This window comes from Hanamia caeni, assembly GCF_003721595.1.
GTDB lineage: Bacteria > Bacteroidota > Bacteroidia > Chitinophagales > Chitinophagaceae > Ginsengibacter > Ginsengibacter caeni.
Window position 1 is genome coordinate 1 of record NZ_RJJR01000009.1, and the last position, 115,343, is coordinate 115,343.

Here is a 115,343-nt window from a genome sequence, read left to right on the forward strand (position 1 = left end):
CAAATCCTCCTGACGACATCTCCATATTAACCGGTTTCGTTCAACATGCGGCTTCATTGTTGGTGCTACGCACCCAACGAAGCCTTAGTTGTTGTAGGCTGGCATTCTAAAAATTAGTATCTGAAAAATGTTCAAGGTCGTCTTGTTCCAATTCTTTTTTTATCTCTTGAATTTGTCGTTCAAGTCGTCTTTTGTCTAAGATGTACTCCTTTATTTCTATTTCCCCTTTGATACGTTTGTCGAATAAATCAGAAAGTTCTTTTTGAAGATGTTTTGCATTTGTCTCTTTTTGCCGAAGAACAAAAAGTTTTTCTTTGATTTGTTTTACTTGCTCGGTTTCAATAAAGTTTTTGTCAGAAGATGTTACAAAAGAAACTTCACCACGTTCTTCAGAAATGATTTGCTGTCCGGTTTGAAGTGTTGGGGGTCTGCGAACAATTTGCTTGAAATTTTCCGTTTCAATTAAAATATCACCAATATGTGTTTCAATGCGCCATTCGGTTTTGCCATTTTGGTTTATTTGTCTGTGTAAGTCAGCAATCTCAATGTAATTATAAAATTCGTTGCTTTCTAAGTTAAAGCTAAACCTCACCGGTGTCTTGAAAACAAGGGTGCAAGGAGCAACCCAAAATGAAAACCAATTATCTTGATTTGGTTGAACCCACTTGAAAATGTAGTCTATATCAAAGAAAAGGTCTTGGTCAATCTTAAACGCATAAATTAAACTATCATGCCAACCTAAAGTTTCAAAGTCAGCGTCTGTCCAAATCCATTTGTCTAATTGATAATCTTCCAAAGTTAGAATTTTCTGCTTGCCTACAACGGTTACGCATTGGCGATGGCTGGGCATTCAATGAATTTTCAGCCGGAACAAAAGTACAGTAAACGAACAAATAGTTGAGATTTTGATTCATGGCTCAACAGAGAATTTTCAGCCCGGAACTACAGCCCAATAGCGAACGAAAAGCTGATGAAATGCACGTCACCCCAGCTATTGCCAATGCACCTGTTGGGCGTTCGCCAAACTGTCTATAAATAGTTGTCATTGGAAATGTAAGCGTCAGTTAGCTTTCAGCGGTTCGCCAACGATCTTCATTCGATGGTCGGCAAATACTTTTGCTATTTCTTCTTTCGATGGTGGTGAGTTCCACTTATCTGTAACTGCAAAGAATTCTTCAATTTTTCCAGAAGGCATGTAAGAAACAATGGTTCTCGCTTTTTCAGTAATCTGCACAAATGCGTGTGGTATGTTGCGTGGCAGAAAAATAGTGTCGCCAGCTTTTAAATGAAATTTGTCGTCACCACATTGAAATAAATATTCTCCTTCTGCAACAAAAAACCATTCATCCTGGTCAGGGTGAATATGTAGTGGTGGCCCACCGTTCGGCGTTTGTCCTATTTGTTCAAAAACTGCTAAATGATTTCCTGTGTCTTTGCCTGATATTTTGATATCAAGCGTATTCACGGTAACGCCTTTCATTTTATAGTGAGTGCCAAATCTTGCCTCACCTGAAGCAACTTTAAATCCTTTTTCTGTGCGCATGTGATGATGTTTTAGTTTTCAATACTCTTTCAGTTTCAACTTGTCATCTGAAAATTGTTTAATAAACAGTTTTGAAAAAAACGGAAGAAACATCAGTTTGACTATGAGATTACGCATCCATATTCCAAAATTGCTTTTAGGCACAAACGACTTTGCGAAATTTTTCGCTATTCGTTGTTTATCAGCAATAAAGGGTTTGAAAATGTTTTCATATTGGGCAAATGCAACTTTGTGATTTCCGCCTGCTTCTTTTAATTCACCCGCCAGGATATACGCACCAACCATAGCAAGTGTAGAACCTTGCCCCGATAATAATGACGGGCAATCACAGGCATCACCTACTAATGTTACACGATTTTTTGACCAATTGTTCATCAGAATTTGACTTACCACATCAAAATAAAAGTCAGATGCAGTATCTATTTTTGATAACAAGTCAGCGCATTTCCAGCCTGCATTTTGAAATTCACTTCTCAAAATTTGCTTTTGTGCTTCTATATTATTGTGTTGATAGACTAATTTTTGGGATGAAGTGAAAATGAAAAAAGTTGTCGTTTTATTTCCATTGGTTGAATAAACCGCAGCTTGTTTACACGGAACATTATACATCTCAAATGCTTTACCATTATGGATATCATCTTCAATTGTAAAAGAAGAAGTGTAATATCCATAGTATTTTTCAAACTGAGCTTCATTGCCGAATACCAGATTACGGACATTTGAATGTAATCCGTCCGCTCCAATAACCAAATCAAAATTGCGAGTTCCTCCGTTGTGAAGCGTTACTGTTACTCTATCCGTATGTTGTTCAATTTTATCAATCGTATCCCCAAAAATTATTTCAATGTCTTTATCAAGATGATTGTAAATAATTTTTGCCAAATCGCCACGCAGCAAAGTGAAAGCACGGCCTTTCATCATCTTCTTAAGTTTTTGATAATTCATTCCACCTTTTCGTTTGCCGTTTGCATCAACAATAGAAAGCTCTATGATTCCGAGGTCTGCTTTATCCAGGTCGCGAACAATTCCCATTCGCTCTGATACATCAAATCCTGCACCCCAAAAGTCAATGGCATACCCGCCCTCGCGCAATTTTGGTGCGTGTTCTACAATGGTTGGATTGAAACCGAACCTTTTTAGCCAATAGGCAAGAGTAGTTCCTGCAATTCCGGCTCCTGATATTAGAATGTTCACATTGTCCATTGATTTTGTCATTTTATCATTGTGGACAGTTTTTACTATAGTGATTCGCCTCAGGAACGAAATAAGCTTATAATTTTCATGATTATTTTTGGGGGCGGCTTCATACCGAGTTGTTCCAATAATGCCAACCGGTCGGGAACGCCCCAGTGTTCAATTAGCTTTTGATCCCTGAATCGTAAAATATCTATGACAGTAATTTCAAATTTTTTACCTGTCGGCGGTAAAGGCCCAAATTGATCTTTATGCGTACCTCTGGCTGTCATACGGCCCCATACCTTATCATCACGAGTAATTAATTCTTCTATCACAAATGAAAGGTCAGGGAAAGCTTGATGCAGGCTCCTAATTGTCTTTTTGACTCCTTCGACATTCGGCGGGTCAAAACCATATTGATGTTCTACAAAATCAGGCGCTGCATATTTATCAAAAACCGTTACATCGCCTTTGCCGAAACCATCTTCAATGAAGATTCTGAATAACTGTTCATTTGAAAGCATGTAAATAATTTTTATATTCGGTAATGTTTTTTTATTGCAGTCATACAATAGCAATTTAGTAAATTACTTTAAATTACTATATTAAATGTGTGGTTCCTCCAATTCCGGCTCTTTAAATCAATATGTTTTGTTCTCTAGCATCATATTATACCTTAAAAAGCGAAATTTGGGATTTATCAAACTATTAGTTACGACTCTCTGGCAAGTTTGCTATGTCTCACTTCACTTTAAATGGTTTGTTTGTTCGCATTGCGCCCATTTGATTTGATTTTTTCAAGTGTAACTAAAGGAATTGTCGCAATTAAAAATGTGCTATTAAGCCTTGCTCTCATTGGTGACGCCCAACGGCCACGCATTTATGCAGGCATGGAATTAGAATTCCTTTCTGCCCGAACCGTTGCCAAATTTATAATTAAAAGTTCATTGTTATTCCTATCGCTCAATAAAGTTCCTTCTGCCCGGAACTGCTGCTGAAAGATGCACCAGTGCTCACTTTTAGCACTTCTGCCAGGCTTGCATAAATGCGAATGTTAGGCACAGTAGTGTTATGTTAGTCCGCTCTGTTCTACTAAAAATATGATGTTTGTTCCGGCTAAATTTAGAGCGTATCGTGTCATTTCATCATCAACTTTTTGTGGTGTTTGACCTTGTCCATGACCTCCCAGTTTATTTCTTATTGTCGGAATCCCACTCTCAAGTAAATTCTGCAAGGAAGTAAATTGATTTTGTGTAAAAATCGGAACTAATCCATTTTGAAAACAAATCTGTATTAATTTTTTTGATGTATCGGTTGAATTAAATAGCCAATTTTTCTCTTTACAAATAACTTTCATTGTACTTTCAAACGCTTTTAAACATTCCGCTAAACATTCCTTATTTCTACCGTGACGATAATGTTCGTGAGCTTTTAAATACTCTTCATTTGCACCTTTAAATTTATCGTTCCATAAAAGAGCAATAACCGGTTTCGTTATTTGTGTATGTATATAAGTTGAATCAATTCTAATAATTTCACCCCCATCAAATGAGTAACCAATGCCATGCTCTTTAAATCTTTCATTTAACTCAATAATTGCCTCATCAGGATTGATTTTTGAATTAGAATGATAGGAATATTGATGAAAATTTTTTCTTAAAACATCATCAATGTATTTAAATGAAAGTTCGATAACGTCTAAGGCCTTTTCTGTTTCTGTCGTTTGCAATAAAAAATTTAAAACCTGGGCTTGTGAGCTGGCTTTATAACTTTCCCCCAAATGAAAGACACCATACTCTCTGCAAAGTGTCTGCTTAAAAAATTCAAAAATATCATGAGCGTGATGGTCGGTGGAATACCTGTCTTCGCCAATTACATCCTTAATAATATGCACTATTTGAATCCTCAGAGGTTGAGATATGTCATCAAAGGTGAATATCTCCGGAACTTCTCCTCTAAGTCTTTTTTGTCGTTTTGAAAAAAGGTCGAATGTTGGCATTATTTAAAATTATAGTGCTGTTGATTTACTATTGTGCCTAACGATACGCATTGGCGATGGCAGGATATTCAATGCTCGTCTCGCCCAAGCGTCAGCCGATAAAAGAACTAAAAGTACAAAATATGAACAAAAGTCCACCATAGTATTTTCAGCCGGAACCAGAAGCCAGTAAACGAACAAAAAGCTGAGATTCTTATTCTTCAGCCATGCTATCGCCAATGCGCTTGTAAGGTGCTGGCCATGAAGTGTAGAACTAAAAGTTGATTATATAACCTATCGCTCGGATGTATTTGTTTTTTTTGTGCGGCGGAGCAAAATATATTTATCATGTTTCATAAGGTCATTAATAATGTCAATAAATTTATTTTAAAGTATTCGTATCTAGGAAGTCTTTGTTCTGGTTCGTTGGTATGGTATCTTGTTTTGTCGAAACACTATCTGCCGCAAGATTTACAGTTCCACCATGTTTTACTTTGTCTTGGTTATCTGCACTGTCTTGGATGGTCGTTGGTGTTGATAAATTACTTTTATCGTCGTTAGGGTTAAACGTCTTAAAGCATAAAATAATGAAAGTCGCAACAGTCACACAGGCAAGCCCGTATTTTATAAAGTCATCTCGTCTTTCTTTTTTTGCTTTTGTTACATATCCTAAATTTACAAGGTCAGTCATAGTAGCAAAACCTGCATCTGTCATACACAGTGTCTGCAATTCATTGTTGCGTCTTAGCATTCCCTGTCCGACTAAAAAGTTGATGTTGTTTTCGCAAACATGGTATGATGCGATGTCGTCCCAAATGCCTTGTTGCAAATCACTCCACTTTATAGTTACGTTACCAGTAAATTTTAGTAGGATTTTGTCAAGCAGTATAGCCTTGTCAATTTTCATTTGCTGTGGAAATTATAAATGTCTTTAAAGAAGCGTTGGTAAAAAAAAACAAATACAGTGAACCGTCTGATGAACATAGACCTAATACGGCTTGCACCTTACTCAAAAATAGCAGAAAGTTTTTATACCTCATAACCTTTTCCACAAAAAAATATCTTTCTTCATTATCAATCAGTTAAACTACTTTGGCGAAATACAAATTAAAAAAAAATATCTTTCGTAAAGCCAACTTTTTATTTTTTTAATAATCCTTCTATATCCTCTAACGGACTCAATATATTTATTAGATCCTCTTCCGCGTACGTGTATTTATCCCAGGCCGTGTCTACTCGCAGCTTTGTGCATATGCAGGACACGGCCGTGCTGAATTATTCACTGTTAATAGGGTATTCGCTCTGCATTCCCCCGATGTAATATTTTGCCGAACTATATCTGTAATCCACCGGATTTTCCACCAATCTCCACACTCCAAGAGAAGCTAAATTATATTCACAACAATCCGTGCAGTGTGCCCAATCATCTGCATGTGCCTATTGATTTTTCAGCTTCCTCGAAAAGTATTAATGCAATAGTTAGTAATGGGAAAAGGTTTATGGCTTACGAACTGGTGAAAAGATTACAAAAAAGTGGAAATGATGAATGGCTAAAAAAGCTTATGCAGGCAGTAGCAGCTTCGGATAAAGACAGGGGAAAGAAACACCAGGTATTTAAGAGATCATTTGATTGTAAGTTAATAACAACAAACCACTTCTTTTAAGCCGAAAGTAAATTCTCAATGCCTCCGTAAAAAAGAAGTTTACCTAAGAAAATAAGTCCAGCCAAAATGCAAATAAATAATGAAATATAAGTTCCGGGGCTACACTTCAATGTTGTCCGAATAATGGTTTCAACTTCTGTTCGTTTTTCAATTTGTCCAAAAAGTTTTGATGCCAATCTTGGTGAGTTAACATTTGCGTTTAATCGGATAAGTTGAACTGTAAAATCTTTCCCGTCAAAATATTTCAGCATTATGTTACTTGTGCTCCATAATCCAACTGATTGAGGAATGTTGTTAATCGCATTGAATACTTTCTCTACCGGAAAATTTAATTCATACGATTTGTGTTTGTCTTTGAGAAAGGTTAAGAATTTAATTCTTGAAAGAAAACTCATGCGGTTAAAGATGTTGAATATGTTCAGCAGTGTTTCAATGGCAGCTTACACGCTAATTTATGTTATAAGACGCTATCCGTAAAAAAAAATTGTGTTTAGAAATCAATTGTTTATCATTATACTTTTTGGATTGTTATTAGGACAATCCATACCAAAATTATTTTTAATATAATAAATTAATGAATAAAAAGAAATTTTTCACTTTTTGCCGGTTTACTGGTTCCAATAAAAACCAGTTGCTTATCTCTATCTTAGTCCTTGTTTCAAGCCAGGAACGGCGAAAACCAACGTATGTCTTCGTCACAAACGGATTAGTTAAGAATAATAAAGGCAAAACATTCTTTCGGAGCCCCTTCCCTTTCTTAAAAGATGCCAAAACATTCTTTCCGGGAGCCTTCCCTTTCATAAAGTTTGCCAAAACATTCTTTCCGGGAGCCTTCCCTTTCATAACGGTTGCCAAAACATTCTTTCCGGAAGCCTTCCCTTTCATAACGGTTGCCAAAACATTCTTTCCGGGAGCCTTCTCTTTTATAAAGGTTGGCAAAACATTCTTAACGGGAGCCTCCCCTTTAATAAAAGATGGCAAAACTTTCCTTCTTTTTTGGGCTTAAAAAAAGCGCGGATTTGTTCGTTTACTGTTGTGTAGAAAAATAAATTTGAAACTTTAACAAATAAAGAGTATAACCGCGCACACCAGCCATGTGGATTTTACTGTTTTTTCCGCGCAGATTTGCCCTATTTTATTAATTTTTTTATTTTTTATTTTTTCCCTGAAGGCGGTTTGGTGGCGTCTTTCACGTATAAAGTTCCGCGAAAGAATATAATATTAATCTTCCATATTTCCAAGCAATATGTGCCGGGGCAAGGGGCTTGCAAAATTACAAAAAGTGATATTATTTTGTTCCTGTTGCAACGATGATCGTTGAACCCCGGATGCGACTTTTGGTCCGGGATTTTATAACCTAAATCTTAATGCTTATGATAACAGCATCAGATTTATTCGACGGTGTAGTGATACGGCCTTACAGGTCATGGTCGGACATTACACTGTCCACAGAAACCACGAGGATTCAGTTATCCATGACGGATAACGCCTCGTTTCCCTCTCCCAGCCCCACGATGGAGGTGTTTTCAGCAGCCGTGGGCGCATACGTAACGCAGCTTGCCAAAGCCGCTACGCGCGACGCCAACGCGATTGCCGCCAAAAACGCCCGCCGTGCGGAACTGATTGCCCTATGCGAACAACTGGGCAACTCAGTAACCAACACTGCCTACGGCAATGTGGAAATGCTGGTGAGCACGGGCTTACCCCTGAGAAAGAAGCGCCAAAGCGTAGTGCTGTCGGCGCCTTCTAACCTGGGAATTACTAACGGTGTAAACTCCGGCGAGCTGGATGTAAGGGTAGATCGCCAAAAAGGCGCTACCGGTTATAGCTTCGACTACACGGAGGATCCTTTGAAAGAGGATAGCTTGTGGGTGCAAACGCTTTGCTCCACCAGCCGCTGCACCATCAAGGGCCTTACGCCAGGCAAAAGATACTGGATCAGGCCCGTGGTGATCGGCCCGAAGGGCCAAAAAGTAGTTGGCGATATGATGCTTAGCCCATTTGTGCAATAGCAGCCATTGCTTTCTGCTTTACCTTACCGGGAAGCCGCTTCATTGTTTGAGGCGGCTTTTTTTTGGCAGGGTTAAATGGTTTATTTGTTTATTGGTAGGATATTCTTAAACCAAGAAGGTTTCCAAAACCTTCTTGGTAACAACAAAAGTTTAGAGGGCTTAGGTGGTTAATGCCGTCTTAATCTCCCGAGAAAACTACAGACGTGTCAAATTATGTATTCGAGGTAAGCTATTTTTTTGATTTCTTGTTATTGAATAAAGACCATAATGCTATAATAGCAAGTATTACTACTAATGGAACAGGAAGAACCCATCTTGAAAATAAAAAAGTCATTTCTTGTTTTTTCTTCTTCTTTAAACCAGGAAGGTTTTGGAAACCTTCCTGCTTTTAGTAACGCAATAAAAGTTTAGACAGTTTAGCAGGTTTAGATGGTTTAGAGGCTAAACTTCCTAAACTATTCTAAACTATTCTAAACAAAGTTTAGAGGGTTTAGCGGGTTTAGGTGCGTTTATAGGAGCCATTTACCATTTAAAGTAGTTCCTGGCGTTGTTACAACAAATGTCACTGACTATTTTCCCGGTCCAGTCAAGATCATTCGGTAGTTCTCCGTTTTCGATTTCTTCACCAAATAAATTGCACACAATGCGGCGGAAATATTCATGGCGGGGATAAGAGAGGAACGATCTTGAATCGGTAATCATGCCGACAAATCTTGATAGCAGGCCCATGTTGGACAATGCGTTTAATTGTTTGGTCATGCCATCCTTTTGATCAAGAAACCACCATGCAGATCCGAATTGCATCTTTCCGGGTATGCTGCCATCATTGAAATTGCCAGCCATCGTAGCAAACACTTCATTGTCTGCCGGGTTCAGGTTATACAGAATTGTTTTGGTCAATTTATCTTCCGCGTTTAATCGCCCCAGAAATTTGGTCAATGGCTTTCCCTGGCGAAAATCTCCAATGGAATCCCAGCCTGTATCAGTTCCTGCTAATTTCAACTGCAGCAGATTATTATTTCTAAAAGCGCCTACATGATATTGCTGCACCCACCCTTTTTCCCAATCCCACACGGCAAACGTATACAGCATTGCCGATTTGAACTTCAGGTTTTCATTTTCCGATAATAAGCTTCCTGAGCGGATTTTATCAAAAATATTTTCAATTTCCTCATTGGTATAATCTTCCGCGTACGTGTATTCCAGGCCGTGATCAGACAGCGAACAACCCATTGAGGCGAAGAAATCGTGACGTTGCTTTAAAGCATCCAGGTAAGAATGAAATCCGGTAATTTGAATGCCGCTCACTGCTTCGAGTTTTGCCACATAATTATTAAAGTCAACCGGGTTATCCACATTCATCGCCTTGTCAGGCCTAAAGGCAGGAAGTACCTTGATTTCGAATCCATCATCTTTTATTTTTTGGTGATATTCCAGGCTATCAGTCGGATCATCGGTAGTGCACACAACTTGTACATTCATTTTTCTCAGAAGATTCCGCACGGAATAATCTTTTGTCTGTAACTTTTCAGTGCATTCGTCATAGATTTTTTTCGCACTCTCCGGATTTAAAATTTCGTGAACATCAAAATATCGTTGCAATTCCAGGTGCGTCCAGTGATATAGGGGATTGCGTAAAGTATAGGGTACCGTTTCTGCCCATTTTTCAAATTTTTCATAATCGGTTTTATCTCCCGTACAATAACTTTCGTCAACACCATTGGTACGCATTGCACGCCATTTGTAATGATCACCGTACAGCCATATTTGGGTAAGATTTTCAAAGTTGATATCATCGGCAATCTGCTGCACCGGAAGATGGCAATGATAATCTATGATGGGCATTCCTTCTGCAAAAATGTGGTATAGCTTTTTTGCAGTTTCTGTCTGAAGCAAAAAATCTTTGTCTAAAAAGTCCTTCATGATATTGTTCTGATTTTATGATTGAATTCCTTAATCTTCTAATTCTATGCGCTTAAGCCTTGGCGCAAGAAAGTGCATTAATACCCATGCTATCAGGTACGCAAAACCGCAAATGATAAACATAACAAAATAACCTGCATCGAGGTCGCCTTTTGCTTTATAAAAATCAAATAATTTTCCGGCCAGGAATGCAATCAGCATTCCCCCGACTGCGCCGGCCATGCCGCCCATCCCGGTTACAGAGGCTACTGTCTTCTTCGGAAACATATCGGAAACAGTAGTGAAAATATTAGCTGACCACGCCTGGTGCGCTGATGTGGCAATTCCTATGATAAATACCGCCAGCCACATATTTAGTGAACCCAGGTATTGTGCGAAAACTACCGGCAGCACCAGGAAGGCATAAATCAGCATTGATGTTTTGCGTGCACGGAAAACAGGCCAGCCTTTCTTTATGAAATTGAGTGGCAACCAGCCACCCCAAATACTTCCCACAGTAGACATCGTATAAACTATTGCCACCGGCAATGCAATATCAGTACCCTCAAGGCCATACTGTGCATACAGGAAAGCGGGCAGCCAAAAAAGATAAAACCACCAGATTGGATCAGTAAGAAATTTTCCTATTATGAAGGCCCAGGTCTGGTTGTATTTTAATAATTTAACCCAGGGAACTCTTTTATGTATTTCAACATCAGAAGCAGCGTCTGAATTTGCTTTCAGATTTTCAGATTCATCTAAATCGCTGTGAATATAATCATATTCGCTCTTTGACAATCTTTTTTGCCTGGCAGGTATTTCATAATAAATAAACCAAAATATCAGCCATATTAATCCAAATGCCCCGGTAAAAACGAAAGCTTCCTGCCAACCCCACTCTACCACAATGAAGGGCACTGTTAACGGCGCGAGGATGGCTCCGACATTAGCGCCTGAATTAAAAATTCCCGTAGCATAAGCCCTTTCTTTTTTGGGGAACCATTCAGCAGTGGTTTTGATAGCCGCCGGAAAATTGCCTGCTTCACTGATTCCCAATGCTGACCGCGCGATAAGAAAACCAACGGTGCTTTTCACGAGCGCATGCCCCATTGAAGCAAAACTCCAAACAGCAAGCGCAATTGCATAACCTAATTTTGTACCCACCTTGTCGATAAATCGTCCTGCAATCAACATCCCAACGGCATAAGAAACCTGGAAGGCAATCACTATATCAGAATAATCCGATTCAGACCAGTTAAACCGTACTTCAAGGTCATTTTTCAAAAGGCTAATTACCGATCTGTCGAGATAATTGATAGTAGTTGCAAAAAATAGCAGGGAGCAGATCGTCCACCGGTATTTGCCAACCTGTTTATTTACATTAGCAGCAGTTGTCGGATAATTGCTTGTCGAAAGGTTTTCAGGCATTGTGATTATTTAGAGTGAATAATGAAATTTCAATTCATGCAGTGCAATAGTTAAAGATTACAAATTAGTAAATCTTTTCAATAGTGTAAATTGCTTTTGTTTCATTTCGCCTCAAATTCAGACGCAGAAGGCATTTTCGTCTAATATATCCAATATCAACAACACAATTATTTATACCAGGCAATTTATATATCGAAGCAATTCACCGTTCATTGTTTGCAAGTGTAATCATAGAATCGCTAAAAACAATCGTATTGGGTAACTTTTTTTTATGCAAACGTTGCCAGTTCAAAATAAAAAACCGTTTTATTTCTTCGTTTACTGTATTTGATTTCAATCAAAAAATTAAAATCTGCCCCAAGTTTAGATGAATTCTTGTAGCCGGTTGGTGGGGACACCAACCGGGGCAGCACGCCGTGGGCGGTGTCCCCACCGCCCACAAGCAGCACGGCAACGCGACAATTTTAAATGCGCCCGCCGCAAGTTTAGATGAATTTATACAGCTTAATTTCTATAATTTTATGAGAAACAGGGAAGATGATTCTGAGCCGGTTCAATGAAGGCAAAAAGAAATGATTTCTATTTCGCATTGTATTAAATTTTATGCATTCATCACAAAATATTTCGATGAGAGTTTTCTTGTGTGGCATTGCTATTGCTTTAATGATATTTTCCTGTTCAGAAAAGAAATCCCCTGTTATGAAAAAAGAAAAAAAGATACATGAAGAATTAACCCGGATTTCAAATTTGCTGCAGGATACTGACTTTGCACTGCAGATAGCCGAAAGTCAGGATGCGGCGTATTTGAAAGCGCAGGCACAAACGCCGCCTGAATTTTTGAGTGAGCAGGAAGAAAATAATAACATAACAAAAAGTGTAAAGGAGGAAAAAATTGCTACCAATGTTGCCGCATTTTATGCAGTTGAGTGCGGCATAGGCCTTTTAAGAAATCAACATGGCGGAACGCCCGCGGAATGGCTTAATAAAATTGTAAACCATCAATTAAATTCCAACGAAAATTTGATGTTAAATCGCTTCGCAAATGCCACCTGGAAAGCGGGACAGCCTTTTCGCCGATTAGCAAGAATTAAAAAAGATAATTTTATTTCAGCAGTCTTTTTATCTGAAGAAGAAGTAGCAAAAGACTATGCGCAGGTGAATGCCGCCGCAGAAATCCTATTACCGGCGATGCAATCCGTTGCGGAAAAAAATTCAGATGCCCAATTACAAATGCTTAGCGAATTATTGCAGAGTAAACAATTCGCCCTGCAAATGGCAGAGCACATCGAGGCCGTTTATTATGAAAGCATTCATCAGCCGGTTCCGGAATTTCTTAAAGATGGAGAAGATACCGCTACTTTGCAAAAAAGCTATAAAGAAGAAAAAATTGCTATCAACCTTGCTGGCTTTTACGCACTGGAATGTGGCCTTAGTTACCTTGCTACGGCAAAGGGTTTGGCGCCCTCTGATGTATTACAGTCTATCACGAACGATAAGTTAAGCAAGGAAGATAAAGAAATACTGGAGCGGTTTGCGAATGCTACGTGGAAGGCGGGGCAACCATTCCGCAATCTCGACCGCATCACACGAAAAACATTCACATGTTTCGATTTGCTCCCTCCGGAAGAAGTGGAAAAAGATTGGATGCAGATAAAAGCCGCCGCGGCAAAATTATCAGGCGCGTTATAAATAGTACATTGTACTAAAATTTGTCTACAAATATTTTTTGATTGAATATATTTTCAATAATTTACAAGTCTTACTTGCATTCGCCTTGACAATATCCCCTTAAAGACACGTCCTTCACTGAATTATCACCAAAAATTTCGTTTATCTGGTTACAGCAAGCAGTAAACAGATAAATATTGTTAAAAAAACATCGCGAGACTCAAAAATATTGTGATCGTTATACCATTCATTTTTTGCAACAAACAGAAGCCTCTTTTCATCTTTAATTAAAACTTACATTCATGACGAAAGCAGATCATCTAAGCAACAAAACTTCTCCCAAACGTATACTGGCGCTGGATGGCGGCGGAATACGCGGTGCGCTTACACTGGGATATCTTCAACGGATTGAAGACATTTTACGTAAACAACATGGCGATGAAAAAAGCTTTCGCCTGGGCCAATATTTCGATTTAATTGGAGGCACAAGCACAGGCTCTATCATTGCTGCTTGTCTTGCGATTGGGATGTCGGTGAATGAAATCAAGACGATGTACATGAACCTTGGCGAAAAGATTTTTGCCAAAAAATATAAATGGTGGAAAATTTTTGAAATTGACGACCTGGTAAGAGCAAGCTATAATTCAAAACCGCTGGAAGAAGAATTACAGAACGTTTTTGGAAGCGATACCACGTTAGCAAGCGACAGAATCCTGACAGGGCTCTGCATCGTAGCCAAGCGCGCAGATACCAATAGCGTATGGCCATTAATAAATCACCCGGATGGAAAATATTATGACAGTGTGGATGGCAGAAATAAAGATATTCTTCTTTGGAAAGCGGTAAGGGCAAGCGCGGCGGCGCCTACTTATTTTTTACCGCAAATCATTGATGTAGGGGGCGGCCTTTCAGAAGCTGCATTTGTGGATGGCGGAGTAAGCATGGCTAATAACCCTTCACTCCAGCTTTTGATGGTAGCTACGATGAACGGTTTTCCTTTTAAATGGAAATGGGGCGAAGATAATTTGATGATTGTTTCGGTTGGTACCGGCATGGGCCGTTGGAAAAAAATTCCGGCGGATGTAAAAAAGAATACACTCCTCAATTGGGCTTCGCAATTGCCCGATATGCTGATGCAGGACGCGAGCTGGCAAAATCAAATGCTGCTGCAATGGCTTTCCAATTCACCCACGGCCTGGGAGATTGACCAGGAAATTGGCAAACTTGACACGGATTTTATCGGCAGTTCAAAAAAAGACAAAGGCCTTATCAGGTACCTCCGGTATAATATATGGCTTGATGCGACCACGATAGCGCCATTGATGAATAAACAATATTCCCCAAAAGAAATTGATGGATTGGTAGAAATGAGCAATGCAGCCAGCAGGTTTGAATTGTATGATATAGGTGCCAAAGCAGCAGTAAAAGAAGTAAGTGAAACACATTTTCCTGATACTTTTAAAATTTAAAATATGGGACCATTATGTTTTGTGCTTATGCCCTTCGGAACCAAATCAGACGGCATCAAAAAAGAAATTGATTTTGATAAGGTGTACAACAGCTTTATCAAACCTGCTATTATCAAGGCTGGCCTCGAACCCATAAGAGCCGACGAAGAAAAGAGCGGCGGCTTTATTCATAAACCCATGTATGAGCGACTGATGTTTTGTGATTTTGCCGTTGCTGACCTTAGTTTTGCCAACGCCAATGTCTTTTATGAGCTGGGTATCCGGCATGCGTTGAAACCCTACACTACTGTAAGTATTTTTGAAATGAATACGAAGCTGCCTTTTGACACGGCTGCTTTAAGAACCTTTCCTTACAACTTTGAAAATGGAGAAGTGCAGGACTTAGATTCAAAAATTACTTCACTTGCCGGCCTCATAAAAATAAACTTGGATGTACAAAAAGCGCAAGAAGACAGCCCGATTGGCCAATTAATCACCCAATATAAATTTCCTGATCTCAACTACCTGCAGCAGGATGCCGATTCGTTTGCCGATAGTGTAATCCAGTTAAAAAATCAGAAGCAAACATTAATTGACCTGGTGAAACAATGGAAAGCCCTTGACAAGTCAAAGGGAGAAGCTACGACCGATGAAGAAAAAAATAAAACTGAATCGGATAAAAGAGCCATTGTTGATCAAATTGTGCAAATTGAAAAAGGCGAAGGCGATGGACTGCAATATAAATATGATCTTCTTTATGCAATTATTGATGCCTACAAAAGTGTGAATGCTTTTAAAGAGATTGTCAGCATGTTGAAACCTTTGACAGACGGGAGATACAATGAGAATATTTATTTAAAACAACAACTTGGCCTTGCCTATAATAAAACCGGCAACCGCGATGATGCGGAAGCCATGTTAAAAACAATCACCGACAAATATGGCCCCGATCCGGAAACAACAGGACTGCTCGGCGCCGTTTATAAAGGAATGATGGATGATAACAAAAAAGATGTGGACATGAGCGCCGAGTACCGCAGGCAGGCGATTGATACTTATGTGGAAGGTTTTGAATCAGATCCGAGAGATTATTATCCTGGTATTAACGCGCTTACGTTGATGTATTTAGGAGAAGAGAAAGATCCGCGCTTTGAAAAGTTTTTACCAATAGTAACTTATGCTATAGAAAGGCAGCTAATATTGAAGCCTAAAGATTACTGGACACAAGCTTCTGGGCTTGAGATTTCGGTTTTGGCCTTGAACGAGGCGGATGCACGAAAATATTTTGCAGCAGCTAAAACCTGCATTCCTGAAAACTGGATGAAAGAATCCACTGCAGCTAATCTGAAAAAAATATATGACAAAGCAATAAGGGCAAGTGATGAACAAAGCCTGCAATGGCTGAAGAATATTATAATGGGACTCGATCCCGAAATTTTTGGATAGCAATGGTTTAATACACCAATTTCTGTAAAACAGATTGTAAATTATAAAGTATGTCAAACTATCTTTACTTCCTGCATGAAGAACAAGGATTGGACAATCGCTTTAATGTTGAAAACCGCTCTGGTGAAGGTTATAACATTGTTGGTTTAGATGATTGGAAGAAATTAATTTCCCTTCTGCTTGAATTGATTTTTTCTGAACAAGACGAGCAAAGCATCGCCAGGCGACGGGATACCAGAATTAACATCCTGCGTGAATTGACAGAAATCACAAACAGCAACTTCAATATTTATGAACAGCAGGATTTATTGGAAAATCGTTCTGCAGAAGAACTGGTGGCAACCTTATTGTTGATGCGCCTCAGAAGATTTCCCACTTTACCAAAAAATAAATGCCCGCGTTTATTTGTTTCTCACCGGCGGGATGATGCAAAATTTGCGCTTCGCATCGCCAAACTTGCAGAGGAAAACGGTTTTGCTTATTGGGTGGACGTGCTCGATCCAGACCTTAAAATGCTGCAACAAAAAGGAGTTCCTGAAAAAATTATGCCTTTGATAACAGCATGTATTATAGAGTTTGCGTTGATTAATTGCACGCACGTTATAGCATGCCTTACCGGCGAATGGCGAGGCTCAATGTGGATACCGTATGAATATGGCAGAATTAGAGAATTACCAGCATTAAACGTAAATGCCTGTGCATGGATTCATCCAAATCTTATAAAAAATGATTTCCCTGAGTATATGCTGTTAGGCGAAATTTCTTTAAATGAAAAACAGATAACAACGTGGCTGGAAACTGAATATAAATTCAGTAATAAAAATTATTGTCATTTGGAAAAAGAGGATACAAAAGTCTTTGATGGAATAGAAGAATTGCCGGAATTGAGTGACGTTGACATTGAAAATAAACGAAAAGAATTCGACCAGTGGCTTCGTGAAGGTATGCCGTTGAAAGAAGATATTATAGCTCCTAAAACTGTTACATTTAAAAAACCTCGTGAATAATTTCTTTAAAAAAAAAATCAGGGCTTCGGGTAATTTTTTGAAGCGTTATCCATCACTAAGACCCAATCCTGTCCATAACCTGAAGAGGGAGGAATGAATTTTTTTGTGCCTTTATTTTCTACACTATCCAAATCAACAGTTTTTCCATCACGTGGATTATACCAATATGCTTTTAAAATATTTCCTTCGATTTTATTCAACAAAACTGTAAAGGGTTTCCCTTCTGCAGTATAAATAAATGCATAATTATTTCCACGCGTGGCTTGTATTCTTTCTGAAGGAGCCAGGTTATTTTCCACAATCAAAGATTGATCAGGAATTCTTTCCAACATAGGATGCGATTCAATTAATCGCCTCACGAACTTCATTTGATTAGCGCCGCGCAAATTCATCGCATCCTGCCAATAGAAATGAGGCCCGTTCACGGCTTCATGTTCTGGAGAATAAAACTGCCAGATGTCGTGGCAGCCATAAGTGTTGCCAAATGCGCCGGCAAAAACATCGAGATAAGCATTTTTTCTTACATCATAAGCACTGCTTGTGCCGAGGTCTTTTACATTGAAACAAATCGGATGATCTTCATAAAGGCTCTCTCCATCTATCACCGGTTTTGCGGGAGAAAGATGATAAGCAAGCTGAATATTATCATACACTGCGAGGTCGCGGCAGTGGCCGGTTTGAAACATATTAAAGCTCAGCCATTGCTGTTGATGAAACCATGTTGCCGATCCTGAATCACTCGGCTGGGGATGAAAACTAATGATTGCTTTTCCATCGGTAGCCTGCATAATCCCCTCTCCCATTGCATTCCAAATTGCCACATCATTTGCATTTCGTGGATTCCTGTCTCCGCCTAATATCCAGATAATATTGGTTTTGTTTTTATAACGGTTGCCAATCCATTTTCCATAAATTTTCGCATTTGCGGTGTCAAAAATAACGGGGCCTGTTCCCCAGGTATTTTTATAAATTTTATCGCCCCACGTTGGAAGCATCGCAATGTTAAGATGATACTCATTTGCTTTATCAACCACATAATCGACTTGCTTAAAATAAGTTTCATTAGGTTTGGTAGGATCATCATCAATCAAAGGTTTGTCGCCATTGGCGTTGGGCGTATGCAAACCATCAAGCTCTGCAAGTACCACGGCCTGGATAACCGTAAAACCTTGTTCGGCTCTGCGTTGCAGGTATTCATTCGCTTCCTCTTTTGTAAGCCGGTGAAACAATTCCCAGGCGGTATCGCCCAACCAATAAAAAGGTTTTCCATCTTTTAAAAGATAACGATGGTTGGAGCTAATGGAAAATTGGGCAGAGGAGATTTTAGTAAAAAATAAAAACAAAAATGGAAGAAAAAGTTTTTTCATTACGATGTCAATTGTATGCAATCGCATGAAGATAAAAATAAAAAAATCTCTTTTTATTGGTTTACTGCATAAAGGTTTTATTTGTGTAAGCTTAAAAGGCAATTGAGTATTTTTTACTTTTGGCAATACTTTTATATTACACTATGAAAATTCATCAGCAACACATAAGGCTTAAAGAAAGAAAGCGGGGTTTTCATTTGATTACTTCAGAAATAGAACAATCTCTTCCAGAACTCCGTGATATCAGGAAAGGTATTTGTCATGTTTTTATTCAGCATACTTCCGCATCTCTGGCTATTAATGAAGATGCAGACCCCACGGTGAGAAAAGATTTTGAATATTTTTTTAATAAAATAGTACCTGAAGGCGATTCAAATTACATTCACAATTATGAAGGCGATGATGATATGCCTGCGCATCTGAAAGCCGCTATCCTCGGCAGTTCTGTTTCAATTCCCATAACAAACGGACGATTTGCGTTAGGCACCTGGCAGGGAATTTATTTGTGTGAACACCGCAACCAGGGCGGCTCCAGAAACATTGTTATTACTGTTGTGGGAGAATAATTGGCGTATGTTGGTTACCGCGAATGGGATAACCACCTTCCGGCAGAACAGTGTTCATCAGGGGTGCAGCCAGAATTAATTATGCAACGGAAAATATAAAACGGCATAACTATAATGAGGCAGTAAGAGTAGATATTCCACGGTAAAATCTTTTAATCCGCAAGAAACTCTATCAGTAAAGGAACAAATAATCAGGTTTTTTATTTTTAGTTATACTGATGTTTCAGACGTCAGACGACTTTTTTTCATCTCAACATGACTATTTTTTAATGCTTGTAAAAAAAAATATAGCAATGATCAAAACCATAATTTCAGTAGGTATTTTTTTAAACCTTTCTGTAAACGCACTGTATGCACAAGCGCCTTCCAACGCGGATAAACAGATTCAACATAAAGAGAAAACTGCTTTTCAAACCAGCAGCCCATGGATTCCGCAAATAGATGTTCGTTCTGATATAGCGATTGTTTACGGAGCTGGTGACCGGCCAGAGATGACTTTTGCGCAGCGGGTACAATCCTGGCGCGACCGCGGTTACCAAACTGATTTTATGACCGGCATCGCCTGGGGTAATTACCAGGATTACTTTCTCGGAAAATGGGATGGCAAAAACCATTTGGGAGAAGGCCAGGTGCAGCGCAATGGCGATACGATATGGCATGGAAAAAATGTTCCTTATATCGTGCCAGTTGCTTCTTTCATTAATTATATGAAGACTGCCATTGTAAAAAAAGTAATTGATGAAGGGATTACTTCCATCTTCCTCGAAGAGCCCGAGTTTTGGGCAAGGGCAGGCTATAGCTCTGCGTTTAAAGACGAATGGCAAAAGTACTACGGCTTTCCCTGGAGGGCTCAGCACGAATCACCTGAAAATACTTACCTGTCCAGCAAGCTAAAGTATGAGCTCTATTACAATGCAATTAAAGAAGTATCTTCTTATGCAAAAGAATATGGAAAAAGCAAAGGGCTGAACGTGAAAGTATTTATCCCTACTCATTCACTGGTTAATTATTCCTCGTGGCAAATAGTAAGCCCTGAAGCGAGCCTTGCATCCTTGCCTGGTATTGATGGATATATTGCCCAGGTATGGACCGGCACTTCAAGGGAGCCGGTATATTACAACGGCAAAGAAAAGGAACGGGTGTTTGAGAACGCATTTCTCGAGTACGGCTCAATGGTTTCGATGACAGCGCCAACCAAAAGAAAATTGTTTTTTTTAACGGATCCTATTGAAGACTGGCCGCGTGATTGGCAGGATTACAAACAAAACTACCAGGCCACGTTTGCAGCAGAGCTTCTGTATCCAATGGTAGCAAATTATGAAGTAATGCCGTGGCCTGAAAGAATTTATACCCGGCCTTACAAATTAGCCAACAGTGATAAAAAAGTTTTAATTCCAAGGTACTATTCTACTCAAATGCAGGTAATGGTCAATGCATTAAATTATATGCCTGTAAGTACGAACCGGATATCAGGCTCAAAGGGAATAGGCGTACTTATGGGAAATTCATTAATGTTTCAAAGGTTCCCCACTCACGACGGATTTGAAGATCCGCAATTTTCCAATTTTTATGGCCAAACAATGCCCTTGCTAAAATCCGGGGTGCCGGTAGAAACGGTTCACATGGAAAACCTGAATTATGCAGCTACATTAAAAGATATAAAAGTGCTGATAGTTAGTTATTCAAACATGAAACCTGTTTCACCAAAAGTTCATGAATACTTAGCCGACTGGGTAAGTAAAGGCGGAGTGCTTATCTACTGCGGCAGGGATGATGATCCCTATCAAAGTGTGATGGAATGGTGGAATACCAAAGGCAATCAGTATAAAACCCCTTCAGAACATTTGTTTCATCTTTTAAACTTAAAAGTTAATGATTCAGGTACACAACAATTCAAAGTAAAAAAGGGAACCGTATATGTCATTCGCAAAAATCCAAAAGAGCTTGTAATGGAACCAGGCGGCGGCAGCGATTTTGTAAATACTATCAAGAAAGCTTATGAAAATGATGCACACGCCGGTAAATTAATTTTTAAAAATTCTTTCTATCTGGAAAGAGGCCCTTACGATATTATTTCTGTAATGGATGAAAGCGTGAGTGATAAGCCATTTGTTGTAAACAGGCCTGTGATAGACCTCTTTGATCCGGAATTACCGGTGCTTTCAAAGAAAACAGTAGAGCCGGGACGCCAGGCGTTTTTGTATGATCTGTTGCGGATCAAAAATAAAAAACAACCGCAGGTATTGGCATCTGCTTCCAGGATTTATGACGAGAAAGTAAAGCCAAATGAATATTCATTTGTTTCTAAAAGCCCGTTGAATACTACCAACAGCCTCCGCATTTTATTGCCACATGAACCTGCAAAAATCTCTTTGAGTGATGCAAAAGGGCAAGCGGTGAAGATTATAAAAACATCGTGGGATGCTTTATCACATACTACTTATCTTAGTTTTGAAAACGATCCTGATGGTACCTCCGTTAAATTAGAATGGTAGGGAAATAAAAAACATATTATTTCTTGCTTTACTGATGGTGCAGCTTTTCCAGTTCAGCTACTACCCCGCTTATGGGCAGGCCCATCACGTTGTAAAAATCGCCTTTAATAGATTTTATTCCAACGGCGCCAATCCATTCCTGTATGGCATAGGCTCCTGCCTTGTCGTAAGGTTTGTAAGTGTCAACATAATATTCGATTTTTTCTTTTGTCAACGGAAAAAATTCAACTTCAGTTTTTACTTCAAAAACATTTTTATATGAACCAGACAAAATGCAAACCCCGGTAATCACATGATGAATTTTGCCGGATAATTTTGAGAGAATATGAATCGCTTCGCCGCGGTCGGCCGGCTTGCCTAAAAATTCATGATTCAAAACAACTACTGTATCTGCTGCAATTATCGTGTATGCATCACCGTTAACCAGCGTTTTTTGAACCGACAGCGCTTTCTTTTCTGCTATATATTTTGCTACCTGAAACGGATCCATTTCCGGCGAAAAACTTTCATCAATATTAGAAACTACTACTTCAAAAGGAATTCCGGCAAGTTCTAAAAGTTGTTTTCTGCGCGGCGAGCCCGATGCTAAAATAATTTTTTTCATTATCCACCTGGAGTTTTAAAAAAATAACATTGAAATGATGCCTGCAAGCATAATGAGTTTTATCACGGAGCTGAGCCTGTGAAAATCGGCGGGTGTATTGGCCTTATATAATTTTTTTAATACCCACAGGCTGGGAATGGTGACCAGCGCAAAAGTATATAGTGCAGATAACCACCAGCCCAATTGAATTATATACAGTTGTATGGCGACCAACATTCCAACGAGCACCACAATCCAGACACCTGCAAACACTTTGCTTACGGGCAGGCCCCAAACGATGGGCATTGTTTTGCAACCATAGCGCAAATCTCCTTCAATATCCTCCATGTCTTTAACCACCTCTCTTATCAAAGAAATAATAAAAGCAAAGCCAGCATAAATAAAAGAAACTTTTAAAAGGCGCTGCCACACCACATCATGAGGAGAAATCCGGAACCGGTATTCGGCAAGGGTAAGAACTAAAATGGTCCAGGCCGTCAGCAACGAAATGATAATATTTCCTATAAGAATTTTCTTTTTGAAAGTGCTTGAATAAAAAACCAAAAGCATGATTGCGATAAAATTGAAAAAAGGAATGAAAGGGTTTCGAAGCTTATAACCAATATACAGGCTCAACATCAGGCCAATCGCAGAAAAAACGGCATGAAGCAAAATCGCTGAACGCCGCTTTATGAATTTGCCTACGATTACTTTTGGCAATTTATTTACCTGGTCAATATTCTCATCAAAGTAATCGTTAATAATGTATCCCGCAGCCGCTATACAAACGGAGGCTATAACCAGGAGATAAAATAATCCTTCAGAAAGCTTTATGGCTTCATAGCCCGCATGTGCTTCCAGGTAAACAAAAGGCAAAATAAAATACCTGAAGAGCACTTGCGTGAGTATAATGAAAATAAGATTGGGCCACCTTATTAATCTGAAAAATGCGCCAATCGTTTTCATGGTAAAACTTAAAATGGATAAATATAATCAGGTGGATGGAATCTTATTTTCAAGTGGCCAGTGATTGTTCAGCTTCAGCACTTTTTCAATTACGTCCCTGGCACAACCATTGCCTCCCTTAAAAATTGAAACATAAGAAGCAGCCTCCCTGATTTCTATGGCTGCATCTGCAGGACAAGCAGAAATGCCTGCTATCTTCATACAAAAATAATCCGGTATGTCATCTCCCATAAAAAGAACTTCGTTAGCTTCCAGATTATTTTCTTTCAAATATTCTTTTACAAAATCTGCTTTAGCGGTCACATTCATAAACACCTCTTCAATGCCAAGGCGCTTTAATCTTTCGTTTACAGGCTCGGAATTACTTCCCGAAATCACCACTACCCTATATCCGTTTTTTACCGCCAATTGAAGGGCGTATCCATCTCGTACATTCATGCTTCTTAGCCAGTTGTTATCCTTGTCAATAAGTATATTTCCATCTGTCAGCACGCCATCCATATCAAATATAAAAGTTGTGATCAGCTTAAACCGTTTAAGAATTTGCATTTCAAACAAAATAGTGGATTAGAAAATAAACCTTCAGCAGTTATCCTTTTCCTGAATTATTTTTTCAAATATAGGTATAGGTATGATAAAAACAAGTTAATGAGATTTTAATGTGGGCATTATGCATTCAAAATAATTATCTTTTGCCATGATGCTTAATGATACTTTCAGTAAGCTTAAGATAAATATATTTCAGGTTAGGAACAGAATTTAGTGCCTGCAAGTGCCGGTTTAAAGTAAAAATATCATCTCTTATTGCCGGGCCGGTTTGTGTGAGAAAGGGCGAATTATTCTGCACCCGTCTTGCGGTTTCTTCTATCAATGGATACAAAAAAGAAAAATCAATATTCTCATTTTTGCAAAATAATTCGGCAAGCGCATACAAGTGGTTGGTGAAATTATTTACAAAAATTGCTGCTACATGGTAATTCAGCCTTTCCAAATCGTTAGCCTCTGTCACCTTATCAGAAAGCGTTGCCGCAAATTTAGAAATCACGCTTAAAGTTTCTTTACTGTTGCCATCAATCAAAAATGGAATTTGAGGAGTGCCATCCATATATTTTGTCAACGACTGCAAAGGATATAAAACGCCATAAGTAGATGTCAGGTATTTTAGGACATTCATCGGTGTTGCGCCCGCAGTATGAACTACCAGCTTGCCGCTGAGGGCCGAAAATTTCTCAGGCTGTTCAAGGGCTGCATCATTCAGGGCAAAAATATAAATGTCTGCCGCTGCAAACTGCGGCGAGTGGAGCGGAACTGTGGAGGCATTATATAAGGAAGCAAGGGCTTTTGCATTTTCTTCATTGCGGCTTAGCACCTGTACTAACTGATGGCCGCTTTTGGTAATAAGTTTTGACAAAACCGTAGCCGTATTTCCCGATCCCAGCATTACAACTCTCATTGGCAACTTTTTTTCGTAAATAACCTTATTCAAATTGGTTTTAAATAAGCAATTGTGTTTAAAAATAAAATTAAGATAAAATAAAAATTTTTCAATTTGCTGGTTTTATCTCCACGCACAAAAATCAAAGGATATAAAGCGGTTAGTCTCTGGATGTCACGAAGTTAATGAACGGTGTTCATATATCAATTTAATGCCTGAAAACTTGATTTTTAATTTTTACGCTAATATTGCAGCGACCTGCACAATTAAATTTCACTATATTATATAATTGGAAGCAGGTATTGGAAAAGGAAAAATTCTGAAGATTATGGCAAAAAATTTATTGATAGTTGAGTCTCCGGCGAAAGCGAAAACAATTGAAAAAATATTAGGAAAAGATTTCGAAGTAAAGAGCTGTTATGGCCACATCCGCGATCTTGAAAAAGATGACATGGGCATAGATGTGCATAATAATTTTAAACCCCGGTATAAAGTGCCTGCGGATAAGGCTAAGGTGGTAAAAGAATTGAAAGATTATGCGAAAAAAGCAGATACAGTGTGGCTTGCATCGGATGAAGATCGCGAGGGGGAAAGCATCAGCTGGCATTTAGCCGAAGTGCTAGGCCTCGACGTAAAAACCACGAAGCGAATTGTATTCCACGAAATTACCAAGCCTGCCATCAATTCAGCCGTCGAAAATCCGCGGCTTATAGATATGAATCTCGTGAACAGCCAGCAAGCAAGACGAGTGCTGGACCGGCTCGTAGGTTTTGAATTGTCGCCGGTGCTGTGGAGAAAAATAGGCATGAAAGGCGGCCTCAGCGCAGGACGTGTACAGAGCGTAGCCGTAAAATTAATAGCAGAACGGGAAAGAGAAATCAACCAGTTTGAAGTAACCGGCAGTTTCAAAATTGAAGCGAAGCTGGCTGCCACAGACAATTCCGGCAAAAGCATTTCCTTCAGGGCTGAAGACGGCAGTGCAAGGACAATCGAAGACGCGGAAAACTTTTTGAACCGCTGCAAAAATGCCAGCTATACGGTAAAAGATATTATCGTAAAACCCGGCAAGCGTACCTCAGCAGCGCCTTTCACTACTTCGACGCTTCAACAGGAAGCCAGCAGAAAATTAGGTTATAGTGTGAGCAAAACGATGCTTATTGCGCAAAGATTATATGAAAGCGGGAAAATAACCTACATGAGAACAGACAGCGTGAATCTGAGCAGTACCGCAAAAGATCAAATCAAAAACCAGATACTGAACAATTACGGAGAAAAGTATTTGCAGATGCGGAATTATAAAACTAAAAGTCAAAGCGCTCAGGAGGCGCATGAAGCTATCAGGCCTACAGATATGAGCGAGATGAGAATTAATGATCCTGAATTGAGCCGCCTTTATGAATTAATCTGGAAGCGCACCATAGCCTGCCAGATGAGTGATGCCCTTTTAGAAAAGACAACAGCGAAAATAAAAATCAGTACTACAGAAGATGAGCTGACAGCCACCGGCGAAGTGCTGAAATTTGATGGCTTTTTGAAAGTATATCATGAAGACAATGATGATGATGAAAATGATAATTCGGGCTTTGGCAGCGAAAGCAGGCTGCCTCCATTGCAAATAAATCAGCAATTACAGTTTGAAGAAATGACAGCCACTGAAAAATTCACGAGGCATGCTCCGAGATATACTGAAGCGTCACTTGTGAAAAAGCTGGAAGAACTGGGCATTGGCCGGCCCAGCACCTACGCTCCTACTATCAGCACTATCATCAAAAGAAGCTATGTAGAGAAAAGAGATAAAGAAGGCACGAAGCGGGAGATAAGGATCGTGAGGCTTTCAAAAGAAAATGTGATAGAAAAAATAAAAACATCGGAAATAACAGGCGCGGAAAAAGGAAAACTTTTTCCTACAGATCTTGGTTTGGTGGTTACAGATTTTTTAGACAGGCACTTTCAAAACGTGATGAATTATTCATTTACTGCAAATATTGAGGAAGAATTCGACAAAATTGCAGAGGGCGACCTGCAATGGAACAAGATGGTGGGCGAATTTTATAAGCCCTTCCATGAGTCGGTGGAGCATACACTTGAGAATGCAGAAAGAGCCAAAGGCGAAAGGGAATTAGGCGTGGACCCGGTAAGCGAAAAACCCGTGATAGCACGAATGGGAAGATATGGGCCAATGGTGCAGATAGGGAATGCAGAAGACGAAGAAAAGCCAAGATTTGCAAGGCTAAAAGCTACCCAAAGCATAGAAACTATTTCGCTGGATGAGGCGCTGGAATTATTTAAGCTTCCGCTCAACCTCGGAGAATATGAGGGAAAAGAACTGTCAGTAAATGTGGGAAGATTCGGGCCTTATGTGAAATGGGGCGAACAGTTTATTTCCATTCCAAAGGGCGAGGAGCCAACCGAAGTGGATTTACAACGGGCCATCGAGATTATCAAAATGCGGCAGGTGGAAGACGCTCCCATCGGCTATTTCCAGGATAAGCCGATTACGAAAGGAAAGGGAAGATTTGGACCGTTTATAAAATGGAATGAGATGTTTATCAATGTGCCACGCGCCTATAATTTTGATGCGCTTTCTCAGGATGATTGCAATGAACTTATTGAAAAGAAAATTGAGAAAGAAGCCAATCGTTACATTCAGCAATGGCCTGAAGAAAAAATTGCTATTGAAAACGGCCGCTGGGGGCCCTTTATACGCTTCGGGAAAAAAATGATGAAAATAACCGCAAAGCCAGGAGGTGGAAAATATACTGCGGAGGAAGTTGCCGCTCTTTCACTGGATGATGTGAAGAAAATGATTCTTCAGCAAGACCCAAAAGCCTTTGATAAAAAGGTCACCAAAAAGAAAGCCGCGCCGAAGAAAGCGGCACCAAAAAAAGCAGCGAAAAAGAAAAAGTAATTTATAAATAGTTTTCTGTTTTGTGGTGCAGTAAAAGAAAAAAACGAATTATTTATTGATTTACTGTTCATCTCTAAAATTCAGATTAACAAATTAGCAACGGAATCGCCATTTCATATGTTTGGCTTACCATAGCGTTTCTTTATTTTTGCTGATAATCTGATTTGGTCTGAAAAAAATTGCAAAAATATTTCTAAAAGTCCTGTTGAGCTTACTGGTGCTCATTGTTGTTCTTTGGATTTTAATTCAGACCACATTTTTTCAGACATTTATCATCCATCGCGTTGCACAAAGGCTTTCAAAAAATTTACAAACTACTGTTTCTATAAAAAAAATTAATCTTGAGCTTTTCGACAAGATGGATATGCAGGGTCTGCTGATTCTTGATCATCAAAAAGATACACTGGTGTTTGCAGGCAATGCAAAAGTGAACATCACGGATTGGTTTTTTTTCAAAAAGAATATTACACTACAGTATATAGGACTGAGCGATGCGCTGATTAATTTATATCGCTCGGATTCCGTCTGGAATTACCAGTTTATGGTAGACTATTTTTCAGGATCAGGAAATAAAAAAAAGGATACAACTTCTTCCTCGATAGACCTCGACCTTAAAGTGGTCAATTTAAAAAATGTACGCATCTGGCAAAAAGATGGTTGGCGCGGCGAAAATATTCTTGTTTCTGCAGGCAGGTTAGTGGTGAGGGCAGATAAGTTTGATCTGAAAGAAAAGAAGATTTTGATTAGCGAAGCCCGGTTAGATACTCCTTCATTCACGATGTATGATTATACAGGCAATCGCCCGCCCCGTACGGGATCTTCTGCCGGGCCCGATACTACTGAAATAAAGGGCTTGCGCTGGAACCCTGATCAATGGCTATTATCTGCAAAAAGATTGAATATATCAAATGGACTTGTAGCCATAGAACGAGAAGGAGGCTCTGCGCCGGTTAACGATGTATTTGATGAAAGGCACATCATTATTTCATCCATAAACGGAAATTTCAAAAATATAAAATTGGCTGAAGATACCTTGCAGGCGGCCTTTTCTCTTTCAGCAAAAGATCGCGGAGGTTTTGTGATAAAAAATATTTCCGCCCAATTAAAATTTACGCCTGAGCTAATGGAGTTTAAAGACCTCGACATCCTAACCAACAAAAGCCATCTCCGGGATTATTATGCCATGCGCTATCGCAATTTCAATGAGGATATGCAGGATTTTATTCACAGCGTAACTGTTGAGGGCCACTTCAAAAACAGCAAATTGAGCAGCGACGACCTGGCTTATTTTGCTCCGGATACGCGCTCCTGGAAAACTGATTTTATTTTGTCAGGCAGGGCTTCGGGAAAAATTGACAACCTCACAGCGCACGATATGGATATTAAGGCAGGCAACGAAAATATTCTTAAGGGTGATGTCAGCCTGCGCGGTTTGCCTGATTTGGATAAAACATTTATTGACCTTCGTGCCAGGCAATTCACAAGCAGCTATACCGAGCTTGCCAAACTTATCCCTTCATTAGAAGACGTTACCAATCCTAACCTGGGCGCTTTTGGAAAAATTAATTTCAGCGGAAGTTTTACGGGATATTTAAATGATTTTGTGACTTACGGAACTTTGCAAACCGATATCGGAACGTTACAAACCGATTTGCATCTTACGCTTCCGCCGAAAGGGAGGCCGGTTTATAATGGAAAAGTTTCAACGGATAATTTTCAGTTAGGAAAATTTATTGAGAACAGCAGCATCGGAAATATCGTTTTTGATGGTAAGGTGAAAGGAGAAGGTTTTGATCCGAACAATGTGGACATTGCGGTAGATGGCAGCATAAAAAAAGTTGAATATAACAGCTATGCGTATTCGAATATTATTGTACACGGAGAATTTCACAACAAATTGTTTAGTGGCAATGCAAGCATTAATGATCCGCATATTATTATTGACACGCTTGTAGGTTCAATTAATTTCAGCAAGGCAAATCCGCAATTTGATCTGGAAGCCAATGTAAAAAGATTACATCTTAAAAACTTAAAATTTACCAATGATAGTATTTCACTTACGGGTAAATTCAATTTAAACTTCACGGGCAATTCGATTGATAATTTCCTGGGCTCTGCAAAATTATACAGCGCAGTTCTTTCTGATGAAGGCAAGCAGCTTTCATTTGATTCATTGTATATCAGTTCAACCTTTGTGAACGATAAAAAATTTCTGACGCTCGAGACTAACGAACTGGAAGCCGGTATCAACGGCGATTTCAAATTAATGGAAATACCAGATGCATTCCAGCTATTTCTTAATAAATATTATCCTGCCTACATTAATAAGCCAAAAAAAGTTTTGGAAAATCAGCAGTTTAATTTTTATATAAAAACGAGAAACGTTAGCGATTACCTCAATTTATTTGATAAAAGAATGACGGGCCTGAACAATTCTGTGTTGCAGGGAAATATTAATATTGGTAACAACACGTTAGACCTGCAGGCCGATATTCCACAATTCAACTATAGTAATATCCAATTTAATGTAATTGATTTTACAGCCACAGGAACCCGCGATACGCTTGCTCTGCAGGGCAATATAGACGACGTGGTGATTAATGACAGCCTCCATTCTCCTGACACCAGGTTCAGCATAGTGGCCGCAGATGACATTTCTGATATATCTATCAATGCCACAGGCAACAAAACATTTAATAATGCGGATCTGTCTGCCCAGATTCAAACCAACAGGCATGGTTTTAAATTAATTTTTAAACCATCAACATTCACCATAAATCAAAAGCAATGGCAAATAGCAAAAGAAGGAGTGCTTGAATTAAACGATAGTTTGCTCACTGCGAATGATATCCGCTTTTCTCAAAACGGGCAGGAAATATATATTTCGACGCAGCCTTCTGAAAATGGCGGCGGCAATGATATTTTGCTTGCTGTACAAAATCTGATCGTCGGCGACTTTGCGCCCATTTTCCTAAAATATCCACAGATTGGTGGATTGCTTAATGGAAATTTGCGCGTGAGGCATCCTTTTGGAAATATGGGAATCGAGTTTGACACAAAAATTGATGAATTTAAATTTGAAACAGATTCAATTGGAATTCTACTGGCTAACGGTGAATACCACGCACGTCCGGGTGAATTGAAAATAAATTTTATTTCAAATAATAATCTATACAACTTCAGAGGAAATTTTGGATACAGCTTTAGTGATACCAGCATCAATCAATTAAGCGGCTCAGTTGTATTTAATAATTCGGGAATCAATGTACTTGAAACGTATCTCAATTCTGTATTCAGCAGCCTACAGGGCAGAGCAACAGGCAAGCTGGCCATTTCCGGAAAAGCATCAGCACCAAAATTAACTGGCAGCATAGTGCTTGATAGTACAGCGTTAACTATTGACTACACCAAATGCCATTACCGCCTGGCTGATAGTTCCGTTATAACTTTTAAGCCCGATGAAATAGATTTTGGTTCTATTAAAGTTCTTGATACCCTTAAAAATACCGGTACCCTAACGGGCAAGATTTACCATACTTTTTTTGATAATTTTTTCTTTAATGAACTTCACTTTAAAACAGATCCGGGTAGAAACGGGCCTGCCAAATTCAGCTTGCTTAATACTACATCCAGCGATAACACTGAATTCTACGGGCATGTTGTGGGCCGTGCAGAATTATCGCTTAATGGATTTTTAACAGACATGCAGATGGATATTTCCGGGGAGCCCACCGACAGCAGCCATATTTATTTACCCACCGGCGAAACGGCCGAATCGGGATCGATGGATTATCTTACTTTCATAAAATTTGGCCGTGAAATGAAAGCCGATCTTGTGTCGCGCCATAATACGAATATTAAAGTGAACATGGAACTTACGGCAAATCCTTTGGCAAAAATTGACGTAATACTTGATGAAACTACCGGTGATGTGATAAAAGCACAGGGAAGCGGAAAGCTGAATATCACTGCCGGCACTACAGACCCGCTCACAATCCGCGGAAGATATAATGTAGAGCAGGGAGAATATACTTTTAATTTTCAGACATTTTTAAAAACACCTTTCAATCTGCAACAGGGATACATTGAATGGCAGGGCGATCCTTATCTCGCCACGCTAAATATTGATGCCATTTACCAGGCGCAGAATGTGAGCATGAATAATATTCCTACGACTACAGGCTACCGAAATATAAACGGCGATGTGGATATCATTTTTAAGCTGAGAGGAACGCTGAAAGATCCACGTCCCGAATTTGAATTCCAGTTTCCTTTTGATAATCCCTTAAAATCAGATCCCATAGCAACAGAATATTTAAAAACCAGGTTCCAGGAAGATAAAACAGCCCTGATGAACCAGGTGGCTTCACTTCTTTTGTTCAACCAGTTTATGAGCAGCGACCAGCCTTTAATAACCGGAAACAATACAGGAAATTTTGTTACAAGAAGTGTGGGACAATTACTATCCGCAACACTTTCTACTTCCCTTAACTCATGGCTTCAAAAAGTGTTGAATACAAAATCGGTAAACCTGATTACTAATATCAACACAGGAGATTTAAATTTTCAGAAAGGCGCATCTCAAAAAGAACTGACCAATGTGGGAAATTTTGGCGTTAGAACTGCGTTCCTGAATAATAAATTGCTCGTGACCGTAGCCGGAAACGTCGATTACAGGCTGGGCCAGGCTGTCACCACTTCAAATTCGAATTTTTTATTCACCCCTGACGTTTCTTTTGAATACCTCATTACACCAAATGGCCAATTGCGTGTAATTGGCTTCAACAGAAGCGATGCGGATATCGGTGATATTGCCGGCGTTACGCGGCGAAACCGCACAGGTATTCAGCTTTCTTATCGCAGGGATTTTGACACGTTCGCAGAATTTTTCACCAATGAAAACAGGCGGCGAAGAGGAAGGAAGTGAATTGTTGAAAGCTGAAGACCATTCTCCAATCACTTAATCACCATTCACCAAAAATTTTCTCATCAGGTTTAACGCCATCACGGAAGTTACTTCGATATTTTTTTCACGTGTAAAACGCTGCTTAAATTTTTGCACTGCCTGATCTTCCTTATTTCCAACGGCAACATACACGGTGCCTACAGGTTTCTCCTCTGAACCGCCACCGGGCCCCATGATGCCGGTAACCGCAATTCCAAAATCAGTTTTCATTTTTTTCAAAATACCGGAAAGCATTTCACGAGCAGTTTGTTCGCTTACTGCTCCGTAAGCATCAAGCGTTTCCTTCTTAACTCCAAGCAACTCTTGTTTAATTTCGTTTGAATAGCTTACCACGCTTCCCTTGAAATAGGCAGATGAACCTGCAACTGATGTAATAAGGCTTGCAATCGCACCACCAGTGCAGCTTTCCGCGGTAGAAATGGTATTATTATTTTCCAGGAGAAGCTTTCCTACTACCTGCTGCATGGTTAAGTCTTCATCTGCTACCATAAACTCTTTCACCAGTTCTTTCAATGCAGTAAACTGATTTTTAATCGCATTTTCTGTTTTGCTTTTATCAAATCCTGAAGTGGACAAACGCAATCGCACCATACCATAATTCGGTAAATAAGCCAGCCGGATTTCTTTTGGCAATTTATCTTCAAAATCTTTTATTTCTTCAGCAAGAGCAGATTCACCAATGCCACTGGTAAGAATCGTCTTATGAATAATGGCCGGCACATGAAATTTTTTTTGCAACATCGGGATTACTTCCTCCATAATTCCCTGCATTTCATAAGGCACTCCAGGCATACTTATAAATATGGAATCATCTTTTTTGAATACCATTCCGGGTGCAGATCCTCGCTGATTCTGAATTACCTCGCATACATCCGGCACCTCCGCCTGCTTCAGATTTACTTCACTCACAGGCTTTTTATATACTTTTTCAAAAAGCCTTTTTACATTTTCCAGCGAAGCCTGGTTCACTATCATTTTTCCCTGGAAATATTCACACAAAACGTTTTTTGTGATATCATCATTCGTTGGGCCAAGGCCACCGGTGATTAATACAACCTGCGAATTTTTACTTCCGAAATCCAATGCCTTTCTGATTTCCGGGGCATCATCGCCCACAGAAATTCTGTTATTTAATGCAATCCCTATTTTGTTTAATTGTTGTGCAATCCATGCGCTGTTGGTATCTGATACTTGTCCTATCAGCAGTTCATCGCCAATCGTAATTATTGAGGCATAAATATTTTCCATGAGCGCAAAATTAAAACAGAAAGCCATTACAACTTCAGTCCTAATTTTGAGAAAAGAAGATGATAGCAAGTTTGTGAAATTGTAATTTGCAGTTCAACTTTAATCGCTGTTATAAAAAAATGACGCCGGCAACTGACATAAATGAAACTGACGGATTATATTCTAAAGCCATCGCCGTGCTGCGAATGAACGAATTAGGATCTCTTGAAAAGCCCTTTCTATTTATTATTGATTTCGAAATGCTGCGCCCAATTGTAAAGGAATTGCCTTTAACAGGAAAAGATATTGTTTTCGATATTAATGGTTTCACGAATGCAGATAGCCTGGCTCATAATGGAGAGGATAAAGACATTATTTTTTCTAAAACACCAGTTAGCTTTCAGATCTATGAAAAGGCGTTTAGTGAGGTGATGCAAAATTTAAAACAGGGAAATTCTTATCTCGTAAACCTCACACAACCTTCTGAAATAAAAATAAATCTTACATCCCGGGAAATTTTTGATGCCTGCGAAGCAAAATATAAACTGAATTTCATGGACAGGTTCATGGTATTTTCCCCGGAATCTTTTGTGATAATCCGGGATCAGAAAATTTACAGTTATCCAATGAAGGGCACTATTGATGCGGCTATTGCAAATGCAAAAGAAATTATTCTGCAGGATGCAAAAGAAAAAGCAGAGCACACGACCATAGTTGACTTAATAAGGAATGACATGAGCCATTTTGCAAAAAATGTGCATGTGAAAAGGCTGCGATATATTGATTGTGTGAACACCAATCAAAAAAATCTATTACAGGTAAGTTCAGAAATCGTAGGTGATCTTAATACAAATTATAGAAATTGCATCGGCGATATTATTTTCTCAATGCTGCCAGCGGGTTCTGTTTCGGGAGCGCCAAAAGAGAAAACGATAGAGATTATTAAAAACGCTGAGAATTATTCCCGTGGCTATTATACGGGCGTATTCGGTTATTTCGATGGCAAAAACCTTGACAGTGGTGTTATGATTCGTTTTATGGAACGTGATGGGTATAAGTGGATATATAAAAGCGGTGGCGGCATTACTTCGATGAGCAATGCCCAATCGGAATATGAAGAGCTAATCAATAAAATTTATGTGCCGGTTAATAGAAAGCATTAAAGTAATTGACAGGAAATTTGAAAATATTTCTTTTCACAATCAGCGCTGTAATGAAGCCCGCGATGCGCTTTGGAATTGCAAAAATAAAATTGATATTTCGCGTGAGGTGGCGCTGCCAGATGATTTGAACGATGGCTTGTATAAATGCCGCATTTTATATTCTTCACAAATAGAGAAAGCAGAATTCATGCCCTACCAGTTACCAAACATTCATTCCCTGCAGGTAATTTATGATGATACAATCGAATATCCATACAAATATGAAGACCGCAGGCGGATTGATGAATTGTTTGCAAAGCGTAAAAGATGCGATGATATTTTGATAATAAAAAACGGTTGCCTTACCGATACTTCATTTTGCAATATCGTTTTATACGACAGCAAAAATTATTTTACCCCCGATACTCCATTATTAAATGGCACCAGGCGCCGCCGGCTTTTATCTCAAAAAAAAATTTTTGAAAAAAAAATTACACTGCATGATCTCATGTCATTTCAAAAAATATTTTTAGTGAATGCTATGATTGGTTTAGAAGATAATATTTGCGTTGACATTGAAAATGTGAATAAATAATTCACGCTATAATCCCCATTGCTCTTTTGCAAACCTGATGTATTGCTCCCAATCAAACAAAGTAACATCGTGTTTCCCGGTCCGGATATGATAATTGATACGATGCCCGACGGGGTGATCTAACGCAGGCATTTCATTTGTTTCCACACCTTCCTGACCAAATAACGAATATACTTCACCGGCATGCCAGGCACTTAAAAATTCTCCTTTCGGATCGCTCCACAAATCGCCGGCTGCACTTGCCACATACAAGGGGCGAGGCGCAATTAATGCAAGCAACTCATGCTGGTCCACAGGTAAATCAAAAACATTGTGATTATAACTTTTGTAAGCGTTGACAAACCAATAAGGAAAATTTTTATTGATTAAATACACTGTTTCACCAAACCACCTTCTTGCCAACGCAGCGCCACCTTCGCCTGATTCGTTTGAAATCACAATACTAAAACGGGGATCAGAAGCGCCGGCCCATAAAGCTGTTTTACCTAAGCGGCTATGGCCCATCACTGCCACTTTCTTTTCATCCACATTTTTATCATTTACGAGATAATCCATTACCCTGCTAAGGCTCCACGCCCAGGCACCAATTGCCCCCCACTCTTCAGGTTTAATTTTTAGATCATCCTGAAGTTTGGTTCGTACGCCGGATTTCCATCCGTCTTTATTATCTATTTCGATATCGCTGTAGCATGCCGTTACCAATCCAAATCCATTTTCAATTATTGTTTTTACCGGCCACCTGGAGGCGCTTGATCCACGGGAAGTTTTATCATCGGTGTTTGCCACAATTTCCGGATCATTTTGAATAGCCTGATTTCCTTTGAAGTTCAAGCCTACGAACACCGGCACCTTTCCTTTACTGTTGGCAGGAAGATACATAAGCACATCAATATGAGCTGACGTATCTGATTGTTTCAGATATATGCGAACCTGCCTGCGCAAAGCGATTCCACCGAGGGCTTTGTTACTTTCTTCTCTTATTTTATAACGAACATTTATTTTTTGCCGGGGATAACGGCCATACACATTTTTTTCAAACAACTGATAGATATAGGCGCGTTGTGCTTTCATCCATTCAGTGCTATCTTTTACACGTTTGCCATTCGGCATCATAAGCGGGTCCGGAAGCGTGTAAGCGATTACTTTGGATTCATTTTCATTGGCAGAATCAGAAGGAAACTGTGCAGAAGCCGGATTCGTTTTTATCAGGCACGCAAGAAAAATAAAAACTAGTATATTGAATTTTTTCATAACTGTATTTTAGAAAATTTTATCTAATTCTACCCGGTAGATGGAGGTGATAAATAAAAATACAGTAAAGCGACAAATTTGGGAAAATTTTATTTTGCTTAGGCGATGCAACAACAGCCATGTTATAAGAACCTCAAGATGAATAGCGCTCCGACGTCAGCTTTCAACAAATAGAAAAGGCACAAGTATAAAACCTATGCCTTTCCATAATCCAAATAGTATATCCGGTGAATCTTTATTTTGAAAGCGTTCCGTTAACGATGTATTTTATTTTCACCGTTCTTGCAGTGTCTGTTGTGTGTGGCATTCCTGATAATAAAATAGTGTACACTTTATCTTTTTCAAAAGTGATAGTTTTATTCGCTGCGATGGTAGAATCGTTGGTGATATTGATTGTAAAATCTCCCGGAGCTACCTGAGTAAACGGCGAAATTTGGCCAAAGTGAGTGGTACCGCTGACATCATCTGTGCCGTTAGCTGAAACTGTAAATTGTTGAGTAGAAGAATCCGGAATTGCGTTTACATAGCGGACAAATGCATTGCCAGTTGAATCAGGCAGCGAATCCAGTTCATCATTCACAATTATATTCTTGTAAACACCGTGAGCTCCCATAAAAAATGCAGAGTAGTATTTATTTGGCTCAACTGTAAAGCTTTCCGTTGCAAGCGCAGAATCTGAATTATTCAGATAAACTTCCAAAGTACGGGCACCTGTATAAATAGGTAAATAGCCGCCGGTAAAATTACTGTAATCCAAAGGCACATTGGTAATGCTGTTATTATTGAGCACAAAAACAACCGGCGACATCGTATCTGGTACCATGTTTAAGGCCATTAAACCCGCAGTGGGCGTAGCGGGAACGTCTTCCTTCTTGCACGCAGAAAACAGGATTACGGAAACCAAAGCCAGATAAAAAAATTTGTTTTGAATCGTTGAAAAAAATTTGTTCTTCATTCTTAAGTTTTTAGGGTAATTAATTAATTCGCCCATTACCCGGAAAAATTATGCCACGTAAGCATTTGTGTATCGAATAAATATCAATTAAAAAAAGTTTAACGAATTATATTTTAGAATGGATGTGTTGTATCTAAAAAATTTTAACCTTGAAGGCTATCCCTTGATGTACAATAGCCAACAATGAATTATTTTAGAAAATATTTTCTAACGAAATAAATTAAAAGTATAATCCAGTAATTCCCTGCCTCCGGGCTCATCATGGCCAGGAATGACGATTTTTGCATTTGGAAATTTTCGTTTGACATTTTCTATTGTAACAGGCCAAACTTTTATGTTTGCATCTTCTAAATTTCCTTTAGGTGCGCCGATAGCTTTCACAAGGCATCCTCCAAACAAAATGCTGTCTGCTAAATAATAGCCTATGATATTATCTTTGGTATGCCCTTCTCCCATAAACAGAGCCTCAATTTTTTGATTTCCAACGTGAAGAATCAGGCTATCGTGGAATCCTTTTAAAAGAGAAACGTTGCTGTTGTTTTTTCGTTTTAATAATTCGATAGTCTTAAAAGACGCGTATGCAGGAATGTGATGCTTGCCAAATGCAGAAAGCCCTCCTACACAATCTTCATGAAAATGCGTGGGGATAACCGCCGAAATAACGGAATTAAGATTTTTGTTAACATATTTAATCAAGTCCTCCGAAGCTGAATCGTTAGCAGGAGTATCAAAAATCACCGCCTTTCCATCATTCGTTACTACCATTCCATTACAGGAAACTTTTCCGAAATCCTTTGTGCTCAAATAGGATACATGGCGATAAGTATGTTCTGAAATTTTACGTACAACAAGGAGTGGAGTTTGATAAACAATTGTATCAATAACTGCACTCGTAATTGTTTTTCCGGAAAATTTTTTATTGTCACTTTTTCCGGAATTATTATTACATGAGAACAAAAATATTAAACCCGCGATCGCGGCTGCAACGATTGTGATTTTTAAAATTTTTTCTATCATTAGTTCGTAGATAATTTTTTGCAAATTCAAAATACAGTAAAGCAATAAAAAGCATGTTTTTATTTTCAAAAAATATAGTGACAAAATTTTGGTGACATGATCCGGTTTTTCATTCGATAATATCAGGCTACTTATGGGAACGCAAGAAAAGCCACCTGTAATTCACCTAACTTATGATAACCTACTGCGTTCATGTGAATCGCATCATGATAATATAATTTCCTGTTATAGATGTTATATCCTCCCATAAAAAAAAGATCAAGAATTGGAATGCCATGCAGTGCACACACTTTTTTTTGCATCTCAACATATTCATTCATACCGTGCGGTGCAAAAGGATCGTATCCACCCCTATCCGTAAAAGCTTTGCCGGAAGTGAAAAAATATATAGTTGCTTTAGGATTAATTTCATGGATTTTTTTGATACAATAATTTATGCCACCAGCCTGTGTAACTAATTTAGTAGTATCATAATTATCAAATTCTGTATAATCTGTATAATTACCCACTGCCCTGTGATTGGTATAATCATTAGTGGAAGCCCATAAAACGTAAATATCAAACGCGCCTGCCGCGTCCACTTGTTGTTGCAAAGATTTCCCCTGGAGTGAGGAAAAGCCTGCACCACCCACACCGAAATTTGTCACCTTCATTCCCAAATAGCGCTGCCAAAGGATTTTAGCGCTATCGCTTGCAGGAATAACAGAAACCGAACCGCCAAATACCGCTACTGATTTTCCATAGTTAAATGAAGCCGAGAGTTGATTATCCGGGAATGATTGAGATTGTGTGTTTTCGGATAAAAGAATTGAAACGAATAAAATGATATATATTTTTTTCATGCGATATTTTATCGGTGTTAGTGATAAAAGTATCAAATTTTTTAACTCATAGATTGATAATTAAACAGAACGCATGTTTTCTGCTTTCTGCGCGGACTAACCGCATTTTTTAAATGTTGATTTATTTTACCGGAATTAAGCTGTAATTTTTCCCAATTTAGCAAATGAAATATCGGAAAGGACTCTATTTTCGTGACCTAAAAATTGCAGATGAGCAAAAACTATAGCTATGGTTAAAACAGAAAAAAATAAAAAATCATTTTTAACCTGGATAAAGCGTATTGGCTTTTGGGGGTTTCTGTTTTTCCTTGTAAAGGGCCTTGTTTGGCTGGCCGTAGGTTATTTTATTTTGAAATAGAAATCAGAATATAAAAGTGATGTGTTTGTTTGCCTGCTGCTGCAATTTAAATTAAGATTCTTTTTCAGTTTCAAAATACCTGAGAAGCTTTTTCTTTATTTTTTCGGGGATGTCGGTGCGTTTCATTGTTTTGGCATTTATAAAGTATAGTGTAACACTTCCCATATTCAACAGTTCTTCTTTTTCATTATAAACTTCATTATGAAAAATGATTTTTGAATGAAGAGGCATTTCCTTTATGGTGGTTACCACCGTTACCAAATCATCATAAAGCGCAGGCCTTAAAAAACGTATATGCATCTCCGTTACTGGCATTATGACGCCCGTTGCTTCAATTTCTTTGTAAGTTAAACCAAGGCCTCTCAATGCTTCTGTCCTGCCTATTTCATAAAGCTGGGCATAATTGCCATAATAGACTAAACCCATTTGATCAGTCCAGGCGTAATGTATTCTTATTTGTGCTTTGGATGTAAACATGAATTGTAAAACTTAAATAGCTCAGATGTATAATATCAAAAAAGAAGCGGCTTATTTTCCAATTACACCGTCCAAACTAATTTTTCCCGGGCCGCAAAATAAAATTGTAATGCTGGCTGCAAGATAGATGGCGCCCATTTCGCCACGGCCAAGAATTTCTCCATGGGTAGCCACAAACACAACTACAGTCATCGCTATGACAATCGGAATTACAGCTACTCTTGTAAACAATCCAAGTATTAAAAAAATAGAACAAAAAAATTCGGCAAAAATTACAAGCGCAAGAGATAAGGTGGGCCCCATGTGAAGAAAGTTTAAAAACTTATAACGAAGACTGCTAAACGAAATTAGTTTACTATAGCCATGGCTTATCAAAAGGACTCCCAGAACAACCCTTAAAACCAACATTCCAAAATTAAAACCCGCGTTTGAATATTTTGTTGACAAAAATTTACTCATTCTTTTTTACAATTGTATTAACAAAGATTTGTGCAATTTAAAGTGTTTTTAGTTTCATTCAAATAGTTTTGGATAACCGTTAGTGAAATGGTGGTTGTACTTTTGCGCGAAATAAAAGTGGTACACCCAAAGAGTTTGGCTCGCTTTTTATTCTATATTGAACAGTAAAATATTAAATTAATGACGCGTTTTTTTCTGTCTTTTCTATTCATAGTATTTTCAATTCCTTGTTTTTCCCAGGCAAATTACTCCGTTACAGATCCTGAGAAAGATTTTAAAGAAGCTGAGTATTTTTTCCTCAAAGGAGAATACAGTCTTGCCTATCCCCTTCTAAAACCGTTACTGGATAAGTATCCTGAAAATACGAAAAGTAGTCATGCTTATCTTAACCAGGATATTGAATACTATTTTGTGGTATGCGAATTAAAGCTCAATCAATCGATAGCAGAAGAAGCTGCAAAAAGATTTATTGATGCAGCTAACAATGAGCCGCGCCAGCAACTGATGAGCTTTCACCTTGCTCAATATTATTTTTTAAGAAATGATTATGCGCGGGCTGTGGTTTATTATGAAAGAGCAGGATATAATAATTTAAGCAACGAACAAATTGCCGATGCAAAATTTGAACTCGCCTATTCATATTTTGAAGTAGGGCAATATAACAGCGCTAAACCATTATTTGATGAGATTCATCAGTTGCCCTCTAATAAGTATTATTATGACGCTAATTATTATTATGGTTTTCTCAGTTACCGCGACCGTGATTACAACAACGCACTGAGTTCATTTCAGAAAGTAGAATCTATTCCAAAATACCGCGGCCTTGTTCCCTATTACATTTCACAGATATATTATTTCCAGGGAAACAAAGACCAGGCGTTACAATATGGACAAAGCAAAATTGGCCAAAATGATGTTTACAACCGGAAAGAAATGAACCTTCTGATGGGGCAGATTTATTTTGAGAAAAAAGAATTTTCTAAAGCATTGCCTTTGCTTGAAGCGTATGTAAAAAATACAGACAAAGTTTCCAAGGAAGTAATGTATGAACTAAGCTATTGTTATTATAATGCCAATGATGTTCAAAAAGCAATAGAAGGATTTAAACAGCTTAGCAATGAAAAGGATTCGTTAGGACAGAATTCAATGTATCTCCTGGGCGATCTTTATTTAAAAACGGGTCAAAAAGAAAATGCGAGAAATGCTTTCCTGTACAGCGCTGACAACAACAGCAACGCAAAGCAGCAGGAAATTTCCAGGTTTAATTATGCAAAACTCTCCTACGAATTAGGCTATCAGGATATAGCGCTCAATTCCTTAAATAAGTTCCTTGATCTATATCCCCAGTCTGCTTATGCGAATGAAGCCAAAGAAATTATTATTAATCTTTTGGCGAATACAAATAATTATTCAGAAGCGCTTTCTTTGTACCAATCTTTTTCCCAGCCCACGCCAACAATGAAAAGAATTTATCCGAAGATTCTTTTTGGAAAGGCTACAGAATATATTAATAACCAAAAGCTGGACGAAGCCGACGACCTTCTCACTAAGGTAATCAGGGACCCGGATGCAGGCCCTGTTTTACCGTTTGCTTATTTCTGGAAAGGGGAAGTTTCGTATAGGCTTAACCGTTATGATGAGGCAATTAAAAACATGAATAGCTATTTGCAAGCTGGCGGCATACAGGGCGAAGCTAATCCAAAAGATGCCAGCTATGTGCTTGGATATAGCTATCTGAATCTTGAAAACTATTCCCAGGCACTTGCAAATTTTAAACAGGTTGCTCCTGTTATAAATTCACAATCTTCAAACCTGCAACAAGACGCGTATGTTAGATCCGCCGATTGCTATTTTATGATGAAAGATTATGCAGCGGCAAAAAATATGTACCAGAATGTGATTAACAATGGCCTTGATCAGAGCGATTATGCCTTATACCAGGTGGCATTGATTAATGGAATACGTAGCCCATCAGAAAAAATTAAAACATTCAACACACTTACTGAAAAGTATCCTCAGAGCGATCTTGTGGCTGAGTCTTATATGCAAATTGCAAACGCTTACATGGTACAGGAAAAATTCAGGGATGCCATTCCGTATCTTAATAAAATCCTTGACATAAAATCCGCTTCCGGCCAGTATCCTAAGGTGTATTTAAAATTAGGCCTTGCAAACTATAACCTGAATAATAACAACGAGGCATTGCAGGATTATCAAAAACTTATCAATCAATACCCACAATCAGAAGAAGCAAATGAGGCCCTCGATAATCTTAGGAATATCTATGTAGAAATGGGTAAGCCAAATGATTATGTGGCTTTTGTGCAGAAGGCTGGCAAGGTAATTAGCGTTTCCGAAGCGGATTCTGTTACCTATGCCGCAGCTGAATTGCAATACTCCAATAATGATTGTGCTGCTGCCATTAGCTCGTTCAATAATTATTTATCAAAGTTTCCACAAGGTGCATACGCATTGAACGCAAACTTTTATAAAAGTGAATGTTATTCAAGGAATAAAGATTGGCAAAATGCATTGAAAGGATATGAAGCAGTTTTAGGCCAGGGAGCCAGCCCTTTTGCTGAAAGATCAGCTTATGCGGCAGCCAGAATAAATTATTTTGAATTGAAAGATTACCAGCAATCCAAAACCTATTTTTCAAAATTGCTGGAACTATCCACCACTCCCGAAAATCAATTGGAAGCTTTAAGAGGATTAGTGAGAAGCTATTATCAAACTAAAGATTTTGCTGAGGCAAATAATATTGCAAAGGAGCTTCTCACCAAGAAAGGTATCAGCACGGATGATAAAGCGATTGCTAATTTGGTTTTAGGAAAATCATTACAGGTGAACAACCAATGCCCCGATGCTATAAAAGCGTTTAAAGAAGTCTCTGCCACCAACAAATCGGAATGGGGCGCTGAAGCACGGTTTGAGACTGCTAATTGTTATTATATGCTGAACCAATTGCCGACCGCAGAAAAAGCAGCGCTTGAAGTGATAAAAGTAACCGGCTCCTATGATTATTGGGTAGCCAAATCTTATATATTGCTTGGAGATATTTACCTGGCTGAAGGGGATTATTTTAATGCTAAGGCAACTTACAAAAGTGTAGCTGATAACGCAACCATTCCCGATTTGAAAAAAGAAGCACAGACAAAACTGGATGCCGCTATCGCTGATGAGCAGCAACATTCTAAAGTTCAATCGTCACCTTCGAACAGCAAATAAATGATCTACAGAAATTGAAACCTAAAAAATGATGACAAGTAATCGTATTAATAAGTTAGTCTTTTTTTTGCCTTTGTGTTTTTTGTTTAATGTATCAAAGGCCCAGGATACAACGAGAAGGCAAACCATTGAAATAACTTCTTCTTATAAACCTTCATTGCGCAATTCCGTAAAAATAAATTTATACGCTACTCCTATTTCTCCGGATACGTCCCGCCCGCGGCTTGCCTATAACATTCCTCCGGAAAATTTATTTTTCACTTATCAGCCGGTTGCGTTAAAGCCACTTTCGTTGGAGGCTGACACTTCTTTAAAACTGGGTGATCGGAATCAATTGAAAGTAGGTTATGGAAATTTGTCAACTCCTTACATAGCCGGAGCATTCAGCTTTGGGGATGGTAAACATAATCTTGGAAATATTTACGGAAATTATATTTCCTCGAGGGGTAAAATAAAAAACCAGGACTTTGGAGAATGGAATATCCAGGGAACCGGCAGCTTGTATTCGGGTAACAATGAAATATACGCCGGAGCAGGCTTTGCAGAGCACGAATATTACCAATATGGTTATAATCACTCTCTTTATGATTTTTCTAAAGACAGTATCAGACGAAGCTACCAGGATTTTTCGGCTAAGGTTGGTTTTAGGAACATGGAGAAAAATGAACTCGGCATCAACTACGATCCTCACCTGGAAGTTCATCAATTTTCGAGAGAAAGCAAGGCAACAGAGAGTAATCTCATAATAAACATGCCTGCCGAAAAAAGATTTTCAGATGCTGTTTCCTTTAAGATAGCAGCGCGTGGTAATTTTAATAAATACCAGCAAAAAGATTCAGGTTTCTCCGTAACGAATAACCTTTTTGAACTGGCACCTGAATTCGTTTATTATAGCGATATGTTTGTTTTTCACGGGGGTATTACGCCGTCATGGAATAATAATAAGATCGCAGTATTACCGAACATTTATGCCGAAGTTCAATTACAACAAAATGCATTAATGGTGCAAGTGGGATGGATAGGAAAATATATTTCAAATAGTTTCCGGACTCTGAGCATGGAAAATCCTTATATGCAGGATCCTTCGTTCATGAACAATACAAAAGAAATACAATATTATGGTGGTATCAAAGCAACTGTAGGCACACATTTCAATTTTAATGCGCGGGCGTCATTTATTTCATATTCGGATATGCCACTTTTTGTAAATGATTCTACTTTAGGAAATACGTTTTATCTTTTAAATGAAAGCAAGATTTCGGATTTACAAATTCATGGGGATATGAATTTTATAAGCCAGGATAAATTCACAGCATCCGCTTCGCTTGATATGAACAGTTATACCGGTCTGAGGGATAATAAAAAAGCATGGGGCTTGTATCCTTTAAAGTTCACCGGCTCTTTAAGATGGTATGCTTTTAAAGAATTGCTGTTGAAGGGCGATTTGATTGCCTTTTCAGGAGCTAAGGCTCTTGTTAATAAGACGGTAGAAAATATGAAGGGAGGAACAGACCTGAGTTTGGGCGCTGAATTTAAATTGAATAAACAATTTAGTGTGTGGCTTGATTTTGATAATGTGCTTAATAGCAATTATGAAAGATGGAAAAATTACCCGGTATATGGCTTCCAGGTAATTGGTGGCGTCCTGGTTCATTTTTGATGTGATTTTTTTTACTCTGGTGGAAATAATTGAAGATATTTGTTATCATGCAAAACCTGATTACTTCATATATTATACAAGCAAGAGAATGCATGCTTGCCGGTGTAGGCAGATTTAAGATCAATGACCTTTCTGCTAAATCAGATATTATAAATAAGCAAATTGCTCCACCACTGCTTGATATCAGTTTTGTTTCAAGAGAAGAAAAGATTTCAGACGGGTTGATTAAATATGTGGCTGAAAAAAAAATGATATCATCAACACAAGCTTTAACTGATATAAAGGCCTGGTGTAAAGACGCAAAAAATAAATTAATAAACGGAGAAGATATATCGTTATTTCCTTTAGGTGTTTTGAAGAGGGGGCCCTCAAGTAATATATTCATCCCTAACTCTTCGCCTGCCATTTTTTTTGGGCCCATTAGCGCTGAACGGGTAATTCATCAAAACAGTGTACATGCTATGCTGGTGGGCGATAAAGAAACTACTTCTTCTAAAATGAATGATTATCTGCAGGTAGAAAAGATTATCAAAAGAAATAACACCTGGAAAATATTGGCCATTTTGCTTTTTGTAATCGCGCTTTTCTTTTTGATTATTCATTTTTATGAAAACCCGTTTTCTTTGTCTACTATTGGAAATCAAAATAAAATCACCCCGGGAAGCGCTTCTCATACTTATTTAAATCCATAGTGCAATACAAACAATTAAAATGATTGAATATAAATCATGCCCGAATTGTGGCAGCGGGGATATTTCTTACATTCTTTCTGCAAAAGACAATACGGTTTCAGGTGAGGAATTTGAAATTTGGGAATGTAAAAATTGCTGCATTCGTTTTACACAAAATATTCCCGACCAGGAAAATATCGGCCCGTATTATCAATCAGAAAAATATATTTCACATAGCGACACAAACGAAGGCCTGGTTAATAAATTGTATCACATTGTTAGAAAACGCACACTTTTAAAAAAGCGGAACCTTGTTGAGCAGAGCACTAAAAAAGAGCATGGATCAATTCTGGATTTAGGCGCAGGAACAGGCGCTTTTTTAAAGACGATGCAGTTGGCAGGATGGGATATCGTGGGCCTTGAACCCGATACAACGGCCCGCAAAAATGCCAACGAATTATACGGCTTGAATTTGAAAAAATCCAGCCAGCTTTTTTCATTGGCCGCTCATAATTTTGATGCAATTACATTATGGCATGTTTTAGAGCATGTTCACCAGCTTCACGAATACGTGACAAAATTCAGGGAACTGTTGAAAAAAGAAGGGAAGCTATTTATTGCAGTACCAAACTTCACTTCAAAGGATGCTGCTACTTATAAAAAATATTGGGCCGCTTATGATGTGCCACGCCATTTGTATCATTTTTCACCTAAGTCGATGGAAATCTTGCTTAATAGTCATGGCTTCATTTTAGAAAAGATTCGGCCAATGTGGTACGACAGTGTGTATGTAAGCATGCTTAGCGAGAAATACAAAACCGGAAAAGCTAATAATTTCAATGCTTTAATAAATGGTGTAACCTCGAATTTGAACGCCTTTTTTGATAATTCGAAATGCAGTTCCTTAATCTATATCGCATCCCGAAAATAAAAAATGCTATTATTTTTTCGTTTACTGCTTATCATTTCCGGTAAACTTTGCAAGGCTTGTAAGCTTGTTTTGCAACAAAAGTTCATTGCCCACAATTTGATAATGATCTGTTTTTGCAATCGCATCCAGATACGTTTTTTCAAAATCAATTCCCGGGCAAAGTATGTTAGTGCGTACAACTTCACCGAAAATTATTTCATTATTTTTCCCGGTTGAATATGTACCAGAGAATGCATTGCATCCGCCATTGCCTGTAATCGTAGAGTCACTTTTCAGAATAAGATACATTTGTTTGGAAGTGGCATTTGCAGGTATTTTTTTTCCTCCTAATTCAACAAGTTTCCAACGGGTATTTCGAAGTGGCAAATTATTGGAAACGGTTGAAGTGTTTTCAACGTTGTGAACTAACCCATTATCTTTAAAGGCTGACAAGCTAAAGATTACTGCTAGTAATGCAATTAGAATTTTCATAGTTGTATATTTTTAATGCTGTGGAAATATTTCCATTAATTAAAATTTCCAAATTCATGTAAATTTTTTTGATATAATATTTTGAACTTCTAACATAATCTTGATATTGAAAATTTTTACCGTTAAAGTGGCTTCAAATATAGTACCGTTATTAACCGTATTTTTTGCTTTTTAACAAATACGAAATTTGAAAACCGTACTTCTTTTAGAAAAGAATTTCTAATTAAAAAAAAACCCGCTCTACATAATTTTGCGAATTATTCACTAAATGAAATTATTTAAGGTGCAAAATTTGTAAGAAATGAGTAAAAAACTATTATGAAGATTTATAAGAAAAGGCATAAGAATATTTGGAGCCCGGTCGTTTTACTAATAAGCGTTTCATTAATCAGTTGTAACACCGCAAAAAAATTTGAGAAAGTAAAGCCAGCCGACGTAAGTAACCTGATCAATTCAAAAAATTTTACGTTTATAGCTGAAAGAGTTAACCCTTTCAGAGGCGCGTCCCGAAATCTGACAAGCCTTTACGATGTAGAATTAAAAAGAGATACATTAATTTCCTTTCTTCCTTTTTTTGGCCGGGCATACCAGGCGCCTCTTGACCCTTCTAAAGGAGGAATTAATTTCAAGTCAACCAGTTTTTCTTATAACATAACAGAAAAATCAGGGGATGAATGGGATATTTACATTGAGCCGAAAGATAATTCCGATGTGCAAACAATGATATTTACAATTTTTGGAAACGGAAACGCCACATTAAATATACAGAATACGCACCGCGACCCCATTTCTTTTTATGGCAGAATAGAAAAAAATAAAAGTGATTAACAAATGGATCAGCAAACCGGCAAATATATCTTAGTCGTTGGCCTCATTATCGTTTTTATTGGAGTTATAATTTATTTTTTTCACGATTATTTTCGGTGGATTGGCCGGCTACCGGGAGATATCAGGATTGAAAAAAATAATTTTCGCTTTTATTTTCCTTTGGGTACAATGATTATTATCAGTCTGGTATTAACAATCCTGTTCAATATCTTTAAGAAATTTTTTTAAAGTGTGATATTGTCTAAGAAAAAATAATGTTGGCATAAAAATTTCTATTTCTGTTTTATTCAATAACTCAACAAAATTTCCCCGTCATGGCAAAATATGGAAAAAAAGCCGAAGAAAAAGTACACAAAGCGCTTCATGAAATGGAAGAAGGCAAATTAAAAAGTGGCAAAAGCGGAAAGAAAGTTACAAGCCGCAAACAGGCAATAGCCATCGGTTTGTCGGAGGCTAGAGAAGAAGGACGGAAAGTTCCTAAAAAGAGCGCGAAAAAATAATCGGCTATATTTGACAGATTCAGTTCAAAAGAGTTTTATTACCGTAAACCGGATAAAAAAAATCATTTAAAAATCATTTTACTAGCTGTTAACAATTGAGATTATTTGCAATCGATAATTCTATCTCCTTTGTCTTTGTTACTTTTAGATTTTAATTGTATCAACTAAATTTTTTTTCTATTTATGAATCGGATTTTATTTGCAATCGCATTTTTGGTTTTTACATTTCCATTCTTTTTAAGTGCACAACAATTATACATACCGACAAATATTCAAATCGCCTATGATAATGGCACGCGTTCTTTGCAAGGCCCTCCTGGAAAAAATTATTGGCAAAATGAAGGCAAATATGATATTAGAGAAACGATAAACCCGGATACAAAAATTGTTTCAGGAGATGAAAGCATCGTTTATTCCAACAATAGTCCTGACACGCTGAGGGAATTGGTTATAAGATTTGTCAATAATGTTCACAAACCAACATCTCCGCGCGGAAGCCAGGTTGGAGAAGATTTTTTTACAACAGGGTTAGACATTACTTCTCTTTCAATTAATGGAACTAAATATTTTGTTGATTCTAGGAACTGGGGAACAGTGGGAGTGGTTAGATTAAAAGAACCGCTATTTCCAAAGTCTTCAGTGAAGGTGAACATTTCGTGGAATTATCCCTTAAGCAAACAAGATGGGCGCGAAGGACAAATAGATAGCGCTACTATGTATGTAGCGTACAGCTATCCGCGCATTTCAGTTTATGACGATTACAACGGCTGGGATTTGCTACCTCATACATTACGGCAGGAATTTTACAACGATTTCAATGACTATACACTTTCTGTAAAAGTTCCGAAAAATTATATTGTGTGGGCCACTGGCAATCTCGAAAATCCTGATGAAGTATTGCAGCCACTTTTTTCGAAAAGGCTAAAGGATTCATATACCTCGGATGATGTTATTCACATTGCCAACTTAAAAGAAATGCAGGAAGAAAAAGTGACGCAGCAAAACGATTGGAATACATGGAAATTTTCAGCGAATCATATTACCGATATGTGTTACGCCATCAGTAATCATTATGTGTGGGACGCATCGAGCGTGATTGTTGATCCGGCAACAAAGCGCCGTGTAAGTGTGCAGGCAGCCTATAATGATACGGCAAAAGATTTTCGCCACTCAGTGAAATGGTCACAAATTGCACTAAAATATTTTTCGGGCAAATGGCCGGGTGTTATCTACCCATTTCCAAAAATGACTGCATTTCAGGGCCATGCTGATATGGAATATCCTATGATGGTAAACGACGCAACGGTGGGCGATACACGAAGATTGAAGTTTGCGCAAATGGTGCAGGATCATGAAATCGCTCATACCTATTTTCCTTTTTATATGGGCACAAACGAAAAACGATATGCTTACATGGATGAAGGCTGGGCTACCACCTTCGAATACCTGATTGGCCAGGAAGAAAATGGGAAAAAATATGCCGATTCAGTTTATAAAATATTCCGCATTCGTCGCTACATTACCGATCCATCCACCGAAGAAGACCAGCCTATTATTTCAATGTCAACACAGGTAGGCGGTTCGGGATATGGAAATAATTCGTATGGAAAAGCTTCGTTGAGCTATCTCGCATTAAAAGATTACCTGGGCGATTCAACTTTTAAAAAGGCTTTGCATTATTATATGAACGCATGGAATGGAAAGCATCCGATTCCGTGGGATTATTTTAACTGCATGAACACAGGGTCAGGACAAAATTTAAACTGGTTTTTCAAAAATTGGTTTTTTTCGAATCATTATATTGATTTGAAAGTAGACACCATTCAAAAGCAAAATGACTTTTATACCGTGAACGTAAAAAATGTGGGTGGATTTGCCATTCCATTTGATATAAAAATTACCTATGCCGATGGCGAAACTAACACTATGCATGAAACTCCGGCGGTTTGGAAAAATAATGAAACAAAGCAGGTATTTAAAATTTCATCTAAAAAAATAATAAAATCTGTTGAACTGGATGGGGGCATTTTTATGGATTACACCCCAAATGATAATATTTGGAAACAATGAAAAGGTGAATTATATTATTACCAAAATAGAATTTCTGTTTATTAATTGCTTTACTATGTTATTTACTTCTTTCAATTGCGGTTTAAAAGTAATTATCAAACAATTTTTATTCGAACATCATACACCAGATCCTTTATTTCAATTATTTTAAAAAGATTTGGTGTAATTAAAGGATTTAAAATATAGTTATATTCCTGGTCAAGAATTGATGAAGGAATTTTTAGTACTGACTTACCGGATGTTTGCAGAAGCCGGCTTCCAAAGTCCTTTGTTGAAGATGGCGCCGGCACTGCCTTCCAATCGCCGGGCAGCGATGATGCTTGCAATACCAAAATATCCGAATCAGGAATTTCAATAGAAGCCATACTTAATGCCCGCGGAATTTCTTCTATGTTCACATTCACAGTATACTCAAGAAGCGACAGAGCGCGGCTTTCTGAAGTATACACGCACGGAATCCCTTTTCTATTCCATCTGCCACCATTAATTTTAGCGCCCTCGCCTGATAAATCCCTGGAATGCTTTGTTCTGCCCACCCTATAAACTATCATGTAATTAACTCTAAATACGATTAGGAATAAACTCCATAATCAATTCGTCCAATTAAATTTTTAACCTCTTCACGGCCAAATTGATTATCAATTAAATCATACGGAGTCTGCCCACCCAGCGCTTTATTAGGTTTAGACATCCATTGAGTGAAACGATCCTCGTCTTCAAAAACTTCAAATCCATACGAATACAAGTCGGCCATTCCTAATATCTTTTCACTTAACCCTGCATTGAACTTCTCATTTTTCTTTTTGTTGATGAGCGTTGCACGGGTAACAGAAAGAGCCTTTGCCAGCATAGTATAATCCAATGCGGTTTTCCGTTTTAATAACTCAAGATCGCTTTTGCTGACACCATCACGAACAATATGCATTTTTTCAAAACCTGTCAACTGGCTTTCTGGCTTATTGGAAGCATTCGGAAGAATTATATCAAAACGATATGTGTTTGAGAATCCTTGCGCAGGTTCATTGACCATATTTACCGGAAGGTCGTTTTCTTCGTCTGGCCCCGGATATTGCTTATTTTTGCTTTTTGACATAGTATAGTTTTTTTTATAACTAAGTACAAATTTATACTTTATTTCCTGGGTAAAAATTATTTTTTAAATTTCTTTAATTTTAAATATTACCTTCGGTGCCTATTTATAAGAAATGAACAGTATCTATTTTTATAACGATTCTTCTGCTTTAGCTTCCTCTTGCATTCCGGTAATTACCATAATTACAACCCGTTAAGGGTTGCAGATTTCCATACTATCCATTGGGCTTTTCGCTATCCCTGAATAGAATATTCAATTAACAAATCAATTAGTCATAAAATATGCGTGTTTTAAAATTTGGTGGATCATCGGTTGCAAATGCAGAAAACATCAACAAGATTGTCAGCATTTTACAAAATCGTTTAAATAATGAAAGGTTAATCGTGGTGGTTTCGGCGCTGGGAGGTATAACAGATGCACTTCTAAATAGTGTTATTCTCGCCTCTGAGGGAAATGATGAATACAAACAGCAATTGAAAAAAATTGAAACCCGCCATCTGGAATTGACAAAACAACTAATTCCGGTATCTAAACAGAGCCGTGTTTTAAGTATGGTAAAGCAGCATTGTAATGAAATAGAAGATATCTGCAACGGGGTTTTTTTGCTGCAAGAGGTAACTTCAAGAACGAAAGACCGCATTATGAGCTATGGCGAGCTACTATCTTCTCAAATTATTTCCGCAAAATTTGAATCAATTGGACTAAAGAATAAATGGGTAGATGCAAGAAAAATTATTATTACCAATTCAAATTTTGAGCACGCTATTGTAAATTTTGATATTTCTAATGCCAAAATTGAGTCAGCGTTTTCTGAAAGTAACCATTCTTTTTTTCTTGTGCCTGGGTTTATTGCATCAGACCAAAAAGGAATTACAACCACATTAGGAAGAGGCGGTTCAGATTTTACTGCAGCCATCATAGCGGCAGCACTTGATGCAAAGGCGCTGGAAATATGGACTGACGTAAGTGGCATGATGACAGCTGATCCAAGGCTGGTTTCTAATGCTAAAATTATCCCGAAAGTATTATACCGCGAAGCCATGGAGCTTTCACATTTTGGCGCTAAAGTGGTGTACCCTCCTACTATACAACCGGTCATGAGAAAAAATATTCCTGTTTGGATAAAGAGTACGTTTTCTCCTGACCACCATGGCACGCTCATCGAAAACGTATCAGATCACAAAAACGGAAGTGGAGTGCGGGGAATTTCGAGCATCAACAAAATTGCATTGCTTAGCCTCGAAGGTAGTGGCATGGCCGGTGTACCTGGTTTTTCAAAAAGATTGTTTGAAACACTGGCAAACGAACAAATAAACGTAATTCTTATTACGCAAAGCTCATCGGAGCATTCTATTTGTGTGAGTATTGAAGATGCCTTTGCCGAAAAAGCGAAAAATGCAGTTGATAACGAATTCAGTTTTGAAATTGAAAGGCTAAAAGTAGATCCTCTCATAATCGAAAAAGAACTTGCAATTATAGCTTTGGTGGGTGATAAAATGAAAAGCCATCCCGGCATCAGCGGCAAAATGTTTAGCGCTTTAGGCCGGAACGGTATTAATGTACGGGCAATTTCACAAGGCTCTTCTGAAAGAAATATTTCTGCCGTTATATCATTTAATGATGTAAAGAAAGCAGTAAATGTACTTCATGAAGAGTTTTTTGAGACTGCTTTTAAGCAGGTAAATTTATTTGTGGCGGGTGTTGGAAACGTTGGCTCACGGCTGCTTTCCCAATTATTGCAACAGCATATTTATCTTAAGGAAAATTTGCGCTTATCTATTAGGGTGGCCGGAATTGCCAATAGCAAAAAAATGCTTTTCAATGATAATGGAATTGATTTGAAAAATTGGCGGGAACAATTACCGGCTGCAGATGACATGAATCTGGCCCAATTTGTAAATTCAATCAAAACTAAAAATTTCCGTAATTCAGTTTTTGTTGACGTCACAGCAAATAAGGACGTTGCAGAGCATTATGATGAAATCCTGCAAAAAAGCGTATCCATTGTGGCATGCAATAAAATTGCAGCCTCTTCCTCTTACAGTTATTATGAAAAATTGAAAAACCGTGCGCGTGAATTCAATGTTCAATTTCTTTTTGAAACTAATGTAGGAGCCGGATTACCCGTGATCGGAACTTTAAACGACCTGATATTAAGCGGAGATAAAGTCAATAAGATTGAAGCAGTTTTAAGCGGCACACTTAATTTTGTATTTAATAATTATGATGGAGTAACATCCTTTTCACAAGTAGTAAGGCAGGCACAGGCGGAAGGATATACAGAACCTGATCCGCGGCTTGATTTAAGCGGCATTGATGTGGTCAGAAAAATAATGATATTGGCAAGGGAATCCGGTGAAAAAATTGAAATGGAAGATGTTACCAATAATGCTTTTATGCCTGCCGAATGCATGGAAGGAACTGTAGAAGATTTTTATAAATGCATGGAAAAACATGAATCGCATTTTAAAAACATAGTTGATGAGGCAAATAAGTCAGGCAAAAAATTAAAATTTGTTGCCACATATGAAAACGGAAAGGCCAGCGTAGGTTTAAAACAAATTGGTTCCGATCACGATTTTTACCATTTATACGGGAAAGATAATGTAGTTGCATTTTATACACAGCGCTACACCGGTCAACCACTGGTAGTAAAAGGCGCTGGTGCTGGCGCCGATGTTACGGCATCTGGCGTATTTGCAGATATTATAAGAGCCGTTCGGATTTAAAATTAAAAACAAATGAAAGAAATTAAGGTATTGGCGCCGGCTACCATTGCCAATCTCGTTTGCGGATTCGACATCCTGGGTATGGCGCTAAAGGAGCCTTATGATGAAATGACTTTGGCCTTTAAGGATGAGCCGGGAATAACCATCGTACATACGGATGAATTTGAACTGCCTGAAGAACCCGAACAAAATGTTTCAGGTGTGGCGCTCCAGTCGCTGATGGAAGAATACAATAAGCCAGTGGGCTTTAATTTAACCATTCACAAAAATATAAAACCGGGCAGCGGTTTGGGCTCAAGTGCGGCGAGTTCCGCCGGCGCAGTGGTAGCTGCCAATCATTTATTGGGATATATTTTTTCAAAGGAAGACCTGGTGCGATTTGCAATGAATGGAGAAAAAATTGCAGGTGGGGTAAAACATGCTGACAACGTATCACCTTGCATATACGGAGGCGTTACTTTGATTCGTTCAATTTTCCCCCTGGATATTATTCCTTTGAATGTTCCCCCGCTTTTTATTACGATTGTTCATCCCCAAATCGAAGTGCGCACTTCTGATTCACGGCAGATTTTAAGAAAAACGGTGCAACTAAAAGATGCGATAAGACAATGGGGAAATATTGGCGGCCTCGTGATGGGCTTTATGAACAATGATTTTGAATTGATTGGGAGATCTCTGGAAGATGTGATTATAGAACCCATACGAAGTATTTTGATTCCCGGATTTGATGAAATAAAAGAATCGTGCAGGGAAGCCGGAAGTCTTGGAGGAGGCATTTCCGGTTCAGGACCGTCCATTTTTATGGTGAACAAAACTGAAGAAACTGCACTCAAAGTCGAAAAAATCATGTCTGGGATTTATGAAAGAATCGGCGTAGATTATAAAACCTATGTTACATCAATAAATACTACAGGAGTAAAAATTGTAGAATAACGAAAAGTTTTCTGAGTAAAGAATATAAATCAATGAAATATTATAGCCTGAATAAATCCGCTCCTTCAGTAAGTTTTAAAGAAGCCACGATTAAAGGTTTGGCGCCCGATAAAGGACTGTATTTTCCCGAAATAATCCCGGCCCAGCCTGCTGCTTTTTTTAAGGACATTCAAAATTATTCCAACGAAGAAATTGCGTTTCGAATAATTGAGCCTTATATCGCTGATGAAATTCCGAATGAAATTCTAAAACAAATTGTTACTGAAACTATCAACTTTGATATTCCTCTAAAACCTGTTAGTGATAATGTTTTTTCCCTGGAATTGTATCATGGCCCTACCTTGGCTTTTAAAGATATTGGCGCCAGATTTATGAGCCGGTGCCTTGGATATTTTGTGAAAAATAATGATAAAAAAGTCACCGTACTTGTTGCAACTTCCGGCGATACCGGGGGCGCAGTAGCAAATGGGTTCTTTAATGTAGACGGCGTGGAAGTGGTAATATTATACCCTTCAGGAAAAGTAAGCAGCGTACAGGAAAAGCAATTGGTTACTTTGGGAAATAATATTTCAGCCATTGAAATCAATGGAAATTTTGACGATTGCCAGCAATTGGTAAAGCGGGCATTTGCGGATAAGCAATTAAACGAGTCATTATTTTTAACCTCTGCCAATTCGATAAATGTTGCCCGATGGCTGCCACAGCAGTTTTATTATTTATTTGCCTGGAAACAATGGATTGATAAAAATACTCCACCGGTGATTTGTGTTCCCAGCGGAAATTTTGGAAATATCTGCGCGGGAATTCTGGCCTATGCGTCCGGCTTGCCTGTTCAGCATTTTATCGCTGCCTGTAATTCCAACAAAGTCATTCCCGACTTTTTATCAACTCAAATTTATCAGCCTAAAAAAGCGGTGGCCACAATCTCAAATGCTATGGATGTTGGCGACCCAAGCAATTTTGTAAGAATCTTAGAATTGTTTCATCATAAGTTCCATTCTCTGGCGAAGATGCTGAGCAGTGTAAGTATTTCTGATGAAGAAACACGGACAACTATAAGCCAGGTTTACAATGAACACAAATATTTACTGGATCCCCACGGTGCAGTTGGTTATTTTGCTTTAAAAAATTACTTGAAAATTCATCCGGACAATAAAGGCTACTTTTTGGAAACTGCACATCCTGTTAAATTTTTTGATGTGGTAGAGCCCGTAATTCATGAACAAATTCCAATCCCTGAAAGCGTCAGGAATATATTGGGTAAAGAAAAATTAAGCATTTCTATGGAACCGGACTATGAAGATTTAAAAGCGTTTCTACTAAATAAATAAGTAACACAAAAATCTTCCCTAAAAATCATTTTACTATTCGGCGATATTTGAGAACTTGCTCTTAATCCGATAGAGATGTGAGTATCCTTTTACAGCAACATATCTCATATTAGAAATTTTTTTCCAATTTGAACCTGGTAGGATTGTAAAGGAAAATTTACAATGCACTAATACAGATTCTGGTAATTTTGTTTTTGTATTTCAAACTAAACTATCTATCATGTTAAGCATTTTTCTGAAACCTGTATTTCTTTTATCAATGCCCGGAGAATCCGAATGGTTGTTAATTCTATTAGTGATTTTGCTATTTTTTGGAGGTAAAAAAATTCCGGATTTAATGCGGGGAATTGGTAAAGGCGTAAGAGAATTTAATGATGCAAAAGAACACGTGAAGAACGAAATAGAAGCGGGAATGAAAGAAAAAGATTCTGAAAAAAAGGAGCTGGTAAATAGTGCTCCGGTTTCTGCAGATATTTCATCCGCTGTTATGAGCGCGCCTGTCTCACAAAATTCCTGAGTTAATTTAGGTTTTAATTTTGTTGAAAGAAATGCCCTCCGTTCCAGGAGGGCATTTTTTTTTAAGCCCATATTATAACAAAAGAATCAAGAGCAAAATGATAATGATGATTGCACCAATGGAAAGATAAACACCTTGAGAGGCGGCTTCTTTTTTTAAACTTTTCACCTCTTTTCTCAATTCCTTTTTTTCGGTCCTGGATAACGAACTTCTATCCATATCACGAATTTCAATTAGCCTGTGCTCAATTTGCTGAGCCCGAACTTCTTTTGGAACTTCGGTCTTAATTGGAGTAACATCTTTTGCCATCGCAGGGGTAATAAAAGTTACGCTAAAAGCGATCAACAAAAAAGAAACAATTTTTTTTGTGCTCATAATGATGTGTTTTTAAATGATTTATTAATTATTCGTTCAGAAATCAATTTACAACAATCGTTCCTTTTTTTAACATTTTTATTACATTCAATGGGTAACATTAAATTTTATACTCCGGGCGCTTGATTCTTAGTCTTCATCACGAGGAAAATATTTTTTAAATCAATGGTTTCATCAATTGCTTTTTCAAGTCATATTGCAAATCCGGATGTAATTTGCTTAGGGCTTTTTCGATTTTTTTTAGCTGGGTTTGATACAAATTCGTAAGCTGCCTGCTTTTGCTAACAGGGATAGAATGCAAAGTAAAGCAATTGCAAAAATGTATCAGCAACTCGCATTCCGCCTGGCTTGACATTACGAAATGAACCTGCTTATTGACATCTCGTAAAATTTTTCGCACGCTTTTCTTTATGAAATAAACATTGGATTTGTTGATTTGCCGAAATTGTTCCGCAGTTTCTTTCTTTATGTCACTAACAAAATTTGGAACATCGTCCGCTTCAAATAGCAGGAATGAAAGCATTTCTTTATTTTCCTTTTTATATTTCGCAAGCCGCAGGCAATATTCCACAAGTATTTTAGAATTTGTATCTGACAACGCTTTTTTGATTTCCTGGATGGATGCGGCTTTCATAGATAAATGAATGTTGAAAAATAAAAATAATGAATCTGCTTAAATGATATTATAAGTTGTGAAATTGCAAAACAAGAAAAACAATTATTTATGGGTTTACTACGGGGGACGCTCCTGGCCCATGCTGATGTATCAATTAAGAACACAAAGTGTATCAAAATCGGACAGCCCGCATTTTTTTGTTGGTCATATCATATTGAAAAACAATTAGTAAGATAATGGCATCAATTTGAAGGTAGAAACCCAAAAAATTATAAGAGGCGGAAATCATTTGATGCCACTATAGTTAAATCGAATAATATTGCAGAATTTCTCAACTCAATAAATCATCCTTTAAAGCCCAACACAAATGCTTTCGTTAAAGAAAATTTTCAAATGGTATAATAATGGCATCAACCGCACTTTTGTTTTAAAAGATATTAATCTTGATGTAGCGGAAGGAGAATTTATTTCTATCATGGGCCCGTCCGGGTCAGGAAAATCCACCTTGCTCAATGTTATTGGAATGTTAGACGAGCCAAATGAAGGTGAATATACTTTTATGGGTGAAAATGTTTTTGACATGAAAGAAAAACAACGTTCATTACTTTTTAAAACTCATATCGGGTTTGTGTTCCAGGCTTATCATCTTATTGACGAATTAACAGTATATGAAAATATTGAAACGCCTCTGCTGTATCAAAATATTAAAAGCTCAGAAAGAAAATCAATGGTAGCTGATATTCTTGATCGGTTTCAGATTGTGGGCAAAAAAGACCTTTTTCCGACTCAGCTATCCGGCGGTCAGCAGCAGTTGGTTGGAATAGCCAGAGCACTTATCGTAAAGCCAAAATTAATTCTTGCAGACGAACCTACAGGCAATTTGAATTCAAAGCAGGGCGAAGAAATTATGGACTCGTTTAAAGAATTAAATAATGAAGGAGTTAGCATAATACAGGTAACTCATTCCGAAAAAAACGCCAATTATGGAAGCCGTATCATCAACCTGCTCGATGGACGGATAGAATCTGAAAAACAAAATAGCGGCACATAACTCCTCATGTATCCTATCCAATGCAATTTGAATTTTCAAAATAAAGAATTATATGAAATCAATTTTTCTGAATATTATATTTTACTTCTTCGCTTTGGCTGCCTTTGCCCAGCATTCAATGACGTTAAAAGAAGCGGTGGAAACAGGGATTAAGAACAATCTTGATGTTTTACAGGCAGATCTTTTAATGAAAAAGGCAGGTATAGATTTAAACCAATCAAAAGAATACATGCTTCCTGATTTAAATGCCAATGTGAATTATGGTAAAAACTTTGGGCGCAGTATTGACCCGTTTACAAATGGATATATTGATCAAAAAGTAAACTATGCAAATTCCGGGGCAAGTAGCAATCTGCTTTTGTTCAATGGGTTTTATTTACAAAACCTCGTTAAAGCAAACAAGCTTGGCTACGAGGCTGCCCAAATGGAACTGCAGCAGGCAAAAGATAACCTGACTATAAATATTATCTTGGCATATTTGCAGGTGCTCAGCGCTGAGGAAACGCTGAAGCAATCGCAAGACCAGGTGCTGGTGACTCAAAAACAAGTAGAGCGTTTAGGGATCCTTAATCAATCAGGCGCTGTTTTGCCAGCAGATTACTATGATATGAAAGGACAGTTGGCTACTGATGAGGTATCTATTGCAGACAACAAAAATAATCTGGCTACTACTAAGCTTAATCTTTCACAGCTTTTAAATATTCCTTACGATAAGAATTTAGAAGTTGAAAATATTCCGGCAGAGGATTTTAATATGGAGTATTCCGGCAATCCTGATGATATTTATCAAATTGCCTTAAAGCAATTCGCACAAGTGCAGGCTACTCATCTCCGGGTGCAGAGCGCGGAGAAAAATATTAGCGCTATTAAAGGAGAATTATTTCCCAAGCTTTCTTTAAGTGGGAGTATTAATACCAATTACTCAAGTGTTGCCTCACGCGAATATTTCCTGAACTCTACAGAATCGCCATCTTCTAATTATGTGGATGTGAATGGAAGTCAATATCCCGTAATTCAAAAGCAGGATAATTATATTTCAAAAAAAATAAGCTTCGGCGACCAGTTAAGCAACAATGTATTTTCAGCAGTGAATGTCGGATTAACCATTCCTTTATTTAATGCAGGCCGAATCAGGAACCAGGTAAAATTAGCAAAATTGGATCTGAAAAATAATATTTATGTTGACCAAAATACCAGGATTCAGTTGCAGCAAGCTATTGAGCGTGCTTTTGTAAATCTTACTTCAGCCGAAGATAAATATAAATTATTATTACAACAGGAAACTGCGTTCGAAGAGTCTTTCCGCACAGCAGAAGTCCGGTTTAATGCAGGCGCTATCACTTCTGTTGATTATCTTATCGCAAAAAATAATTTGAACAGGGCTCAAAATAATCTCATTACTTCCAAATATGATTTTGTTTTGAGAGCCAAGGTGCTCGACTATTATTCAGGTAAGCCCTTATGGTAATAGCATGAAAAACGGTGATGCTAAATCTTTGTGAGAAAATAAACGCCAAAAAGCTTTCATCTACGGATTTTTTTTTCTTTATTTGTACTCTAAACCTTTGTTACCGCAAAAGACACCAGTTTTTCTTGTTTTTTATTGCTTTACATTGGTCAGATTCCTGATTTAATATCCCCTGTAATAACCTTCCCAAAGCCTATGTAATCCCAAAATTGTAATTCATTTAAAATTCGAGTTTACAAAGGGAATACATGAAGTTTTTTTTTATTCTATTTACCATTTCGTTCAGTCTTGGTGCAAATGCCCAACGATGCCTTACTCCGGAATATTCGCAAAAGAATTCGGAGGTCAATTCTGTAGCCAGACGGACTGCTACGATTAACACCGCAAAAAGAGCACTTCTTACAAATGAAGTCATTCAAATTCCAGTGGTGGTGCACGTTCTTTACAATAATAGCCAGCAAAATATCAGTGATGAACAGGTGAGGTCGCAGATAATATCTTTAAATAAAGATTTTAGAAGACAGAACGCTGATACAGTAAATACACCAGCAATATTTAAAAATTTTGCTGCTGACACCAGGATCCAATTTTGCCTTGCCAAGGTGGATCCAAAAGGAAAATATACAACAGGTATTATTCGTAAATACACCACTCAATCCCAGTTTATTGCAGATGATGCAATGAAATTCAGCGCTCAGGGAGGCGATGATGCCTGGGATGCATCGCGATATCTTAATATTTGGGTATGCAATCTTTTCGGCCGCACTTTAGGCTATGCGGTATTGCCCGGCAGCCCCGCCGAAAAAGACGGCGTAGTAATACACTACAGCGCCTTCGGAACCACTGGCAATGTAGTAGCTCCCTTTAATAAAGGACGAACTGCCACTCATGAAATCGGCCATTGGCTTGGTTTACAACATCTTTGGGGCGATACCGATTGTGGCGATGATGGAATAGCAGATACGCCACCGCAACAGGGAAGCAATTCCGGATGCCCTTCATTTCCACACCTTTCTTCCTGCTCCAATAATGCCTCCGGGGATATGTTTATGAATTACATGGATTTTACAAATGATGCATGTATGAACTTGTTTACCATTAATCAGAAAGAAAAAATGAGAAGTTTGTTTAACGAAGGAGGGCCAAGAAATTCTTTCCTGGGTTCAGTTGAATGCGATAGCACTAATGCTGAGGCGGCGCCAATTCCCAAGGAGACCGGGAAATTGAAAATTTCACTTTTCCCCAATCCTGCCATCAACATTGTAAATATAAATTCCAATATAGATTCCGAAGTGGTAGGAAGGGTTCTCAAGCTGTATGATGCCAGCGGTAAATTATGCCTCACCCAAATCATTCAATCTGGAAATACAATTTTAAAGATCAGTCATCTTACTCCAGGAATGTATATTTTAAGAATTGAAGGAGAATCCGGACCGCATATTTATAAAATAATGAAAATCGGCTCGAATTAGTAAGAGTTTAAAGTTTTCCGTTCTTTAAGTAAAGGATAATTGCTATCAATTAAAAAAAGCGCTCCGCAATTACAGGCATCGGATAGTAAAACGGGAAATAATTGATTTTTTATTCGGATTAAATATTACCAGTCCAAAGACTCCATAATTTTCCTGGTATTTTCAAAACTTGTATGGTGAAAGGCCTGGATACCGGTCTTTTTTGCAGCCTGCACCAGCATATACCGATCATCAAAATAAATGCATTCTTCCGGCCGCGCCTGCGCTATGCCAAGGCCAAGAAGGTAAATACCTGGATCGGGTTTACGCATGCCCACTTCGCATGAAGTCACAAAAGCATCAAAAAAATCATGAAGCTTAAATTTTTGAATTCTGTATTGATTCAATTCGCGGGGTTCATTATTTAAAGAAATAATTTTAACATGCTCATGTTTTCTTTTCCAGTCAATAAACCACGGAAGTGTATCTGCAAGTACCTGGGATTGTTCATACATAAAATTTATAAACTCTTCCTTCGAAAAATCTCTTTGCTTATTAAATATTGCAGTGTTCAAATAATCGTCCAATGAAATTTTTCCAATTTCATAAACATTAAAAATGAAATTGTGAAGAATGTTCATTTCTTCATAATCAATTTTAAACTTTTCAGCAGCGGCCATTCTTGATTCGTGACCCCAGCCGTTGGTAAGCAATACACCTCCAATATCTGAAAATAGAATTTTAATTTTTTGTTGCATAAAAATGTTATGGTAGTTTCAGGATTTTTTTTCTTCAAGCACTTTCACTTTTTCCAATCGCCTTTTATGTCTTTCAGCGCCGATATACTTTCCGTCAAGAAATGCCGTAATATATTCCTGGGCTGCTGCGTAGCCGGTCACTCTTCCCCCGAGGCAAATCAAATTCATGTCATCATCTTCCACGCCCTGGTGAGCGGAAAAATAATCATTAATCAGCGCTGCACGTATGCCATTTATTTTGTTTGCAGCGAAGCAGGCTCCTACTCCACTGCCGCAAATTGCTATTCCCCTGAAAACTTCTCCTGCGGCCACTGCGCGCGCTAACGGGATTATAAAATCAGGATAATCATCAGTAGACATCAGCTCATAGGCGCCATAGTCTTGCACTTCGTAGCCTTTGTTTTCCAAAAAAATTTTGGTTGTGTTTTTTAATTCAAATCCGCCATGGTCGGCGGCAATACCTATTTTCATAATATACTTTTATTCTTCGTTAAATTGTTTCCATAATATCATTCCACCCTTAATACCCTCACGATTATCAACAACAGAAATATTTTGGTCCAATTTAAAATCTATCAATTTAGCGCTGCCTCCGCTAATGTACAGATGATCATAATTGAAAACTACTTTTAAAATTCCAATAACTTTTTCCAATCTTTTGTTCCACCTTTTCTCTCCTATTTTATCCAAAGCAGCCTGCCCAAGATAATCATTGTAATTTTTATTTTTTGTTATTGGATGTTGCGACATTTCGAGATGCGGCATCAGCATGCCATCAAGCAAAAGCGCTGAACCAAAGCCGGTTCCCAAAGTAATTAACATTTCAACTCCGTTCCCTTCCGCCAAACTCAATCCCTGGAAATCTGCATCGTTGATTACTAAAGTAGGCTTTTTCAATTTATTTTTTAATTCTTCCTGCAAATCAAAATCTTTCCACATTTTATTTCCCAACTTAGGAGCAGTTTTTACAACCCCATGTTTTACATAACCCGGAAATCCGGCAGTTACCTTGTCAAAATGGGAAAAACGCTGCGACAGGGAAACAACCAACTTTACTATATTTTCCGGAGAAGGCGGAGAAGGTGTATCTTCTCTTTCATATGGATGAAGATAATCTCCATCATAATCTATTACTGTTCCTTTTATGTGAGAACCTCCTATATCAATACAAAGAATATTTTCTCCTTGCCCGGCCATGTCTTTTCTACTTTGATTCGTTTAAAAGTAACACGTTTGAATTAAAAATAAGATAACAAATTAGCAAAGAAAATCTTATCCCAAAATTTCCATGTTAAAAAATGGAGGAAAGAAGATCCCTATAATGTGAATAAATATCCGATCAAAATAAAAATATACTTTTTTTTAGCTTTACTGTCAAACCATTGCACTACCGTGCTTGACGTTCAAAATCATTCTTAAAATATTATCTTTACCCATAGAAAATATTAAATGACAAACGAAGAAAAATTTATGAAAGCTGCCATAACACTGGCAGAAACAGGTAGTGAAATAGGAGAAGGCGGCCCGTTTGGTTGTGTAATCGTTAAAGACGGTAAAATTATTGGAAAGGGCTATAATAAAGTAATTTCAACCAATGACCCAACAGCCCATGCTGAAATAGTAGCCATACGGGACGCTTGCAAAAATCTTAATTCTTTTCAACTTGAGGAATGTGAGGTTTATACTTCCTGTGAGCCATGCCCCATGTGCCTTGGCGCTATTTATTGGGCGCGCCCGAAAGCAATATATTTTGGGAATACAAAAGAAGATGCAGCGAGAATTGGTTTCGATGATTCTATGATTTATGACGAAATCTGTACCGATTTACCTGCAAGAAAAATACCTGCATTTAATATTTTTCGTAAAGAAGCCAATGCTACATTTTTTAACTGGTATGAAAAAGATAGCAAAAAACAGTATTGAAATTTTTTTGAAAAATTTTTAGAACAATTTTAAGCCTCACATATTTTATATTCCTTTGTGTATTGTTTTCCACAGAGTACATCCCAACTTAAATCCACATAAATGTCAGATTGTAATATCAACATACCTTTCGCAGGCACTGCACAAGCCATCCTGACAAAGGCAAAAAGCGCTATCGAAAGCCAAAACGGAATTTTTAAAGGAGATGAAAATTCCGGAGAATTTGAGGTAACTGTTTTTGCAAATACGATTAAAGGCAATTATACAGTAAATGGAAATATACTAAATCTGGTAATTACTCATAAGCCATTCTTTGTGCCATGCAGCACAATAGAAAATATTTTACTCAAAGAAATTTCTTAGGGAAATTATCAGACGTGGTTAGTTTACAAGACTTTTTACTGATAATACATTCCTGATTTTATTAACCATTTCATTCAACTCGAACGGTTTTGCTATAAACTCGTCCGCACCAAATTCATGAATAGCAACTTCTGCAAAGTTAGGATACGAAGAAAACATAATTATAGGCATTCTGCGTGTAGAAGCGGTAGACCTTATCTTTCTGCATACGTCAATGCCATCTCCTCCTTTTAGGAAAACATCCAGAAGCACCAAATTGGGTTTATTATTCTTGATGCTTTCCCAGGCCTTTTGCCAATTTGCAAAAGTCCATACGTCAAAGCCCTTCTTTTTAAGCAAAGATTTTACAATGCTCAGAAGATCCAAATCATCGTCTAAAATTAAAATCTTTGCCATGCAACCAAAGTCACAAAAAGCGTGCAATTATTAGTTAATTATAAGTTGTATAAAAAATAAAAATCTAAAATATGAAGAGGTGATTGTCTCGTTCTAAAATTTTCGGAAGCAATCCTCGTAAACGTTGTTTGCCTTTTATGTTTTAAAAGTTTTGGTTCAAACTTATTTTCTCTTATTTTTGCACTCCTTTAAAAAGAGGCCAGCGGTTGAAATAAAAATAGTTGGTGGTTTTAAAGATTCGGTAGCTCAGTTGGTAGAGCACAACACTTTTAATGTTGGGGTCCTGGGTTCGAGCCCCAGCCGGATCACTAAATGGGACAAGTCAAAATATGAACGACTTGTCCCATTTTTTGTTTCCTGTATTGTCTGTCAAAAATATAACGCTGACAACTTTTTGCTAGACGTCAGAAACGAGACCGTAAAATAAACTACGTCAACTTTCAAATGGTTTAAGAACTTTAATACATAGTTTAATGACGCAACAGAAAAAGAAGTTTTCGATTTGAAAGCATTATTAATTAAAACGGAAAATAGAATAAAAATCGAACTATTTATTCGTTCACTGTCAGCGTAGCTTACTAATATACAACCGGTCTAAAAAGCAAGCTGGCCTGATCACGGCATTATTGTAATTAACGCGCCACTTTAATATAGCCCCATCCGTCACGCTGCTTTGAAATAATTTCATAGATGCCATCCGGCACTATTTGCACACCCGGCAACAATTGGCTGGCATCAATTTGTTGTCTTTTCATTGCCATTGCGCATACTTTGATGGATACATCCTTCAGGGACAATAATTTTTGGATTTCGGCAGATTGTGTAGACGCGTCTTTTGTTATAAGCCCGAGCCCCTGCCCATAAATCACTGCTTCTATCTTTGCGTCCGGGTTGCCCGCTTTGATGAGACTCATCTCGCGAATAAGGGATTGTTGATTTAAAGTGTCTTTACTGGTGAAGTCAAAAACTACATTGTAATCTGTGTTTTGGGCGGTTGAAAAACCAGCAAGCAATGTAAGAAAGCTTGCTATTACGATTATTTTTTTCATGATGACTATTTTAAAAATGAAATTTAAATTGATTGAAATTTTTATGAGAATTTAAGAATATTGTTTTAATGCGATTGCCGAATGAGTGCAAAAGGCCCATATTTATGCTGTCTCTCTGAAAAACTATCTGAATACGGCCCGAATGGATAATCCAATGGTTTTGCAGCTATATCAGGCCAATCCATGCTTAGATTTTTCGGGGGCCGCGGTTGCGTATTGACAAATGCGGCCACGTCCCAGGCCTGCTCGACAGTGAGTTGCGGATTGGTAAAAGTGGTTCCAAATGGCATATTATTTTTTATGTAGCCGGCGAATTTTGAAAGCTGATACATCCCCGCGCCCACATTATAGCTATTTTTGCCCCACAATGGCGGATACAAATATTCCTTCCCGTTATCTGCTAATTTTCCTTCGCCGTTTTTGCCGTGACATTTTTGGCAAATCGCCAGGTACACAATTTTTCCTTTGGCCGTATCGGCAGCCCGGCTCAAAAATGGAAGTTTTTCTACACCGGCCCCTTTTGTTTTAACTCCTTTACGAACATCCTTTCCCACCCATTTGACATAGGCAATCATTGCCCTCATTTCTTTAACCGTATCAGCCAGCTTCTTTCCATTCAAGCTTCTCTCAAAACAATCGTTGATACGCATTTCCACCGTCTCAATCTTGCCGCTTCTGTTTCTATAAAGAGGATAGGTAGAGGCTACCATAGAAAAATTATTACCCCAAATCCTGGTTCCGGCATCAATATGACAATTACCACAGTTCATGCCGTTAGAAATGGAAGCTATCGAGCCGCGCGGGCCGAAAAAATCAGCGGTGTGTATTATCAAAGTCCTTCCGTATCGAATCAAATCGCCTTCCGCCGTATGGCCAATCTGGCTGGTATCCGGCGCCTTCCATTCTTTTAAAGCGATAACAGAGTTCGGATTTTTTGTATCGCTTTTTTTAGAATGACAAAAATAATTTGTCACAGACAGGGGAACAATCATGAAGAGCGCCGTTGCCAGGGTGATAAAAATATTTTTACGCGGCTGCATTGCGTTTATTTTTTATCCTACAAAACAATAGGCACATTCATGTTCCTGTGCGCGGCCCACCGCCCAAACGCCCGAAGGAACTACCTGTATATCGGGCAATACGCCAGAAAGAAAGTCTTTTTTAACTTCCTCCGCCTCAGTATTTGACGCTTGTGCAATGGCGGCACTGAAAACAGTTATTGCCATATTACATACACAAAACATGGCGCCGCTTTCCTGTAATTCATTAATTCCTATCTGGACATTTCCAATTCCGGGTACTGAAAAATCACCGGGCTTTGGCTTCCAGAACATATTACGCACAGAAGGCGCAGAAGTAGCCGGGTCAGTGATTTTAAACATTTCCCCCAATTTGTATTTTGCCCACAAGCGGTCTTCCAGGGCATAAGGGATGGCTTCGTGTCGCAGTATGACCACCTCATTGCAATTTTTTTCAGGCGTGCCTGTCATCGCATTCGTTATCATAAAAACCCGTGGCCAGGCAAAGGGGAAAATTTCATGAGGCGCAGTAACATCGAACACAATCCGGTGCTTTCCGTTTATTTTATTAAACCAGGCATCCGGGTCGTCATCAGCCGGGAAAGATAATTTTCCGGATTCTGCAGCTACGCGCAATGGCAGGGATAATGATGCAATGCCGATGGCACCGGCGCCCATGGCTAATGTTCCTAAAAAGCCGCGGCGATCTGTTGTTGAGTTGGAATCATTTTGTCGCATAAAATTGAATTTTTAGATGAAAGAAGAGAATGAGATTTCTTCCCTGGTTGCGGTGGTAAGTTGGTTGTATAAAAAAATTTCAAAGGAGATGGATTGTTGGCTCTTTACCGTCTCTCACAGAACAAGATGTCCTGGTAATTAGTTTTTCAGGAGAAAACAGGAGAAAGGGATTTTAATTCAGTGGAGCTGCAGAAGAAAATATTTAAATAATTCTTCGTGATTATAGCAATACGACTCAGACTATGTTACAATAAATCCATTCGTTAGTGAAAGAAAGCGGCATTAATTTAAGTACAGTAATTTAATTTTCTGTGCGATCATATCCGTCACAAATTTAAAAGTAATATTAAGAATAAAAAATATTTCTTATTAAAAAACTGCTTTTCAGTGATGCTTTACCATGAAGTTTTAAAATGGAATCGATGCAACTTTCACTTTTTTGAGCCAAAATAAAAATCTATTGCATTTATTGCTTTACTATTAATTAAAAAGTTTGTTTGGTAATTATGAAAGGAGTCAACGGGGAATATTTATGGAATTCTGGCTGCTTCGAAAAAGAACTTAATACGCCATGCTCTTCACGGCACAGAGCCAATCATGCGTAGTTCGAATTATATTAAAGCCAGTTAGCAAACCCGCTTACTGGCAGAGAGACAAATAATCAATAATCTTATTTATAATTTAATTTTTCTCCTCCTTGCTTCTCGCCTATTTTTGTCGAAAATGATAGCTCATGTTTGAAGATAGGGTTATAGTCATCACAGGCGGAACTGATGGAATTGGAAAAGCGTTGGTAGCTATTTTTTTAAACAGAAATGCTAAAGTGGCAACATGCTCCCGCACTGCGGAAAAACTGGCTCAATTAAAAAAAGAATTTACGGGAAAACCTTTGTTTACTATGGTAGCTGATGTTAGCAGAGAAGAAGATTGTAAAAATTTTATAGAACAAACATTAGCAGAATTTAAAACAATCGATGTGCTGATGAATAATGCAGGCATATCCATGAGGGCTCTTTTTAAAGACACAGATTTAGCCACGCTTAGAAAAGTAATGGACATCAATTTTTGGGGAACTGTTTGTTGTACGAAATATGCCCTGAATGCAATTATCGAAAGTAAAGGCACCATTGTAGGAACAGCCTCCATAGCGGGTTATAGAGGGTTACCAGGCAGAAGCGGTTACAGCGCGAGCAAAGCGGCCGTTATCAGGTGGATGGAAACAATAAGAACCGAATTGCTGACTACCGGTGTAAACGTAATGTGGGTGGCCCCGGGTTTTACTGCCTCCAATACCAGGTATGCGGCCTTGGGCGAAGATGGAAAACCAGTATTAGATTCGAGGGAGGATGAAGGTAAAATTATGACGGCAGAAGAATGCGCGGGCCATATCGTAAAAGCCATCGAAAAAAGAAAACGTACATTGATATTAACGTTCCAGGGAAAGGAAGCCGTTTTTATGAATAAATTTTTTCCCCGCCTTGCGGATAAAATCATCAGAAAGATGTACTTTAAAAAAGACAAAATGATAAAATAAAATCCCTCATTTAAATTATCTGAAAGGAATTTATTTCAGTTTAGAACAAATTATCAATTAAATTTTTGAATGGCTTTAATTACGCTTACATCGGATATCGGTCGCCAGGATTTTTTAACAGGGGCGGTTAAAGGACAACTATTAAAAACAAATTCAGAATTTAGAATTTTTGATATTTCGCACGAGCTTTCTCCCTTTAATTATCCGCAGGCCGCTTACGTTTGCAGAAATGCCATCAGGAATTTTCCACCCGAAACTTTTCATATAGTGATGGTAAATCTTTTTGACAAAAAAGCTGACCATCTTTTGCTGGTAAAACATAACGACCAATACATTGGATGTGCTGACAATGGTCTAATCACTATGATTCTTGAAGAAATACCTCAAAAAATTGTTGCGCTTCCGCTGGATAGTTCCAAACAAAAAAACACTTTGAATTTTGTAAGCGTTTTTGCAAAAGCATTCCAAAGCATCCTGGATGGCAAAAGCTTTGAGGAGTGTGGCAATCCTGAAATTTCAATTGAAGTAAAAAATCCTTTACGGCCCCTGCGTGGAGAAAAATTTATTGAAGGACAGATTATATTCATCGACAACTTTGAAAATGTAATTATAAATATTACAAAGGAAGAATTTGAGGAGCAGCGCCGTGGAAGAAGCTTTAAGATAGTTTTTAAAAGGGATGAAATCATTGAAAAAATCAGTGAGACATACGCCGACGTACATGAGAGCGAAAAGCTGGCTTTTTTTAATTCGGCCAATTATCTTGAAATAGCTGTTAATAAAGGAAATGCCGCCGGCCTTTTTGGACTTGAAGGATACAAGGAAAAAACAAATATGCAAACCCAATACATGCAGAACCGCCTGCTTTATCAAACCGTAAAAATTTATTTTGAATAGCTTCAGGTATTTGGCGACTTCGAAGTTTTCATAAAAAACTGCAAGATGTAGCCAAACATTATCACTAACAAAGCGCCAATTGCATTCAACCAGAGAAACGAAATTTTATCAGATACATAAATAAGAATCACAAATATTTCCGCTATCAATGCCGCATAAAAAAGTGCATTAGCTTCAATTTGTTTGAACCAAAAAGCAATCATAAAGATTCCAAGGATTACGCCGTAAAAAAGAGAGCCAAGGATGTTAACAGTTTCTATTAAACTGTTCCCCAGGTTGCTGGCAAACATTGCAACCAGGATGCAAAATATTCCCCAGCAAAAAGTATAGAATTTAGAAACGCGGTAATCCTGTTGTTCGGTCAGGTTTTTATTTATAAATCTTTTATGAATATCCACCACCGTACACGAAGAAAGCGCGTTGAGTGCGGCAGCGATGCTTCCCCAAGCGGCAAGAAATATTACCGCAATCAGCAGGCCCACCAAGCCTTTGGGTAAATAATCTATGACGAAATGAAGAAAAATATAATTGGTGTCATTTAAATCCTCATGAGGCAAAGCTTGTGATAAAACGGCTTTGTATTCTTTTTTAATTTTTTCTTTTTGAATATTATCTGTCGGGGAAATTAATTCATATTGTTTTTCAAGATGAATTAAATCACTTTTGTAAACCGTCTCTTTCGCGCGGTTGGCCTGCGTTTCATTGAAATATACCGGCGCCTTATGATATTGATAAAAAGAAAAAACCAACACGCCTAACAGCAGTATTAAAAATTGCATAGGCACTTTTACAATACCATTCAACAACAATCCCAATTTTCCCTGCCGGTTATTTTTTGCAGTAAGATATCGCCCCACCTGGCTTTGATCAGTTCCGAAATAAGAAAGAGCTAAAAAAAATCCACCTATGATACCACTCCAGATATTGTATTTATCCTTCCAGTCAAACCCGTTTGCCGTATTGCCGGAAGTGATGACATTCATCTTACCGTTTTTTCCGCCTATATGTAAAGACTCCAGGAAACCAATATTATCAGGCATTAAGCGCACCACCATATACCCGGCTATTCCCATTCCTATTATAACAATAATCAGTTGCAGCTTTTGAGTGTGAGCCACCGCTCTTGCTCCTCCGCTTACCGTGTAAATAATCAACATGCCACCCATGATAATATTGGTATAATAAATATTCCAGCCCAAAAGCGAACTCAATATTAATGAGGGTGCATAAATACTTATGCCGGTAGATAATCCTCTTGATATCTGAAAAAGAAAAGAAGTAAGTGTGCGGGCTTTTAAGTCAAATCGCTTTTCCAAAAACTCATAAGCGGTATAAACTTTTAAGTTGTTGAATACAGGGACAAATACAATACAAATTACAATCATCGCCAATGGCAAGCCAAAGTAATACTGAACGAAACGCATGCCATCGGTATAGGCCTGGCCGGGAGCACTGATGAAAGTGATGGCGCTCGCCTGTGTTCCCATTATACTTAACAACACGAGATACCAGGGCATATCCCTGTTGCTTAAAAAATATCCATCCAGGTTTTTTGTTGACCGGCTTTTGTAAACACCATACATAATGATACAAGTCAGGGTTACAACAAGTACAATCCAATCCTGGTAACTCATATCGCTATCTTTTAAGGAATGATATTTACAAAAGCCGGAACTTTCTTTTTACAGTAAACCGACTAATAATGTCGATTTTTATTTTCTATTGATTTTTTCTATTGAAAATAAATGGTGATAAAATAATAAAATACAATCTGCAACACGAGGAAAGCAAATACCAGCAGGTATAAGAGGTTCCAATATTTTTTTTCTCGCTGCTGCACAGAATTATGATTTTAAGTCCGTAAAAATTATTTGGCTTCCGGCTTTGCAAGCAGGTTTGCAAATAACCTGTAAGCGCCGGGAACACCAGCCGGTAACTCTCTGAAAAAAACCAGCCCTGAATATACGAATCTTCCTTTACCATAATTGGTATAAATCAAACTGCCGTCAGAAGGCGATTCATTGGCATCACTCATTTCGAACAGCGCCTTATAATTTTTTTCAAAATCATCTGCCTGGTAAGTGCTGCGTTCCTGTATCCAGTTATCAAAATCTTTCTCAGTGATTTTGTTCGGATAATTCAGTAACGTATTATCACGGTCAACGAATTTCACATCGGCATTTTCATCCGTCACCCTTGTACGGGTGATGTTAAAAGGATAAGGGCCAATTTTTGCCTTAATGGGACCAATATTATTATTCGTGTTGTATTGCACCAATAAAACACCACCGTCTTTTACATAATTCATTAATGTATTATAGGCATCGTTTAACCATTGAAAAATATTGTAGGCCCTCACGCCGGTGACAATCGCATCATATTGTTTTAAATTGTTAGCAGTAATGTCTTTCGGAGAAAGAATCGCTACTTCGTATCCCATCTTCTGCAGCGCTTCCGGCACTTTATCACCGGCGCCGGGGATGTATCCCACTTTCTTTCCGGATATTTTTAAAGGAATAGAGACAAGGTCTGAACTTGCTTTTTTAAAATAGATAATATTTGGGATATGCGGATATTCAATAATTGTCTTGTATTGATTATAGTTTTCGTTCCCAAGTGAAGCGCTCCAATTGATCACTTCATGATCTTTTTGCAGAGGGTTTTTTATTGAATAAAAAGAAACGTTGCCTTTTTTAGTTTGAAGCACATTTTGAGAATGCTCTTCATGAAGTGTGAACCGATTTTGTGAAGCCCCATTGCTGAAAGCTTTCACACTAATATCAACCGGCGTATCGTTAATCGCGAGCGCCAGTTCAGGATTGGATTTTACCTCCACTTTGGGAATAACAAAAAGAGGCTCGTAAGTTTCGCCTTTTACCGGGTCGTTGGATTTATAACGGATAGGTAGCGTGTAAGTTAGTTCCTGCCCATTGATTGATAAATTCACTTCGGCTGATTGCGGATCATTTTCAGGTTTGCCAATCAATGTTTGTTCTGAAACGTTGTAGGAACCTTTGTTCATCGGTTCTACCAGCCAGTACGGTTGCGATATTTTAGCGTCTGAAGGAATTAATACGGTTACAGAATGCGAAACGTTTTCATCCAAAGGCAATTGATCATTAAAAGAAAATTCTTTTCCACGTATTACAATAGACGAAATGGTTACATCTCCGCCAAGCCGCTTATCTGCAACAAAATTTACATGGAGCGGTTCGCCCTGCACAGCAAACATCGTATTGGTAGTGGCTTCCATATACAGGCCAATACATTCCTTCATTATCTGCTTTACTTGTTCCAGCTTTTGATCGCGCCAATATCCTTGTGGCATGGCTGCAATTGATTTATAAATACTTAAAAGCTGTGGCAGCGATTTTTGGGGTTCCTGGAAAGAATAATCGTTCATCAGCTTTTGTATCAAGTCGCCGATTGGTTGTTCATTAATTCTTTGCCAGGTTGTGTTTACGCCGTCCATTAGCATTTCCCGCGGATTAGATCCTTTAATTGTTTTAAAATATTCAAGCTGTTTACCGCGGGAAGAAGGCACTCCAAAGCCCTGCGTCTTATGCTGGCTGCGGCTTTTAGCGGCTATTTCGCCATAGCTTTCGCCAAGAAGAGGATTATAACCCCCCACATCTATTTTAAATTGATCAGGGCTTTCGGTATTGACGCTTCCAAAATTAAATGTATTCCATAATAAACGTTTAGCCTGCCACGGCTTTACTCCGTATTTAAATTGCTCAGGAAATTTTGAAGAATCAGCCGCTGCTTCAAAAGCTTCGCCGGCTAAAATTGCAGAAGCCGTGTGATGCCCATGACCGCCTTCGCCCGTTGTAGGAAACCGTGTAATAATTACATCAGGCTGAAATTTTCTGATTACCCAAACTACATCGCTCAGAATTTTTTGTTCGTTCCAAAATTGAAAAGTTTCGACGGGGCTTTTTGTAAAGCCGAAATCAAAGGCACGGGTAAAAAATTGTTCGGCGCCATCAATTCTTCGTGCAGCAAGCAATTCCTGCGTTCTAATCAAACCCAGTGCACTTCCCTGTTCGTCGCCGATCAGGTTCTGCCCGCCATCACCGCGTGTCATGCTCAGGTACCCCGTCCTGTATAATTTCCCATTTGCGAGGTAGGCCAATAGCCTTGTATTCTCATCGTCGGGATGAGCCGCGACATACAATATTGAACCAAGCACGTTCAGTTTTTTTATTTGCTGAAAAATCTGGTCGGAAGTGAATTGCTTCGGAGCCTGGGAAAATGCTGAATGTGAAAAAGAAAACAGAAAGAACAAGAACAAATATCTACGCATTTTTAGGTTGTTTATGATACGAAAATAAGGCAATGTGCAGGTAAGAGGCAAACCGTTTAAAAAAAAATCATAAGAAGTGTTGTAGAAACATAGTAAAGCAAAAAATAAATAAAATTTATATTCCGGTTGTTCTATGTTATTTGTTACTTATAGAATTCACCATCTTCCCCCTATGAAAATAGAATAGATTTTTCGTGTAAGCATGGCTGTTAAAATTTCGTTTGGATAATGGAAGGATATTTTTGAGAAGTATGAATCACGAATTCTCCAAAGAGTGTATTTGCCCAGGCAAACCATTTTCTTGTAAAATTGGAAACATCATTTTTATTGAAAGACTCATGCATGAAACCGGTGCCGGCGTTAGATTTTATCAACATTTTCATACACTGCTTTACTTCTGTTTCGCTGTTGCTGGTAAGCCCCCGCATTATGATGCTCATTGGCCAAATCATATCCATTCCTGCATGAGGGCCGCCAACGCCTTCGCCGTCGCTTCCTTTAAAAAAGAAAGGATTGTTTTCTGAAAGCACAAACTTCCTCGTACTCTGATACAACATATCGTTTTCAGGCACTGCATTCAGATAAGGCAACGACAGCAGGCTTGGAATATTAGCATCATCCATCAGGTTAAAACTTCCGAATCCGTTTATTTCATACCCATAAATTTTTCCTGCTTGCGGCGAATTGATAACGGCATATTTTTTCAGCGCCTTATCTACTTCATTGGCAAGAGCAGTACACTTTTCGGCCAGTTGTTTATTTTTTGAAATACTGTTTACCATTTCGGCCGCATTTCTTAAACTAACTACTGCGAAAAAATTCGAAGGAATTAAAAAAGGAAAAATTGTAGCATCATCACTGGGCCGAAACATCGAACAGATAAGGCCAACGGGCTTTACAGGATAGCCATAGCCACTAAGCGGCACCCCGTCTGTAGCCCATGCCGTAGTCCGTTGAAAAGAATACGGGCCTTTATTATGTTTTCGTTGCTGCTCAATAAAAGTTTTTACAATCAGCTCAATAGATTCTTCCCATGCTTTATCAAACGGAGTGGTATCACCGGTATCTTTCCAATATTGATGCGCCAGTCTTATAGGATAACAAAGCGAATCGATTTCCCATTTTCTTTCGTGCACGCCGGGTTTCATTTCCGTAATATCACTTTTCCATTCGCTGATTTTGGTAGGGTCTTTATAAAAAGCATTGGCATACCTGTCAAGGTGAATACATTTTACCTGTCGGTTAATTACGCCCGCTATTAATTGCTGTAAATGTTTATCATTTTTCATCAGCGGAAGGTAAGGCCACACCTGGGCGGTGCTGTCTCTAAGCCACATGGCATCAATATCGCCGGTGATCACATATGTATCAGGTTTGCCGTCAATCATTTCAAAGTCGACGGTAGTATCTAAAGTATTAGGGAAACAATTTTCAAACAGCCAGGCTAATTCCGGGTCAGCTATTTGCTTTTTAACCGCTTTAATGATAGCTTCTACAGCCTCACTTGTAAAATTTCTATCAGCAAGCGGAGGCCTTTTTGAAATAAATTCTTTGGCATTGGCCGAAAAAGCCTTTGTTTTTTGAAATAGCAAAGCTGCAGCAGCCAGCCCTGTTGATTGAATAAACTGTTTTCTTGAAGTCATATAAATGAATTTTTAAAAACAGCAATTTAAAGCAAATTTTCAGGTAATGCCGTAGCGAAAAAGCATCAACGCATGGGCACTTCTATCGTGGGCCTTATTTGATCATCTGCAATCTTTTCATAAATCATCACTTTCACTGTCCATTCGGGCAAAGAATACGAAAGGGCGATTTCTACTTTAAAAAGTTGAAGATTATTATTGGAAGGATTCAATTGCAAAATGCTTGACGCAAAAGCCCGGCCTTCATCAGGCTCATCATATCTACCTGAAAGATTGTATGAAGTCTTATCGTAAAAAGTAAGTTTGGCGCCGTTTAATTGCCTGTAATAATTTTTATATTTCTCAACTGCCTCTTCATAATTTTCTGTTTTGAACATGGTGGCTTCCCAGGTGTAGGAATAAGGTTGCAAATATTTTGTAATGGAGGTGGAGATGGCATCTGGCGGCGCAATTCTGCTGGCAAACTCAATAGTTTCTTCTGATTGATTAAGCGTATCACCTTTTATATTATTAAAATTCTGATAGAAATCCCGGGCCACCTGCTCTACAACCGGTCTCAAAGTATTAGGCGATTTTTTTAAAGATACTAACGGCTGGGTTGAGCCTGTAATTGATTGAAGAATAATAAGTGTAAAAAACATTTTTCTCATAAAATTCATTTAGGGTTTTGCAAAAGATTTGAATTAGCTAACGTAAATAGCTTATAAATGTTATAAATTTTAGCAGAATATTTTGACTGGCGCGGGTAGCAATTAATTACTCATGCACATAAAAAAAATGCCCCGATGTTGAGGCATTTCCATAAAAGAATTACACGTAAAGCTTGTTGGCCCGTGGATTGGAAGGATTGTTACATGCCTAACAGCTTATACATTTCATCTAATTTTGGAGAAAGAATAATATCTGTGCGGCGGTTTTTTGCCCTCCCATCAGGGGTGGAATTAGAGGCTACAGGCTCATAATAACTATGTCCTGATGAGATTACCCTTGTAGGATCGACCTTATAATTATTCACAAGAATACGAACGATTGCATTTGCCCGCGCAGTACTTAAATCCCAATTGTCCTGGTAGCGGCCACGAATCGGGATGCTGTCCGTATGGCCTTCGATATTTACAGCCACATCATTATTTAAATTTAAAACCGCTGCAAGCTTCGATAATGCATCCACTCCTTTTGGATTAACCACCGCGCTTCCTGAAGGAAACAATAATTGTTCAGAAAGGCTTACATAAACTTTTCCGTCTTTATTATACACTGAAAGCTCATTTGAATTAAAGCCTTTTAATGCTTCTGACATTTTATTTTTTAATTCTTCTGATGCTTGCTTTTGTTGATTCAGCAAACTTTGTAATTGTTCTAATTTTTGCTTTTGTTGCTGCAGGCTTTGCTCGCTTTGAGATAATTTATTTTGCTGTTCTGCAGTTTGTTGGCCTAACTGGCTGTTCTGCGATTTAAGATCTGAAACTTTTGCAGTAAGGTCGTCTATATTTTTTTGCAGGGATGCTATCTGATCATTTAAAGAAGAAATGTTTTTGCGCAGCGTTGAATTACTATTGGCCAGTTCAGTACTGTCAGCCCTTAAGGTCGCGGTTTCCTGCTGAGACTGCAACAAATATCTTTTGGCTACACAACCTGACAATAGAAATATGCCTGCCAAAATCATTATAAAATTTTTCATGCTAAGTATTTTTTGAATATTATACAAATAAAAAATGTGCCATATTTAAAAATAATGAATCAATAGATATACAAATTATTTATTGGCACAATTTATTTCATTTCCATAAAAAGGTGATCAGTAAACGAACAAAATTGGAAATTTTTATTTTACAATTTGTATAAGCTGAATCAAATATTCTTTTTCAAAAACGTCCATACAATAATAAGCCAAATAAAAAGTATGTGGGGCCACCTAAAATTATTTCTGTTGCTTAATCAACTTTTAAGGATCTTTGATACAACCTTAGAAATGCAATGAATCATTTATCATCAAAAATACCCTATTCTATTTTAGACCTTGCCACGGTTACTGAAGGAGCTTCTCTAAAAGAAACTTTTTCGAAAAGCCAGGAATGTGCACAACATGCTGAAAAGCTGGGTTATAACCGATATTGGCTCTCAGAACACCATAACATGATCAGCGTTGCAAGTTCGGCAACGTCTATACTTATAGGCTACATCGCAGGCGGCACTTCTACGATGCGGGTTGGTTCCGGTGGAATTATGTTGCCAAACCATTCGCCACTTGCTGTTGCAGAACAATTTGGAACTTTAGAATCCATTTATCCCGGAAGAATTGATTTAGGATTAGGCCGGGCGCCAGGTACCGACCAGCTTACAGCGATGGAACTGAGAGGCACCAGATCAAATACAGCGGAAGACTTTCCGCAAAATATTTTGAAGCTGAAGACATTCTTTTCAAAAGAAAATTCTGATTCAAAAGTAAGAGCGATTCCCGGCGAAGGGCAGGATATTCCCTTATGGATATTGGGTTCCAGCACCGACAGCGCCCAGTTGGCGGGGTATTTAGGACTTCCTTATGCTTTTGCAAGTCATTTTGCACCCGCTCAATTTTATGCAGCCATTGAAATTTACAGGAGGATATTCAGGCCATCTCCGGATTTGCAACAAGCTTACGTAATGCCTTGCGTAAATGTAATAGCGGCTGATACAGATGAAGAAGCCTCGCGTCTTGCCACATCATTGTATCAAATGTTTATCGGCATCATAACGGGAAGGCGTACACGTTTACAACCTCCGGTGGATAACATGCATGATATATGGACAGAATATGAAGAGGAAGCTGCGAAGCAAATGTTGCAGCTCTCGCTAATTGGAAGCCCTGACACCATTAAAGCAAGGCTGAAAATTCTTTTGGAAAAAACAGGTATGAATGAGATAATGATTATTTCAAACATTTATGATCAGAAAGCAAAGCTTTATTCTTATGAATTGTTTGCAGATATCATGAAAGAACTCTGAATTAGTCTGCATCTATCAAAAAAGTGCCGAGGTCAATCACCTGGCCTTCTTTCATTACAAATTCTTCAACATCGGAAAGGTCAAGATTGGACATTACCTTGCTTTTAAAAATCTGTAATTCATTTTTATAAACAACAAAATAAAAATCAGGTTTGGTATCGAGTTGAACAGGTTTTGAAAAGTCTTTCTGCGAAAAAACAAACCTGGCTAATCCATCTTCGTCAGGAATGCTTTCTCCCAAAAAATCATCGTTGAAAATATCCTTATCATATAAACGAACTTTAAATTCGTTTCCTGATAAGGGTTCATCATCGCCCTTACGAATCAGGCGGACATTCACCTCTATATTCATTTCTTTATTCAAAGACATTTCGGACATAAGCAAATTTTTCGAAAAGTAATATTTTTTTCTTAATTAATCCAACTACCTCTACATATAGACTGGGGTAACATTAGATTTGAAAATTATAAAAAATTTGCTTGCAACAATTATGTACGCGTTTGCAACAGACATTTTATTCGTCAGTCTATTCGTCAAGTTTTAAAACTGCGAGGAAAGCTTCCTGTGGCACTTCCACATTACCAATCTGCTTCATCCTTTTTTTACCTTCTTTTTGTTTTTCCAATAGCTTTCGTTTGCGGCTTATGTCGCCGCCGTAGCATTTTGCAGTTACATCTTTTCTAATCGCGCTTATATTTTCGCGTGATATAATTTTTGCGCCAATGGCAGCCTGGATGGCGATCTGGAATTGCTGCCGGGGTACCAGTTCTTTCAGCTTTTCACAAAGTTTCCTTCCAAATTCCTGCGATCTGATTCTGTGAATTAATGAGCTAAGCGCATCTACTTTTTCCCCATTTAATAAAATATCCATTTTCACAATGTCGCTTTGTCGATAACCGATAGGATGATAATCAAAAGAAGCATAGCCGCGTGTCACACTTTTTAACCGGTCATAAAAATCGAATACGATTTCGGTCAAAGGCATTTCAAAGCTAAGCTCCACGCGCGTTGGCGTGAGGTAGGTTTGGTTGGTGAGTATCCCTCTTTTGCCAATACAGAGCGACATAATATTTCCAATGTAATCCGGTTTTGTAATGATTTGCGCTTTGATATACGGTTCCTCTATCTTTTCAATCCGGCTGGGGTCCGGCATTTGTGTCGGGTTATTGACAGTAATTTTTTCTCCCTTCGTAGTGTAGGCAAAAAATCCCACGTTAGGCACTGTGGTGATTACCGTTTGATTAAATTCTCTTTCCAGCCTTTCCTGGATAATTTCCATGTGAAGCATTCCAAGAAATCCGCAGCGAAAGCCGAATCCCAATGCCTGTGAAGTTTCCAGCTCAAAAGTAAGTGACGCATCATTAAGCTGAAGCTTCTCCATACAATCGCGCAACTCTTCAAATTCATCAGTATTTACAGGGAAAATTCCTGCAAACACCATCGGCTTTACTTCTTCGAAACCTTTAATCGATTCTTTGCAGGGGTTGGCTGTCGTTGTGATGGTGTCTCCTACTTTTACTTCTTTGGCATTTTTAATACCGGTAATCACATAGCCCACATCTCCTGCTTTCACTTCGCTTTTGGCCATCATACCTATTTTCAAAATGCCCACCTCATCTGCATTATACTCTTTGCCTGTATTTGAAAATTTAATTTTATCGTTTTTTCTCAATACGCCATTGAATACTCGATAATACACTATTATGCCCCGGAAGCTATTAAAAACACTGTCGAAAATTAAAGCCTGTAACGGCGCATCAGGATTGCCCTCGGGAGAAGGAATTCTCTTTATGATTGCCTTCAGAATTTCTTCTATACCCACACCTGTTTTGGCGCTGGCGTGCAAAATGTGTTCATGTTTGCATCCAATCAGGTCAATAATCTGGTCTTCAACTTCGGCGATCATTGCGCCATCCATGTCAATTTTGTTGAGAACGGGAATGATTTCAAGATCGTTATCAATTGCCAGGTATAAATTTGAAATGGTTTGCGCCTGTATACCCTGTGTGGCGTCCACCAAAAGCAAAGCTCCTTCACAGGCAGCTAATGCGCGGCTCACTTCATAACTGAAATCCACATGGCCGGGAGTGTCAATAAGGTTTAAAATATATTCCTGGCCTCCAAAATTATAATTGATTTGGATAGCGTGACTTTTAATTGTTATTCCCTTTTCCCTCTCAAGATCCATGTTGTCCAATACCTGCGCCTGCATTTCACGGTCGTTAACCGTATGCGTAAATTCCAGCAGCCTATCGGCCAGTGTGCTTTTGCCATGGTCAATATGCGCGATGATGCAAAAATTTCTGATGTTCTTCATTTACCGAAAATAGTCTTAAAAAAACGCAGCAAAGGTAACAAAACAGCAGGGATCAAATTATAAATTAAACAGTCCTTATCATAATTGTTACTTAATAAAAAAAAGCTCAGTTACAGCCGCCACGTTGATTTTTTTATCTTTTTTGAATAAGCAATGCAGATATTATTAAAAAGGCATTTTTTAGAAAAAATATTCGTCAATTTTGACTTAATGAATTTTAAGAAAGAACTTATAAAAAATATTCTTTACAAAGGATTGAATGTCTTCCTGTCTTTCGGAATTACAATTGTCATGGTGCGGCTTTTGGGAACAGAGGGCAACGGTGTATATTCTTTGTTTATTACCAACGCCGCCATCATAACGCTGGTAGTAAGTTTTAGTTTCAATTCCGGGTTGGTGTATTATTCTGCAAAAAAAAATTTCGCGCCAGCCACGCTTATAAATTCTTCATTTTTAATACTGCTGATACAAACTGTCATTATAGTAATTGCAGAAATAATTTTCACTTCTGCTTTTAAAATTTCGCTGTTTAGTGATATTCACTCCGCGGAAATCTCCTTCTGGGGCTGCTTTTACTTATTTTCTGTTTTATTAAACGGCTATGTTTCCGCAATATTCACAGGTAATAAATGGTTTGATATACTGAACCTGCTTACTGCCGCCAGCAATTTTATTTTCCTGCTTATTTTCGGCTACCTGCTTTTACAAAACCATGGCAACAGTATAGCGTACACGATTTTTGTCATAAAGATTTTCATATCGTTAACGGCGCTTCAGTCGGTTGTCTATCTTATCGTACTGTTGAAAAAAATCAATTTTACTTTCTATGCAGACATTTTAAAATTCAAGGAGCTGAGATTAATTTTCATGTATGCCGGGGTTGCATTTTTTTCAAACCTTTTCCAGTTTCTTGCATACAGAATGGATTATTGGTTCGTGAATATTTACAGATCAAAAAGTGAGCTCGGACTTTATGCACTGGCTTCCAAACTCAACCAGGTATTGTGGCTACTTCCCATGACAATAGCGGCTGTAATTATTCCATTTACGGTAGCCTTTTCTGAAGAGATCGGAGAAAAGGTAAAAACCATTTTGCGTTTGCAATTCAGCGGATATATACTGATGGCAGTGCTATTGTGCATTCTCGCTCCTTTCTTTATTCCATTTATTTTTGGCACTGGATTTAGCGACGCCGTGTATCCCTTCATAATTCTGTTGCCTGGCGTAATTATTTTTACCTTAACTACCATCCTCGCTGCTTATTTTGCCGGAATTAACCGCCAGGATATTAATTTAAAAATATCCTTTTTTTGTTTCTTTACTATATTTATCGGCGATTGGATTTTGGTGCCGACGTATGGCATGGAAGGTGCGGCAGCAGCAAGTTGTATGGGATATACATTAAGCGGCATAAGCTCGTTATATGTATTTTCCAGGTTATCTAAAAGCAATTTTAAAGAGCTATTGATATTCAGGAAAAAAGATTTCAGCAGGATAAAATCTCTTTTGGCCGGTAAATAAAACGAATGTATAAAGTATTATTTCTTGCAAGTTGGTACCCTTCCAGGGTGGGCGCTTTTGATGGGGATTTTATTGAACGTCACGCAAAAGCAATAAGCCTTTTTCATAAAGTTTTTGTTGTGTACGTTGTTAAAGATCCATCTATTAAGAATGGCAAAATCACCCTAAACAAAGAAATAACCGGAAATTTAATTTCGTTCCGCGGATACTATCCTTATTCAAAATTCAAAAAAGGTTTTTTAGAAAAAATACATTCAAATTACCTGAGTTTTCATTTGCACAAAAAGATTTTTAAAATGATTCAGGAAGAATTTGGAATGCCTGATATTGTTCATTTAAATGTATTGATGAAAGCCGGAATTTTTGCGCGATGGCTTAAAAGAAAATACAGCCTTCCTTATGTGCTTAGTGAAAACTGGACCGGCTACTATCCTAAAAATAAAAGTGGTTTTTTTCAAAAGCCTGTACTCTATAAAAAGCTTTCAAACAGAGTTTATAACGATTGCAATTTGCCATTGCCAGTCACTAAAGACCTGGGAGAAAGAATGAACAAATTATTTGGTGCCTCAAAACAATTTATGGTAATCCCAAATGTGGTGGACACTTCACTTTTTTATTTTGAAAATCAAATTGCTAAAAAAAAGAAAAGGCTGATTCATATTTCTACATTGGGCTATCATAAAAACATTTGGGGAATATTACATTCCATCAAAAAATTATTTCAACAAAGACAGGATTTTGAATTGTTACTCGTGGGTAAGCCGTCTTCTGAAATTATTGAATGGTCAAAAGAAAATGGTTTATATGAAAGCTGTGTGTTTTTTACAGGGTTAATTTCCTACCAGGAGGTAGCGATTGAATTACGGAAAGCAGATACACTTGTAATGTTTAGCAGGTATGAAAATCTCCCTTGTGTAATCCTGGAAGCGCTCTGCTGCGGCCTGCCCGTGATTGCTTCTGATGTAGGTGGAATCAGGGAAGTAATCAACAAAGAGAATGGAATTCTGATTCATTCTGAAAACGAAAATGAACTAATAGAAGCAATGAATTATATGCTGGATAATTTAGAAAAATATAATAAGAAAAATATTGCGTCTTCAGCAAGCGAAAAATTCAATTATCAAACAGTTGTACAACAATTTACTTTTGCTTATCAAACTGTATTGAAGCCATTGCCCGTAATTTAGCGATTGCAGATGGCGACAACAACGTAAGACTAAAGAGGGTCATTTCATAAAAAAGCGCATCAGCCATAAACCAAAATCCCAGCGGCAAAATCAGCGAGATAATAAATAAAACGGGATCCCATTTTTTTGTAAAAAATCCTATAATAAATGATCCTTCAAATACAAAACCAGTAACATACAATACCTGTAGAAGCGACGGATGATTTATAAACCAAAAATATACCGACGCTAAAAAAGTGTTTGGATTAAAATACAAATAAGGCGCAAGGTTTTTTTTCAAAATCAATAATCCTTGATCGCTGTAAAGCCACGAAAACCTGATGAATTTCCAAAAGAATGCTGCACAATAGGAAAAAAGTAGAAAATACCGTAAGGCTTGCCACACAAATGGAAAAGATTTTTTCGAAAAAAGAAACACGATAGGTGTTAATAAAAACGGAATTAGCGAATGGGTATGATGGGCTCCATAAGTATTAAAAATGATATAATACAAAAAATAAAAAACGATAAAAATAGCAATCAGCCACTTTTTACAGGGAAAAAAAATAATTGCGGTAGCAGAAGCGAACAATATAAAATCCCATGACCATGCAAGCACCTCGTTACGGGTAATCAGTTCTGGTATGTGCAGAAAATGCATGAGCCAAAAAACCGGATCCAGGTAAGGGAATTTTAATACCGGCGATTGAAGCTGATGAACAAGCGTATTTGAAAAACCGGAAAAAATAAGATCGACCAAAATTACCACAAACACAATCCTGCAGAGGAACGCAGCGTCGGGGTCATTAAAATCTTTTTGGCTTATTTTATTATTCATTTATAAGATTATAAACAGAGTTAACCGTTATAGAATCATTTGAAAGCCACGAAACATTTAATATATCCACTTTCAGACTATGAATTTTTTCACCTGTTGTTTGTTCCAGGTATCTTCTGTACCAATCCGGAAATTGATTTATTGACTCGGGCGAATTTTCAAACGAAAAAATATAAGGTTTTAAAAAATTATATTTTTCACCCAACTTTTTTTTTAAAGAAGTAAACGAGGGATCACCGGATTTTTTTAGTGATGCATAATAAGAAAGCGGCGATAAAAGAAAAAACCGGTTTGCAGCAAAATGTCCGGTTGAATAATCCAACGGCTTATCATTTATTGTCACTTTATAAATTTGATAGGATGCTGGTTTAATTTCCCGCTCAGAATACATGCCCCATACGTAAAATGGAGTTATTTCGAAACCAGCAGCATTAGCTATTAAGGTGAATATCGCAAACACCAAAAATAAAAAAAATAACTTTTTACTATGCCGATATACCTTGTAAAGAAAAATTTTTTTCATATTGAAAGGCGGTTTTCAGGCAGGTGCGCTGATTAAATGTTTAAACCTTTTTTGCAAATGAAACTAAAAATAAATAATAGGTAACATTAAATTTTACAACTTTGCCCATTGCATATGAAAATTAAAATCATTTTCAATTTGATAATATGATTAAGAACCGAAAATTAAACCCAAAAGCGAAATCAGAAATTAATACCGGATTCGGAATCAACTCATCTGACTATGGGGGAAGGTTTCTTAATAAAAACGGCCAGCCTAATATTGAAAAAAGAGGATTAGGTTATTTTGAGAAAATCAGCTTTTATCATATTCTGCTTACAATGCCAAGATGGAAATTTTTTGGTACAATACTGATTTTCTATTTTTTAATTAACCTCACATTTGGTACGATTTATTTTCTTTTAGGCGTAACAGAATTTGCAGGCATTCCTACTCACTCCAGGTTTGATGAATTTGCAGAATCTTTTTTCTTTAGTTGCCAAACCTTTACTACGGTGGGGTACGGCGGCATAAGTCCAATTGGCTTTTTAGCAGGAGTGTTTTCTTCATTCGAAGCGCTCATTGGGTTATTGAGCGTCGCGGTTGTCACCGGCTTGTTGTACGGAAGATTTTCAAAGCCAAAGGCTTACCTGCGCTTTAGTGAAAAGGCATTGCTGGCCCCTTTTCATGGGGGCAAAGCAATTATGTTCAGGTTAGCTCCTTTTAAGAATACAATATTGACCGACGCTGAAGCTAAAGTTTCGTTAGGATTGATTGTGGAGGAAGACGGCAAATTGGTTAATAAATTTTTCCAGCTTTCGCTGGAATATAACAGCATCAACTCGCTTACGCTCAATTGGACGATTGTGCATCCCATTACAGAGACAAGCCCATTTTACAATTTTACTAAAGATGATTTTAAAAATTCGCGGGGCGAAATTATGGTATATGTAAAAGCATTTGACGATATGTTTTCCAACACTGTTGTTGCCCGTACTTCCTATACACTGGATGAAATTATTATCGGCGCTGCATTTGAGCCAATGTATCACAGGTCATCCAAGCAAAACAAAACGATTTTGCATCTGAATAAGTTGAACTCATTTTCAATGGTGGAAGCCGGGTTGGACGACCCGCTAAAATAAAAAATCGCGTTTTTTATTTTTTTACTATAAGTAAAACCGGCCCGCGTTTGCGGGCCGCTTTTATGATGCTGATAATTTTATGATTTTTTCTTATTGGCTTTGTATCTCATATCCGGTGTGCCATTCTTTTTCATCGGGGTGGCAGTTGAAGTAACTTTTGTTTTATTTTCCTTAAAGCGCTTATCCGCTGTACCGTCTTTCTTTACATGCGCAGTGGTCTTTTCAACTTTCGTTGATTTAGCAGCCACTGAAGGAGCAGCGGTAGAAGTGGTGGTAGTCGCTTTTTTCTTTTCAGTTTTTTTTACTGTTTGTGCGCTTACGAAACTGAATGAGCCGATAACAAGGAGAATTGCAATGATTAATTTTTTCATGTTTTAATATTTTAAATTTTGAGATATAAATGTAATACGGGGTATTTATATCTCATTATTTAAGCATCATGAATCATCAAATTTTACAATTTTATGATTGTTATTTCTCTACCTTCAGGATTCTATTTCAGGCTTTGCATGATTTGAATAAATTCTGATGCATTTAATGAAGCGCCGCCAACCAGGCCGCCATCCACATCAGGCTTACCGAAAATCTCTTTAGCATTCGCGGCCTTAACACTTCCGCCATACAATATTGAAATACTTTGTGCCACATCATCTCCATATTTTTCTGAAAGAACCTTGCGGATGAAGGCATGCATTTCCTGCGCCTGGTCGGCAGTGGCTGTTTTTCCTGTGCCAATGGCCCAGATGGGTTCATACGCGATTACAAAGTTCCTTACCTCATTTGCATCCAAATGAAGCAGGCTTTCTTTTAATTGCGTTTCTACATATTGGTTTTGAGCTTCGGCTTCCCGTACTGTCAATGATTCGCCACAACAAAAAATAGGTTTAAGATTATTTTTTAAACAAATGTCAATCTTCTGAAACAGGATGAAATTACTTTCATTAAAATATTCTCTCCTTTCACTATGACCTATTATCACATAATCAACGTTACAGGACTTAAGCATCGAGGCGCTTATCTCGCCGGTAAATGCGCCGTTTTCTTTAGTGTAACAGTTTTGCGCGCCAACATAAAAATTGTTGCTGCCTTTTAATTTTTCTTTCGCCAAAAGCAAATAAGGAAATGGAACCGCTAAAACAGTTTCGCGATCGCCGGAGAGCTCAATATTTGCCTGCACCAACGAATCCAACAGATTATTGGCTTCTTCCAAACCCAGATTCATTTTCCAGTTAGCTGCTGCTATTTGTTTTCTCATTTTTTTTAATTTTTAATAAATATTTTTTAATAATTCAATTTCGGCTTCAGTTATTTCCTGGCCTTTCAGCTTTTTCCAGTTATTAATATCGGAAACCGCCTTTTCCAAAATATATCTTTTATCTCCCCATGAAAAATTATCAATAAATTTTGGCGGAAAGGATTGGCCAAAAATACTGCAACATACCCCTACAACACTTCCTGTATTAAAAGATGTGTTGATAGCACAACGACTATAATCGCCCATAAGCAAACCGCATTTTGTGCCTGCCACTACAAACTCATTGTGTTTCCGGCTCCAGATTTTTACTGCAGATGCATTATTTTTTAAATTGGAATTGCTGGTTCCTGCACCAAGATTGCACCACTCTCCTATCACAGAATCGCCAAGATAACCATCGTGGGCCTTATTGGAATAGGCCATTATGATAGAATTTTTTATTTCGCCGCCAGCGAGGCAATAAGGGCCAATTGTGGTGGCTCCGTAAATTTTGGTGCCCATCTTAATGCGGCTGCCTTCGCCGATTGATATTGGGCCACGTAGTAAACATCCTTCCTCAACCTGCGCATTTGTGCCAATATAAACCGGGCCAGCCTCAGCATTTAAAACGGCAAATTGAACCGATGCTCCCTGCTCTATAAATATATTTTCAGGACAAACCACTTGATTCCCTTCGGGAACAGGCTGTGACGTTCTTCCGGAAGTAACCATTTTAAAATCTTCGTTAATCGCCCAATTATTAAACTCAAAAATTTGCCAGGGATACTCCACGATTTTACAATCAGGGGTGAAGGAAAGTTTTTCGTTGCGCTTAAAAAGTTTCTTTAAAAATTCGTAAGAAGGAATAAAATTCGCCGGATATTTCACACACTCATTCTCCTCATATTCATGAATTAGTTTTTCAGAAGCAATAAACACTTTCCCTGGAAAAACGTGTTGCCACTTTTCAAAAATGGTATAAATTCCAATTCTGGTATGGCTTATAGATCGAACCTGGCCGAAAGGAAATAAAAAATCTCTAAAGAAAATATCATCAAGCAAAATCTTCATTTGCCAGTTGTGTTGTGTAAAAAAAAGGAGTTGAAATTAAAAAAAATCCCCCAAAACCGGGGGATAAAAAATCAAAGTGTAATTAATTATTTCTTTTTCTCGTAGCGTTTTCTGAACTTGTCAATACGCCCTGCTGTATCTACCAGCATATTTTTACCGGTATAAAACGGATGAGAAGTATTTGAAATTTCCAGCTTAATTACCGGATATTCCTTGCCATCTTCCCACTGAACGGTTTCTTTAGATGCAGCAGTTGAGCGGCTCAGAAACATGGTATTATTACTCATATCGCGAAAAACAACGAAACGGTAATTTGAAGGATGAATGTCTTTTTTCATATTGTTTGTTTTTAACATGGCTTCCTGGTTGCAGTCTCCATGTATTTTTTTAAGTGTGCAAAACTAATACAATAAAGTGTATCAGCAAAAAGTAAAAAGCTAATTTTTCATATTTACGTACTGAAGCGCAAGACCAAGATCCCACCCTTTTGATGCCTGGATAACTGCCTGCAAATCATCAATTTTTTTACCTGAAACCCTTACAATGTCGTCCATTATTGATGCCTGCACCTTAAACTTTGCATCCTTTATCAGTTTCACTATCTTTTTGGCATCCTCCTGGCTAATGCCATTTCGTACAGGGATTTCCTTCTTCACAATTTTGCCGCTCTGAAACGGCTCTTTGCTTAAATCATAAATTTCAGCGGCGAGACCCTGCTTCATACTTTTGCTGATGAGCACATCAATAATTTGTTCCAGCTTCATCTCACTGTCCGCTTCCAGGTTAATTTTAAACTCTTTTTTATTTAAATCAATCACCACATGATTACCCTTAAAATCGAAACGGTTTTTAATTTCTTTGGATACGGTATTAACTGCGTTATCAAGCGTTTGCAAGTCCACTTTGCTTACGATATCAAATGAAGGCATAATAATAGTTTTAAATTATAACAATTAAATTTAAATTATAACAATTAAATTTTATCAGAAACCGCTGATATTGAATGAACAGATGCAATTTACATCAAAATAAAAATCACAACTATTTCTGCGTTTACTATACTAAAGCCGCGAAGAAGTAATTTTACTGGTTTAATATGACTATTATTCAAAAATATTTTAGTGATTTTCCGGAACGACAAACTCAGCAATTGGATGCATTAAAAGAATTGTATTCTAATTGGAATCAAAAAATAAATGTGATATCAAGAAAAGATATGGATCATTTTTACGAGCACCATGTTCTTCATTCGCTCGCCATTGCCACACAGTTTAATTTTCCTGCTGGTTATTCAATTATGGATCTCGGCTCGGGAGGCGGATTTCCAGGCATCCCGCTGGCTATCTTTTTCCCGGATGTCCATTTTCACCTGGTGGATAGTGTAAACAAAAAATTAAAAGTTGCTTATTCAATTGCCGAAGAAATTGAGTTGCATAATATAACAGTTCAGCATACACGTGCTGAGGATATACAAGATAAAAAATTTGATGTGGTTGTTTCCCGCGCTGTAGCGCCATTAAAAAATCTTTGGTATTGGAGCAAGCCACTTTTGCATAAGCGCCCGGTTCATGAACCTAAAAAGATAAATGGCCTGATTTGTCTTAAGGGCGGCAACCTTACCAAAGAAATTCATGAGAGCGGGCTTCATCCGAAGGTCTGGGAAATTGAAAATATTTTTAAGGAACCATTCTTTAAAGAGAAATACATTTTAGCAGTAAGCTGAGAAAAATGCCGGAAATTAAAGGCATAAATGTTTATTGTGTCATAACCGGATACACGGTGTATCGTAAGCGGACATTTATTTTTATTTTCAAATTCATAATTCCCCACTTTTCAGCCAATTAACCAATGGCATGCCATTGGTTTTACTTTCAGCAGATGATCCAAAAAATTATTCAAAAAATTGTAACAAAAAAAACCATTGAACCGTCTAACAAAAACAAGAATGAATCATTTAGAAAATTTTTTCTAGCTACAACACTAAAAACGATTTGAGATGGGAAAATTTATTGAATACCTGCCAGCTAAAGCAAACAGCAACAAACCTTTTACAAATGCTCAATTTCTTTCTGAAGTCTCTTCTGATTTTTCGAAATACAAAGATTTTAATCCTGTAATCGTTGTTAGCAGCGATGCTTCTGCAATGAATGATGCGAAGCAAAAAGAAACCAGTGATCAAAATTTACCATTGGAACCTGGTAGTGCAATTTATTTTGCAGGCAAAAACCTAAATGGGGAAGTTTTAGAAGCAATTATGAGAAATCCATTTAATATAAATAGATTGGAAAATATAATCCACTACGGCGGGCGAAAAAAAACGCGGATAATTGTAAAAAGCGGAACGGCGCACGTTGCGCTGCGACTTAGCGAGGTTGTTATGATTTTCACGAAGGATAAAATAGTATTTGTCGTAAGTAAGGAATCAAAAAAATATACAGTAGACAAAACGTTGACGGAGATAGAAGAAGATCTTGACAGCTCTTTGTTTTTCAGAGCTAACCGGCAGACTATCGTAAATTTAAATTTTATTAAAAGCTTTAAGCCGCATCAAAGGGTGAAGCTGCTTTTGGAAATGGAGATTGCCACAGTGGATGAGCCAATTATCATAAGTCAACAAGTAGCGCCTGATTTTAAAAAATGGATTGAAGGCGCCTGACTATTTTATGGGTAATGTAATAACAAACTTGCTGCCGTTTCCCTGGGAACTTTCTACTCTTATTTCGCCGCCGTGAGCCTTAATGATATCATAGCTGATGCTCAATCCAAGGCCGGTTCCCTCTCCGGTAGGTTTGGTAGTAAAAAATGGCTGGAAAATTTTATCCCGTAATTCCGATGGCATTCCATCACCATTATCCTCCACAATAATTTCGACACTTTGATCTATTTTTCGCGTTGATACTGAAACAGTGGGTTCATAAGAACTGCCATCCTTCAGTCCGCGAAATTTTTCATTAACGGCATAAAATGCATTATTTATCAAGTTTAACAACACGCGGCCAACATCCTGTGCTACGATATTAATTTCGCCAATCGTTGTATCAAAGTCTGTCTTGATGGTAGCATTGAAATTTTTGTTTTTTGCCCGCAAGCCATGATAGCTTAACCGCAAATATTCATCTGCCAATGCATTAATATCTGTCGGATCTTTTTGTCCCGTACTGATTCTTGAATGCTGTAGCATTCCTTTTACTATTGCGTCTGCACGCTTCCCGTGATAATTGATCTTGTCAAGGTTTTGCGAAATATCATCGAGTAATTCCTGTTCAAGAGTTTTATCTCTTTCCTGCTCAGGCTTTAACCATTCAGATTTGAGCTCACCTATCAGCTCATTATTTACTTCCGAAAAATTATTTACAAAATTCAAAGGATTTTGAATTTCATGTGCTATGCCGGCAGTAAGTTCGCCCAATGAAGCCATCTTTTCTGCCTGTATCAATTGGGATTGAGTAGATTTTAATTCGATTAAGGCATGCTCCAGTTCTTCTTTTTGCTTCGTAAGTTCAGAAGTTCTTTGCGCCACCTGCACCTCAAGCTGGGACTTCATTTCAGCCATTATCCTGTTATTTTTTTCTTCGTTAATAGCCTTTTCACGCGCTTTGGCAAGTTCATTTCTTTGTCTGCGGTTTGTAAGCCATGTACCAAATCCCCATATCACTGAAAATGAAGTGGCTGCTTCTAACCAGGTTTCCCAGTTTGTATATAACGAAGGATCGATGGCTTTTATAAAATAAACGAGCAACGACACGAGGATGTAAGGAACAGAAGCGGTCACAAAAAAAGAAGCGCGCTTAAATTCATCATTTTTATAAATAATATAAATAACAACAGACAGCAGGATAATAGAAAGCCATTGAGTTACTGCATCAGAACCGCCATAAGAAAAATGAATAACCAGCAAAGCAATTGCAGCATAAATCAGCCACCAAAATATTTTATTCCATCTCTGCATGGTCCCGGCCATGCTAAGAGATTTGCGGAGGTAACTGATAATTATTATGGTAATGATTAAAGTAAATCCCATGTTTTTAATAATGGATTATTAGCACAATATTAATTAATTCATATTATTAATATTCATTTTCATCACAATGTTACAGCCATACACTTTTTTGTAAATCACAGCATAATCAATTGTTACCGCTAACAGTAATCAGGACGCAACAGTTTCAGTAAAATAAAATAATAAGGAATTTGTTTATTTACTGGTAATAGTTAGATTATTACATTTGCAATATGACGCTTCACGATTTTAAACAATCATTATCGGAGGATGTACCACCAAAGAATCTTTCAATTTATTTACAGGCATTGTGGTATGATGCGAAAAGCGATTGGGAAAAAGCCCATGTTTTGATACAGGATGTAAATGACGAAAATGCAGCCTGGATTCACGCGTACCTCCATCGCAAAGAAGGTGATATTGGAAATGCCGGTTACTGGTATCGCCGCGCCGGGAAAAACAGGCCTGATTTTTCTTTAAATGATGAATGGGAGCAGATTTCGAATGCGCTGTTGTAGGAATTTCTCAGGCTTTTCGAAATCGTCGATATGCTTTAATTGCAGCAAAAAGCAGGATACCTAATGCAACCAAAACCAGGATTCCCCAAACAAAACTTATCAATTGCTTCACCACTGCCAGCATAACTATCGCTACTAAAAAAAGTGTGGCCACTTCATTCCAGATCCTTAATTGCTGCGAATTCCAGCGAAAAATAAATTTCTGTTGCTGGCTAAAAATGCTGTGTAAAAAAAGATGATAGATAAATAATCCCAATACAAAAAGCAACTTGACCAAAAGCCATGAAGGAAGGCTGCCAAATAAAAATCCCATCCATGTTCCAAAAATTAAAGTAAGAATTGCCGATGGCCACGTGATGCCATACCATAACCGCTTTTGCATAATAGAAAATTGCTTTAGCAAGATTCCTCTTTCCGGTTCCTGTTTTTCATTTGCTTCAGCACTATACACGAATAATCTGACAATATAGAAAAGGCCGGCAAACCAGGTGACCACAAAAATGATATGAAGCGCTTTGATGTAGAAATACATTCTTTAAGTTGTTAGTTAGTTATGAGTTATTAGTTAATAGTCCTCCATTATATGCTAATCACTCGTCATCTCCCCATTCACCATTTGTTCAACCGCATCTACCCATAAAGCATTTGTATTCAGGCACGGAATCATCTTAAACGATTCGCCGCCTGCCTTCATAAAAATTTCTTTACCACGCATGGCAATCTCTTCTAACGTTTCAAGGCAATCGCTTACAAATGCCGGGCATAAAATCAATAAATTTTTTATCCCCTCGCCAGGCATTTCTTCAAGCCTGATGTCTGTAAAGGGCTCTAGCCAGCCTTTTCCTAGTCTTGATTGAAATGAAATACTATATTTATCAGGCGAAATTTTTAATTGCTCGCAAACAAGCCTTGTAGTGGTTCGTACCTGGTGTCGATAGCAAAATGCATGTGCCGGTGATTCGGTTTCGCAACACGTATCGCTTTGCAGGCAATGGCATCCAGTTACATCGCTTTTTCGTATATGCCTTGCCGGTACTCCGTGATAGCTAAATAAGATATGGTCATACTTCTTCTCCAGGCTTGGTCTTATGGATGCTGCGAGGGCATTCAGATAAGCATCATTTTTGTAAAACGGCGATACAAATGAAATAGTAAACGGATATTTTTTCTGTTTATAAACTTTCTTCATATGCTCAACAGCAGTTTCATAGCTCGACATTGCATAGTGAGGATACAAGGGCAAAATAATTACTTCATTAATTTCCGGGCTTCTTTTTTCTAAAGCCGCGTACGCCTCTTCAGCAGTGGGATTTCCATAGCGCATGGCAATCTCCACCGGCTCATCCACTCTCGCCTGCAATGCATGCTGCAATTTTTTCGTAAAAACGATTAATGGCGAACCTTCTTCGGTCCATATTTGTTTATAAGCTTCAGCAGATTTGGGAGCACGAAAAGGGACAATAATACCTTTCACCAACAAGGCCCGCATCAGCCATGGCTTATCAATAACCCTTTCATCCATTAAAAATTCATCAAGGTATTTTCTTAAATCAGAAACATTAGTTGAATCCGGAGAACCAAGATTTATTAATATGATTCCTTTTTTTGTTTTTGTAGATGCCATTGTTATTAATTAGATGCAAATGTAGCTTCTGATAAAAGAATCCTTTGAATATTTTTTGTTGTAATTAAATTCGGCTGTGAAGAGATTTTTTAGTTTTTATGTCTTTTATTTGTAACCTTTTACTCTTTTAATCCTCTATTTCTATTGGGTCATAGAATTGGGAAGTGGAAAAGAAAAAAGAAATCAATAAGGTATGAGTTTAAAAGATAGGAATTACTTTTGCGCAAAAAATCAATGCCTTTAAACCAATAAATATTAATTTTTAGATCACGCTAAGCAGGATGTTTTGACTAAACAATGACCAACTAAAACAATTTTAAAAATATTTTTGCGACAATCGAATGACAAAACTCGCTAATACATACCACGATTCCTTAAATAGTTTTTGTATAGTTGGCATCAATTACCGCAAAAGCGATATGGCCATTCGTGGCCGGTTTTCTCTTTCGGCAGATCAAACTCTTGAAGTATTGCAACAGGCTGCGGCAAAAAACATTACGGGCTGCCTTCCGCTTTCTACATGCAACCGGACAGAAATTTATGGCATTAGCAATAACCCGGAAGTTTTTTCCCAATTGTTATGTGAAAACACTTCGAATCAATCAGAAGATTTTCAGAAATATAGTTATACATATCAGGGATTAGAGGCTATTGAACATTTGTTCAAAGTGGCGTCGGGCCTTGATTCTCAAATAATTGGGGATTACGAAATTTTGTCCCAGTTAAAACAAGCTACCAATGTGGCTAAAGAACAAGGATGTATTGATGGTTTTATGGAAAGAGCCATTAATTATGCATTGCAGGTTTCAAAAGAAATAAAAACGAAAACGAAATTAAGTTCAGGAATTGTTTCGGTTTCTTATGCGGCTATTGAAATTATAAAAGAGAAAACAACAAATCTTTCGGATAAAAAGATCCTTTTAGTTGGAACAGGAAAATTTGGCAATCATGTTGCTAAAAATCTGAAAGATTATCTGCCGGTTTCTGATATTTCATTTACCAACAGAACAGATGAAAAAGCAAATGAGCTGGCGCAATTGTTTAATGCAAAATTTTTGCCTTACAAACATTTATCTTCAGCTTGTAATGACGCAGATATAATTATAGTGAGCTCCGCTTCTGGCACTTACTCCATTCTGCCTTCTTTTTTCACGAGCAGAAAACCGAGACTGATTCTTGATCTTTCTGTTCCTGAAAATGTAGATCCCGCAGTTAAAAAGATAGAAGGCACCACTGTTTTAAATGTAGATGAAGTTTCTTCTGTTATGGATAACACAATTTTATTGCGTAGGGCGGAAATTCCGAAAGCAAAAAAAATTATTAACGATACCCTCTCAAGCCTTGAGGAATGGCACAGGCTTCAATTTAATAATCCCCTTTTGAGGATGGTAAAATCACAACTTTTTCAAATGAACGAAATGTATCATTTTGAAAACTCATCTCCCGGCAAAATTCACAAAACCGTATCTTCACTGGCCATTCAGTTAAAAGTAAAAAAGGATAAAGGTTGTCAATGTATCACTGCATTGAACAACTATCTTTATGAAACCAATAATTAAGATAGGCACCCGCGAAAGTGAATTGGCGGTTTGGCAGGCCACAAGTGTGCAAAGCCTCGTGAGGCAGCAAGGCTTTGATGCCGAGCTAATATTTATTAAAAGTGAAGGCGATGTTGATGTGGTTACGCCTTTATATGAAATAGGCGTGCAGGGAATTTTTACAAAGGCACTTGACGCGGCTTTACTTAATTATAAAATTGATTTGGCTGTTCATTCGATGAAAGATGTGCCGACTCAGCTGGCTTCGGGGATCAGGCGGGCAGCGGTTTTGAAGCGCGCATCTTATAATGATATTTTAGTGTTTAAAGGCCAAAAAAATTACATTGAAAATGAATTAAATAATATTCAACCTTCAATATTCAATAATCAATTTTCAAGATTTACCATCGCTACCAGCAGTACCCGCCGTAAAGCACAATGGCTTCATCGTTATCCAAATCATCAAATCGAAAATCTGCGTGGCAACGTGAATACACGTCTGAGGAAAATTCAGGAAAACAATTGGAACGGCGCCATTTTCGCGGCTGCGGGACTTGAAAGAATCCATCTCCGGCCGGAAAATTCAATTGATTTGGACTGGATGCTTCCTGCTCCGGCACAAGGCGCTATCACTGTTTCTTGTAGGGAAAACGACGAAGATTCTTTTGAAGCTGTTCATTTGCTAAATGATGAAGCGACGGAAAAATGTACAAAAATCGAACGTGATTTCCTAAAAACTTTATTAGGCGGATGCTCAACACCAATCAGCGCTTTAGCGGTTTTTGAAAACGATAAAATTGTTTTTAAAGGAAATATTTGCAGCCCAGATGGAAAAGAAATGTTTGATATTCATAAAGAAATTGATATTGAAAACGCCGATGATTTAGGAATAATTTCAGCGAAAGAATTATTGCAAGATGAAGAAGCAAAAAAAATAATCTACTCGATCAGGAATGCAAAATAAAGTTCAAATATTGAGTACTAAAAAGATCAGCGATTCCTTTATTAAAAGTGCTGCTGAAAAAAATATTGCTATTGAGCAAATGAGCTTTATTGAAACAAAAGAAAGTATTTCAGCAAAAATAAAAAAGAGAATTGGAGAACTTTCCGCGCAAAATATTACCGCAATCTTTACCAGTTCTAATGCCGTTAATGCGGTGGGCAAAATCGTTTCTCCACAAACAAACTGGAAAATATTTAGCATTGAGCCTGCAACGAGAAAAAAGGTGGAGCAGATTTTTATTAATTCGACTATCACAGGTGCAGCAAGGGATGCAGAAAATTTAGCACAGCAAATCATCGAAGATAAATCCGTAAAACAAATCGTTTTTTTTTGTGGAAATCAAAGAAGAGATTTGTTGCCTTTAGAACTAAAAAAGAATGGAATTAATGTGGAAGAGTTGATCGTTTACAACACTATTGAAAAACCACAGGCTGTTTCAAAAAAATATGACGGCATCTTATTTTTTAGTCCCAGCGCGGTCAGAAGTTTTTTTAAAAAAAGCAAAATTATTTCTGAAACAATTCTTTTTACTATTGGCAAAACGACTGCCGCCGAATTAAAAAATTATTCAAATAATACAACTGTTATTTCAGAAATTCCAGACACGCAAAAACTCATCGCTGAGGTAATAAAATATTTCAGCACAATAAAAACCGATTAAATGAGCGAATTGAAAAATGATCTTTTATTAAAGGCATTAAGAGGCGAAAACGTAGAGCGGCCACCGGTTTGGATGATGCGCCAGGCGGGAAGATATTTACCTGAATACATTGCGCTTCGGGAAAAATATGATTTTTTTACCCGCGTACAAACCCCGGAACTCGCCGCAGAAATTACCTTGCAACCGGTCAGAAGAATTGGCGTGGATGCAGCGATTATTTTTTCTGATATTCTCGTAATTCCGCAGGCGATGGGCGTTGAAGTGCTGATGGAAGAAGGCAAAGGGCCGTTGTTACCAAATGTCATTAAAACAGAAAAAGATATAATTTCTTTGTTTACTGATAAAGTAGAAGAAAAGCTCGACTATGTAATGAAAGCTTTGACGCTCACCAAACAGGAATTAAATGGTGAGGTGCCTTTGATTGGCTTTGCAGGCGCGCCGTGGACAATTCTTTGTTACATGGTGGAAGGGAAGGGAAGCAAAACCTGGGAAAAAGCGAAAGAATTTTGTTTTACTCAGCCTGATTTGGCGCATCGGTTATTGCAAAAAATTACCGATATCACCATTCATTATTTAAAGGCGCAAATCAAAGCTGGCGCTGATGTGGTGCAGATTTTCGATAGCTGGGCAGGTTCCCTGGGTCCTGAAGATTTCAAGCGGTTTGCACAACCTTATTTGATTCAAATTGCCGATGCTTTACAAGATGATGCCCCGGTAATTTTATTTCCAAAAGGAAGCTGGTATGCGTTGGAAGAATTAAGCGAAAGCAGCGCGTCGGCTCTGGGAATTGATTGGTGTATTTCTCCCAAAATGGCCAGAGAGCTTACTTCTGGCAAGATAACTTTGCAGGGAAATTTTGATCCCGCGAAATTGTTATTGCCTATAGATGACATTCAGAAAGAAGCGAAAAAAATGATCAGCGAATTTGGTGTGCAAAAATATGTTGTTAACCTTGGGCACGGTATTACGCCGAATATCCCGGTAGATCATGCAAGAGCTTTTGTGGACGCGGTGAAAGGTAGCCAATGGTAAATCGTGAAGGTGAATTAGAAAAAGCTTCCCAAAATGAATAGTAAAGAAGATTGGATAAAATATATTGAATCACTGCAAAACCGTATCTGTGCTGCATTAGAAGCAAGTGATGGTAAATCAAAATTTATTGAGGATGCATGGCAACGACCCGAAGGCGGCGGCGGAAAAACAAGAGTGATCAGTAATGGAAATGTTTTTGAAAAAGGAGGAGTGAATACATCAGTGGTTTTTGGGAATGTTTCTGAAGCAATGAAAATGCAATTGAAAATTGATGGAGAAAAATGGTTTGCATGCGGATTAAGTTTAGTGCTACATCCCGTAAATCCTTTTGTTCCGACGGTTCATTGCAATTACCGAATGTTTGAGTTATATGATGAAAATGATCGGTTGATTGATCGCTGGTTTGGTGGGGGCACAGACCTTACACCCTATTATTTATTTGAAGAAGATGCGAAACATTTTCACCAAACCTACAAAAACATATGCGATGGATTCGATAGGGAATTTTATCCCTCATTCAAAAAAAATTGCGATGCCTATTTTGTGAACATTCACAGAAATAACGAGCGGCGCGGCATCGGCGGAATTTTTTATGATTATCAAAAACCTTCTCAAAATAAAGAAGTCAACTTTTGGATGAGTTTCAGCAAAGCTTGTGGTGATGCATTTCTTGCGGCCTATCTTCCGATTGTAGAAAAGCGAAAAAATTCCTCGTTTACTGCGGCACAAAAATATTGGCAGGAAATCAGGAGAGGAAGATATGTAGAGTTTAACCTCATTCACGATCGTGGTACTCTATTCGGCTTAAAAACCAATGGCAGAACGGAAAGTATTTTGATGAGCCTGCCGCCAACAGCGCGTTTTGAATATAATTATCAACCGGAAAAAGGAAGTGAAGAAGAAAAATTGTTAGAGGTTTGCCTGAATCCACGGGATTGGACGGATCAAAATAATGATTAAAATTTCAGGTAAATTTGTAAAAAATAATAAGAATGATTTTAACTGATAAAAAAGAAGTATTAAAAGAAATCATTGAAGATGCTGACGACAAACTAATGAGCCTGATGATCGCATTAGCCAATGAGTACAATTATACTGAACAGGAATATACCCAGGATGAAATACAGGAATTTTATAGAATAAGGGATGAAATGTTAGAACATCCCGAAACTAGTTTGACACCTGAACAAGCCCATGAGTCGATCAGAAATAAGAAGAGATGAAATACCAATTAAAAGTTTCATTAACTGCTTACCGGGAAACGGAAGATGCATATTTGTATTATGAAACACAATCTACCGGCCTGGGCGAAAGATTTTTAAAATCAGTTGAAGATGCATATTTGAAATTATCAGAACACCCTCAATTCTATAGTTTTATTAATCGAGATAAATATATTCGTGATATAAAGATTAAAGCCTTTCCTTTTGTTATTATTTTTCAGATAGTAGAAAATACAGTACTTGTATTGAGGGTTTTTAATACCAACAGGAATCCTCCATCTTTAAAAACTTTATAAAAATGTATTTGCAAAAAAGACCTAGAATTTTAAGAAATAATCCCGCAATAAGAAGCCTGGTTGCAGAAACAACACTCACTCCCAGTGATTTTATTTTACCAATGTTTATTGATGAAGGTGAGAATGTGGAATTTGAAATTCCTTCCATGCCTGGCTATTATCGCCGTTCAATTGATGGTATTATTAAAGAAGTAAAGGAACTGTGGAGTATGGGAATAAAAAGTGTTTTGTTGTTTGTAAAAGCGCCGGATGAATTAAAAGACAATACAGGAAAAGAAGCGTGGAATCCGGACGGGCTGATGCAAAAAAGTATAAAAGCGATAAAAAACGCGATGCCTGAAATGGTAGTAATGACAGACGTTGCGCTCGATCCTTATTCGGTTTACGGCCACGATGGAATTGTAGAAAACGGGGAGATTGTGAACGATGCAACAGTGGAAGCATTGGTGAAAATGAGTCTCAGTCATGCTAAAGCAGGCGCTGATTTCGTAGCTCCCAGCGACATGATGGACGGAAGAATTGGCGCCATAAGGAAAGCTTTGGAAGAAAATAATTTTACCAAAACGGGTATCATGGCTTATAGCGCAAAGTATGCATCCTGTTTTTATGGTCCGTTCAGAGACGCGTTGGATTCAGCGCCCGGATTTGGAGATAAAAAAACGTACCAGATGGATTATGCAAACCGCATTGAAGCCGTGAAAGAAGCGTTAATGGATGAGAAAGAAGGCGCCGATATTGTGATGGTAAAACCTGCGATGGCATATCTGGATATTATCCGTGAAGTAAAAAATAGTGTACACATCCCCGTTAGCGCCTATCACGTTAGTGGTGAATACGCCCTGATAAAAGCCGCAGCAAAAATGGGTTGGATTAATGAAGAAAAAGCGATTTTAGAAAGCCTTACTTCTATTAAGCGAGCCGGCGCAGATTTGATCGCCACTTATTTTGCCAGGGATGCAGTTCGGCTTTTGTCGTGAATAGAAAGCTTTGCGCTAGAGTGTTGATTATTGATTTATTGATTATTGAAAATTGATTGTTGAAAATTATGGATTTCTCAAAAAGTGTCGATTTATTTGAACGCGCTCAACGGAGTATGCCTGGTGGCGTTAACTCTCCCGTCCGGGCTTTCAGGAGCGTTGGTGGAACACCGGTGTTTATCAAGTCAGCAAAAGGCGCTCATCTTTTTGATGAAGATGATAATCAATTTATTGATTACATAAATTCGTGGGGGCCGATGATTCTTGGTCATGCTTATGAACCCGTGGTAAAGGCGATACAAGAAAAAGCTGGAGACTCTACTTCTTTCGGCACACCGACAGAACTGGAAATTGAAATGGCCGAGCTGATTAAAAGCATGTCCCCAAATGTGGATTTAATTCGTATGGTAAGCAGCGGCACAGAAGCATGCATGAGCGCGATTCGTCTTGCACGGGGCTACACAGGAAGAAATAAATTCATCAAATTTGAAGGCTGTTATCATGGACATGCAGATTGTTTTTTGGTAAAAGCAGGAAGCGGTGTGGCTACATTAAATATTCAAACAGTTCCGGGTGTAACTGCGGGAGTTGCAAAAGATACTTTGACTGCGCCTTACAATAATTTAGCATCAGTTGAAAAATTAATTGAAGAAAATAAAGGAGAAATCGCTGCTGTCATTTTGGAGCCAGTTGTTGGCAATATGGGCTGTGTTCCTCCACAGGAGGGCTTTTTGAAAGGTCTGAGAAAACTGTGTAATGAAGAAAATATCATTTTAATTTTTGATGAAGTTATGACCGGTTTCCGGCTGGCTGCCGGCGGCGCACAGAAATATTTCGGAATCGACGCCGATTTGGTTACGTACGGAAAAGTAATCGGCGGGGGTTTGCCAGTCGGTGCTTTTGGTGGTAAAAAGGAAATTATGGAACATATCGCTCCGCTCGGAAACGTATACCAGGCGGGCACTTTGAGCGGTAATCCTATTGCGATGATCGCCGGACATACTATGTTAAAAGAGTTAAAAAATAATCCGTCAATTTATACGGAATTAGATCAAAAAGGCGCCCGTCTCGAAAAAACTTTGAATGATATTTTGGCGGCCAAAAACATTCCTCACCGAATCAATCGTGTAGGAAGTATGATCAGTATTTTCTTTACTAATGAAGAGGTAATTAATTTTGAAACTGCTTGCACCACTGACATAAAAACTTTCAACAAATTTTTTCATCACATGCTGGATGAAGGAATTTATTTGCCGCCATCTGGTTATGAAAGCTGGTTTATCAGTAATGCGCTCAGCGCGCAGGATATACAGCAAACCCTTGATGCAGTTGAAAAATTCAGATTGTAGCCAATCTGGTATATAATAAATCAGAATGATATTTTAGACAAAGCTTTTTTGCTTACCATTCAATTACAAATACGAAAAATAAATTCGCTTTATTTTTTCGTTTACTGTTCCCGTTAGCAGGTGTTGATGGAATAGTGTTTAATCGAAGCTTTTAATCAAGCCATTACCATTTTGTTATACTTATTCCTGTATTCAATCGGTGTAAGGCCTGTTAGTTTTTTGAATAAATCACGAAAAGCCTTGGTGTCGGTATAGCCCACATCATACATCACTTCAGAAATGTTTTTCCGGCTGCATTCAAATTGTCTTTTTGCCCCTTCTATCCTTATACGATGAACATATTCTAAAACCGAATTGTTTGTAGCTTCTTTAAAGCGGCGCTCAAATGACCGCCGGCTTAGATTTACCATCTTTGCCAAATCATCTGTACCAATTTTTTCGGAAATATTTTTTTCAATAAATTCCTGTGCCTGCAAAATTTCTTTATCTGTATGATTCTTTTGTCCTTTAAACATCGCAAAAGTGGACTGGCTATCCCTGTCAATATCTATTGCAAAATATTTAGAGGCAAGGATGGCGGTTTCCCTGTCTGTATATTTTTCCAACAGATAGAGTAAAAGATTCCAATATGAATTGGCTCCCCCACTTGAATAAATTCCTTTTTCTTCAGTCACAATACCGCCTTCAATCACTTCCACCTCTGGATACATTTCCCTGAATTCATTTTGAAAACCCCAATGGGTAGAACATTTTTTTCCATTCAATAATCCCGTTGAGGCAAGCAGAAAAGCGCCTACGCACAACGATGCCACTTCTGCACCGTTTTCATATTGCGATACAATCCATGGCACAGCAGCTTTATTTTTTGCTACCGCCGACGTCATATCGCCAAACAACGCCGGTATAAAAATCACGTCAGTTTGAGCTACCTCTTTGAGCAGCCTGTGGGTATATACCGAAAACATTCCGTTGTTTAATTTGATTTCTTTTTTAGTGCCTACCAGTTCTACGTCAAACAAAGGTTGTTTTCCTGCGGAAATTAAAAACTGGTTTGCTGCGGTAAACAGGTATTGCGGGTCGGCAACCGCCTGCATTACGGAAGATTCGGGAACAAGAATGGATACTTTTTTCATCGAATAAAGATAATATGTTTTGCTGTCGCAATCAGCACCCAAAACTGTCATATCAACCACCTGTGAAAATCATTTATCATCGGCATCTTTGTAATGTTAATTAATTTTTTTAAAAATAAAATTTAAACAATGTCAAACAATAAAGTGCAACTTCACAGAGTGTTTGCAGCGCCACCAGAAAAAGTTTTTAAAGCGTTTACCAATGCAGACGCTTACGCTTCATGGCTTCCTCCTTATGGTTTTGTGGCTACCGTTCACGAACTTAACGTAAAAGTAGGTGGAACTTATAAGATGTCACTTACAAATTTCACAACAGGAAATGCCCAGTCATTTGGTGGAGAATTTTTAGAACTGAACCCGAATGAACTGATAAAATATTCAGACAAATTTGATGATGAGAACCTTCCGGGGGAAATGATTACTACCGTTCACTTCAAACAGGTCGTATGTGGCACAGAAATAAATATTACGCAGGAAGGTATACCTGAAGCAATACCGCCGGAAATGTGCTATTTGGGATGGCAGGATTCTTTAGATAAATTGAAAAGACTTGTGGAGCCTAATATTCCGCAACCTTAACACATCTTCATTACAAATATTACTGACACTAAATTGTAAATCATGGCAAAACAAGTATTCATTAATCTTCCGGTTAATGACCTGCAAAAATCAATAGCGTTTTATGAAGCTATTGGCTTCACAAACAATCCACAATTCACAGATGAAACCGCTGCCTGCATGATTTGGAGTGATTCGATCTATATAATGTTGCTGACGCACGAAAAACTAAAACAATTTACTTCCAAAACAATTGTTGATGCCAAAACTTCCGTTGAGGTGAGCATTTCACTTTCTTTGGAAAACAATGAGGAAGTAAATACGTTTGCTGACAAAGCGCTAAAAACAGGAGGCACGGAACCATCTGAACCCCAGGATTATGGTTTCATGTACCAACGGGGCTTGGAAGATCCGGATGGACATCATTTGGAAGCATTTTATATGGACATGAGCAAATTTCCCCCAAAACAATAAAAAATCGCAGTTGAGATCCGTGAATTTTTTGAGACCTTCTCAAAATCTGTAGCAATTGTGTAAATCCCGCAATTTGCGAGCGAACAACCTTTTCAACCATATAAATTCAAATATATGTTACAAACCACACCATTTATTTTGTTTGACGGCAACTGCAAAGAAGCAATGACCTTTTACCAGGAATGCCTTGGTGGAGAATTGACGTTGATAAAGCTTGGCGATACACCAATGAAGGAGCAATTTCCTCTAGAAAAACACGACAGAATAATTTATGGCCAACTTATAAATGGCGATATTAATTTGTCTGCTACAGACTGGATGGCATCGCCTACGCTTGAACCAAAGCAGGGCAACACTTTCAGCATTTATCTTACGGGTGAAACCTATGATGAGTTAAAGCCAGCGTTTGATAAACTTGCTGTAGAAGCGGATAAAGACACAAGAACTTTTATGGAATTGAATAACACCTCTTTCGGGGTTTACGGACAATTTACAGACAGGTATGGAGTTGCATGGATATTCAGAGGTGCAAATCAAAAATGATAATAGCCGCATCGCTTATTCATCTCAACTGTCATCTCGATATACCGCAATAAAACCTCATCAGGATTTACTGAACATTACCTTTAACCATGAAATACCAATGACCACTATTACGGCCTATCTTACATTTAATGGCAACTGCAGGGAGGCGATGCAATACTATCAGAAATGTTTGGGCGGCCGCTTAGTATTTCAGACTGTAGGCGAGTCACCCCTTTGCGAAAAGATGCCGGCAAAAATGAAAAAATATATCGTTCATTCAGAGTTGAAAAATCCCAAAGTGCTATTATTTGCTTCTGATATGGTTGGTCAAGAAATATTGCTTAAGGGTAATTCCGTATCTCTTGCATTGAATTGCAGCAGTGAAAAAGAATTAAAAAAATATTACAAAAGCCTTTCTATCGACGGGGAACAAACACATCCACCTGAAGAAACCTATTGGGGTGCAATTTTTGGTGGCCTTACGGATAAGTTTGGCACCAATTGGCTATTAAATTATCAACGAAAGAAATAGACCCATATTGAAAATTCAACCTTACTCATTTTTAATGTTAACCTAATTACAACAGGCAGCTAAGTATTATGGATTCCACCAGTAGGTGAACTTTAACAGCAATGCCCTGTTTCTAACTGCAAATGGTGTTATAAAATAATTATCAGTATAAACGATAAACAAGTCAGATGCAGGCTTGTACCGCCATTGAAAACGCGCATTAATATTAGTATTGTTCAGTTGTTGATTGTATTGAACATAGGTTGTGAAAAATAATTTTGTGGTCAAGGTTATATCCACCTTCGGCCCCACCAGCCAAAACCCGGTATTCCCCCATGGAGAAGGAAGTATAAGCTGATTGTATGAGGCGCTTAAACTCAGGTTTACTATAGGTTGAAAACGGTAGCCTATAGTACTGCCGACCGTATATTTTTCACCATCAGCATAATAGCCCCCATATCTAAACGAAAAACTATAATTAAACAAGCTTTGAGGCTTTGAAGCAAAATCTACACCACCTGTTTGCCACGAATGTTCTGAATGAAAGGATAAGGAATCTTTACCGCTGTTGGTTGGGTCAAAAGGGAATAAAATTTTTACATAATCGTCCATAAAAACACCGGTAAGTGTAGCTTTATTTCTGAAGGTTATCAAATAGTCCAAAACATTTTCGTGATCAGTTTGATTCAGCTTTTTATCAAAGAAATAAATGAAATTAAATTGCGGTCCATGGGTAAGAATGCTTCCTGCTTTTGGAAAGAATGTATAAGAAACCTGCGGATTAATTTTAATGTAATTGGCGCGGGGAACATAGCCCACCTCTGCATTGTAATTATTTCCAACAGATTCATACGCCGCGTTAATCAACCACTTTTTCCCGGAATATTTTAAATTACCGGCATGGGTGAAATTGTTGTCATTCTTGCCGGGAGTAAATGATTTCAGCAATAAAAGTTTACCCGTCCAGATGTTGTTAGAAGAGGCCAGGTTGTATTCCAGTCCAATATTTCTGTTGTACAATGAATATTTTGGGCCGGAAGAATCTTTTTCCGGATCATAATTGAGGGATTGTTTGTTGACAAAAAGCAAATTGATATTTGACCTTGAAAATACGCGCCGCTGAATGGCTGCCACCGCAAAATTTTGCGCAGGCAATCCAATGTCGCTTTGTTTTGCCGTTTCCATGTCCATTAAGGTAATACGCCATTTTTTATTAAGATTGCCGCTCAACCGTCCTCCATATTTTATTGGTATTCCAAGCCCTATCCGCCGGGAAAAAAAAGGCCTGATGTCAGCATAACCGAAGTTATTAATCTGGTCGCCGTTTTCAAGAAAAAATTGTCTTCGTTCAGGAAAAAATAGTTCATAGCGATCTAAATTAGTTACCTGCTGATCTACCTCAACCTGCGAAAAATCGGGGTTAACTGTTAGGTCAAGATTTAATGAAGAAGATAGGGCCACCTTTGCATCCAATCCAGGTTCAAGCTTGTATTCTGAAGATTTTGATGGTGCTTTTTCTTCAGTAAAGCCGGTAAGTAAATGAGGAATGATAGAAACATTTCCCTTTTGTACGGTTGGCGCATCCTGCCACACAAGGTTGCCCGTATAGGCAAGGGCCGCAGTGGGAAATTGTCTTGGCACAGGCGTCCAGCTTGATTTTTCGGTAGTTCTTAAATCGTTTCTGCTGAAATTGATTCCCCATTTTGTGACACCCTTTTTATATCGAAGTGTCTTAAGCGGAATCGCCATTTCTACATTCCAGCTATCAGCATAATGTTTCACCGCTGACACCCATTTATTATCCCAGTTCAAATCCACGGATCCCCCTTCGTACATTAGCCCGTCCCATTGTGCATTTTCAGCATTAGTTCCAAATGCAAAGCCGTCTGTCTGGTCATCAAATGGATCAATAAAAACGATAAAATTGTCATTTTTTACAAAACTGAAATCCCTGCGCAAAGATTCCACTATCTCTGTTTTGCGGGGCGCACTGAAACATTTTGCCAAAAGGTATAAATGCTTATCGTCATAAGTCATCTGTACCTCGGTTTGTATTTTTGCAAGGCTGGTATCCATAGGAAGTACCATGTAGAAATTGCCCGCAATCTCTGCATTTTTCCACACGTTTTCATTTGCTTCTCCATCCACCACTATCTTTTCAGTCGTAGGATAAATATGCAATTGAAAATTCTCATTCTTTTTTTGGCTAAAAACTGAGGCAGCTAACAGGTATGCACAAACGAAAAATATACAGAATTTCAATTTCTATTGGATTTAAAAACGAATTAATGATACAAAACTATTTGTCAATAGAAATGGTATCGTAAACCACCACTTTATTCCATAAGTGAGAACATTCTTCTATGAATTTCAAATGAATGGGGTCGGTTTGGTAAATGTCCTGGTCTTCTGCACTATCAAACAATAAAAGCCAGGAGGCCGCATAGCTGCTGTCAATTACATCCCGGTTGGTATTTGCAGGAATTCCGATGTGAAAATCTTTAATAGTAGGCGCTTTAGAAAGTTTTCTCAATCCTTCGATTAATTGTTCACGCGCCTGTGAACTGCCCGGATCTTTTAACCAAAAAAATACGTGATGAATAAATCCATTCTTTTCAATAATCATAAATAAGTGTTAGGTAATTATTACAAAGTGTCAAACTTAACTAAATTTTCCTTCAGTGAACGCAATAATAATTCGAAATTAATTTTCGGCGAATGAGGCGATATTATTATTTTTTCGAAACCTCTTGCTTCATCATTTACTTTAAATTATTGTTCATTTATTTTCTATTTTTATATCTCTCAACGTAAAAAAATTGATATGCAAAAACCACAATCATTTCCAAGAAGAAAATTTTTAAAACATGTAGCCGCAACTACGCTAGCATTAGGCGTCGGCCCTTTGTCATCCCTGGCAGGAAATGAAGAGTTAGAAACACAGGTTTTACAATACAACAGGAAATTTTCGTCTAATGATATGGTGAATATTGCTGTGATAGGAATGGGAATTATGGGGAACCATAATGCAGTTTCTTCATTGCAGGTGCCTGGGGTAAAATTAATAGCCGCGTGCGATCTCTATTCAGGAAGGCGCGAAAGAGCGAAAGAGCTATATGGCAAAGATATTTTTGTAACAAACGATTATCGCAAAATATTACAACGCAAAGAAGTAGACGCTGTCGTTATTGCTACCAGCGACCAATGGCATGCACGAATTACAAAAGATGCTTTAAAGGCCGGTAAACATGTGTATTGCGAAAAGCCAATGGTACATTACATTGGCGAAGGTCTCGATGTTATCAAAACACAAAAAGAAACTGGAAAAGTTTTACAAATCGGTAGCCAATATGTAAGTAACATAGTTTTTCAAAAAGCTCATGAATTATACAAGTCAGGGGCTATAGGAAATTTGAACATGGTGAATGCCGTGTATGACCGCCAGGATGCATTAGGCGCCTGGGAATATACGATGCCCACAGACGCCTCACCTAAAACGGTGGATTGGGACAGGTATATAGAAGGAATGAAAAAAATTCCTTATGATCCAAAAAAATTCTTTTGGTGGAGAAATTACCGCGAGTTTGGAACCGGCGTAGCCGGCGACTTATTTGTGCATTTACTTTCAGGCACACACGTAATTACGGATTCAATAGGGCCTGAAAAAATTTATGCATCGGGCCAGCTCTGTTACTGGAAAGATGGGCGCAACGTACCCGATTTAATGGCTGGCATAATGCAATACCCTGAAAGGCCGCAGCATTCTCCCTTTCAACTGACATTGCAGGTAAATTTTGTAAGCGGAACCGGTGGGTCGGAAACTACGCGTTTTGTAGGGAATGAAGGCACAATTGATATAAGGGGAAATAGCCTCACTGTCCATCATAGCAAATTACCAGAGGCGCCCGGCATCGGAGGTTGGGATGCGCTGGAAACTTACCCCGAAGAAATGCAAAAGGAATTGCTAAAACGGTACAATGAAAAATATTCAAAAGAACAACAGAAAAGACATAATGAGCCTGATATGACCTACAGAGCTCCTGAAGGTTTTGACTCATCACTGCAGCACCACATCAATTTTTTTGACAGCATCAGGAATGGAAAACCCGTAGTAGAGGATGGCGTATTCGGCTTTAGAGCTGCCGCTCCTGCTCTTGCATGCAATCAAAGCTATTTTAAAAACAAGATAATCCACTGGGATGCGGAACAAATGAAACTAAAAGAAGCTTGAATACCGGTTTCTATCACCTCATACTTTTTTACAAATTTGTTAAAGCATAATCTCAAGCCCGTTTTGAGATGCTTTTCCAAATATTTCAATCCGGGAATGCATTACCTTTATAAGTAAGGAAAGTGAACAATTTTCCGTTCATCCTAAAAAAACTTTTTATGGCAAATGCAGAAGAAATAAAAAATAGTTACATAGATTTTGTGCTCACCAATGGCGAACCTCCCAAATCAGTTTACAATTTTGCAAAGAAATTAAAAATCACAGAGGCTGCTTTTTATAAATTGTACAGCTCATTTGATGCAATTGAAAAAGCAATTTGGGAAGACCTCACCATCGCAACTATTCTTACAATTAAAGAACAGGAAGTGTGGCCCCAATACACCAGCCGCGAAAAAATGCTTTCCTTCTTTTATAGTTTTCTTGAAATGTTGAAATCGAAAAGAAGCTTTATTGTTTATTCACTGAAAAAACATCCCAAAAGAATTACTACGCCCGATGTGTTAGCAGGCGCTAAATCTGAATTCCTTAGCTTTTCTGAAGATGTGATTAATGAAGGACTTGACAGCGGCGAATTAACAGACAGGAAATTTTTCAGCAAAAGATACAAAGACGCCTTATGGTTGCAATTTGGATTTATCATTAATTTTTGGATGGATGACGACAGTAAAGATTTTGAAAAATCAGACGAAGCAGTTGAAAAAGGCATCAATGTAGCTTTTGATCTTTTTCAAAGATCGCCTATTGACAACCTTTTTGAATATGGAAAATTTTTAACCCGGAACAGTAAGTTTAAAGAAAGAATGGGAATTTAAAAATTATGAAAACGCAGGAATCAATGCCAACCACGAAGGTGGAACGTTCTGCCAAATTTGTAAAGACAGGTTTTCGCATCGGTGGCAATTATGTAAAACACTATTCTAAAAAATTATTCAATCCAAATCTTTCCCGCGACGAACTGAATGAAGACAATGCGAGAGATATTTATAATTCGCTAAGCCAGCTAAAAGGCTCTGCCTTAAAGGTAGCCCAGATGCTGAGCATGGATAAAAATATTCTTCCCAAAGCATATATCGATAGATTTTCTCAATCCCAATACAACGCTCCGCCGCTATCAGGGCCGCTTATAATCAAAACATTTACCCGCAGCTTTGGCAAACCGCCGGAAAAAATTTTTGATACGTTTAATCTTAATTCCACGCAGGCAGCATCTATCGGACAGGTGCACGAGGCCACGTTAGACGGGAAAAAACTGGCTGTTAAAGTACAGTATCCCGGCGTGGGCGACAGCATTTCATCAGACCTGAAAATGGTAAAACCTATCGCATTCAAATTACTGGGAATGAATGAAAAGGAACTGGAAATTTATATTGGCGAAGTGGAAGAACGATTGTTGGAAGAAACCGATTACGAACTCGAAGTACGCAGCTCCATTAAGTTTTCAAAAGCTTGCCGTCAATTAAAAAATGTAGTATTTCCCACTTATTATCCTGAACTTTCTTCCGCTAAAATTATTACGATGGACTGGATGGAAGGATTGCATCTTAAAGAGTTTCTCGCCACCAACCCTTCACAAAAATTAAAAAATAAAATCGGACAGGCGCTATGGGACTTTTATAATTTTCAGCAACATGAATTAAGAGCGGTGCATGCAGATCCTCATCCCGGAAATTTTTTGATAACTCCTGATGAAAAACTTGCCGTTATCGATTTTGGGTGCATCAAAAAATTGCCTGAAGATTTTTATACGCCTTTCTTTGGTTTAATATTTCCTGAACTGATGACCAATAAAGACGCTACCATACAAGCTTTCCGGCAATTGCAAATGATTCAGGCGGGTGACAACAAAAAGCAAGTGGAGTTTTATTATAAAGCTTACAAAGAAATGATTTCATTGTTTGCATCACCATACCTGCGACCGACTTTTGATTTTAGTAAGCCCGAATTTTTTGAAAAACTGTATGCATGGGGCGAAAAAATCGCCAGAATGCCCGAATTTAAACAACCCCGTGGAGTGAAACATTTTATCTATGTCAACCGTACTAACTTTGGATTGTATACTTTGTTAAATGAGCTTAACGCCACTGTAAAGACCAACACATATCAGCCGGCTTTTGCCAATTGAATGTCGCCGGAATAAAAATCTTAATTATTTGTTCTTTTACTATCTCTATGATTGCAAAAAAAATGCATCAGATTATTTGCGCAACCATTTGTGGAACTAAGTAATTTTCTTTAAAAAAATTCTTCGATATTCATTCTTTTACTCCGTCGCTTTTTAGAACAAACCTTATTTTTATATTTTTAGGCTACTGATTCCAATAAACAAATCAAAATGAAGAAATTACACTTCACTTTACTCCTGATTATTTTTTCGGGGCTATGCGCTGGCCTGTTTGCGCAACCTATCGCTTCGCCGCAGATAGATTCGTTAGTTGAGAACTCTGAAAACATTTGATGTTCCCGGCATAGCAGTCGCGATAGTAAAAGATGGAAAGATTATTCACGAAAAAGGATACGGGGTTACCTCGCTGAACACCATGCAAAAAATGAATGAGCATACGAGGTTTGGAATTGCTTCGAACAGCAAAGCCTTTACTGTTGCAGCTTTGGGAATATTAATAGATGAAGGAAAATTAAATTGGGACGACAAAGTAACTGACTACATTCCTGAATTTAAATTATACGCCCCGTATGTAACTGAAAATTTTACCATCCGCGATTTGCTGACTCACCGAAGCGGGTTAGGACTTGGTGCAGGCGACCTTATGATTTGGCCGGATAGCAGCACTTTTACATTAAAGGATATTATTCACAACCTGAGGTTCTTGAAACAAACTTCCCAATTCAGGACAAAATATGATTATGACAACTTATTATATATCGTCGCAGGTGAAGTCGTGGCAAGGGTTTCAGGAACGAGTTGGGAAAATTTTATCCGGGAAAAAATTATGAACCCGCTTCAAATGACGGAAAGCGCGCCGAATTATGATCTTTTAAAAAACAAAAATAATGTAATAGATGCTCATGACCCGGTGAATGGAAAAGTGCAGGTAATTCACCGCGATTGGAAATATGTGGCCGATGCAGCCGGAGGAATTTATAGCTCTGTACACGACATGTGCAAATGGATTATCATGCAGATGAATAATGGAAAATATAGTGATGATGTAAAGCAACAGCTTCTTTCAGAAAAAACACATGAAGAAATGTGGACGCCGCAAACGATTATTCCGATTCATGGAGAAACGACTTACAACACTCATTTTGCTGCTTATGGCCTTGGCTGGGGTTTAAGTGATGAAAAGGGATACAAAGTTCCTACGCACACAGGCGGGCTCGCTGGAATTGTGACCCAGGTTACTTTGATCCCGGAATTAAAACTGGGAATTATCGTATTCACCAACCAGCAGTCGGGTGCGGCTTTCAGGGCTATTACCAATACAATCAAAGACAGCTATTATGGAATAAAAGGTAAAGATC

At 38.1% G+C, this 115,343-nt stretch carries 109 protein-coding genes and 1 tRNA gene (1 of these 110 running past the window's edge); 56 read left to right on the forward strand and 54 right to left on the reverse strand.

Annotated elements, in window-relative coordinates; genetic code table 11:
- Nucleotides 1-106 precede the first annotated feature (106 nt).
- The 6 genes from EFY79_RS11610 to EFY79_RS11640 form a co-directional block, all read right to left on the reverse strand.
- Nucleotides 107-850, reverse strand: a complete 744-nt coding sequence (locus EFY79_RS11610; RefSeq protein ID WP_123120889.1) for a hypothetical protein — start codon at nt 848-850, stop codon at nt 107-109.
- A 210-nt stretch (nt 851-1,060) separates the two neighbouring features.
- A complete protein-coding gene (locus EFY79_RS11615) occupies nt 1,061-1,543 on the reverse strand; it encodes a cupin domain-containing protein (protein ID WP_123120890.1) in 483 nt (160 codons plus the stop codon).
- Between the two features lie 18 nt (nt 1,544-1,561).
- Nucleotides 1,562-2,758, reverse strand: a complete 1,197-nt coding sequence (locus tag EFY79_RS11620; RefSeq protein WP_123120891.1) for an FAD-dependent monooxygenase — start codon at nt 2,756-2,758, stop codon at nt 1,562-1,564.
- Nucleotides 2,759-2,796: 38 nt separating this feature from the next.
- The gene (locus tag EFY79_RS11625; protein WP_148041907.1) at nt 2,797-3,243 is read right to left on the reverse strand and encodes an ester cyclase; all 447 of its coding nucleotides are present in this window, start codon (nt 3,241-3,243) and stop codon (nt 2,797-2,799) included.
- Nucleotides 3,244-3,788: 545 nt separating this feature from the next.
- A complete protein-coding gene (locus EFY79_RS11635) occupies nt 3,789-4,718 on the reverse strand; it encodes an STM4504/CBY_0614 family protein (protein ID WP_123120894.1) in 930 nt (309 codons plus the stop codon).
- Nucleotides 4,719-5,079: 361 nt separating this feature from the next.
- Complete coding sequence (locus EFY79_RS11640; protein ID WP_123120895.1) at nt 5,080-5,604, reverse strand: hypothetical protein; 525 nt, start codon at nt 5,602-5,604, stop codon at nt 5,080-5,082.
- Nucleotides 5,605-6,112: 508 nt separating this feature from the next.
- Between EFY79_RS11640 and EFY79_RS11645 the strand changes: the two genes are divergently transcribed.
- Nucleotides 6,113-6,361, forward strand: coding sequence for a hypothetical protein (locus tag EFY79_RS11645; RefSeq protein ID WP_123120896.1), 249 nt, complete (start codon nt 6,113-6,115; stop codon nt 6,359-6,361).
- Here the strand turns inward: EFY79_RS11645 and EFY79_RS11650 are convergent.
- Complete coding sequence (locus tag EFY79_RS11650; RefSeq protein ID WP_123120897.1) at nt 6,358-6,756, reverse strand: hypothetical protein; 399 nt, start codon at nt 6,754-6,756, stop codon at nt 6,358-6,360. The two genes, EFY79_RS11645 and EFY79_RS11650, sit on opposite strands and share 4 nt — an antisense overlap.
- Before the next feature lie 163 nt (nt 6,757-6,919).
- The gene (locus EFY79_RS11655; RefSeq protein WP_123120898.1) at nt 6,920-7,342 is read right to left on the reverse strand and encodes a hypothetical protein; all 423 of its coding nucleotides are present in this window, start codon (nt 7,340-7,342) and stop codon (nt 6,920-6,922) included.
- Between the two features lie 392 nt (nt 7,343-7,734).
- Here EFY79_RS11655 and EFY79_RS11665 point away from each other — a divergent pair, with 392 nt between their 5' ends.
- Entirely contained in the window at nt 7,735-8,373 is a 639-nt protein-coding gene (locus EFY79_RS11665) for a fibronectin type III domain-containing protein (RefSeq protein WP_148041908.1), read from the forward strand.
- 522 nt (nt 8,374-8,895) lie between these two features.
- Here the strand turns inward: EFY79_RS11665 and uxaC are convergent.
- Nucleotides 8,896-10,296 (reverse strand): glucuronate isomerase, encoded by a 1,401-nt coding sequence (gene uxaC, locus EFY79_RS11670; RefSeq protein WP_123120901.1) that lies wholly within the window; start codon nt 10,294-10,296, stop codon nt 8,896-8,898.
- 30 nt (nt 10,297-10,326) lie between these two features.
- The gene (locus EFY79_RS11675; protein WP_123120902.1) at nt 10,327-11,703 is read right to left on the reverse strand and encodes an MFS transporter; all 1,377 of its coding nucleotides are present in this window, start codon (nt 11,701-11,703) and stop codon (nt 10,327-10,329) included.
- A 699-nt stretch (nt 11,704-12,402) separates the two neighbouring features.
- On the opposite strand from EFY79_RS11675, the gene EFY79_RS11685 reads away from it, so the two are divergent.
- The 4 genes from EFY79_RS11685 (at nt 12,403) to EFY79_RS11700 (ending at nt 17,272) form a co-directional block, all read left to right on the forward strand.
- Nucleotides 12,403-13,392 (forward strand): hypothetical protein, encoded by a 990-nt coding sequence (locus tag EFY79_RS11685; RefSeq protein WP_148041909.1) that lies wholly within the window; start codon nt 12,403-12,405, stop codon nt 13,390-13,392.
- Nucleotides 13,393-13,673: 281 nt separating this feature from the next.
- Entirely contained in the window at nt 13,674-14,840 is a 1,167-nt protein-coding gene (locus EFY79_RS11690; RefSeq protein ID WP_123120905.1) for a patatin-like phospholipase family protein, read from the forward strand.
- Between the two features lie 3 nt (nt 14,841-14,843).
- Complete coding sequence (locus EFY79_RS11695) at nt 14,844-16,265, forward strand: TRAFs-binding domain-containing protein (RefSeq protein ID WP_123120906.1); 1,422 nt, start codon at nt 14,844-14,846, stop codon at nt 16,263-16,265.
- A 50-nt stretch (nt 16,266-16,315) separates the two neighbouring features.
- Nucleotides 16,316-17,272 (forward strand): toll/interleukin-1 receptor domain-containing protein, encoded by a 957-nt coding sequence (locus tag EFY79_RS11700; protein WP_123120907.1) that lies wholly within the window; start codon nt 16,316-16,318, stop codon nt 17,270-17,272.
- Between the two features lie 17 nt (nt 17,273-17,289).
- Here EFY79_RS11700 and EFY79_RS11705 read toward each other — a convergent pair whose 3' ends face one another.
- On the reverse strand, nt 17,290-18,639 hold the full coding sequence (locus tag EFY79_RS11705) for a glycoside hydrolase family 140 protein (RefSeq protein WP_123121108.1): 1,350 nt from the start codon (nt 18,637-18,639) through the stop codon (nt 17,290-17,292).
- A 143-nt stretch (nt 18,640-18,782) separates the two neighbouring features.
- Between EFY79_RS11705 and EFY79_RS11710 the strand changes: the two genes are divergently transcribed.
- Together EFY79_RS11710 and EFY79_RS11715 are read left to right on the forward strand one after the other, a co-directional pair.
- Entirely contained in the window at nt 18,783-19,205 is a 423-nt protein-coding gene (locus tag EFY79_RS11710) for a secondary thiamine-phosphate synthase enzyme YjbQ (RefSeq protein WP_123120908.1), read from the forward strand.
- 293 nt (nt 19,206-19,498) lie between these two features.
- Entirely contained in the window at nt 19,499-21,700 is a 2,202-nt protein-coding gene (locus EFY79_RS11715; RefSeq protein WP_123121109.1) for a hypothetical protein, read from the forward strand.
- A gap of 28 nt (nt 21,701-21,728) precedes the next feature.
- On the opposite strand, the gene EFY79_RS11720 is transcribed toward EFY79_RS11715, so the two are convergent.
- The 4 genes from EFY79_RS11720 to EFY79_RS11735 form a co-directional block, all read right to left on the reverse strand.
- Nucleotides 21,729-22,304, reverse strand: coding sequence for a Maf family protein (locus EFY79_RS11720; RefSeq protein WP_123120909.1), 576 nt, complete (start codon nt 22,302-22,304; stop codon nt 21,729-21,731).
- A gap of 15 nt (nt 22,305-22,319) precedes the next feature.
- Nucleotides 22,320-23,249 carry a geranylgeranylglycerol-phosphate geranylgeranyltransferase gene (locus EFY79_RS11725; protein WP_123120910.1) on the reverse strand — a complete coding sequence of 310 codons (930 nt, stop codon included), beginning with the start codon at nt 23,247-23,249 and terminating at the stop codon, nt 22,320-22,322.
- A gap of 27 nt (nt 23,250-23,276) precedes the next feature.
- Nucleotides 23,277-23,798 (reverse strand): KdsC family phosphatase, encoded by a 522-nt coding sequence (locus EFY79_RS11730; RefSeq protein WP_123120911.1) that lies wholly within the window; start codon nt 23,796-23,798, stop codon nt 23,277-23,279.
- A 136-nt stretch (nt 23,799-23,934) separates the two neighbouring features.
- On the reverse strand, nt 23,935-24,702 hold the full coding sequence (locus EFY79_RS11735) for a Rossmann-like and DUF2520 domain-containing protein (protein ID WP_148041910.1): 768 nt from the start codon (nt 24,700-24,702) through the stop codon (nt 23,935-23,937).
- 310 nt (nt 24,703-25,012) lie between these two features.
- Between EFY79_RS11735 and topA the strand changes: the two genes are divergently transcribed.
- The gene (gene topA, locus EFY79_RS11740; protein WP_123121110.1) at nt 25,013-27,592 is read left to right on the forward strand and encodes a type I DNA topoisomerase; all 2,580 of its coding nucleotides are present in this window, start codon (nt 25,013-25,015) and stop codon (nt 27,590-27,592) included.
- A gap of 205 nt (nt 27,593-27,797) precedes the next feature.
- Nucleotides 27,798-32,519, forward strand: a complete 4,722-nt coding sequence (locus EFY79_RS11745; protein WP_123120913.1) for a translocation/assembly module TamB domain-containing protein — start codon at nt 27,798-27,800, stop codon at nt 32,517-32,519.
- Between the two features lie 33 nt (nt 32,520-32,552).
- On the opposite strand, the gene EFY79_RS11750 is transcribed toward EFY79_RS11745, so the two are convergent.
- The gene (locus EFY79_RS11750; RefSeq protein WP_123121111.1) at nt 32,553-33,806 is read right to left on the reverse strand and encodes a competence/damage-inducible protein A; all 1,254 of its coding nucleotides are present in this window, start codon (nt 33,804-33,806) and stop codon (nt 32,553-32,555) included.
- Nucleotides 33,807-33,925: 119 nt separating this feature from the next.
- On the opposite strand from EFY79_RS11750, the gene EFY79_RS11755 reads away from it, so the two are divergent.
- Nucleotides 33,926-34,948: an aminodeoxychorismate synthase component I gene (locus EFY79_RS11755; protein ID WP_199727516.1), complete on the forward strand. Its 1,023-nt coding sequence runs from the start codon at nt 33,926-33,928 to the stop codon at nt 34,946-34,948.
- On the forward strand, nt 34,923-35,522 hold the full coding sequence (locus EFY79_RS11760) for an aminotransferase class IV (protein WP_123120914.1): 600 nt from the start codon (nt 34,923-34,925) through the stop codon (nt 35,520-35,522). The genes EFY79_RS11755 and EFY79_RS11760 overlap by 26 nt, the downstream gene beginning before the upstream one ends.
- A 6-nt stretch (nt 35,523-35,528) precedes the next feature.
- Here the strand turns inward: EFY79_RS11760 and EFY79_RS11765 are convergent, their stop codons facing one another.
- The 6 genes from EFY79_RS11765 to EFY79_RS11795 form a co-directional block, all read right to left on the reverse strand.
- The gene (locus tag EFY79_RS11765; protein ID WP_199727517.1) at nt 35,529-36,773 is read right to left on the reverse strand and encodes an alpha/beta hydrolase family protein; all 1,245 of its coding nucleotides are present in this window, start codon (nt 36,771-36,773) and stop codon (nt 35,529-35,531) included.
- Between the two features lie 235 nt (nt 36,774-37,008).
- Nucleotides 37,009-37,728 carry a DUF4397 domain-containing protein gene (locus tag EFY79_RS11770; protein WP_158605204.1) on the reverse strand — a complete coding sequence of 240 codons (720 nt, stop codon included), beginning with the start codon at nt 37,726-37,728 and terminating at the stop codon, nt 37,009-37,011.
- A 207-nt stretch (nt 37,729-37,935) separates the two neighbouring features.
- On the reverse strand, nt 37,936-38,745 hold the full coding sequence (gene bla / locus EFY79_RS11775; protein ID WP_123120916.1) for a subclass B1 metallo-beta-lactamase: 810 nt from the start codon (nt 38,743-38,745) through the stop codon (nt 37,936-37,938).
- Nucleotides 38,746-38,876: 131 nt separating this feature from the next.
- Complete coding sequence (locus tag EFY79_RS11780) at nt 38,877-39,587, reverse strand: SGNH/GDSL hydrolase family protein (RefSeq protein ID WP_123120917.1); 711 nt, start codon at nt 39,585-39,587, stop codon at nt 38,877-38,879.
- 409 nt (nt 39,588-39,996) lie between these two features.
- Entirely contained in the window at nt 39,997-40,422 is a 426-nt protein-coding gene (locus tag EFY79_RS11790; RefSeq protein ID WP_123120919.1) for an acyl-CoA thioesterase, read from the reverse strand.
- 51 nt (nt 40,423-40,473) lie between these two features.
- Nucleotides 40,474-40,881, reverse strand: coding sequence for a DoxX family protein (locus EFY79_RS11795; protein ID WP_123120920.1), 408 nt, complete (start codon nt 40,879-40,881; stop codon nt 40,474-40,476).
- Between the two features lie 180 nt (nt 40,882-41,061).
- Here EFY79_RS11795 and EFY79_RS11800 point away from each other — a divergent pair, with 180 nt between their 5' ends.
- From EFY79_RS11800 to EFY79_RS11815, 4 genes are read left to right on the forward strand one after another with little or no spacing between them, the layout of a single operon-like run.
- A complete protein-coding gene (locus EFY79_RS11800; RefSeq protein ID WP_123120921.1) occupies nt 41,062-44,109 on the forward strand; it encodes a tetratricopeptide repeat protein in 3,048 nt (1,015 codons plus the stop codon).
- Between the two features lie 28 nt (nt 44,110-44,137).
- Nucleotides 44,138-45,769 (forward strand): hypothetical protein, encoded by a 1,632-nt coding sequence (locus EFY79_RS11805; protein ID WP_148041911.1) that lies wholly within the window; start codon nt 44,138-44,140, stop codon nt 45,767-45,769.
- A gap of 47 nt (nt 45,770-45,816) precedes the next feature.
- Nucleotides 45,817-46,461 (forward strand): hypothetical protein, encoded by a 645-nt coding sequence (locus EFY79_RS11810; protein WP_123120923.1) that lies wholly within the window; start codon nt 45,817-45,819, stop codon nt 46,459-46,461.
- A gap of 19 nt (nt 46,462-46,480) precedes the next feature.
- The gene (locus EFY79_RS11815) at nt 46,481-47,371 is read left to right on the forward strand and encodes a class I SAM-dependent methyltransferase (protein WP_123120924.1); all 891 of its coding nucleotides are present in this window, start codon (nt 46,481-46,483) and stop codon (nt 47,369-47,371) included.
- Nucleotides 47,372-47,392: 21 nt separating this feature from the next.
- Here the strand turns inward: EFY79_RS11815 and EFY79_RS11820 are convergent, their stop codons facing one another.
- On the reverse strand, nt 47,393-47,842 hold the full coding sequence (locus tag EFY79_RS11820) for an META domain-containing protein (protein ID WP_123120925.1): 450 nt from the start codon (nt 47,840-47,842) through the stop codon (nt 47,393-47,395).
- A 318-nt stretch (nt 47,843-48,160) separates the two neighbouring features.
- Here EFY79_RS11820 and EFY79_RS11825 point away from each other — a divergent pair, with 318 nt between their 5' ends.
- The 4 genes from EFY79_RS11825 to EFY79_RS11840 all read left to right on the forward strand — a co-directional run bounded on the left by EFY79_RS11825 (nt 48,161) and on the right by EFY79_RS11840 (nt 51,240).
- On the forward strand, nt 48,161-48,670 hold the full coding sequence (locus tag EFY79_RS11825; RefSeq protein ID WP_123120926.1) for a DUF4251 domain-containing protein: 510 nt from the start codon (nt 48,161-48,163) through the stop codon (nt 48,668-48,670).
- 3 nt (nt 48,671-48,673) lie between these two features.
- Nucleotides 48,674-48,898: a DUF2905 domain-containing protein gene (locus EFY79_RS11830; RefSeq protein WP_123120927.1), complete on the forward strand. Its 225-nt coding sequence runs from the start codon at nt 48,674-48,676 to the stop codon at nt 48,896-48,898.
- A gap of 86 nt (nt 48,899-48,984) precedes the next feature.
- A complete protein-coding gene (locus tag EFY79_RS11835; protein WP_123120928.1) occupies nt 48,985-49,170 on the forward strand; it encodes a DUF6496 domain-containing protein in 186 nt (61 codons plus the stop codon).
- A gap of 183 nt (nt 49,171-49,353) precedes the next feature.
- Nucleotides 49,354-51,240, forward strand: coding sequence for a M1 family metallopeptidase (locus tag EFY79_RS11840; protein ID WP_123120929.1), 1,887 nt, complete (start codon nt 49,354-49,356; stop codon nt 51,238-51,240).
- A 95-nt stretch (nt 51,241-51,335) separates the two neighbouring features.
- On the opposite strand, the gene EFY79_RS11845 is transcribed toward EFY79_RS11840, so the two are convergent.
- Both EFY79_RS11845 and parS read right to left on the reverse strand, forming a co-directional pair.
- Nucleotides 51,336-51,791: an RES family NAD+ phosphorylase gene (locus EFY79_RS11845; RefSeq protein WP_123120930.1), complete on the reverse strand. Its 456-nt coding sequence runs from the start codon at nt 51,789-51,791 to the stop codon at nt 51,336-51,338.
- 20 nt (nt 51,792-51,811) lie between these two features.
- Nucleotides 51,812-52,333, reverse strand: coding sequence for a type II RES/Xre toxin-antitoxin system antitoxin (gene parS / locus EFY79_RS11850; protein WP_123120931.1), 522 nt, complete (start codon nt 52,331-52,333; stop codon nt 51,812-51,814).
- 281 nt (nt 52,334-52,614) lie between these two features.
- Here parS and thrA point away from each other — a divergent pair, with 281 nt between their 5' ends.
- The 4 genes from thrA to EFY79_RS11870 all read left to right on the forward strand — a co-directional run bounded on the left by thrA (nt 52,615) and on the right by EFY79_RS11870 (nt 57,843).
- Nucleotides 52,615-55,062: a bifunctional aspartate kinase/homoserine dehydrogenase I gene (gene thrA / locus EFY79_RS11855; protein WP_123120932.1), complete on the forward strand. Its 2,448-nt coding sequence runs from the start codon at nt 52,615-52,617 to the stop codon at nt 55,060-55,062.
- A gap of 12 nt (nt 55,063-55,074) precedes the next feature.
- Complete coding sequence (locus tag EFY79_RS11860; protein ID WP_123120933.1) at nt 55,075-55,995, forward strand: homoserine kinase; 921 nt, start codon at nt 55,075-55,077, stop codon at nt 55,993-55,995.
- A 32-nt stretch (nt 55,996-56,027) separates the two neighbouring features.
- Nucleotides 56,028-57,326: a threonine synthase gene (gene thrC, locus EFY79_RS11865; protein WP_123120934.1), complete on the forward strand. Its 1,299-nt coding sequence runs from the start codon at nt 56,028-56,030 to the stop codon at nt 57,324-57,326.
- Nucleotides 57,327-57,546: 220 nt separating this feature from the next.
- Nucleotides 57,547-57,843, forward strand: coding sequence for a Sec-independent protein translocase subunit TatA/TatB (locus tag EFY79_RS11870; protein ID WP_233577988.1), 297 nt, complete (start codon nt 57,547-57,549; stop codon nt 57,841-57,843).
- Nucleotides 57,844-57,915: 72 nt separating this feature from the next.
- Here the strand turns inward: EFY79_RS11870 and EFY79_RS11875 are convergent, their stop codons facing one another.
- Together EFY79_RS11875 and EFY79_RS11880 are read right to left on the reverse strand one after the other, a co-directional pair.
- Nucleotides 57,916-58,218 carry a large conductance mechanosensitive channel protein MscL gene (locus tag EFY79_RS11875; protein ID WP_123120935.1) on the reverse strand — a complete coding sequence of 101 codons (303 nt, stop codon included), beginning with the start codon at nt 58,216-58,218 and terminating at the stop codon, nt 57,916-57,918.
- A 157-nt stretch (nt 58,219-58,375) separates the two neighbouring features.
- On the reverse strand, nt 58,376-58,852 hold the full coding sequence (locus EFY79_RS11880; protein WP_123120936.1) for a hypothetical protein: 477 nt from the start codon (nt 58,850-58,852) through the stop codon (nt 58,376-58,378).
- 349 nt (nt 58,853-59,201) lie between these two features.
- Here EFY79_RS11880 and EFY79_RS11885 point away from each other — a divergent pair, with 349 nt between their 5' ends.
- The 3 genes from EFY79_RS11885 to EFY79_RS11895 all read left to right on the forward strand — a co-directional run bounded on the left by EFY79_RS11885 (nt 59,202) and on the right by EFY79_RS11895 (nt 62,825).
- On the forward strand, nt 59,202-59,885 hold the full coding sequence (locus EFY79_RS11885) for an ABC transporter ATP-binding protein (protein ID WP_123120937.1): 684 nt from the start codon (nt 59,202-59,204) through the stop codon (nt 59,883-59,885).
- A 52-nt stretch (nt 59,886-59,937) separates the two neighbouring features.
- On the forward strand, nt 59,938-61,353 hold the full coding sequence (locus tag EFY79_RS11890; protein WP_123120938.1) for a TolC family protein: 1,416 nt from the start codon (nt 59,938-59,940) through the stop codon (nt 61,351-61,353).
- A 248-nt stretch (nt 61,354-61,601) separates the two neighbouring features.
- A complete protein-coding gene (locus EFY79_RS11895) occupies nt 61,602-62,825 on the forward strand; it encodes a M43 family zinc metalloprotease (RefSeq protein WP_123120939.1) in 1,224 nt (407 codons plus the stop codon).
- A gap of 125 nt (nt 62,826-62,950) precedes the next feature.
- Here EFY79_RS11895 and EFY79_RS11900 read toward each other — a convergent pair whose 3' ends face one another.
- The 3 genes from EFY79_RS11900 to EFY79_RS11910 are packed head-to-tail and all read right to left on the reverse strand — an operon-like array spanning nt 62,951 to nt 64,759.
- A complete protein-coding gene (locus tag EFY79_RS11900; RefSeq protein WP_123120940.1) occupies nt 62,951-63,562 on the reverse strand; it encodes an HAD family hydrolase in 612 nt (203 codons plus the stop codon).
- 18 nt (nt 63,563-63,580) lie between these two features.
- Nucleotides 63,581-64,033 (reverse strand): RpiB/LacA/LacB family sugar-phosphate isomerase, encoded by a 453-nt coding sequence (locus EFY79_RS11905; RefSeq protein ID WP_123120941.1) that lies wholly within the window; start codon nt 64,031-64,033, stop codon nt 63,581-63,583.
- A 9-nt stretch (nt 64,034-64,042) separates the two neighbouring features.
- Nucleotides 64,043-64,759, reverse strand: a complete 717-nt coding sequence (locus tag EFY79_RS11910) for an ROK family protein (protein WP_123120942.1) — start codon at nt 64,757-64,759, stop codon at nt 64,043-64,045.
- A gap of 252 nt (nt 64,760-65,011) precedes the next feature.
- Between EFY79_RS11910 and EFY79_RS11915 the strand changes: the two genes are divergently transcribed.
- Together EFY79_RS11915 and EFY79_RS11920 are read left to right on the forward strand one after the other, a co-directional pair.
- Entirely contained in the window at nt 65,012-65,485 is a 474-nt protein-coding gene (locus EFY79_RS11915) for a nucleoside deaminase (protein ID WP_123120943.1), read from the forward strand.
- Between the two features lie 102 nt (nt 65,486-65,587).
- Nucleotides 65,588-65,848: a hypothetical protein gene (locus EFY79_RS11920; protein ID WP_123120944.1), complete on the forward strand. Its 261-nt coding sequence runs from the start codon at nt 65,588-65,590 to the stop codon at nt 65,846-65,848.
- Between the two features lie 18 nt (nt 65,849-65,866).
- On the opposite strand, the gene EFY79_RS11925 is transcribed toward EFY79_RS11920, so the two are convergent.
- Nucleotides 65,867-66,244: a response regulator gene (locus tag EFY79_RS11925; RefSeq protein ID WP_123120945.1), complete on the reverse strand. Its 378-nt coding sequence runs from the start codon at nt 66,242-66,244 to the stop codon at nt 65,867-65,869.
- A gap of 235 nt (nt 66,245-66,479) precedes the next feature.
- Between EFY79_RS11925 and EFY79_RS11930 the strand changes: the two genes are divergently transcribed.
- Nucleotides 66,480-66,552 (forward strand) — tRNA-Lys (locus tag EFY79_RS11930).
- A 324-nt stretch (nt 66,553-66,876) separates the two neighbouring features.
- Here the strand turns inward: EFY79_RS11930 and EFY79_RS11935 are convergent.
- The 3 genes from EFY79_RS11935 to EFY79_RS11945 all read right to left on the reverse strand — a co-directional run bounded on the left by EFY79_RS11935 (nt 66,877) and on the right by EFY79_RS11945 (nt 69,050).
- Nucleotides 66,877-67,293, reverse strand: coding sequence for a DsrE family protein (locus tag EFY79_RS11935; protein WP_123120946.1), 417 nt, complete (start codon nt 67,291-67,293; stop codon nt 66,877-66,879).
- Between the two features lie 65 nt (nt 67,294-67,358).
- Nucleotides 67,359-68,333: a c-type cytochrome gene (locus EFY79_RS11940; protein WP_123120947.1), complete on the reverse strand. Its 975-nt coding sequence runs from the start codon at nt 68,331-68,333 to the stop codon at nt 67,359-67,361.
- 12 nt (nt 68,334-68,345) lie between these two features.
- Nucleotides 68,346-69,050 (reverse strand): twin-arginine translocation signal domain-containing protein, encoded by a 705-nt coding sequence (locus tag EFY79_RS11945; RefSeq protein ID WP_123120948.1) that lies wholly within the window; start codon nt 69,048-69,050, stop codon nt 68,346-68,348.
- A gap of 733 nt (nt 69,051-69,783) precedes the next feature.
- Between EFY79_RS11945 and EFY79_RS11950 the strand changes: the two genes are divergently transcribed.
- Together EFY79_RS11950 and EFY79_RS11955 are read left to right on the forward strand one after the other, a co-directional pair.
- Nucleotides 69,784-70,584, forward strand: coding sequence for an SDR family oxidoreductase (locus EFY79_RS11950; protein ID WP_123120949.1), 801 nt, complete (start codon nt 69,784-69,786; stop codon nt 70,582-70,584).
- 69 nt (nt 70,585-70,653) lie between these two features.
- A complete protein-coding gene (locus EFY79_RS11955) occupies nt 70,654-71,481 on the forward strand; it encodes an SAM hydrolase/SAM-dependent halogenase family protein (RefSeq protein WP_123120950.1) in 828 nt (275 codons plus the stop codon).
- Between the two features lie 2 nt (nt 71,482-71,483).
- On the opposite strand, the gene EFY79_RS11960 is transcribed toward EFY79_RS11955, so the two are convergent.
- From EFY79_RS11960 to EFY79_RS11980, 5 genes are all read right to left on the reverse strand, one after another.
- Nucleotides 71,484-73,115, reverse strand: coding sequence for a sodium:solute symporter (locus EFY79_RS11960; protein ID WP_123120951.1), 1,632 nt, complete (start codon nt 73,113-73,115; stop codon nt 71,484-71,486).
- Nucleotides 73,116-73,348: 233 nt separating this feature from the next.
- Nucleotides 73,349-75,787, reverse strand: a complete 2,439-nt coding sequence (locus tag EFY79_RS11965) for a PIG-L family deacetylase (RefSeq protein ID WP_123120952.1) — start codon at nt 75,785-75,787, stop codon at nt 73,349-73,351.
- A 209-nt stretch (nt 75,788-75,996) separates the two neighbouring features.
- Entirely contained in the window at nt 75,997-77,430 is a 1,434-nt protein-coding gene (locus tag EFY79_RS11970) for a glycoside hydrolase family 125 protein (protein WP_123120953.1), read from the reverse strand.
- Nucleotides 77,431-77,495: 65 nt separating this feature from the next.
- Complete coding sequence (locus EFY79_RS11975) at nt 77,496-78,080, reverse strand: hypothetical protein (protein WP_148041912.1); 585 nt, start codon at nt 78,078-78,080, stop codon at nt 77,496-77,498.
- Nucleotides 78,081-78,280: 200 nt separating this feature from the next.
- Entirely contained in the window at nt 78,281-79,111 is an 831-nt protein-coding gene (locus EFY79_RS11980; RefSeq protein WP_123120955.1) for an OmpA/MotB family protein, read from the reverse strand.
- 296 nt (nt 79,112-79,407) lie between these two features.
- Here EFY79_RS11980 and EFY79_RS11985 point away from each other — a divergent pair, with 296 nt between their 5' ends.
- Nucleotides 79,408-80,415 carry an LLM class flavin-dependent oxidoreductase gene (locus tag EFY79_RS11985; protein ID WP_123120956.1) on the forward strand — a complete coding sequence of 336 codons (1,008 nt, stop codon included), beginning with the start codon at nt 79,408-79,410 and terminating at the stop codon, nt 80,413-80,415.
- 1 nt (nt 80,416) lies between these two features.
- On the opposite strand, the gene EFY79_RS11990 is transcribed toward EFY79_RS11985, so the two are convergent.
- Nucleotides 80,417-80,794 (reverse strand): hypothetical protein, encoded by a 378-nt coding sequence (locus EFY79_RS11990; protein ID WP_123120957.1) that lies wholly within the window; start codon nt 80,792-80,794, stop codon nt 80,417-80,419.
- A gap of 148 nt (nt 80,795-80,942) precedes the next feature.
- On the reverse strand, nt 80,943-82,733 hold the full coding sequence (gene lepA / locus EFY79_RS11995; protein ID WP_123120958.1) for a translation elongation factor 4: 1,791 nt from the start codon (nt 82,731-82,733) through the stop codon (nt 80,943-80,945).
- A 210-nt stretch (nt 82,734-82,943) separates the two neighbouring features.
- Here lepA and EFY79_RS12000 point away from each other — a divergent pair, with 210 nt between their 5' ends.
- On the forward strand, nt 82,944-84,254 hold the full coding sequence (locus tag EFY79_RS12000; protein WP_158605205.1) for an oligosaccharide flippase family protein: 1,311 nt from the start codon (nt 82,944-82,946) through the stop codon (nt 84,252-84,254).
- A 5-nt stretch (nt 84,255-84,259) separates the two neighbouring features.
- Entirely contained in the window at nt 84,260-85,441 is a 1,182-nt protein-coding gene (locus tag EFY79_RS12005) for a glycosyltransferase (protein WP_123120960.1), read from the forward strand.
- Here EFY79_RS12005 and EFY79_RS12010 read toward each other — a convergent pair.
- Both EFY79_RS12010 and EFY79_RS12015 read right to left on the reverse strand, forming a co-directional pair.
- Nucleotides 85,395-86,258: a hypothetical protein gene (locus EFY79_RS12010; RefSeq protein ID WP_123120961.1), complete on the reverse strand. Its 864-nt coding sequence runs from the start codon at nt 86,256-86,258 to the stop codon at nt 85,395-85,397. The two genes, EFY79_RS12005 and EFY79_RS12010, sit on opposite strands and share 47 nt — an antisense overlap.
- Nucleotides 86,251-86,781 (reverse strand): hypothetical protein, encoded by a 531-nt coding sequence (locus EFY79_RS12015; protein WP_123120962.1) that lies wholly within the window; start codon nt 86,779-86,781, stop codon nt 86,251-86,253. Before EFY79_RS12015 ends, EFY79_RS12010 begins: the two co-directional genes overlap by 8 nt.
- A gap of 146 nt (nt 86,782-86,927) precedes the next feature.
- On the opposite strand from EFY79_RS12015, the gene EFY79_RS12020 reads away from it, so the two are divergent.
- Complete coding sequence (locus tag EFY79_RS12020) at nt 86,928-87,905, forward strand: ion channel (protein WP_123120963.1); 978 nt, start codon at nt 86,928-86,930, stop codon at nt 87,903-87,905.
- A gap of 77 nt (nt 87,906-87,982) precedes the next feature.
- Here EFY79_RS12020 and EFY79_RS12025 read toward each other — a convergent pair whose 3' ends face one another.
- The 5 genes from EFY79_RS12025 to EFY79_RS12045 all read right to left on the reverse strand — a co-directional run bounded on the left by EFY79_RS12025 (nt 87,983) and on the right by EFY79_RS12045 (nt 91,139).
- Complete coding sequence (locus EFY79_RS12025) at nt 87,983-88,276, reverse strand: hypothetical protein (protein ID WP_123120964.1); 294 nt, start codon at nt 88,274-88,276, stop codon at nt 87,983-87,985.
- A gap of 122 nt (nt 88,277-88,398) precedes the next feature.
- Entirely contained in the window at nt 88,399-89,160 is a 762-nt protein-coding gene (gene tpiA / locus EFY79_RS12030) for a triose-phosphate isomerase (RefSeq protein WP_123120965.1), read from the reverse strand.
- 12 nt (nt 89,161-89,172) lie between these two features.
- A complete protein-coding gene (locus EFY79_RS12035) occupies nt 89,173-90,210 on the reverse strand; it encodes a putative sugar nucleotidyl transferase (RefSeq protein ID WP_123120966.1) in 1,038 nt (345 codons plus the stop codon).
- A gap of 86 nt (nt 90,211-90,296) precedes the next feature.
- Nucleotides 90,297-90,548 carry a type B 50S ribosomal protein L31 gene (locus EFY79_RS12040; RefSeq protein ID WP_123121115.1) on the reverse strand — a complete coding sequence of 84 codons (252 nt, stop codon included), beginning with the start codon at nt 90,546-90,548 and terminating at the stop codon, nt 90,297-90,299.
- Between the two features lie 99 nt (nt 90,549-90,647).
- Nucleotides 90,648-91,139 carry a YajQ family cyclic di-GMP-binding protein gene (locus tag EFY79_RS12045; RefSeq protein WP_123120967.1) on the reverse strand — a complete coding sequence of 164 codons (492 nt, stop codon included), beginning with the start codon at nt 91,137-91,139 and terminating at the stop codon, nt 90,648-90,650.
- 167 nt (nt 91,140-91,306) lie between these two features.
- Here EFY79_RS12045 and rsmG point away from each other — a divergent pair, with 167 nt between their 5' ends.
- Nucleotides 91,307-91,933, forward strand: a complete 627-nt coding sequence (gene rsmG / locus EFY79_RS12050; RefSeq protein WP_123120968.1) for a 16S rRNA (guanine(527)-N(7))-methyltransferase RsmG — start codon at nt 91,307-91,309, stop codon at nt 91,931-91,933.
- Between the two features lie 273 nt (nt 91,934-92,206).
- A complete protein-coding gene (locus tag EFY79_RS12055) occupies nt 92,207-92,866 on the forward strand; it encodes a LytR/AlgR family response regulator transcription factor (protein WP_123120969.1) in 660 nt (219 codons plus the stop codon).
- Here the strand turns inward: EFY79_RS12055 and EFY79_RS12060 are convergent, their stop codons facing one another.
- Nucleotides 92,867-94,231: a sensor histidine kinase gene (locus EFY79_RS12060; protein ID WP_233577989.1), complete on the reverse strand. Its 1,365-nt coding sequence runs from the start codon at nt 94,229-94,231 to the stop codon at nt 92,867-92,869.
- A gap of 212 nt (nt 94,232-94,443) precedes the next feature.
- Between EFY79_RS12060 and EFY79_RS12065 the strand changes: the two genes are divergently transcribed.
- Entirely contained in the window at nt 94,444-94,728 is a 285-nt protein-coding gene (locus EFY79_RS12065; RefSeq protein ID WP_123120970.1) for a hypothetical protein, read from the forward strand.
- A gap of 7 nt (nt 94,729-94,735) precedes the next feature.
- Here the strand turns inward: EFY79_RS12065 and EFY79_RS12070 are convergent, their stop codons facing one another.
- Both EFY79_RS12070 and hemH read right to left on the reverse strand, forming a co-directional pair.
- On the reverse strand, nt 94,736-95,260 hold the full coding sequence (locus EFY79_RS12070) for a CopD family protein (RefSeq protein WP_123120971.1): 525 nt from the start codon (nt 95,258-95,260) through the stop codon (nt 94,736-94,738).
- 54 nt (nt 95,261-95,314) lie between these two features.
- A complete protein-coding gene (hemH, locus tag EFY79_RS12075; protein ID WP_123120972.1) occupies nt 95,315-96,352 on the reverse strand; it encodes a ferrochelatase in 1,038 nt (345 codons plus the stop codon).
- Nucleotides 96,353-96,693: 341 nt separating this feature from the next.
- Here hemH and hemA point away from each other — a divergent pair, with 341 nt between their 5' ends.
- The 9 genes from hemA to hemL all read left to right on the forward strand — a co-directional run bounded on the left by hemA (nt 96,694) and on the right by hemL (nt 104,431).
- A complete protein-coding gene (hemA, locus tag EFY79_RS12080; protein ID WP_123120973.1) occupies nt 96,694-97,911 on the forward strand; it encodes a glutamyl-tRNA reductase in 1,218 nt (405 codons plus the stop codon).
- A complete protein-coding gene (gene hemC, locus EFY79_RS12085) occupies nt 97,895-98,854 on the forward strand; it encodes a hydroxymethylbilane synthase (RefSeq protein ID WP_123120974.1) in 960 nt (319 codons plus the stop codon). The genes hemA and hemC overlap by 17 nt, the downstream gene beginning before the upstream one ends.
- A 10-nt stretch (nt 98,855-98,864) precedes the next feature.
- Nucleotides 98,865-99,554 carry a uroporphyrinogen-III synthase gene (locus EFY79_RS12090; RefSeq protein ID WP_158605206.1) on the forward strand — a complete coding sequence of 230 codons (690 nt, stop codon included), beginning with the start codon at nt 98,865-98,867 and terminating at the stop codon, nt 99,552-99,554.
- Nucleotides 99,555-100,586, forward strand: coding sequence for a uroporphyrinogen decarboxylase (gene hemE / locus EFY79_RS12095; RefSeq protein WP_123120976.1), 1,032 nt, complete (start codon nt 99,555-99,557; stop codon nt 100,584-100,586).
- A 33-nt stretch (nt 100,587-100,619) separates the two neighbouring features.
- Entirely contained in the window at nt 100,620-101,546 is a 927-nt protein-coding gene (hemF, locus tag EFY79_RS12100; RefSeq protein ID WP_123120977.1) for an oxygen-dependent coproporphyrinogen oxidase, read from the forward strand.
- Between the two features lie 32 nt (nt 101,547-101,578).
- Nucleotides 101,579-101,809: a hypothetical protein gene (locus EFY79_RS12105; RefSeq protein ID WP_123120978.1), complete on the forward strand. Its 231-nt coding sequence runs from the start codon at nt 101,579-101,581 to the stop codon at nt 101,807-101,809.
- Nucleotides 101,806-102,105, forward strand: a complete 300-nt coding sequence (locus EFY79_RS12110; protein ID WP_123120979.1) for a type II toxin-antitoxin system RelE/ParE family toxin — start codon at nt 101,806-101,808, stop codon at nt 102,103-102,105. The genes EFY79_RS12105 and EFY79_RS12110 overlap by 4 nt, the downstream gene beginning before the upstream one ends.
- A gap of 2 nt (nt 102,106-102,107) precedes the next feature.
- Nucleotides 102,108-103,082: a porphobilinogen synthase gene (hemB, locus tag EFY79_RS12115; RefSeq protein WP_123120980.1), complete on the forward strand. Its 975-nt coding sequence runs from the start codon at nt 102,108-102,110 to the stop codon at nt 103,080-103,082.
- A gap of 68 nt (nt 103,083-103,150) precedes the next feature.
- The gene (hemL, locus tag EFY79_RS12120; protein ID WP_123120981.1) at nt 103,151-104,431 is read left to right on the forward strand and encodes a glutamate-1-semialdehyde 2,1-aminomutase; all 1,281 of its coding nucleotides are present in this window, start codon (nt 103,151-103,153) and stop codon (nt 104,429-104,431) included.
- A 155-nt stretch (nt 104,432-104,586) separates the two neighbouring features.
- On the opposite strand, the gene EFY79_RS12125 is transcribed toward hemL, so the two are convergent.
- Nucleotides 104,587-105,564 carry a GlxA family transcriptional regulator gene (locus tag EFY79_RS12125; RefSeq protein ID WP_123121117.1) on the reverse strand — a complete coding sequence of 326 codons (978 nt, stop codon included), beginning with the start codon at nt 105,562-105,564 and terminating at the stop codon, nt 104,587-104,589.
- Nucleotides 105,565-105,693: 129 nt separating this feature from the next.
- Between EFY79_RS12125 and EFY79_RS12130 the strand changes: the two genes are divergently transcribed.
- From EFY79_RS12130 to EFY79_RS12145, 4 genes are all read left to right on the forward strand, one after another.
- A complete protein-coding gene (locus EFY79_RS12130) occupies nt 105,694-106,143 on the forward strand; it encodes an SRPBCC family protein (protein WP_123120982.1) in 450 nt (149 codons plus the stop codon).
- Nucleotides 106,144-106,185: 42 nt separating this feature from the next.
- Entirely contained in the window at nt 106,186-106,596 is a 411-nt protein-coding gene (locus EFY79_RS12135; RefSeq protein ID WP_123120983.1) for a VOC family protein, read from the forward strand.
- 114 nt (nt 106,597-106,710) lie between these two features.
- Entirely contained in the window at nt 106,711-107,139 is a 429-nt protein-coding gene (locus EFY79_RS12140) for a VOC family protein (RefSeq protein WP_123120984.1), read from the forward strand.
- Nucleotides 107,099-107,653, forward strand: coding sequence for a VOC family protein (locus EFY79_RS12145; protein WP_199727518.1), 555 nt, complete (start codon nt 107,099-107,101; stop codon nt 107,651-107,653). Before EFY79_RS12140 ends, EFY79_RS12145 begins: the two co-directional genes overlap by 41 nt.
- Before the next feature lie 66 nt (nt 107,654-107,719).
- Here EFY79_RS12145 and EFY79_RS12150 read toward each other — a convergent pair whose 3' ends face one another.
- Both EFY79_RS12150 and EFY79_RS12155 read right to left on the reverse strand, forming a co-directional pair.
- Entirely contained in the window at nt 107,720-109,894 is a 2,175-nt protein-coding gene (locus tag EFY79_RS12150) for a carbohydrate binding family 9 domain-containing protein (RefSeq protein ID WP_123120986.1), read from the reverse strand.
- 37 nt (nt 109,895-109,931) lie between these two features.
- Complete coding sequence (locus EFY79_RS12155) at nt 109,932-110,258, reverse strand: Dabb family protein (protein WP_123120987.1); 327 nt, start codon at nt 110,256-110,258, stop codon at nt 109,932-109,934.
- Nucleotides 110,259-110,456: 198 nt separating this feature from the next.
- Between EFY79_RS12155 and EFY79_RS12160 the strand changes: the two genes are divergently transcribed.
- From EFY79_RS12160 to EFY79_RS12175, 4 genes are all read left to right on the forward strand, one after another.
- Nucleotides 110,457-111,863, forward strand: coding sequence for a Gfo/Idh/MocA family protein (locus EFY79_RS12160; protein ID WP_123120988.1), 1,407 nt, complete (start codon nt 110,457-110,459; stop codon nt 111,861-111,863).
- A 158-nt stretch (nt 111,864-112,021) separates the two neighbouring features.
- On the forward strand, nt 112,022-112,675 hold the full coding sequence (locus EFY79_RS12165) for a TetR family transcriptional regulator C-terminal domain-containing protein (protein WP_123120989.1): 654 nt from the start codon (nt 112,022-112,024) through the stop codon (nt 112,673-112,675).
- Between the two features lie 5 nt (nt 112,676-112,680).
- Nucleotides 112,681-113,985: an ABC1 kinase family protein gene (locus EFY79_RS12170; protein ID WP_123120990.1), complete on the forward strand. Its 1,305-nt coding sequence runs from the start codon at nt 112,681-112,683 to the stop codon at nt 113,983-113,985.
- Nucleotides 113,986-114,295: 310 nt separating this feature from the next.
- Nucleotides 114,296-115,343: the 5' portion of a serine hydrolase gene (locus tag EFY79_RS12175; protein WP_199727519.1), read on the forward strand. Its footprint extends 416 nt past the window's final position; the window shows 1,048 of its 1,464 coding nt (coding positions 1-1,048); it begins with the start codon at nt 114,296-114,298; the stop codon falls past the right edge of the window.

Excerpts from the sequence above, each read along its gene's own strand:
- EFY79_RS11875 (WP_123120935.1), bottom strand. The coding sequence starts at position 58,218 with ATGAGCACAAAAAAAATTGTTTCTTTTTTGTTGATCGCTTTTAGCGTA.
- EFY79_RS12020 (WP_123120963.1), top strand. The coding sequence starts at position 86,928 with ATGATTAAGAACCGAAAATTAAACCCAAAAGCGAAATCAGAAATTAAT.
- EFY79_RS12040 (WP_123121115.1), bottom strand. The coding sequence starts at position 90,548 with ATGAAAAAAGACATTCATCCTTCAAATTACCGTTTCGTTGTTTTTCGC.
- EFY79_RS12110 (WP_123120979.1), top strand. The coding sequence starts at position 101,806 with ATGAAATACCAATTAAAAGTTTCATTAACTGCTTACCGGGAAACGGAA.
- EFY79_RS12130 (WP_123120982.1), top strand. The coding sequence starts at position 105,694 with ATGTCAAACAATAAAGTGCAACTTCACAGAGTGTTTGCAGCGCCACCA.
- EFY79_RS11665 (WP_148041908.1), top strand. The coding sequence starts at position 7,735 with ATGATAACAGCATCAGATTTATTCGACGGTGTAGTGATACGGCCTTAC.
- uxaC (WP_123120901.1), bottom strand. The coding sequence starts at position 10,296 with ATGAAGGACTTTTTAGACAAAGATTTTTTGCTTCAGACAGAAACTGCA.
- EFY79_RS12155 (WP_123120987.1), bottom strand. The coding sequence starts at position 110,258 with ATGATTATTGAAAAGAATGGATTTATTCATCACGTATTTTTTTGGTTA.
- lepA (WP_123120958.1), bottom strand. The coding sequence starts at position 82,733 with ATGAAGAACATCAGAAATTTTTGCATCATCGCGCATATTGACCATGGC.
- EFY79_RS11885 (WP_123120937.1), top strand. The coding sequence starts at position 59,202 with ATGCTTTCGTTAAAGAAAATTTTCAAATGGTATAATAATGGCATCAAC.
- rsmG (WP_123120968.1), top strand. The coding sequence starts at position 91,307 with ATGACTATTATTCAAAAATATTTTAGTGATTTTCCGGAACGACAAACT.
- EFY79_RS11905 (WP_123120941.1), bottom strand. The coding sequence starts at position 64,033 with ATGAAAATAGGTATTGCCGCCGACCATGGCGGATTTGAATTAAAAAAC.
- EFY79_RS11870 (WP_233577988.1), top strand. The coding sequence starts at position 57,547 with ATGTTAAGCATTTTTCTGAAACCTGTATTTCTTTTATCAATGCCCGGA.
- EFY79_RS11720 (WP_123120909.1), bottom strand. The coding sequence starts at position 22,304 with ATGAAAAAAATTATTTTAGCATCGGGCTCGCCGCGCAGAAAACAACTT.
- EFY79_RS11675 (WP_123120902.1), bottom strand. The coding sequence starts at position 11,703 with ATGCCTGAAAACCTTTCGACAAGCAATTATCCGACAACTGCTGCTAAT.
- EFY79_RS11940 (WP_123120947.1), bottom strand. The coding sequence starts at position 68,333 with ATGCAGCCGCGTAAAAATATTTTTATCACCCTGGCAACGGCGCTCTTC.
- EFY79_RS11695 (WP_123120906.1), top strand. The coding sequence starts at position 14,844 with ATGGGACCATTATGTTTTGTGCTTATGCCCTTCGGAACCAAATCAGAC.
- EFY79_RS11825 (WP_123120926.1), top strand. The coding sequence starts at position 48,161 with ATGAAGATTTATAAGAAAAGGCATAAGAATATTTGGAGCCCGGTCGTT.
- EFY79_RS11760 (WP_123120914.1), top strand. The coding sequence starts at position 34,923 with ATGTGCCGGTTAATAGAAAGCATTAAAGTAATTGACAGGAAATTTGAA.
- parS (WP_123120931.1), bottom strand. The coding sequence starts at position 52,333 with ATGTCAAAAAGCAAAAATAAGCAATATCCGGGGCCAGACGAAGAAAAC.
- EFY79_RS11820 (WP_123120925.1), bottom strand. The coding sequence starts at position 47,842 with ATGAAAATTCTAATTGCATTACTAGCAGTAATCTTTAGCTTGTCAGCC.
- EFY79_RS11975 (WP_148041912.1), bottom strand. The coding sequence starts at position 78,080 with ATGAGAAAAATGTTTTTTACACTTATTATTCTTCAATCAATTACAGGC.
- hemA (WP_123120973.1), top strand. The coding sequence starts at position 96,694 with ATGACAAAACTCGCTAATACATACCACGATTCCTTAAATAGTTTTTGT.
- hemE (WP_123120976.1), top strand. The coding sequence starts at position 99,555 with ATGAGCGAATTGAAAAATGATCTTTTATTAAAGGCATTAAGAGGCGAA.
- topA (WP_123121110.1), top strand. The coding sequence starts at position 25,013 with ATGGCAAAAAATTTATTGATAGTTGAGTCTCCGGCGAAAGCGAAAACA.
- EFY79_RS11835 (WP_123120928.1), top strand. The coding sequence starts at position 48,985 with ATGGCAAAATATGGAAAAAAAGCCGAAGAAAAAGTACACAAAGCGCTT.
- EFY79_RS11910 (WP_123120942.1), bottom strand. The coding sequence starts at position 64,759 with ATGGCCGGGCAAGGAGAAAATATTCTTTGTATTGATATAGGAGGTTCT.
- EFY79_RS12035 (WP_123120966.1), bottom strand. The coding sequence starts at position 90,210 with ATGAAGATTTTGCTTGATGATATTTTCTTTAGAGATTTTTTATTTCCT.
- EFY79_RS11730 (WP_123120911.1), bottom strand. The coding sequence starts at position 23,798 with ATGCAAATTCTTAAACGGTTTAAGCTGATCACAACTTTTATATTTGAT.
- EFY79_RS11800 (WP_123120921.1), top strand. The coding sequence starts at position 41,062 with ATGACGCGTTTTTTTCTGTCTTTTCTATTCATAGTATTTTCAATTCCT.
- EFY79_RS11755 (WP_199727516.1), top strand. The coding sequence starts at position 33,926 with ATGACGCCGGCAACTGACATAAATGAAACTGACGGATTATATTCTAAA.
- EFY79_RS12060 (WP_233577989.1), bottom strand. The coding sequence starts at position 94,231 with ATGGGATTTACTTTAATCATTACCATAATAATTATCAGTTACCTCCGC.
- EFY79_RS11715 (WP_123121109.1), top strand. The coding sequence starts at position 19,499 with ATGATCAAAACCATAATTTCAGTAGGTATTTTTTTAAACCTTTCTGTA.
- EFY79_RS12170 (WP_123120990.1), top strand. The coding sequence starts at position 112,681 with ATGAAAACGCAGGAATCAATGCCAACCACGAAGGTGGAACGTTCTGCC.
- EFY79_RS12005 (WP_123120960.1), top strand. The coding sequence starts at position 84,260 with ATGTATAAAGTATTATTTCTTGCAAGTTGGTACCCTTCCAGGGTGGGC.
- thrA (WP_123120932.1), top strand. The coding sequence starts at position 52,615 with ATGCGTGTTTTAAAATTTGGTGGATCATCGGTTGCAAATGCAGAAAAC.
- EFY79_RS11685 (WP_148041909.1), top strand. The coding sequence starts at position 12,403 with ATGAAAAAAGAAAAAAAGATACATGAAGAATTAACCCGGATTTCAAAT.
- EFY79_RS11900 (WP_123120940.1), bottom strand. The coding sequence starts at position 63,562 with ATGCAACAAAAAATTAAAATTCTATTTTCAGATATTGGAGGTGTATTG.
- EFY79_RS11710 (WP_123120908.1), top strand. The coding sequence starts at position 18,783 with ATGAAAATTCATCAGCAACACATAAGGCTTAAAGAAAGAAAGCGGGGT.
- EFY79_RS11860 (WP_123120933.1), top strand. The coding sequence starts at position 55,075 with ATGAAAGAAATTAAGGTATTGGCGCCGGCTACCATTGCCAATCTCGTT.
- EFY79_RS12140 (WP_123120984.1), top strand. The coding sequence starts at position 106,711 with ATGTTACAAACCACACCATTTATTTTGTTTGACGGCAACTGCAAAGAA.
- EFY79_RS11915 (WP_123120943.1), top strand. The coding sequence starts at position 65,012 with ATGACAAACGAAGAAAAATTTATGAAAGCTGCCATAACACTGGCAGAA.
- EFY79_RS12000 (WP_158605205.1), top strand. The coding sequence starts at position 82,944 with ATGAATTTTAAGAAAGAACTTATAAAAAATATTCTTTACAAAGGATTG.
- EFY79_RS11805 (WP_148041911.1), top strand. The coding sequence starts at position 44,138 with ATGATGACAAGTAATCGTATTAATAAGTTAGTCTTTTTTTTGCCTTTG.
- EFY79_RS11810 (WP_123120923.1), top strand. The coding sequence starts at position 45,817 with ATGCAAAACCTGATTACTTCATATATTATACAAGCAAGAGAATGCATG.
- hemB (WP_123120980.1), top strand. The coding sequence starts at position 102,108 with ATGTATTTGCAAAAAAGACCTAGAATTTTAAGAAATAATCCCGCAATA.
- EFY79_RS11780 (WP_123120917.1), bottom strand. The coding sequence starts at position 39,587 with ATGAAAAAAATATATATCATTTTATTCGTTTCAATTCTTTTATCCGAA.
- EFY79_RS12070 (WP_123120971.1), bottom strand. The coding sequence starts at position 95,260 with ATGTATTTCTACATCAAAGCGCTTCATATCATTTTTGTGGTCACCTGG.
- EFY79_RS11895 (WP_123120939.1), top strand. The coding sequence starts at position 61,602 with ATGAAGTTTTTTTTTATTCTATTTACCATTTCGTTCAGTCTTGGTGCA.
- thrC (WP_123120934.1), top strand. The coding sequence starts at position 56,028 with ATGAAATATTATAGCCTGAATAAATCCGCTCCTTCAGTAAGTTTTAAA.
- EFY79_RS11790 (WP_123120919.1), bottom strand. The coding sequence starts at position 40,422 with ATGTTTACATCCAAAGCACAAATAAGAATACATTACGCCTGGACTGAT.
- EFY79_RS11750 (WP_123121111.1), bottom strand. The coding sequence starts at position 33,806 with ATGGAAAATATTTATGCCTCAATAATTACGATTGGCGATGAACTGCTG.
- EFY79_RS11945 (WP_123120948.1), bottom strand. The coding sequence starts at position 69,050 with ATGCGACAAAATGATTCCAACTCAACAACAGATCGCCGCGGCTTTTTA.
- hemH (WP_123120972.1), bottom strand. The coding sequence starts at position 96,352 with ATGGCATCTACAAAAACAAAAAAAGGAATCATATTAATAAATCTTGGT.
- bla (WP_123120916.1), bottom strand. The coding sequence starts at position 38,745 with ATGATAGAAAAAATTTTAAAAATCACAATCGTTGCAGCCGCGATCGCG.
- EFY79_RS12010 (WP_123120961.1), bottom strand. The coding sequence starts at position 86,258 with ATGAATAATAAAATAAGCCAAAAAGATTTTAATGACCCCGACGCTGCG.
- hemF (WP_123120977.1), top strand. The coding sequence starts at position 100,620 with ATGAATAGTAAAGAAGATTGGATAAAATATATTGAATCACTGCAAAAC.
- EFY79_RS12015 (WP_123120962.1), bottom strand. The coding sequence starts at position 86,781 with ATGAAAAAAATTTTTCTTTACAAGGTATATCGGCATAGTAAAAAGTTA.
- hemC (WP_123120974.1), top strand. The coding sequence starts at position 97,895 with ATGAAACCAATAATTAAGATAGGCACCCGCGAAAGTGAATTGGCGGTT.
- EFY79_RS11990 (WP_123120957.1), bottom strand. The coding sequence starts at position 80,794 with ATGTCCGAAATGTCTTTGAATAAAGAAATGAATATAGAGGTGAATGTC.
- EFY79_RS11970 (WP_123120953.1), bottom strand. The coding sequence starts at position 77,430 with ATGACTTCAAGAAAACAGTTTATTCAATCAACAGGGCTGGCTGCTGCA.
- EFY79_RS12135 (WP_123120983.1), top strand. The coding sequence starts at position 106,186 with ATGGCAAAACAAGTATTCATTAATCTTCCGGTTAATGACCTGCAAAAA.
- EFY79_RS11700 (WP_123120907.1), top strand. The coding sequence starts at position 16,316 with ATGTCAAACTATCTTTACTTCCTGCATGAAGAACAAGGATTGGACAAT.
- EFY79_RS11705 (WP_123121108.1), bottom strand. The coding sequence starts at position 18,639 with ATGAAAAAACTTTTTCTTCCATTTTTGTTTTTATTTTTTACTAAAATC.
- EFY79_RS11960 (WP_123120951.1), bottom strand. The coding sequence starts at position 73,115 with ATGAGTTACCAGGATTGGATTGTACTTGTTGTAACCCTGACTTGTATC.
- EFY79_RS11725 (WP_123120910.1), bottom strand. The coding sequence starts at position 23,249 with ATGAAAACGATTGGCGCATTTTTCAGATTAATAAGGTGGCCCAATCTT.
- EFY79_RS11950 (WP_123120949.1), top strand. The coding sequence starts at position 69,784 with ATGTTTGAAGATAGGGTTATAGTCATCACAGGCGGAACTGATGGAATT.
- EFY79_RS11735 (WP_148041910.1), bottom strand. The coding sequence starts at position 24,702 with ATGAGAGTTGTAATGCTGGGATCGGGAAATACGGCTACGGTTTTGTCA.
- EFY79_RS12165 (WP_123120989.1), top strand. The coding sequence starts at position 112,022 with ATGGCAAATGCAGAAGAAATAAAAAATAGTTACATAGATTTTGTGCTC.
- EFY79_RS11690 (WP_123120905.1), top strand. The coding sequence starts at position 13,674 with ATGACGAAAGCAGATCATCTAAGCAACAAAACTTCTCCCAAACGTATA.
- EFY79_RS11635 (WP_123120894.1), bottom strand. The coding sequence starts at position 4,718 with ATGCCAACATTCGACCTTTTTTCAAAACGACAAAAAAGACTTAGAGGA.
- EFY79_RS11980 (WP_123120955.1), bottom strand. The coding sequence starts at position 79,111 with ATGAAAAATTTTATAATGATTTTGGCAGGCATATTTCTATTGTCAGGT.
- EFY79_RS12145 (WP_199727518.1), top strand. The coding sequence starts at position 107,099 with ATGGAGTTGCATGGATATTCAGAGGTGCAAATCAAAAATGATAATAGC.
- EFY79_RS11965 (WP_123120952.1), bottom strand. The coding sequence starts at position 75,787 with ATGCGTAGATATTTGTTCTTGTTCTTTCTGTTTTCTTTTTCACATTCA.
- EFY79_RS11955 (WP_123120950.1), top strand. The coding sequence starts at position 70,654 with ATGGCTTTAATTACGCTTACATCGGATATCGGTCGCCAGGATTTTTTA.
- EFY79_RS11620 (WP_123120891.1), bottom strand. The coding sequence starts at position 2,758 with ATGACAAAATCAATGGACAATGTGAACATTCTAATATCAGGAGCCGGA.
- EFY79_RS11640 (WP_123120895.1), bottom strand. The coding sequence starts at position 5,604 with ATGAAAATTGACAAGGCTATACTGCTTGACAAAATCCTACTAAAATTT.
- EFY79_RS11615 (WP_123120890.1), bottom strand. The coding sequence starts at position 1,543 with ATGCGCACAGAAAAAGGATTTAAAGTTGCTTCAGGTGAGGCAAGATTT.
- EFY79_RS11830 (WP_123120927.1), top strand. The coding sequence starts at position 48,674 with ATGGATCAGCAAACCGGCAAATATATCTTAGTCGTTGGCCTCATTATC.
- EFY79_RS12065 (WP_123120970.1), top strand. The coding sequence starts at position 94,444 with ATGACGCTTCACGATTTTAAACAATCATTATCGGAGGATGTACCACCA.
- EFY79_RS11925 (WP_123120945.1), bottom strand. The coding sequence starts at position 66,244 with ATGGCAAAGATTTTAATTTTAGACGATGATTTGGATCTTCTGAGCATT.
- EFY79_RS11650 (WP_123120897.1), bottom strand. The coding sequence starts at position 6,756 with ATGAGTTTTCTTTCAAGAATTAAATTCTTAACCTTTCTCAAAGACAAA.
- tpiA (WP_123120965.1), bottom strand. The coding sequence starts at position 89,160 with ATGAGAAAACAAATAGCAGCAGCTAACTGGAAAATGAATCTGGGTTTG.
- EFY79_RS11610 (WP_123120889.1), bottom strand. The coding sequence starts at position 850 with ATGCCCAGCCATCGCCAATGCGTAACCGTTGTAGGCAAGCAGAAAATT.
- EFY79_RS11625 (WP_148041907.1), bottom strand. The coding sequence starts at position 3,243 with ATGCTTTCAAATGAACAGTTATTCAGAATCTTCATTGAAGATGGTTTC.
- EFY79_RS11770 (WP_158605204.1), bottom strand. The coding sequence starts at position 37,728 with ATGAAGAACAAATTTTTTTCAACGATTCAAAACAAATTTTTTTATCTG.
- EFY79_RS11765 (WP_199727517.1), bottom strand. The coding sequence starts at position 36,773 with ATGAAAAAATTCAATATACTAGTTTTTATTTTTCTTGCGTGCCTGATA.
- EFY79_RS11985 (WP_123120956.1), top strand. The coding sequence starts at position 79,408 with ATGAATCATTTATCATCAAAAATACCCTATTCTATTTTAGACCTTGCC.
- EFY79_RS11920 (WP_123120944.1), top strand. The coding sequence starts at position 65,588 with ATGTCAGATTGTAATATCAACATACCTTTCGCAGGCACTGCACAAGCC.
- EFY79_RS12105 (WP_123120978.1), top strand. The coding sequence starts at position 101,579 with ATGATTTTAACTGATAAAAAAGAAGTATTAAAAGAAATCATTGAAGAT.
- EFY79_RS11890 (WP_123120938.1), top strand. The coding sequence starts at position 59,938 with ATGAAATCAATTTTTCTGAATATTATATTTTACTTCTTCGCTTTGGCT.
- EFY79_RS12160 (WP_123120988.1), top strand. The coding sequence starts at position 110,457 with ATGCAAAAACCACAATCATTTCCAAGAAGAAAATTTTTAAAACATGTA.
- EFY79_RS12025 (WP_123120964.1), bottom strand. The coding sequence starts at position 88,276 with ATGAAAAAATTAATCATTGCAATTCTCCTTGTTATCGGCTCATTCAGT.
- EFY79_RS12125 (WP_123121117.1), bottom strand. The coding sequence starts at position 105,564 with ATGAAAAAAGTATCCATTCTTGTTCCCGAATCTTCCGTAATGCAGGCG.
- EFY79_RS12055 (WP_123120969.1), top strand. The coding sequence starts at position 92,207 with ATGGGAAAATTTATTGAATACCTGCCAGCTAAAGCAAACAGCAACAAA.
- EFY79_RS11935 (WP_123120946.1), bottom strand. The coding sequence starts at position 67,293 with ATGAAAAAAATAATCGTAATAGCAAGCTTTCTTACATTGCTTGCTGGT.
- EFY79_RS11880 (WP_123120936.1), bottom strand. The coding sequence starts at position 58,852 with ATGAAAGCCGCATCCATCCAGGAAATCAAAAAAGCGTTGTCAGATACA.
- EFY79_RS11795 (WP_123120920.1), bottom strand. The coding sequence starts at position 40,881 with ATGAGTAAATTTTTGTCAACAAAATATTCAAACGCGGGTTTTAATTTT.
- EFY79_RS11840 (WP_123120929.1), top strand. The coding sequence starts at position 49,354 with ATGAATCGGATTTTATTTGCAATCGCATTTTTGGTTTTTACATTTCCA.
- hemL (WP_123120981.1), top strand. The coding sequence starts at position 103,151 with ATGGATTTCTCAAAAAGTGTCGATTTATTTGAACGCGCTCAACGGAGT.
- EFY79_RS11815 (WP_123120924.1), top strand. The coding sequence starts at position 46,481 with ATGATTGAATATAAATCATGCCCGAATTGTGGCAGCGGGGATATTTCT.
- EFY79_RS12045 (WP_123120967.1), bottom strand. The coding sequence starts at position 91,139 with ATGCCTTCATTTGATATCGTAAGCAAAGTGGACTTGCAAACGCTTGAT.
- EFY79_RS11845 (WP_123120930.1), bottom strand. The coding sequence starts at position 51,791 with ATGATAGTTTATAGGGTGGGCAGAACAAAGCATTCCAGGGATTTATCA.